The organism is Pseudomonas sp. P1_F7 (genome assembly GCF_056405655.1).
This window is the reverse complement of record NZ_JBFUBR010000003.1, coordinates 283,992-398,312: the sequence shown is the minus strand read 5'-3', so window position 1 is coordinate 398,312 and position 114,321 is coordinate 283,992. Positions and strand designations below refer to the sequence as shown.

Below are 114,321 nucleotides of genomic sequence, written 5' to 3'. Positions count from 1 at the left end.
AGCCGAGACGATCGGCTTCCACCAGGGTTTCGTACTTCAGGCAACCTTCGCTGGCTGTTTTGACCATGACCGCAAACTGGTCGCTGGACAGCGAATAATTGGCAGTGATGTAGGCGTTGTCACGGTTGTAACGTGAGTCGGCGCGTAGCTCGGGTGCGCCCGGATCGAGATCACCAATCTTCAACTGCGTGCTGACCATGAAGCCGCCTGCCGCCAGCAACCCGGCCACCACCACCGCCACCGTCGCCCAGCGACGCTCGGTAAAACGGTCAAGCAGGCTCCACAAATTGCCTAGCCCTTTCCCTTTCAGCTCCTGCCTTTCCTGACGCAAGCTGCGCGCCGCCGCCTTGGGACTGACACCCCAATAAGACAGCAGCACTGGCAGCAACACCAGGTTGGTAAAGATCAAGACCGCCACACCAATGCTCGCGGTGACGGCCAGGTCCTGGATCACCGGAATGTCGATCAGCATCAGTACCGCAAAACCCACGGCATCGGCCAGCAATGCGGTCAGCCCGGCCAGGAACAGGCGGCGGAAGGTGTAACGCGCGGCGACCAACTGATGGGTGCCGCGTCCGACGTCCTGCATGATCCCGTTCATTTTCTGCGCACCGTGGGACACGCCGATGGCGAACACCAGAAACGGCACCAGAATCGAAAACGGGTCGAGTACATAACCGAACAAGGTGATCAGGCCCAGCTGCCAGACCACCGCAACCACCGAGCACAGAATCACCAGCGCGGTGCTGCGCACGCAACGGGTAAAGCCAAAGATGATGGCAGTGGCAATCAGCGCTGCGGCGCCGAAGTACATCATGATCAGCATCAGGCCATCGATCAGATCGCCCACCAATTTGGCGAAACCGATCACGCGGATCTTGATCGGGCCTTTGCCCTCTTCACCGGCAACGTGTACCGCGCGGCTGCTGGCAAACTCAAACTTGTTGCGTAGCTGCTCTTCAAGCATCCGCGAAAAATGGTGATAGTCGATTGCGGCGCCCGTGACCGGATCCTTCTCCAGCAGCGGCACCACAATCATGCTCGATTTGAAATTATTGCCGACGAGACTGCCGATGATCCCGGACCGGGTAATGTTCAAGCGCAGTTGCTCGACGCCAGTGGCCGAGCCGACGTAGGAGTCCGGCATGACCGGGCCACCACGGAAGCCCTCCTCCGTGACCTCGGTCCAGCGCACGGCAGGCGTCCACAATGACTTTATCCAGGCCCGGTCCACGCCCGGGGTCAGGAACAAGGTGTCATTAACCTGCTTGAGCACCTCCAGGTATTTCGGGTCGTAGATGTCGCCGTCGGTGTTTTCCACCACCACCCGAACCGTATTGCCCAGCCCGCGTAACGACTGGCGATTCTCAAGGTAGTTTTTGATGTACGGCTGACTCTGCGGAATCATCTTTTCGAAGCTGGCATTGAGCGTCAGCCCAGTGGCCGCGAAATAGCTCAGCACTACCGTCACGATCAGGCAGGTCAGCACCACCAGCAGGCGATTGTTGAAAATCAGGCGTTCAAGGACATTGCCGGAGCGTGCATCGAAGCCCTTCAGCTCTCGGATCACCGGCATCGTATCGAGGTTGTAGTTACCCATGAAGTGGCTCGTCTCTTTTTATTATGTGGGGTGGGCTCATTCGAAGGGCAACTGGCGCAAGCCTCGTGCGCCTGCGACCACCACGGCGCCTGATGCGATGGCCTGCGCCGCAGCGGCGGGCCCCAGGCGGTCTTGTGGCTTTTGCGTGAAACTTGCTCCGTCGTCGGTGCTGACAAGCACATGCCCGGCCTGGCTGACCAGGATGATTCGGCCGTCGGCGGTGATCGTGCTCGCGGTGATGCTTGAGGACAGACCCAACTCAACCTTGTCCCAGTTCACGCCGTGATCGACGCTGCGATAGACATTGCCCCGCAGGCCATAAACGAGCACCGAGCCCGGCTTGCCGGTGATGCCGAAATAGCTGCCGCCGTAGGGCGTCGGGATGTTGATGAAGCGTTGCGTTGCCGGGTCCAGTTTCAATACCAGGCCTTGCTCGCCGACAATGAACAGGTCATCGCCGATTGCACGCATCCCGTAGAAATTCAGCGCCCCCGGATTGTCGGTGCGATCCATCAACGGAACCCAGCTCCGGCCGCCGTCTTCGGTACGGAAAATCAGATTGAACGCGCCGACGATATATCCGGTTTTATCATTGGCGAACCAAACGTCCAGAAAAGGTTTGTCAGCCCCTTCATCGACCATTCGTTGAGCCTCAGCCAATAACGCATCATTGGGCTGTTGCCCTTCTTGCCTCTGAAAATGGTCGAGCATGATCTGCCCCACCTGACGGCCATCGAGCTGACGCTTCCAGGTTTCACCACTGTTGTCGCTGTGCAACACAATGCCGTCGTGCCCGACCGCCCACCCCTGCGTCGGGCTCGGAAACTGCACGGCCACCAGATCGGAACTCACCGGCACTTGTGCCTGGTGCCAGCGGACGCCGTTATCATCGGAATAAAAAATATGGCCGCGTTGGCCCACGGCGACCAGGCGCTCACCTGCACGGGTCAACCCGGTGAACATCCCGCCAATCGCCTGTTCACTCTGTATCGCGGGGCTCGACAGCACGTCGACAAAATCGGCGGCGACTACGGCTCTGGTAAATGGCACGGCCAACGCCACGGTTAGCGCAGTGAGCGCAATCCATCTAAATGTATTCATGAGGTTTACTCGGCAAAAAAAGCCGCCGAACAGTGCGGTACACACTGTCGACGACAAAAAATCCCTGTGTTATGGCTCAGCGAATACCCGTGCCGGCCAATGACTCAGGTGCCCATTGCGCTTTCGAAAGCGGGTCGATGTACTTGACGCCGCCGTACGGGCCATAGATGCCGGTGATGTTGTAGCTGCCAGAGACCAGGTCATAAATCATGTGGTTATCGGAATTCGGCGCCTGCACGTCATAGCTGTATGCCAGGTGTGCAAAGGATCCGCGGTACAGCTTGCCGCTGGCGTCATATTCATCCGAAGCCAGGGCGATCCAACTGTCTTCGTCGAGGTAGAAGGTGCGCTTGCTGTAGATGTGGCGTTTGCCCGGTTTCAGCGTGGCTTCGACCACCCACACGCGGTGCAACTCCCAGCGCATCAGGTCCGGATTGACGTGATGCGGCGTGGTGATATCCGCAGCGTCCTTGTGATAGTTCAACTTGTAAGTGTTGTAAGGAATGATCATTTCCTTCTTGCCGACGAGTTTGAAGTCGTAACGGTCCATTGCGCCGTTGAATACCCAGGCATCGTCATAGGTCGAAGCACCGGCCGAGCCAGGGTTTGGCGTGTCGTAGGCGATATCCGGTGCGAGTTTCACGCGGCGCTGACCTGGCAGGTATTGCCAGCCACGACGCTCCATTTTCAGAGGGTTGACGGCATCCTGCACCAGGATGGCTTCGCCTGCGCGACGGGCCGGGGCCTGGTAGTAGAGTTTGGTCTTGAAGAACAGATCCGTCTCTTTCGCCGGTTCCATACGCTTCGGATCGTACAGCGGGTATTCCAGATAGGCATTACCGGACGTGGCCAGAATTGCCCTCCCGGAACTGTCGACGTTCCAGGAGTCATATTTGATATTGGTGGCATAACCCTGATAACGCAGCAGGTGGTTCCACATGGCCTCATAGCCATCTTTCGGGATCGGGAATGGAACGCCGGGCAACGCGTTTTGCAGTGCTACCCCGCCTTCGAGTGTCTGGGTGCCGACGGCATTTTTTGCGGTGTTATCCAGCAACCGTTGAGGCAGCGCAACGCTGCGATGGGTCGGAAACACATCGACCCGGAACGTCGGGTAACGCTTGAGCAGTTCTTGCGTGGTCGCGGTCAGTTTGTCGGTGTATTGACTGACGTTTTTGCCATCGACGACGACGCGTGGCTTGTCGGCCTCGTAAGGGTCCGGACGGAACGAACTACCCGGTTGAAAACTGGCCGGCGCCGTGGTGAGACCGCCGGTGTAGGATGGAATGGTGTTGTCGGCATTGCCGGCCTTTTCAGCGCCGACGCCTGTCAGGCTGTTGCCGAGCTTGGCCGCCTCATCGGGGGACACGGCTGCGTGTGCCGCACCAGCGATGGCAACGGTCAATGCAGTGAACAAAAGCGTGTTGACGAACTTCATGGAGTGACTCCTGCTATCAAGCAAAGACTTCGATCAAATGGTCGTTTTGAAGGTAAAAGTGACCATGCCCCGATCCTTGAGCTGAGGCTGCGTACCGCCGAAAGCAGTGGTCTGCCCCGGTACGCAGTTGTATTGGCCGTTGGCCCCTGGTGCAGCGCCCTGGCCCTGTGCACCGGCGCCACCGGCTGAGCCACAGGTGTCGAACGGACCAAAGTTGTCCACGTACTTCAGGTCAAACCGGTACTGGTTGTGCACGTCCATGCCAACGCCGACCGAGTAACTTCCGGAGTCCTTGTTACCCCCGAGCTGAACCGACGAGTTGCCCGCAAGGCCGACGCTGTAGTTGGCCGGCAGGTACATATCGATGCCGGGGAACACCTGATACCAGGTCGGGTTGAAGTTGACGCCCAGGACGTAGTTGTCCTTGGTGACCTTGTCGACACCGCGATACCAGTCTTCGCCTTTGAACAACTGCTTGTTCTCGGTGACGTCCAGCCAGCGGCTGTAGGCGAGTTCAACCAGCAAGGTCGAACTGTCCCAGACCGGTGTCGCACCGAAAGTGGTCAAGCCGTTAAGCACCGCGTGCACGGTGTTGCCTCGGGCCACGCCGTTATCACCATCAAAGCTGCTGATGAAGCCAGGCAAACCGGCAGCACCGGCTACCGGATTGACCGTTGCCGGCACGCTGGCCAGCGGCATGTTGTGTCGATAGTTCAGGTCGAGACCGACGCTGACACCTTCGATGCTTTTCGACAGGCTGATGCCGTAGATATCGATGTCGTCGACATAGAACTGGTTGTAGCTGCCGGCATTGCCGGAGATCAGTTGCGCAGGGCCGATCGCCGTAGGTTGCAACACCAGGTTCGGCAGAATGTCGGAGGTTTTGCGGTAGTAGAAACCCAGCGTACCCTGCAGCCATTCCGGGCTCCATTTGGCCATCAGGCCGAAGTCACCTTGGTTGTCTGGGATAAACGTATGCCCGTTGGTCAGCCGTAAAAACTGGTTGGCACCCAGTGGGCCCGGTGTGCCGAACAGCGGGTTTTTGCCGCCGATCAACGACAGGTTGTGCCCGCCATTTTGAATGCCGTCGTTGAACCCCAGATAAGTGCCCGACTCCGGCAACCGCGCGGCGTCCCAGTCCAGGAAGTACTGCGCGGCGAGGGTCAGTTCCGGGTTGACCGTGAGGCTGGTGGACAACTGATTACGCGGAATGAACAGTTCTTTGGCTTCTGTTCCCGGGACCGCCAGCGACTTGGAAATGTCCAGGCCGGACTGGCCATAGCTGTTGCCATGGGCAAAGGCGAGAATGCTTTCGCCCCAGTAAACGGTGTGCTTGCCGAGCTTGCCGCTGAGCAGTGATTCATCGCCGACTTCAGTGCTGCCAAACACGAAGGCATCAAGGATTTCCGAAGAAGGACCGTTGTAATACCGATCGGCGTAACCGCTTTGATGACGAGAGTCCGGCTTACCGTTGTTGAGCTGATTGGTCGAGGCGTTATCGCTGCCAATATCGTCGTAGGCGTGGTCGTACCAGGTGTTGGCACTGACACGGAAACCGACTTTTTCTTTGTAAACCACGTCCAGTTCGGACAGCACATCCAGTCGTTGAGCAACGGGACTGCCGGAGGAGAAGTTGCGATCCCCGTCATTGTTGTTCCACGAATTGGCCAACTTACTGTTGGGAGCTTCCACGCGCTGGGCATAGTTGAACTTCAGCGTGTTGTCGAAGCGAACCGCAAAGTCTTCATTCCCCGTGTTGATCTCCACAGCCCCCACGGGCGCGATGCCCAGGCCGGTGAGAATGGCGGAGGCCAACAACCCTTTGCGAAGGTTTGCATGGCAGATCTTATTATTTTTGTTCATCTAGCTTGCCACCTGCTCTATGGTTTACGAAAAGTCATGGGTTGAATCACGGCGTAGTGAGCCTCCTCTCAGGTGCGCTGCAAAAGGGTGACCGACACCGCCCGGCCCAGGGCGGTGCTATGTTGTAAAGCCGTGCGGGCACCAGCAATTTGCCTGCCGTCGGCCATGTCGCGCAGTTGCCAGACCAACTCGACCAGTTGCGCCAACCCGGTGGCACCCGGAGCGTGACCACGTCCCAGCAAGCCACCCGATGGGCACACTGCATTCACCTTTCCTTTCAGGCGGTGTCCTTGCTGCACGAATCGATCGATCTCGTCCTCCCGGCAAAAGCCCAGCGCGGCGCTATTGACCATGAAGTCGCCGACGCTTTGGTCGTGCAGTTCAACCACGTCGATGTCTTCCGCACCGAGGCCCGCTTGCTGATAAGCCAACTGCGCGACTCGCCGGGTGGTCGCCTGTCCGAGCACATCCAGAACGCAACCCGCTTCCTGCTCTGAAGCGCTGTCACTGCCCCTGACACTGGCCAGCACGGTGACGTCCGCCCGAGCGCCGAAGCGCAAGGCGAAGGCCGGGGTACAGAGCAGGATGGCCGCTGCACCGCAGGCTGGCGGGCACAGATAAGGCGGGAGCCAGCCGTCGCGATCCGGCACGCGGTTCAACACGGCGTAGGGATTGAGCCCGGCCTGGGCCCGTGCCCGCTCAAGCACTTGATCGAAGCTGCTTTGAGCAATGCCCATGCGTGTCAATAACCAGCTGGTTTGGGCAGCGAACAGCAGCGCCGGTTGTTGTCGACGCTCGATAAAGCCGATGGGGTTCTCATCCTGTCTGACCGTTGCCGACTCATCGCGAGCGAGATCTTTCAATCCGAAAAACTCATGATTGGAAATGCGTGCCGGCATGCACTCGACGCCAACCAACAGGACACATTCAGCCTGGCCGCACAGCAGGCTATTGCGGGCCAACTGGAAAGCACTACTGGCCGACGCACAGCCATCGCCGAGACTGAAAATCGGCACTCCCGAGTAGCCAATCTGCGACAACATCTGCTCGGCGATACCGGTTTCACCGTATACGCAGGAAGTAAACACCTGGTCGACCAGGTCATAGTCGATCCGCGCATCGGCCAGCGCCGCACGAATGGCTTGCCCCGCCAACGCCGCGTGACTGTCGGAGCCACCCAGCGGTAGAAACGGCACCATTCCTGCACCGGCGATCAGCACTTTTTCAGACATGAACCTGCTCCCACTCGCCGATACGTTGGCGCTTTTGTGAGGTCAGACTATTGCGAAGTCGAAAAGCGAACCCCCCCATTGACTGGGGGGGCGGCTGGAAATCGGATTAGGGGGGAGAATTGAAGGATGATCCGAACGGATCACCTCGGGTGGCGGACCCCGCATTAGCCCGCTGTCTCGAGAATTCCCAGCATGTATGCACGCGCGACTACATGCTGTCTTGTGCCGGCCTGGAATTTTCCAAACAGGTTTTTCAGGTGCCACTTCACGGTTTCCTCACCAACATTCAGCGCCAGGGCGATTTGCTTGTTGGACAGGTTGCGAGCCAACAGCTGCAACACCTCGCGTTCCTTGGGCGTCAAGAGACGACTCGGGGACACGCTCAAAGGGGTGGATTCCGGTCGCGGAACAGGTGCGGGCGTAGAGGTCGCCGCAAGCAATGGGACCGTTTCACCCTGGAGCGTCTGCTCCCATTTGATCAGGTCCGGATGGGTGTCCTGCACTACGCGTAACATACCGTTTTCTTGCGCGAGGCTGACAGCCTCCAGCAAATACTCAGTGCCGCCCTGTCCCGTCGCCCGAAGTGCCAGTGCCCTGAGCAGCTTGATCTGTACGATGTCTCGCCCACGACGCAGGTATTCGGCTGTTTCGCCAACCTTGTCCAGCACCGCCAGCATAGCCTCCCAGTCACGTTGGGCCAGTAAGGCATAAGCGTTGGCTACCCCGGCCAGCAAGTCCAGTTCCGGACCCAGCAACCCTGCTCGCTCACGGGCAATAACCGGCGTGAAACTGTCCAGCCGTCGCCATAATGCCTGACAGGTATCGCTGCGTCCCTGCAAGGCATGCAGGCGTATCTGCTCTCCCAGGGAGGCAATGCAGAATCGTGGAATATTTCGCTCTTCTCCAAGGGCGAATAACGCCTCGAGCAGATCCTGCCCGCGATGCCCCTGCCCCTGGAGTGAGGCCAGTCGAGCGGCGGCGAGGAAACCCTGCACAATGGCATCGGGGGACGCCAATCGCTCAACGATATCCAGCCTGTTCGCCAGCACCGTAGCGGACTCCTGAATTTCCCCCTGTTCCAGCAACACCGTCGCCAGAGCGCTCGCTAAAATGACCGCCACCGGACTGCGCCGACCGATGTCCTGTTCGGCATGCAACAGGCTGTCGTGCAACGCCGTGCGCGCCGACACCATTCGACCCTCGTATAAATAAGCAAGACCGACCACCCACTCGCCATACCCGCGAATGGCATCAAGGCCAGGACTACCCGCGTAACGCGGTGCTCGCTGAAGGATTCGTCGGGCTTTCTCCGGTTGTCCCTGCAACAGCGTCAGCCGGGCGATCTGGCTCGCGACAATGGCTTGCACCTTGATTGAGAATGAAGGCAATCGATCGACCCAAGGCATGATGAGTTCATACGATTGATCCGGATGGTCCGCAAAGTAGGCGGCTGCGGCGGCGATGGCGGCAGCTTCACAACGTGTCGCCTCGTCGGCGGACGGATGCTGTTCAATAGCAGCAATCAATTGCGCCGCTTCTGCCTGACGCTCTCCCATTGCCAATGGCCAGGCCGCCGCCAGGCAGATGCGCGGATGCGACAACACGTCAGCGGGGCCAAGCTCCTCGACCCACTCCAGCACCCGGCTGAACTGCCCTTGCAACATGACTTCGTACAGGCAATTGCCGATCAACGTATAGGCCGATTGGGGCATGCCCGCCAACAGATATTGCCGGGCGGCCTGCTCCAGGAAACCGTGGTGTTCCAGCCACACAGCGCCGCGCCGGTGATAACCCTGACGCTCCTCCAACGGCAAGTCGGCAAAACGGCCGAGGAGAAATTCCCGCGCCAATGGATGGATGCGCACCCAGTCACTGTCGATACTTTCAACAAAAATCGGTGTCGAGGCACACAATTCCTTCAGCAACTCACCCGAGCGAGCGTTGCCCGTCAGCGCCTCGCATAACAAGGGCTGGACCATTTCCAACAATGCAATGCCGGTCAGAAAGTGAACCTGCTCCTGCGGAAGATGTGCGACCAGACTGTCGACGAAATAACGCTGGATATCACCCCGACAAGTCGACAACTCTTCGACTGCCGCACTCCGATTCGGGCTCTTCTCCAACGCCGAAATCGCTAATTGCAGGCCAAGCGGCCAGCCTTCGGTTATCTCGTGCAGCCGCACGCAGAGGTCGGCATCAACCCTTGTGCCGAAACGGTCATTGAGGATGGCGATCGCCTCTTCCACATTCAGCCGTAAAGCCGCAGTCATGATCGTCGTGAAAAGCCCTCTTGCCGCGAGGTCCGCTACCTGCAGATTCAACCGTACCCGAGAGGCCATGATGATGCGCAAATTGGCCGGCGCGTTGTGCAACAGGTACGTCAGGGAGTAACGGATCGTCAGCTCGGGCAGGGTATCCACTTCATCCAGAATCAATACGGTTTCGCTACCCAGATCGGCCACTTCCGCCAACCACTGCGTCAGCCCTTCCTGTTCGTCACGCCCCAATCCCGCAATAGGCTCGAATGCGCGGGCAAACGACGGCCGACCGCTGCCAATTGCCATGGCAACTCCCAGCCCCTGGACAAAACGCGCACCATCATCCTGTGCATCCAGCGTCATCCAGGCCACCACGGCCCCCTGAGACAAACATTCACGGCGCCATTGGGTCAGCAGAAAGGTTTTGCCGAAGCCTGCCGGCGCTTGAACGGCGATCACCACTTTGTCTGTCAGTTCCTGGGTATGAATACCCAGGCGGTTTCGCATCCGTGATGATTTCTGACTACGCGGCGGTGTCGTTTTGAGGATCAGTTGGGGCTCTATGCAATCCATTTCTTTCAGACCCTGGTGGTTGAGAGACGCCTACCCAAGGAGCGTCTGAAGGTCGCTGGATACAGTTCCAAACGGTCGAACACTACCATGGAATAGTCCGGGGGTTTGAACCCCGGTGCAATCCAATGCAAGCCGCTTGCGTACTTTCGGTGCAGTGACCTGCTCGCCACGCAAAAGAATCCGCTACCTTCCAGCCAGGGCTCTGTATTCAGCCGGTGTACTGGCGTGCGCAACCTTGAACGCTGCAGTCAGGTGGCTCTGAGAGCTGAAACCACACTCCAGTGCCACATGCAAAATGGGTAGATCGGTCTGCATGAGCAGATCACGTGCATGTTCCAGTCGTACATTCATTACATAGCGATGGGGCGGCATACCCATGGCGCGCTGGAACAGCCGCCGGAAATGAGCCGGGCTGACACCCGCCTGGCCAGCCAGTGTGCTGATCGAGAGTTCCTGCCCCAGATTTTCGCGAATGAAGACCAGTACTGTATGCAGGCGCGCCAGATGAATATGCGGCGGATAAATACCTCTGCTCGCGTCAACTCGTAGCGCACGATACACCTGCTCAAGCATGACCATGGCCAATCTTGCCATGAACCCCTGATCAGCCCCTTTCCCAAGACTTAGCTCATCCATCAATTGCCGGGCCGCTGCGCTCACCAAACCATCACTGACGGGCAATGGTGCCTGCGCGCCAGCGCATAGCTCACGCAATTGTCGAAACACGCCATCAGTGCGATCGGGCAGATAAAAAACCGCGAAATCAATGCTGCCGGAATAGTGCCATTGAGTGGCACAACCTGCAGGCAGCAGCATTGACAAGCGGGGCATCGATGTTGAGCGCAACTCGCCCCCCGCCCCCTCATCAGCCCGCGAGCCACCGAACTGGGTCAGCAGGGCCATGAAGTCAACGGGCGGGACGGATAGATCAGTCGTATGCAGGAAATAGCGCTCCGCATACAACGGGATTTCACTGCACACCACGCCGCCCAGCAAGGGTAATCCCAGTGTTTCATGGACCTGTTGTTGCGGATTCATGGGCATCTCGGGATGAGCATATTTTGACAAATATGACCGCTTTTCAGGTGAGTTGTCGATGCCGGGAAGAACAATAATCGGCCAAATATTTCGCCACTCGCCTTAATGCGAGGCAGGCACAACCGCCCGCCCGCATGACTGATCACAGCCAGGAGAACAGCATGAGCAAGAAGACCGTCACTGTATTCGGCGCCACCGGGACTGCCGGCGTCGCCTGCGTCAATGAGTTCATTCGCCAGGGCCTGGTCAATGTCAATGTGCTGGCGCGCCGCTCCGGCCAGGTGGAACGCTCATCGTCGGGCATCAGCAAGAGCGAGGCGCAAAAACAGCTGCAGTACGCCGAATGGGCGCGTCAGGGCGTGACCATCAAGGAAGTCGACGTCACCATTGCCGAAGCGCTGGTCCCGGCGCTGCGCGGCACCGACTACCTGGTGTCCTGCGTCCCCCTCTACGCCACCGAATCGCAGATGCCGCTGATCTTTGCCGCCAAGGAAGCCGGGGTCGAACGCTTCGTGCCATCCGAGTACGGCGCGATCTATGAATTCGAACAGTTCTGGCAGACCGACACCACGCACCGCTTGATGGCCCGGCAGAAGGCGTTCATCCGGCGCATGATCGAACTGGCCGGCATGGACTACACCATCATTCCGGCCGGTGCCTGGATCGAGTACTACATGCTCGAGCCGGTGATGGTGATGGGTGATCCCGACGCCAAGCTGGCCTGGTCGACCGGCGCGGATGTCGGCCGCATCATCCCGCATGTGCTGGCCCACCCGGCCTCGCGCAATGCGATCTGTCCAGTCGCGGCCACGGCCTGGTGTTCGTGGAACGAGCTGTTGGCCGCGCGCGAACAGGCCGTGGGTCGTCCGATCGAGCGTAACGAGTTGACGCCCGAGCAGTGGCGCGCAGCCTACGCGGCTTCCCGTCCCGGTGCCATCCAGACCCTGCTGGCGATCGGCGTCGCCATGGTCGATACCCCAGCGGGCATGTCGCTGTGCGGCCACTGGAACAAGACCTTCCTCCCCGAGTTCAAGGGGACGCCGCTGCAAGAGCTGTTCGTCGACACCGTAGAGCCTTTCGTCGAGGCCACGCGCGCCACGCTGATCGCCGCCGGCGAACTGCCGGCCGACGCCTGACGCGTCTCGAAAACCAGAGTGCAGGCCATAAGAAAAACCGAGTGATATGACGAGGCCCATCATGAAACTAAGTAACCGGATCAACCTGCCTGACATTTCAATAACCGGCTTTGAAACGCCCCTGAACGAGGTCGAGCGCAGCATCCAGGACAGCGTGCATCGCTTTGCCAAGGATTTCATGCGTCCCCTCGGCCAGGAACTCGACAAGATGACCGCAGAGCAGGCGGTCGCCCCCGGCTCGCCGTACTACAGCATGTTCAGCGAAGCCGCCAAGCTGGGCCTGGATTCCGATCTGCTGGCCGAACTGCCGCCGGAAACGGCTGTACGCGTCGAGTCCATGATCGGCGAGGAAATGGGCTGGGGCGATGCCGGCCTGGCGGTTTCCCTGGGCGTCAGCACCTTCCCGAACGAGATGGCCAAAGCCGTAGGGAACCAGGAGCTGATCGATCTGAGTGCCGGGAAAATCGGCTGCTGGATGATCACCCATCCGGACAAGGGCACTGACGTCAGCGCCTTCGACTTGCAGCGCGACTGGGTGCCGGGGCAGTTGGGCAACAAGGGCAATCTCTTCGCCAAGGTCGGCGAGCACGAGATCGTCATCAACGGCCAGTGCTCGGCCTGGGTGTCCAACGGCGCGGTGGCCCAGGTGGCTCTGGCCTACATGACCGCCGACTATGGCAACGGCTTCTACGATGCCAATGGCTTGCCCTATGGCATCTCCGTAATCGTGCCGCTGGACTTGCCCGGTGTCAGCAAGGGCAAGCCGCTGGAGAAGATCGGCCAACGCGCGCTGCCGCAGGGCGAAGTGTATTTCGACAACGTGCGGATTCCCAAGCGCTTCGCCGTGGCCCTGCAGGACGAGTACTACGGCAACGTCGTTTCGACCTGGTCGTTCGCTGGCACCCACATGGCGCAATGGTTCACCGGCGTGGCACGTTCCGCCTTCGAACTGGCCCTCGCCTACTGCCATGAGCGCAAGCAGGGTGGCCAACTGCTGATCAACCACCAGCTTACCCGCTACCGCATCGGCGACATGATGCGTCGTGTCGAGCTTTGCCGGGCTGTCGCCCGCCGCTCCCTGGCCTATGCGCGCCTGTCCCCGCAGGGGCACCCCTGTGCCACGGCTTCCAGCAAGGTCACCGTGACCGAAGAGGCCATGCGCGTAGTCAGCGATGCCTTGCAGCTGTTTGGTGGCAACGGCCTGACGCGCGAGTACCCCATGGAGAAGTTGTTCCGCGATGCCCGCGCCGCGCTGATCGAGGACGGCGAGAACATGATGCTCACCACCCGCCTTGGCTTCCTTGTCCAGGAGCTCTACGAAGACGGCTGGCCCCGGTACTGATCCCAAACCCGACTAACAATAAACTTTGGAGACAATAGAAATGGCTAAGTATCCCGTAGTTGTCTATGGCGCCAGTGGCTACACCGGCATGTTGACCATGGACTGGCTGATCGACCAGAACATCCCCTTCACCGCCGTGGCGCGCAACGCCAAGCGCGCGCAGGAAATGATGGCGCAACGGGTGGTACGGCTGGAGTCCGCGACCTACGAAATCATCGAGGCCGAGCACAACGTCGAGTCGCTGAGCGCCGCCTTCAAGGGGGCCAAGGTGGTCTGCAACACCGTCGGCCCCTTCGTCAACTTCGGTCTGACCACCGTTGAAGCCGCGCTCAAGGCCGGCTGCCACCACATAGATACCACCGGCGAGCAAAGCTATGTCCGTCAGGTTCGCGAGCAATTTGGCGAGCTCTATCGTCAGGCTGGACTGCTGGTTTCGCCATCGCTGTCCTACATGTTCAGCTTCTCCGAGATCGCCGCCGAACTGGCGCTGGAAACCCCCGGCATCGACGTACTGGAAACCGCCGCTCTGTGCCGCGGCCCGCGTGATGTCGCAGGGGTCAGCCTGGGCTCGGCGGCCTCGATTTTCGAATTGTTCCACCGGGAGCAGTTCTACCTGTGGGAAAACAAGCTGGTGCAGCACCCAGCCACCGCTTCGTTCAACATTGTCGACCCCAACTTCATGCAGCCGGTTTTCTGCCTGCCTTGGGGGGGCACCTCGCTGCCGATTTACTTCGAGCATGATCCGCGCGTGCGCGCCTGCACCTCCGCGGTCGGTTTCTACGACAACAATGTGATGCCGATGGTGCATGGCCTCAGCCAGAAGTGGGAAGCGGAATACAAGCACTTGTCCAAGGAGCAGCAGGACGCGGTGGTGAGGAGCCTGGTAGAGGCCACCACACCGAGCATGCCGCCCCGCGAACGCACCACCTTGCAACGCAGCGTCGACATCGCTATCGGCCGCGGTCACCTGGCCGCCGTGCGCGCTACCGTGCATGGCGTCACACCCTATATTTCCACCGGTGCCCTACAGGCCGCGGCGGCAGTCAAGCTGCTCGACGGCGACACCAACAAGGTCGGCTTCGCTTCCGGCTCCAAGGCTTTTGGACACCGCTATCTGCTCGGCTTCCTGGAAGAGCGCGGCCTGGCCCGTGCCACCGTTAGCAAACTCTGATTACCGGCACAGGAACCACTTATGGCCATCATCGACTTTTACGATCGCGGCTGGGGCATCAACCCTGCCGGGGTCGCCTACATCCAGGGCGAGCGCTCTTACACCTTCAACGAAATCGGCGAGCTCTCGTGTCGCATCGCCAACAAGCTGCTCGCACTGGGCTTGCCGAAGGAAACCAAGGGCGCCGTCTGGTCAGGTAACGACGTCACCGCCTGGGCCTGCACACTGGGTCTATGGCGCGCCAACATGACCTGGATTCCAGTCAACGCGCGCAACTCGAGCGAAGAGAATCACTACATCCTCGACGCATTCGACTGCGAGGTGATGTTCTACCAGAACGATTTCGCGCAAATCATCACCGAGCTACGGCCCAGGCTGCCGAAGATCAAGCACTGGATCTGTATCGATGCCGACGCCGTCGATGCACCCTCGTTGGAGCTATGGAGTGCCGGCCAGCCGGCGAGTCGTCCCGAAGTCGCCTATGACATGGACGACGTGGTGGCGGTCTCCCCCACTGGTGGCACTACGGGCACGCCAAAGGGAGTGATGAACACCCACCGCAGCGTGCAGACGTTCATCGCCCACTTCATGCTGACCTGTGCTTATCGCAATGGTGAAAAGCCGGTGAATATGGCTGCTGCACCGATGACCCACACTGCCGGCCTGTTGTCCGTACCCTGCACGGCGCAAGGTGGCACTGTAGTGGTTATTACCAAACCCGATCCGGCATTGATGTTGAACGCCATTGCGCAGCACAAGGTCAGCGAGCTCTTTCTGCCGCCAACGGTGATCTACAGGCTGTTGGAAATTCCCGGTATCGAGAAGCTGGACTTCTCCTCGGTGAAGTACCTGATGTACGGCGCTGCTCCGATGTCGGTAGACAAGCTGAAGAAAGCTATCGAGATTTTCGGCCCGGTCATGACCGGCGGCTATGGTCAGACCGAAGCACCGGCCAGCATCGCCAACTTTCGTCCTGACGAGCATCTGGTGGGTGACCAATTCGCCGACGACGAACGCCTGTCCTCGGTCGGCCGCCCTAACCCGCTGGTCCGCGTCGAAGTGATGAGCGACACCAACCAGATCCTGCCGCGCGGTGAAACCGGTGAAATATGCGTGCGCGGCGACCTGATCATGAAGGGTTACTACAAGCAGCCGGAGAAGACCGCCGAGACCATCGTCGACGGTTGGCTGCATACCGGCGACATCGGCCATATCGATGCCGAAGGCTATCTGCACCTCACCGATCGCAAAAAGGACATGATTATTTCCGGCGGTTTCAACGTCTATCCCAGCCAGGTCGAGCAAGTGCTGTGGGGACATCCGGCCGTTCAGGACTGTGCCGTGATTGGCGTGCCCGATGAAAAATGGGGCGAGGCCGTCAAGGCCGTGGTCGAGCTCAACCCAGGCCAGGAAACCACCGAGCAGGAGCTTATCGAACTGTGCAAAGCCAAGCTGGGCAGCGTGATGGCACCGAAGTCTGTCGACTTCACTACCAGCCTGCCACGTAGTCCGGTGGGCAAGGTGCTGAAAAAAGAACTGCGTCAGCCGTATTGGAAAAACTCAGCCCGCAAGATCTGACACAACCGCAGATCTCAGGCCCGCCGGACTACCCGATCGGGAAAAAATCGAGGTCGATCTCAACCTCGGCCTGCTCGTGGCCGAGATACGCCTGCCTGAACCTGGTAACGACCAGCAACTTCAGTAAGCCGCTGCCCAGGCGCACCCAACGTCAACCACGCCGTGGGGTGCGAACTGGACACTGACCAACTGAATATAAGGAACTTTCAATGAGCAATATCTATATCGCCGGCATCGCCATGACCGTCTTCGGTCGCCACATCGAACGCAGCCTCGACGACTTGGCACGTGAGGCTTTCCAGGGCGCATTGAAGGACGCCCACTGCAGTGCCGCCGATCTCGATATCGCATTTTATGCCGGCATGACCAATGGCCCATTGCAAGGCCAGCTCTCGATCCCCGGTCAAGTCGTGTTCAGCAAGATCGGTATTCAAGGCATTCCTATCTATAACGTCGAGAATGCCTGCGCTTCGGGCAGCTCAGCCTTCAATTTGGCCGTGCAAAGCCTCAAGGCCGGTACAGCCAGTATCGCGCTGGCGTTGGGTGCGGAAAAGATGAACATCCCGGATAAACTAAAGGCCCTCTCGCTGTTCGAGGCTGGTTGGGACGTATCTCGAGCCGAAGAGAATTATCAGACGCTGGTGAAAATGGGCGAAGGCGTGGTGCCGCCCGCCGGGTCGGAATCGGACAAGCCTTACAGTAAGTTCATGGCCATCTATGCCGCATTATGCCGCCAGCATATGAAAACCTACGGCACCACGCAGCGGCAGATCGCAGCGGTGTCGGCGAAAAACCACACCCACTCGGTCCATAACCCCTACTCGCAATTTCGCAAAGCCTTCGGTATCGACGAAATCCTTGCCGCCCCTCCGATCACCTACCCGCTCACCCTGCCAATGTGCGCGCCGCTGTCGGACGGTGCAGCAGCAGCCATCCTGTGCACCGAGGAAGGACTCGCACGCATCGGTGCCGACAGGAGCCGCTGCATCAAGGTAGCGGCCAGCGTTATCCGTAGCTTCAGCCATCGCCGGCTCGATCAGCCGGAACTGAACGTCGGTCGCCTGGCAGCTAACCAGGCCTATGAACAGGCGGGCCTGGGGCCGCAAGACATGCATGTCGCCGAAGTCCATGACGCCTCGGCGATGGGCGAAATAATTCAGGTCGAGAACCTGGGCCTGGTCCCGTTTGGTCAGGGCGGGCCTGCGGCTGAACGTGGCGAATTCACCCTGGGCGGGCGCATCCCGGTCAATACCTCAGGAGGCCTGGAATCGAAAGGCCATCCACTCGGCGCTACCGGGATCGGCCAGCTCTACGAACTTGTGACGCAACTGCGCGGGGAGGCGGGTGCACGCCAGGTACATGGCGCACGCCATGCAATCCAGGAGAACGGCGGCGGCTTACAGGGTATCGAGGAGGCAGCAGTCGCTATCCACATTCTCAGCAAATAATTCTTGTCAGAAAAATTTGTAGTGGCCAAACCAATCAAAACAAGAAGGATAAAAAACATGTTCCAAAACAAAGTAGTCGTCATCACCGGTGCAGGATCCGGCATTGGTCGGGAGTTGGCTATCCAGATGGTGGAAGCTGGCGCACATGTCGCCCTGTCGGACATCAACCAGGTGGGTCTCGACAAAACCATGAAGCTATTGCCTGACGCCAGCAAAGCGAAAGGTTACATCCTGGACGTATCGTCCTGGGATGCCTTCCAGGCTCATGCCGACGAGGTGAAGCGAGATTTTGGCACGGCGCACTTCGTCATCAATAACGCAGGTGCCGCAGTCATCGGGACAGTTGCCAACACCTCCATCGATGAGTACGAGTGGCAACTCGGTATCAACCTGTGGGGCGTGTTGTACGGTACCAAAGCGTTCCTGCCGATGATGCAGGCCCAGCGAGAAGGCTGCATCGTCAACATTTCCAGCGTATTTGGCCTGGTGGGTTTCCCGATGCAAAGCGCTTACAACATGTCGAAGTTCGCCGTACGTGGTCTGACCGAAGCATTATGGTCGGAACTCGAAGGTAGCGGTGTACGCGCCGTGTGTGTGCACCCCGGAGGAATTCGAACCAATATCGAGAAGTCCGGACGACGTTGTAAAGCCGCCGGCAAAACAGAAGAAAGGTTCACGGCACTGGCAGACAAGATGCTACTGACGCCAGCGGCGGATTGTGCCGGCGACATCATCAAGGGGCTCCGCAACGGAACCAAACGCATTATCACGGGGAACAAGTCGAGCACCTTGTTCTGGATAAGCAGGCTATTTCCGAATAGTTATCCGGCATTACTCAAGCTGCTTGGCTGAGACCCAAAAATTACAAGATGTCTCTGCATGGTGCGAGGCGTCACCACCTCTCAGGAACAATCCCATGACCGACAGTTATACCCGCAAGCTTTTTATTTCTGCCGCTTGTTTCAACGTGCTCGCGGGTCTTCCATTACTCGTAGCTCTGCGACCCGTAGCTGCACTGTTGGGACTGCAAATTACCCCTACCTCAACCCTCTTCATTCAACTCACCACGTGCCTGGTTATCATATTCGGCTGGGCCTATTGGATGATCGCTCGCGATCCGCTGCAGTATCGTCCCTATATCCTGCTCGGCGTAATCCTGAAAGTACTGTTTGTTGTGGTGGTTTATGGTCACTGGCTGGCGGGCAGCATACCCTGGCCATTGCCAGTAGTGGCATCGGGTGACATCGTCTATGCACTACTGTTCTGGCGTTATTTCCAGTGTGCTGAGCGTTTAACTACGTGGTGAAAAAAAACACACCGATAAGCAAGTTACCGAAAAGCAGCTTCCTGTTGTGAAGGTAGCTGCGCGATTGGAGGGCAATCACAGCCTTAAAGCCCTACACCGAGCGTCAGGAGCGGCGAGTTTATGAGTAGGATCTGTGTTGCTACGTCAAACGTAAGCGAACGGCAAACACGCCTACCGAACTCCAAAATTAAGGGCGATGGTGTCCGCCTTTTCTAAGCGGACGCGATAGCCCTTAATGCGCCAACGAAACTCTTCCCCTAAACAGTTCACGGCCCAGATTGTTCAGGAATGCCTGCAACGTTGCCGGCGTTTGGTCCGGTAAAGGTCGCACTGAAAAGACAGGCTGAAGCACCAGCGATCATTGAGCTGCCATCTGGCGAGCAAACACTCATGGTGAAATGGCCATCTTCCGATCCCGAGGGCTGCGCCCGCTTTGTCCGTGGACTTGCCCCGTGATCCGCATCGACGCAATCAGGCTGGCCACCGAGCCGATGGATATGCGATCCGGTACCGAGAAAGCGCTCGCCCGTGTCGTGGCCGTCTTCGGTGCGGCGCAGCCGCACTGCACTTATCTCTTCGTCAATCGTCGAGGCAATCGCATAAAGGTGTTGGTGCACGACGGCCTGGGCATTTGGCTGGCGGCACGTCGCCTGCACCAAGGGAAGTTTTCCTGACCGAGCTATCACCATGGCGCCCAGATGGAGCTCAATCCTGAGCAACTCCAGACACTGGTGTGTGGTCTTCCCTGGCAGCGCCTTGGGTCTGAGGGGTTGGGAATTACCAAAGCCTTGGATTACAGCCTCAAACGCTGGGCGGCGTTGAACCGTTATCAAAGCGACAGCACGGTGCCGATAGACAACAACCACATCGAAAACCATACGACCGCGGGCGCCAGGTCGCAAAAACGGGTTGTTTGCCGGGTCGTTACGTAGTGGAAAACGTGCAGCGGCGCTGATGAGTTTGATCCAGTCGGCCAAGCTCAACGGGCACGATGCGTATGTTTACTTGAAGGACGTCCTCACTCGCCTACCTACGCAGCGGGTGAGTGAAATCGAGGAGCTGTTGCCGCATCGCCGGCAACCGGCTTGGTTACGCAAGATGGGATGCCCGGACGCTTACCATTGGCACACAAAAACCTTTCGTCCATCTCCTCCGAAAGAGGTGAGGATTCCACCGAGAGCCAGTCGTTTTGTAGGGGTAAAAACGCCTAAAAATAAAAAAGGGGTCGCGAGAAAAAACCTCGCAACCCCTTGAATTATATGGTAGGGACGGAGTGATTCGAACACTCGACCCCTAGCACCCCATCTTCTCTTTCATACTTCTTGAAAGCTTCGAAAATCCCCCTCTGGATTTTTCCAAGCGAGTATTTACTTGAGCTCCAGCGGTGTTCTGCTCTACGAGAGTCCAGCAACGTCCATCAAGAGCCGACGTTTTTGTGGGGGTAAAAGTAGGGGGAACCCATTTTATGGCCAAAATCACCATCAAAGAACTCGAGTCGCTGACCGCCAACGATGCCGGCCGAATCCTCAGGGAAGATGGCAATCTGGCCGGTCGAATCTCAGTCCGCAAGGACGGCGTGTCGGTCAGCTTTTTCTATCGCTATCGGTGGGCGAGCAGAACAAAGAGTACTCCTGCGGGTCCTGGCCGCGCAAATCACCGACGGACATCCGCAAGGCCCGCAACCAGGCTCGCACGCTCATTGATGAGCAGATCAATCCCAACGAGCACAAAAAATCGCAAAGGCACATTTGGGGGTTAGCCTGGACGTTATCGATCGCTGTCAAATTCATGTACTGGCCGGCTCCCGTGTCAGGCGCCATTACCGGCATCACGATTATGCCGAGGAAAAAAAGCGTGCGTGGCATCTGCTGGGCGATCGACTCAGTGCCGTGTTGTCCTCAAACTACGAGCATCCACCAACCGAGTCGATGTTGTCTTTTCCAGCGTACGCCGCAACTGGAACCCTACCGTCTTCATGAGTCGGTTTATTTAGTGCTGCGTCCTCATAGCGATGTAGACATCGCCAAGCGCTTTCGTCAGGTAGATTCCGGCCCGTCATGAGGGGTAGGAATCGATTGCAGCCCCTGGTACGCATTGAAGTTGCTACCCCTGCCCTCGCAACACCGCAATATCCCTCTTAGGGGGGACGCCGAACAGACGGCTGTATTCGCGGCTGAACTGGGACGGGCTTTCATAGCCGACCTTGAAAGCCGCACTGGATACGTCCTGGTGTTCATTGAGCATCAATCGCCTTGCCTCATTCAGTCGCAGCCACTTTTGGTACTGCAAGGGGCTCATTGCGGTGAGTTGGCGGAAGTGGTGGTGAAAGGTCGGAGTGCTCATCTGCACACGGGCCGCAAGTTCATCGACGCGAAGCGCCGAGGTGTAATTCAACTTCAGCCAATCGATGGCTTTCGCGATCCGATAACCTTGGCCATCGACAGACGTTATTTGTCGAAGCCGGCTCGCCTGATCACTCTGCAAGAGACGGTAGTGAATCTCGCGCTGGATCAAGGGGGCCAGAACAGGGATGGACTCCGGTTCATCGAGCAGTGCCAATAAGCGCTCGAATGAGGCCAGCATCGCAGGGGTTACTGAACCAATTCCTACCCCTTTCACAACTGAGCGATCACGGGTTGGCGGCAAGTCACTTTGCACTATCAGTTCCGCCAACATGCGCAGATCGAGTTTCAACGTCAGCCCCAGGCATGGCTGTTCCGGGCTTGCCATCAGCACTTCTGAATTGGCAGGCAAGTCCAATGAGGTGATCAAAAATCGCGACGTGTCATAGGGGTAGCCCTCGCCCCCTACCCAGAGCTGTTTCTCACCTCGGGCGACGAGGATGATGCTTGGCTCAACCATGCAGACGATGGGCGGTGCTGGATGCTCGCGCCTGAAGAAGCCGAGGCCTGTAATGGCCGTTCCGTTATCACCTGGTTGCGAGATCTGCGCGCCGATGATCTGCGCAAGCCTTTCTTGTGGCGATGTCTGTTGAGGAGCTGTGTCGGGGTTGTTCGTCATATTCGTCTTGTACCTCTTCACTGAACTCTAACTCGCCAGCTCCCGACCGTCCTGCAAAAAAGCAGAGAGTCATAGAATCAGGCAAGTAATCCAGTGGAATGCACTACAGAGAGCCTTGGTTGACCGGGAAAATGTCCATCCGACAAATCCTTTGAGGTCTCTCCCATGCTTGTACAAGCCTATGGCGCTCACGCTGGCGACAACCCCCTTGAGCCGATGCAGATCAATCGCCGCGAGCCGGCAGCCCATGATGTTCAGATCGATATCGCCTTCTGTGGCATCTGCCATTCGGATTTGCACCAAGTGCGCGCCGAGTGGGCAGGCACGCAATTTCCCTGTGTACCGGGTCACGAAATTGTCGGTCGCGTATCGGCGGTGGGCGCACATGTAGCGGATTTCAAAGTGGGCGATCTGGTCGGTATCGGCTGCGTCGTCGACAGCTGCAAACACTGTGATGACTGTGACACAGGCCTGGAAAACTACTGCGATGAGATGGTCGGTACCTACAACTTCCCGACACCGGATGCACCTGGCTGGACGCTGGGCGGCTACTCGCAAAACATCGTGGTGCATGAGCGCTACGTGTTACGCATCCGCCATCCCGAGGCGCAACTAGCTGCCGTCGCCCCGCTGCTGTGCGCCGGAATCACCACCTACTCGCCTCTGCGTCACTGGAACGCCGGCCCAGGCAAGAAAATAGGTGTGGTCGGAATCGGTGGCCTGGGCCACATGGGTATCAAGCTGGCCCATGCGATGGGTGCCCACGTCGTGGCGTTCACCACCTCTGAATCCAAGCGCGAAGCGGCAAAGGCGTTAGGCGCCGATGAGGTCGTCGTATCGCGCAACGCTGAAGAAATGGCTGCACATACCAAGAGTTTCGACTTCATTCTCAACACCGTCGCAGCCCCCCACGACCTTGATGCTTTTTTGGTTCTGCTCAAGCGTAATGGGGCTCTGACGCTGGTCGGTGCGCCCGCCTCGCCACACCCTTCGCCGAACGTATTCAACCTGATCATGAAGCGCCGAACGATTGCCGGTTCGATGATCGGAGGCATCCCGGAAACACAGGAGATGCTTGATTTCTGTGCCGAGCACAGCATCGTCGCCGACATCGAACTGGTTCGAGCAGACCAGATAAATGAATCCTACGAGCGAATGCTCAAGGGTGACGTCAAGTATCGCTTCGTGATCGACAACTCCACATTGGTTGATTGAGCGCCTCAGATTCGGGGCTACGACGCTTCGCGCAATACAGGATTCAAACAATGACTGAACACATCATTCCAGCGCCCCATAAATCATGGGGTGCCGTATTCGCCATGTCGCTCGCCGCCTTCGTGCTGGTGGCATCGGAGTTCATGCCCGTCAGCCTGCTGACACCAATTGCCGCCGATCTGCATATCACCGAAGGACAAGCCGGTCAGGGCATTTCCGTTTCGGGGCTGTTTGCCTTATTCACCAGCCTTCTTATCCCGCTGGTGGCGGCGCGGGTTGACCGTAAACCGCTACTTCTTTCACTGACGCTGTTGATGATCCTTTCCGGAACAGTGGTCGCGTTCGCACCAAACTACGGGGTATTCATGATCGGGCGCGCGCTGATCGGTGTTGCGATTGGTGGCTTCTGGTCACTGTCAGCGGCAACCGCCATGCGCCTCATGCCTGATGACCAAGTCACACGCGCCATGGCAATCGTCAACGGCGGCAACGCTTTGGCGACTGTGATTGCAGCACCATTGGGCAGTTTTCTCGGCGCTTTGATTGGCTGGCGCGGTGCATTCTTGTGCATCATCCCAGTCGCGATAGTCGCTTGTGTATGGTTGTCTGTAAGCCTTCCACCGATGAAATCGCAAAGCGGTTCAGACACTGGAAACGTCTTCAGGTTGATGAAAAGCGTACCGGTCGCGTTAGGCATGGTGGCGGTCAGTGTGTTTTTCATGGGCCAGTTCATGCTGTTTACCTATTTGCGCCCATTCCTTGAAACGGTCACGCACGTCAGTGTCTCCATGCTGTCTTTTATGTTGCTCGTTCTGGGCCTGGCGGGACTTGCCGGAACCTTCCTGATTGAAGCGTTCTTGAAAAATGGCCTGCATCGAACTCTCATCGTCATCCCGATCTTGATGGCGATGATTGCACTGGCGCTTGTTTCATTCGGTAGTTCGGCGGCCACCACGACCGTCTTGCTTGGCGCATGGGGACTGGTTGCGACTGCAGCGCCCGTGGGATGGTGGACATGGCTGGCGAGAACTTTGCCAGACGCTGCTGAAGCGGGAGGTGGTTTAATGGTAGCGATCATCCAACTCGCTATTGCGTCTGGCGCAACCGTTGGCGGGCTGGTCTTCGACTCGAGCGGCTATCAAGCAACCTTCGAATTGAGCGCCACTTTGCTAGGCGTAGCGGCCGTTCTTGCCTTCCTGGCTGCACGCGCAGCATCGCGGGAGCCTGTTGCATCGGTAAGCATTGCTTGAAATAACCGCAAGACACGCCAAGGCATGTCTTGCGGTTTCGGTGGAGGATACGCACGCAGCCGTCAGCGTGCGCTGTCGATGATTTGGCCACCGTCTGGCGTCAGACTGTACCCCGTCAGGAACTGCGCATCCTTGCTGGCAAGGAACAGCACGACCGGCGCAATATCCTCTTCGGGCGATCCATAACGGCCAAGTGCGTTAGTGGGTGCGGGCGCATTGACCGCTGCCCCCCAAGTGTCTGCGACCGGCATGACATTGTTTACCGTTATCTTGTCAGCGCCCCACTCCCTCGCCGCTGAACGGGTCAGGGCACGCACCGCCTCCTTTGCCATGTTGTAAGGGGCATAACCCTGCAAGCCGATGACACCGGCCAACGATGCAAAGTTGATGACTCTACCCTCCCCGCTGGCTTTAAGGTGTGGGTAGCAGGCTTGCATCGTCCGCAGATAGCCAATCGGCCCCATTTCCAGATTGCGTTGCAATTGCTCGGCCGACAGTTCGAGTACGGACGAAAAGACCGCCGAAGGGTCGAAGGCATTGTTCACCAGGATGTCGATCCGGCCATATTCAGCAACGACCTTTTCCACCGTGCTTTTGATCTGATCCGGGTCGGCGATATCACACACCACTCCGAAAGCGATGCCGCCCGCCGCCTGGATCTCGGCGACGACACCCGCGACATTTTCAGCCGTGCGAGAAACAACGGCCACGTTCGCACCTTCTTCTGCAAACAGCTTGGCCGTCGCACGGCCGATGCCACGGCCGGCGCCAGTGACGATGGCTACTTTTCCATTGAGTCGGGACATGTGGATCTCCAGTTATTTAGGGGTTACTAGGCGTGCCGCTGTTACTTGCGCGTAGGGTGACTGCACGTCACGTGCAGCGTTTTGGGTGAGGAAAGAAGCCACCAGCAACACGAGGCAAATAACCGCCGGTAGGGCACCACGAGGCTTGCGGACATTGATGTGCGCTAACGCCGAGAGCAGCAGGTGATAAAGCATGCCGGCGTAGGCCAGGTCGCTAAGAGGCACGTTGATGCGCAACAGAATGGCGCCCACCGCCAGGATCTTCACTGCAATGAGAATCGGAATCAGGTTGGCGTGATAGCCGAGGTCGGCAAGTGCTTGACGAACCCATTCCCTTTTAACCAGGTACAGAGTCGCCGAGGCCAGATACAACAACGACAGCAGTGTCGTACTGATCCAATAAATGTAGATTTCAATCATGGGGTGTTCCTAAGCAAGCGTTAATGCGTCGACTTAGGTCAAAGATGTCGCCTAATATGAAAAGCTACAAGTAGGATGAAAAAGTGGGGCTTAGTATGGAAAACCAGACTATTGAAGACGATCAGATCAACATGCACGAGGAAATGCGCCGTGCATTTGCGCTCCTCTCAGGCAAATGGAAGCTGGAAATCATGTGGTTGTTGAACCAGCGAATCTATCGCTTCGGAGAACTTCGCAAGGCGATCAGCGGTATCACCCAACATATGCTGACGGCGCAACTTCGCGAGCTCGAAAACGATGGCCTGGTGTCGCGAACAGTCTTCGCGGAAGTGCCCCCGCGCGTCGAATATGAGATGACGGCAAAGGCCCGTGCACTCGGGCCAACGATGGAAGCACTCGCGTTATGGTGGAGCGAGTATGGGAAAAGCGTTCCGGTGAAACCAAGCTCGCGGGGTCGTAAACCCAGGAGCAGTTAGACATTGAATGTTGTTGCCCGAATAACCGCTCCCGAGCAGGTCTCCGCAAATCGCCGCCAATAGCTGCGTTACCAGCCCCGGTCGACCTGACCCCGATGCGCACAAATCTACTGTATTTGGCGGCCGGCCCAATATTTACACACGGCGCCATGCACGCCTTTCACCGGGTCTTGATCTGGAAAAGGCAGCTCGTCGATACTCGCAAGTTGCGACTTGCTTGGTGCCTCGCAACATATGTCTGCGTGCTGTCCCGGCGGATAAGCGCCAACCACGAGAAAGTCGTCGCTGTAGTCCAAGTTGCAGTGGCCTGTACCAGCAGGTAGTAGCAACGCATCACCTGCCCTGACTTCAACTACAAAGCCATCAGGGCCGCCTAGCATCAAGCGGGCGTGGCCGCTGGCGATACCAAGCACCTCGTGCCCTTCAGTATGATAATGGTGATAGCCGTATACCCCGTTACGCCATTGCGGTGGCCAACCATTAGCGCCGAAGGTTTCCTCAAACTGTGAAGCCAAATCGATGCGCCGACTTACAATCGCGTTGAGGTATATGAGTACAGGTAGGCGTGGGTTATTGGGAACCCAGCCATTGTGTTCAAGCATCAGGATTTGCATAGAAACTGCCCCAGCTTGCGACCCGATCATTGGAAGATCTCCGGAGCGTAACAACGCTCGCTGACAGCTAAAACCAATCGGTTGCACCCATCAGTGAATCCACAATCGATGGCTACTCTTTAAGACAGACAGCTACTGGCTAGAAGCGCTCATTCGTTTTTCCGGCTTGAAAAATACTTCGCCCCCATGCTCAGAGCCAACGAGCAAGGCGAAAATACTTAGGGCTTCGAGCGCTTTATTGAGAAGAAAAAAGCTTCCAGATCGCTCCGGAAGCAAACTGCTGAATACGCAACCGAGGGTGACCAAACCGCATGAGTGCGAGTGCTCTTCTCGGCACGCAAATCATGCTTGCGGATTCAAGCAGGAGGAAACCTGTAGGCAGAGCAATGGGAGCTGATCAAGAGATTGCATCACTCCTGAACATCCATGAAGTCCCTGGCCCAATTCAAATATGTTTCCGGCAACGTGTAGGTATAGGCCAGCTCGGTAGCGCTTAAGTTTGATGTGCTGCGAGTGAACTGGCGTTGTTCACGAAGGCAGTCATAGGTCGCTTTAATGGAGGCAAAATAGGCACCATGACCTGCAACAATGATTCGTACTCCTAGCTTGGCTAGCCGTTCGTTGTCGTTGAGTCTTGGGTTTCCGTAAGTGACCAACATCAGTGGAATAGTGATGTGCTCCGCGATCTGTTCAAGGTGCGCAAAATCTTGTACGCCAACAATACAAATGCCATCCGCGCCGGCCCGTTGATAAGCGTGCGTTCGGTGAATGACCTCATGCACCGGTAAAGCTGATGCGTTGGTTCGAGCAATAATCGAAAGCTCTGGATCAATGCGTGCTTCCAGTGCGGCACGCACTTTGCCTACACCCTCTTCAGTGCTGATGAGGTCTGTTGATTTACACCCGAATTGAGCCGGAAGGAGGGTATCTTCAATCGTGAGCGCCGCTATTCCTGCGCGCTCCAACTCCTGGACAGTTCGCATGACGTTGAGTGCATTTCCGTAACCGTGATCGGCATCAGCGATGACAGGCAACTGCGCCACACGGCCTATTCTGGCTGCTTGTTCGACAAATTCAGACAGGGTAATGAGCGCGAAGTCTGGTGCAGCCAGAACCTGCAGGGATGCAACTGATCCCCCCAGAATACCCACTTCAAATCCGAGATCGGCGGCAATGCGTGCTGACATCGGATCAAACACTGAAGCGGTCTGAAAACAGTTACTGGATGCCAGCAGCTCGCGAAACGAACGGCGTAATGCTTGGTGGGAAACTCTGGGCATGATCGATCCTCACTGTGGCCGTCATCGTGTGAACGATCAGTGCCAACTCAAAAGTGCGGCGAGACTATCATGCAAAAAATAGGGGGTGATGACGTTTCAGAATGACCTGATGCACAGATGTCATTACCCATACTTGAGGGATGCTTTTCGAGCTTTTGAGCTTCGATCAACTGGCTGTTTTGCCATGGAGATCGCGGGAAGCTCCTTCGAGGGTTTTCCATAAGTTGCGCATCGTAGGGTTCTCATTCGTGATGGAGCAGTAGGAGCGTATCTCCAGTCGCGTGCTCCATTCATCACCACCCGCTTTTACCAACTGTCCTCGCTGAAGCTCGTCTATGACAGCGCTTTGTGGCAACCATGCCACCCCATAACCCTCGACTGCCATTCGCATCAGTAGCATCGTCATATCCGCCTCGTAGCACCGCTCCAACATGCATGCAGTCGGGCCATTCTTTATGACGATGTCGGCAACACGACCTAGAAAAGTCGTAGCTGTATAAGCGAGGTGAGGAACTGTTTTGCTGGAAGTGCCCGGTAAGGGATACAGCGGATTCCCATCACTGTTGGGTGCGCACACAGGAATAAACGCGTCATGACCCAAGGTCAAACTCCCGAACTTCTCCGAATCAAGAAGAATGGGCGCCAAGGGGTGATGATAAACAATCATCAGATCACAACTCCCCTCCTCCAAAGATATGACCGCGTCGTGGATGTTGGCGGCAACGACCCGCGCATTGAATTGCTCATTGTGCTGCTGAAATTGCTTCAGCCATTTCGGCAGGAATGTCATCGACAGACTGTGGCCGGCAGTGACCTGGATGGATCGCCCTGGCATCCGCTCTACCTCGCGAAGGCTTGAGCGCAGCCTCATTAACCCCGCCAATGCCTCGCGACTTTCTTCACAAAATGTGCGGCCAGCAGAGGTCAGTTGGACAGGATAGGTGCCACGATCCACCAACTCCGCACCTACCCATTCTTCAAGTGACTTTATACGCCTCGACAAAGCCGACTGGGTCACACAGCGAACCTCCGCAGCCCGAGAAAAGTTTTTCCACTCCGCGACCGCCAGAAGGTCATCCAGCCATTTGATTTGCATACCGACACCTCATGTCCCGAATGAGCAGTTTACTGCGCCCTAGTCAGGAAAAAGCAGCAGTTTCGAAAACTATTCCAAATGCGCATGAGGCTATCGGGATTACTCATCACTCCCTTCCAAGCCCGACCCTAGAATCGAAAACGTTGGTGCGAGGCCACAGAGCTTCGACCGAATGACACTTGTCTCCTGCCAAGTAAAAAAAGCAAAAAAACCACTTGAGGAAAGCTCCGTGAAGAAAAATAAACTTCCGCGTCGGATCGCAATTGGCATCGCCTTAGGCGTGCTTGTCGGTTGGGCGTGCCACCACTTCGCAGGGAGCGAACAAAGCGCCAAAGAGATCGCGTCTTACTTCTCGATGGTCACCGACATATTTTTACGCATGATTAAGATGATCATCGCGCCTCTGGTGTTCGCCACCTTGGTCGGCGGCATTGCCAGCATGGGAAACTCCCGCTCCGTTGGGCGCATAGGCCTGCGAGCCATGGCCTGGTTCGTAACCGCTTCGGTGATATCGCTGGCAATCGGCATGGGCCTGGTGAACCTGTTCCAACCCGGCGCAGGACTGAACATGGAGGTCGTCCAGCATGCGGCGAGCCCCGTGGTGAACACCGGGGATTTCAGCCTCAAGGTTTTCATCAGTCACGTGTTTCCCCGCAGCATTGCTGAAGCAATGGCCAACAACGAAATCCTGCAAATCGTGGTGTTCTCGTTGTTCTTCGGGTTTGCCTTGGCGGGTGTGAAGCGAGCCGGTTACACAACGATTGTCGATGGCATCGAAGAGCTGGCCAAGGTGATGTTCAAGGTCACGGACTTCGTCATGGCCTTCGCGCCAATCGGCGTTTTCGCAGCCATCGCATCGGCGATCACCACTCAAGGTCTTGGCTTGATAGTCGATTACGGAAAGCTGATTGCCGAGTTCTACTTGGGCATCGTGATTCTGTGGTGCGTGTTGTTCGCTGCCGGCTACCTGTTCCTGGGGCGCTCAGTGTTTACCTTGGGCAAGCTCATCCGCGAACCTGTTCTGTTGGCATTTTCCACTGCCAGTAGCGAGTCCGCATATCCGAAAACCATGGAGGCACTGGAGAAGTTTGGTGCGCCGAAGCGCGTATCCAGCTTCGTTCTACCGTTGGGGTACTCGTTCAACCTTGATGGCTCGATGATGTATCAAGCGTTCGCCATCATGTTCATTGCACAGGCCTACAACGTCGACTTGAACTTCACACAGCAACTGCTCATCTTGCTGACGCTGATGATCACCAGCAAGGGAATGGCGGGTGTAGCCCGAGCGTCGGTGGTTGTGGTGGCGGCTACGCTACCCATGTTCAATCTTCCCGAAGCCGGTATTTTGTTGATCCTTGGTATTGACCAATTCCTCGATATGGCCAGGACTGCCACCAACGTGGTTGGCAATAGCATCGCAACGGCTGTGGTTGCCAAATCAGAACCACCTGAAGAAGCTGAAGACGCGCCCGGCACTCAGTCTCCACTCCCAATTCATACTGCAGCCACCGTGTGAGAACCTAAACATGAAAAGTAAATCGAAGCCGTCCAGCGGGTCATCATTTGCTCGCAAACTAGGTATCGTCGGCGGGCTTGGCTCACTGGCCGGCGGCGATCTTTTCTACAAGTTGGTGAAGTCCAGAGCTGTTCTGGAAGATCAAGGTCGCTATCACTTCCTCTTTGAGCAACACCCCTTCAAAGATGTCCTGATGCCCCTAGACCGGGGCGCCAGCATGACCTCCAGGAAGTTCTATGTTTTCCAGGTTTGTCAGACATTCGAGGCCAGCGAAGTCAATGCAGTTTTACTGCCATGTTTTGCCAGTCACACCTTTCGTGAGGAGATCCAGGAGGAAATTGGCATACCCGTTCTGGATATGATGGCGGCGTTACGCAAGCACGTGGATCATGTCGCTGAATGCGGCAGTACGTTGGGAATCATCGCGTCTGACTATGTTCGGCACTCAGGGCTGTTTGAGCGCTATTTCGGCAATGACTTCAAGCTCGTTTATCCAAATGATAACGAGCAGTCCGGGCTGATGGACGCGATGTATGGCGTTAACGGCATCAAAGATGGGTATCTTGATGGGGTGCCGCTGGAGTGTGTTTATCAAGCGTGCCTTTCGCTTCAGGATCAAGGGGCCACAATCATCCTGCCTGGCATGACTGAGCTCTCGTTGGTCTGCGGTGATCTTCAACGCCGTGGCTTGACTGTCCTGGATATCAACGAGATTTATGCCACTTTCGCCACCTTGGAGAAAGGCCAGTCGACCCGTCCGCCATTCAAGCTTGGGATAGTAGGCGGCGTTGGGCCAGCGGCAACGGTCGACTTCATGGGTAAGGTTGTGGCGCACACACCGGCAGGTCGCGATCAGGAACACATCAAAATGGTGGTGGAGCAAAACCCTCAGATTCCTGATCGCACAGCCAACTTGCTGAATGATGAAACTGATCCGACGATGGCGATGTACGCAACGTGCAAGCGACTGGAAAGCGCCGGCGCCAATGCCATTGCGATTCCGTGCAATACAGCTCATGCATTTGTTGAACGCATTCAAGCGCACCTGCGTGTACCTATTGTGAATATGCTGACCGAGACGGTTGAGGCTATCGTGCAGCGGTACGGTGCTGGCAAAACCGTAGGGCTGTTAGCAACGTCCGGCACAATCAAAAGTCAGGTCTATCACGAAGCAGCCCGGAGAGCAGGACTTCAAATCATCACCCCTGGCGTGGAATACCAAGCTTTGGTGATGGAGTCGATTTATGGAGACCATGGAATCAAAGCGGGTTTCACTGACGGCATTTGTAAAGACCAGCTCTTGATCGCAGCAGAGCACTTGTGTGAACTGGGTGCAGATGTACTCATCCTGGGGTGCACAGAGCTACCGCTGGTGCTTGAGCATAGCGAATCCTACATGTTCAAAAATCATGAAGTTGCATTGGTCGACCCGACAACCATTTTGGCATTGAAGTGCATTGAGCTTGCCCGTGAAAATACGGACAAGCCTCAGTCACTGAGCAAGCAACAGTGTGTCGGTTGACTACAACGAAGCTACGTCAAAGACAGGGTTTCAAAAGGTGATCTAATCCCTGCCCATTCACTCCTTGCTCGATTTGGGTATCGCTATTCGGCTACTGGTCTTGACCTCGCGTAAAGCCAGACTGGACTGGATGGACGCAATACCCACCTGACGCCTGAGCACCTGCTCGATAAAGTCACTGTAGCTATCAAGATCCTCTGCCAACACTTGCAGCACGTAATCGGCATCCCCGGTGATCTTGTGACAGGACAACACTTCAGGCAATTGAGCAATCACCGCCTCGAAAGCGTCGGGAGCGTGATCGGCGTGTGTGGAAAAACGGATGTGCACGAACGCCATGATATCCAGCCCCAGCATTCGTCGATCAAGGTTCGCCTGATAGCCCTTAATCACGCCCGCCTCCTCCATTCTCTTACGCCGCCTCCAGCAAGGTGTCAGGCTTAACGACAAGCGCTCACTGAGCTCAGCGTTGGAAATACTCGCATCTTCTTGCAGCAATGCGAGGATTGCCAAGTCGGTATCGTCGAGACTGATGCGTTTGGATGATTTTTTCTGCATTACGCCATTCCAGAGTAAAAACGCCCGAATAATCTAGCAAAGCACGAATACAAAGCAAAGAAAGCGCATCCAGACCGGAACAGAATATTTGCACCGGCTCACATTAACGGATGCGCAGAATGTTTACAGTTTTCAGTGATTCCCACCGTTTGCACCACGGCACCGAATTGAAAGACGGCGTGATCAAGCCGTCGTTCGAACAGCCCAGTCGGGCCGATACCGTCCATAACCGCGTCAAGCAGGTCGGCCTTGGCCAGATCATCGAACCGCGCGCATTTGACCGCACGTGCTACGTCAACGCGCACAGCGAGCGCTACGTCAGCTTTCTAGAAAGCGCTTGGTCAGAATGGTGCGCGACCGGACGTACCCACGATGCCCTGCCGCTGATATGGCCGGTGCGCGACCTGGCCAACGAGCAAGTGCCGAGCTTTATCGACGGCAAGCTTGGTTTTTATGCCATGGACGCTGGTTCCCCCATCACCGCCACCACATGGCAAGCGGTAAAAACCAGCGCTGATATCGCGCTGACCGGCCTGGCGCTGATTGATGAAGGCCACGACAGTGCCTTTGCTCTGTGCCGCCCGCCGGGCCATCACGCAGCACGCGAATACATGGGCGGCTACTGCTATCTGAACAACGCTGCCATTGCCGCGCAGCAGGCCATTACCCAAGGCGCCAAACGTGTCGCCGTACTGGACATCGACTTTCATCATGGCAACGGTACCCAGAACATTTTCTACGGGCGCAGTGACGTCATGTTTGTCTCGCTGCACGGCGAACCGACGGTGTCCTATCCGTACTACTCAGGCTTCAGCCACGAAGTCGGCGCGGGCTACGGCGAAGGTTACAACCTGAACTATCCAATGCCGAAGAACACCACCTGGGAAAGCTACCGCAACGCCTTGCTCCACGCCTGCAAGAAACTCCAGAAATTTTCCCCTGAAGTGCTGGTTATTTCACTGGGCGTCGACACGTTCAAGGACGATCCCATCAGCCACTTCCTGCTGGAAAGCGAAGACTTCATCGGCATCGGCGAGCTGATAGCAGGTGTGGGCTGCCCCACCCTGTTCGTGATGGAAGGCGGCTACATGGTCGATGAAATCGGGATCAACGCGGTCAACGTGCTGCATGGTTACGAGAGCAAACGCGCCTGATTCATCCCCTGAATCGCAGCGTTTCAACTATTGAATCGGAGAATAAAAACATGACTCTTTTTATCGATGTCGATCATGCCGCACGCCTGTTCGCCAAGGTAGGAGTCCGCCGGGCAATCCGCGAAATGGCGGCTTACATCGAAGCTGACTACTCACGCTGGGCGCAGTTTGATAAGTCGCCCCGCACCGCCAATCATTCGGCCGACGGTGTGATCGAGTTGATGCCGACCGATGATGGCCAACAGTACTCGTTCAAATACGTGAATGGTCACCCGGACAACGGTCAAAGGGACTTGCTGACGGTCATGGCCTTCGGTGTCCTGGCCGATGTCCACAGTGGCTATCCAACCTTGCTCAGTGAACTGACTCTGACCACAGCCGTGCGCACTGCCGCAACCTCTGCCTTAGTTGCACAGTCCCTGGCGCGACCCGGTGCAAGCATCATGGCAATCATCGGCAATGGCGCCCAGAGCGAATTTCAGGCCCTCGCGTTCCACGAAATGCTGTCCATCAAGGAAATACGCATTTTCGATACCGATCACGATGCTTCACTCAAGTTGAAATACAACCTGGCCACATTCCCCGGGATTGAGGTGATTCTGGCCAACTCGATACAGGAAGCGGTCAAGGGGGCGCACATCGTCACCACCGTCACCGCAGACAAAGCCTATGCAACGATTCTGACCCCCGAGATGATCGAGCCCGGCATGCACATCAATGCTGTCGGCGGTGACTGCCCGGGGAAAACCGAACTGCACGCCGACATCCTGCGCAATGCCCGGGTCATCGTTGAGCTTGAAGCTCAAACCCGGATTGAAGGCGATATTCAACAATTGGAGCCCGACTTTCCCGTCGTTGAATTCTTCCGGATTGTTCAGGGCGAAGTCCCAGGCCGCGAGAACGATGCACAGGTCACTGTGTTCGATTCGGTGGGTTTTGCCCTGGAAGACTTTTCATCACTGCGCTACGTGCACGACCTGGCGCGGGCGTACGCCATCGGTGAGCGCATCCATCTGGTACCGACGCCCGCCAACATAAAAAACCTTTACCAACTGCTTGATCAGCAGCCAGCGATCGTCCCCTCGCGCCTGCATACAGTGAGCTGATAGCCCTAGGTGATGCCCCTGAGCAAAGTGCCAAGGGGCTACTCACCGTGTGAGTGGACGACCAACCCAGCCGCCCGCAAATCACCACCGTCAGCAGCCGTTACATCTCCAACAAGAACGCTAAACACCCACTTTCTGCCAAAACTCAAAAACATAAAATCAAGAGGTTTTGTAATGAAATCGACTCCGTTCGAGCGGGTTGAACAGCCCGCGCTGCAGCGCACGCTCAGCAATCGTCACATTCAGTTAATGGCCATGGGAGGCGCCATTGGTACCGGTCTGTTCATGGGATCCGGGAAGATCATTGCCCTCTCCGGCACGTCGATCATCCTCATCTACATGATCATCGGTCTGTTCGTCTACTTTGTCATGCGCGCCATGGGCGAACTGTTGCTCTCCAACTTGAACTTCAAAACCTTCGCGGATTTTGCCGGTGCTTACCTCGGCCCTCGCGCGGCATTCTTCCTCGGTTGGTCGTACTGGTTAAGCTGGAGCGTCGCGGTGATAGGCGATGCCGTGGTAGTCGGCGGATTCTTTCAGTATTGGTTCCCCGATGTACCCGCCTGGATACCGGCGATCGGCATGCTGATGACACTGTTCGCCTTGAACGTGCTGACTGTCAGGCTCTTCGGTGAAGTGGAGTTCTGGTTCGCGATCATCAAGATCATTGCCGTCGTCACCCTGATTGGCGCCAGCATGGTGATGATTGCCAGCTCCTTTGTATCACCCAGTGGCGTCACCGCATCCCTGAACCACTTGCTGGATAAACAGGCCGCCTTCCCCAACGGCTTGTTCGGTTTCTTTGCCGGGTTCCAGATGGCGATTTTCTCATTTGCGGGCACCGAGCTGATCGGCACCGCAGCCGCCGAAACGCGCTCCCCCGAGAAGACCCTGCCTAAAGCCATCAACTCGATTCCGCTGAGAATCATCCTGTTCTATGTACTGGCACTGGCCTGCATTATTGCAGTGACTTCCTGGCAACAGGTTTCGCCCAACAAGAGCCCCTTCGTCGAGCTGTTTCTGGTTGCAGGGTTTCCCGCAGCAGCCGGTATCGTCAACTTTGTGGTGCTGACATCCGCCGCCTCATCGGCCAACAGCGGCGTATTTTCATCCAGTCGCATGCTGTTTGGACTGGCCAATCAGGACAACGCTCCGGGGATTTTCCGGCGTCTGTCGAGCAATAGCGTGCCTCTGCTAAGCCTGGCGTTCACCACTCTGTTGATGCTGGTAGGCGTGTTGTTGCTGTTCATCGTTCCAGAAGTCATGACCGCGTTCACCATCGTCTCTACCGTGTCGGCAATCCTGGTGATTTTCACTTGGTCGACCATCCTCGCGTCGTACATTGCCTATCGCAAAACTCGTCCTGAACTGCATGCGAAATCGATCTACAAGATGCCTGGAGGCGTGCCGATGGCCTGGTTCTCCTTGGCCTTTCTGGGTTTTGTTCTTTGTCTGCTGGCATTGAGACCAGACACCCGAATTGCCTTGATGGTCATGCCGGGGTGGTTCATATGGTTGGCAATTGCTTACCAGTTGACCTGCTCCAGAAAACCCAAACCCGCTGACGGGTCGGCAAATCAATACAGCTGATGTTCACTTGGTGCCTTTCGGTGCCGATGAGTGAAAGGCGCGTCAGCGACGTGGCATATCCGGGATGCCTACAGGTTAAAGAGCTTCAACTGAAGGCCGTCATATTTAATTGACGGCCAACTCTACGGATGAACGATTCGGCTTAGTGCATCGTTTGTCTACCATCCCCGCAGACATGCTCCGCCCTAAAAACCTTTACTAAAACGAAACGAGGCTCCATAAGCAGAATCTGGCAAATGGTTAGCGCCATCGGCCCGTAACCGCGAACGGAAAGTACCGCTCTGGGGTTGGGTACGATATAAGCCACGTTTTTGTAGTTCAGGAACGACCCGCTCAACGAAGTCTTCGAGGCTGCCTGGGCTAATCAGCGGGTTGAGCATGTAGCCCCTGGTGCCGGAGATCCGTGCATGCATCTTCGATGCGATCGGCCACCTGTTGCGGCGTACCCACCAGAATCAGATCACTGCCCCGGGTGACGTTGGCAAAGCGCTGTTTAACGTCGTCGGTGGTCAAGGGCTTGCCACTGCCATCGGGACGCATCACGTAGGAGGTCATGCACCAGCACTATCATGCGATTGGCGCATGTTTAACCTCGCAAGGTGTGGTGGGCAGACGCTTACCGTGAAGCCCGATTTCACGCCGGACGTGTTCAATGTCGAGCGCCACAGCTCTATTTGAGAGGATGCCCTACGCAGAAAAGGGCGACCGGAAAAAAGGGGCGTTCAAGACGCAAGGCTTCCTTCATCTTAATGTCATCAAAACCCATCACGACTACGCCGCCCAGACCAGCTGCGGTGACCGCCAAATGCATATTTTGAGCGGCTGCTCCAGCTTCGAAATCAACGTAGCGTGCGCCCCTTAGACCGTCGGCTTGTTGAGCCGCGAAATGATCTATTGCGAGCGCTCGTTCAGCGACGATGGCGATGACGACAGGAGCGTCTTCCAACCACTTTTCATCGCCTAAAGCCGCTGAGTTCAGCAATCCATTTCCGATCAGTTCTGCAATGCGGGAGAGCGTTCCTGCCTGGGAATCGTATGTGTATACCCCGGGTGCGAGCCCTTCTACTTGACGCACAACCACCCTCAATACAAGTGGATGCAGAGCATGTGCCGATGGTGCGGTTCGCCTTCTGTCCGTAGAAGTGCACCCCTGCCCGGCATAAAGGAATGTCTCCAGAACGGCCAGGCTCAGCGGCTCTTCACTGAAGGATCTAACACTTCGCCTAGTGGACAGAAGGTCTTTCAGCAGCACAGTGTTTTGGGTATCCATCAACGATCATCCATGCGAGTTTGTGCTGACAGTAGCAGACGCACGAACTCCAACCTGGAAAACATATTCCCTGGTTGTCTCCTCTCTTCCAGACCTATCGGGTTGTCTTCATCAGTAAGCGAATTTTACTTCTCGATACAACGATACGAACGTATCTTTGAAACGGAGGGTTACAAGACTCTCTGAACCTGCGGGTTCAGTGACTTCAGTCTGTCTTTCGTCAGATCGATGTCACGCTTTCCCGTCTTTTGAGCGGTCTTCTTGAACGCGTGCAAATGGGAAGAGAACGTATGCGCTGCGCAAACTGCGGATTCGAGAATCCCTCCGGGGCCAACTTCTGTGAAGCGTGCAGCACCAGACTGTCTCGCAGCTGTCCGCGCTGTGGCCATGAGGCGGGCCTAAGCGCCAAATTCTGCAGTGAATGCGGCGCGCCAATTACCGATGCGCCTGCTGCGCCATCAGTACACCCCAGGCCCGTTCCAGCGCCCTCTCCAGCGCCCATCCATTACACGCCCCGTCACCTTGCCGAGCGCATCCGCGCGGAACAGGTGGCCATGGAAGCCCGAGGCGAGACCGCCGGTGAGCGTAAGACCGTCACGGCGCTGTTTGCCGACATGGCCGGTTCCACGGCGTTGATCCACGACCTTGATCCGGAAGAGGCCCACCACCTGATCGAGCCAGTCGTCGCGCTGATGATGGAAGCCGTCCACCATTACGAAGGCTACGTGGCCAAGACTCTGGGCGATGGCATACTCGCGCTGTTCGGAGCCCCCATCGCGCATGAGGATCATCCTCAGCGGGCGCTGTATGCGGCACTGCGCATGCAGCAGGCGATACGCCGACATGGCGACCGTATTCGTTTGGAGAAGGGCATTCCGCTGCAAATCCGTGTCGGCATCCATACCGGAGAGGTCGTCGTACGTTCGATCCGCACGGACAATTTGCACACCGATTACGATCCAGTCGGGAACACGATCCACATTGCATCCCGGATGGAGGGAATCGCCGCACCGTCGTCGATCCTGGTGAGCGAGCCCACCTACAAGCTGGCGGAGGGTTATTTCGAATTCAAGGCTTTGGGGGCCGCCCAGGTCAAAGGCATTCCCGAGCCCCTTGTTGTGTACGAGGTGCAGGGGCTCGGCGCGCTACGCACGCGTCTGCAGCTGTCAGCACATCGCGGGCTAGCCAGGTTCGTTGGCCGCCAGGTCGAGCTCGACCACCTGCATCAGGCGCTCGAACAGTCCAAAGCGGGGCACAGTAAGGTCGTCGCGCTGGTGGGCGAGGCCGGAGTCGGGAAGTCACGGCTGTTTCATGAGTTCAAGGAGCGCTCGCGGCGCGGCTGTTTGGTGCTGGAGACGTTTTCGGTATCGCATGGCAAGGCCTTTGCCTATTTCCCACTCATCGAGCTTCTGAACACCTATTTTCAGATAACCACCCAGGACGACGAGCGTCGGTGCCGGGAAAAGGTCATGGGCAAGACGCTTACGCTCGAGCGAAGCTTCGAGGATCTCGTGCCCTACCTGCTCGATCTGCTGGGTATCGGCGAACGCAGTTCTGTGCTCGCGGAAATGGATCCTCAGATCCGGCGCGATCGCACCTTCGATGCGATCACTCAACTGCTGGCGCGCGAGAGCCGCAATCAACCGATCGAACTGCTGTTCGAGGATTTGCAATGGCTGGACTGCGAGACCGAAGCATTCCTCGCGTACTTGATCGACCACTTGGCGAGCACCCCGATCCTGCTCCTCGTGAACTACCGGCCCGAGTATCAACCTGTGTGGATGCGTGCGAGTCATTGCAGCCAACTGCGGCTCGAACCGCTGGGCCCAGCTGAAGCCCAGGGACTGCTCGCGACCCTGCTTGGGGACGATCCCACCCTCGCCCCCCTTAAACAGCTCATCCTGGATAAGACGGAGGGCAACCCTTTCTTCATGGAGGAAGTGGTGCAAACGCTGGCTGAGGAGAAATTGCTGCTTGGTGAACCCGGTCAATATCGAATCGAGCAAACTCCGACTGCGCTGCATATTCCCACCACTGTGCAGGGTGTACTCGCCGCCCGTATCGACCGCCTCCCCGTTGCGGAGAAGGAATTGCTGCAGACCCTCGCCGTTATCGGCAAAGAGTTTCCGTTCAGTCTGATCCAGTGCATCTGTGATGGGCGAGACGCTCGGCTGGACGAAGACTTGTGTGATCTGCTCGCCCGACTGGAGGCTGCAGACTTCATTTACCAGCGGCCCACATTTCCGGAGTTGGAGTATTCGTTCAAGCATGCGCTGACCCAGGAAGTTGCGGGCCACTCGCTACTGACGGAGCGGCGTAACGCGCTGCATGAGCGCACGGCGCAGGCCATCGAGGCACTGTTCCCCACTCGCATCGCGGATTACTGCAGCGAACTGGCGCACCACTACAGGCTGAGCGGCAATGTTCCGAAGGCCGTGGAATACCTGCACCGTACCGGGCAACAGGCCCTCCAGCATTCCGCCCATCTCGATGCAATGCATCACCTCGGCGCGGCGCTGGAATTGCTCAAGCATTTGCCCGATACGCCCGCGCGTGCTCATCAGGAACTGAGGTTGCTACTCGCCCTGGGGCCGGCCTTGATGGCCGTGCGAGGCTATGGTGCGCCCGAGGTAGCGGCCACTTACACCCGCGCACTGGCGCTGTGCGCGCAAGTAGGTGACGACTCGCTTTTCCCTACGCTGCTGGGACTGTGGAGTTACTACGAGTTGCGTGCGGAATACTCCACTGCATGCGAACTGGCTGAACGATTGCTCAGTATTGCGCAAACTGCGCAGGATCCGGACTTGCTCGTGGATGCCCATGCGGCACTCGGAGAGACATTGTTCTTCCAAGGTGATCTGCGCAATGCCCATGACCATCAGGAGCAGGCGCGTGCCCTCTACATCCCAGAGCGGCATCGCACACATGCCATTACGTACGGCGTGGATCCGGGCTACGCCCTGTCATTTTCGGCCTGGAGTCTTTGGTACTTGGGTTTTCCCGATCAAGCAAACACGCGCAGCCGGGATACCCTTGCTCTGGACAAGAAGATTTCCCACCCGATTAGCTTGGCCTTCACCCTCTCCGCTACGTCGATACTCGCGCAGTTTCGGCACGACGTACAACTCGCCGAAGAGTGTGCAGATGCCGCCATCAAGCTTTCACTCGAACGAGGGTTTCCGTTTTATTTGGCATGGGGGAATATTCTTCAAGGTTGGGCTCGCACCGAGCAGGGAAACATTGACGAGGGCATCGCTCAGCTAACCCAAGGTATCGCCACTTACCAGGCAGCCGGAGCAAAATTTGGATGTTCGTATTTTCTGGCCCTGCTGGCCACAGCGCACGGGCGCGCCGGGCAACCGCAGGCAGGATTGGACGCCATAGTCGACGCTTTAGCTATGGTGAACAGAACAGGCGAGCACTTTTACGAAGCAGAGCTGTACCGACTCCAGGGAACTCTTACCCTCCAATGTCCAGGCGAAGACAGACAGGATTCTACCGTGCGGCAGGAAGCGCAAGCATGCTTTCACAAGGCAATCTCGGTCGCTCGGCAACAAGGGGCAAAGTCACTCGAACTACGAGCCACAGTGAGCCTTGCTCAGCTATTGGAAACACAAGACAGGGAGGCGGCCAGAAAAATGCTGGCCGACATTTACGGTTTCTTCACCGAAGGCTTCGACAGCGTTGATTTACTACAAGCCAAGGCGCTACTCGATGCGTGGGCATCAAGCGGGGGGTGAACGATCGATAATGCAAGGTGCTGAAAAGAGCATCGGCATTTCGTCGGCGAGCGCGTGACGGGGCGAAGCGCCGCAACATGTTCCGATTCGGCTCAGAACTGACGAGGAGTCCAAGAATGACCACAAAGAATGGAAAGCCTCGGAGCAGTGACGAGCGAAAGGCGGTCGCGCTGGCTTTACAGGGCGGCGGAATGCACGGTGCATTCACTTGGGGCGTTCTCGATCGGTTACTCGAAGACGGCAGGCTAACTATTGAAGGGGTTAGCGCAACCAGTGCTGGCGCGATGAATGCCGTCGTGCTGGCCTACGGTATGCTGCAAGGTGGCGAGGCCGGCGCGCGCCAGGCTCTGCACGATTTCTGGTACGCCGTGGCACAGTCCGCCGAGCGTCATAACCCGTTGCGCTGGATGCCATGGCTGAAAGGGACACACAGCTTCGGTCTGGACTATTCACCCATGTATACGTTCGCGGACATGGCTCTTCGGATATTTTCGCCGTACCAGTTCAATAGCCGCAACTTGAGTCCTTTGCGAGATGTGCTGGATAAGCAGGTAGATTTCGCTGCCTTACGAAGCCAATGCCCGTTCCACCTCTATCTATGCGCGACCAACGTGGAGACGGGGAAAATACGCATTTTCACGGGCGAGGACGTTTGCCCCGAAGCGGTGCTTGCTTCGGCCTGTGTGCCGACCTTGTTCCAAGCGATAACAATCGATGGGCAGTACTACTGGGATGGCGGTTACATGGGCAACCCGGCCATTTTCCCGTTGATCTACCACTGCCATACGCGCGATGTGGTGATTGTCCACATCAACCCACTCGTTCGCCCGGGAGTGCCCATTACAGCCGCCGATATCCTCAATCGCATCAGTGAAATCAGCTTCAACTCGTCGCTGATGCGCGAGATGCGCACGATCGCTTTTGTCACCGACCTAATCCAACAAGACAAGGTCGATCGCAAGGAGATGAAGGAGATGCTGATCCACTCCATTAAATCAGACGCGGCGATGTGCGCACTCAGTGTGTCCAGCAAGTACAACGCGGACTGGAATTTCCTTTGCAAACTGCGCGACAACGGACGAAACGAGGCCGAGGCATGGCTCACGGAAAACTATCGGCACATTGGCGAGCGGTCGAGTATCGACATCCGTAAGGAATTTCTTTGAACACCATAGTGATGGGCTGAATGGCTTTTTCAACACAAAAACAAACGCCCTGAATAAGTCGGGGCGCTGTTGGCAGCGTAGCTAGTGTGTTTTCACACAATCTGTCGAAGGGCCCCTTCTTGTACTCAAACCGAAATCACTTGGTCAGCCAAGACTCGGCGGTGTCGGAACCATATGTCGCTTTCCACTCTTTCAAGGTTCGGTAATTCCCGTCCATTGTCTCAACGACAATATCTCTCGCAACACCTTCAATGCCCGGCCAAATGATTAAGATCTGCCACAAAGCGTCCATCTATGTGTTCCTCTGCGGCTCACTGACTCGCGACAAAGGCAATGACGCAATTATCTCAGCGTGGCAAACCTCGAGTATTTCATCAGCCAGAGAAGAATCATCTGGGCAGGCGCGCGACAACATGACTGCACCGATTGCATGCGCCAGCATGTCGATCATTTTTGCCCGTACCCCATCCTGCGGCGCGTCTTGCTTCGTTTTGTACTTTTCTTCGAGCGCCGCCAGCGTGCTTTCTACCCCGCTGGCAAAGGTGGCTTTCAACTCATCTGATTGACGCGCAGCGTCTCCACAAAGGGCCGCCATGGTGCAACCGCTGCCCCTGCCGTCTCGGTGATCCCTCGACACGTACAAATCGATGAACTCAGCAACGTCGAGACCTTCGGAACTGGTCAGCGAATGCGAAAGACTGTTCGCTGCCGCTTCAGACATCAAATCAGCCTTGGAGCCGAAGTGCTTGTAGAAACCGCCTTGCGTAAATCCGGCTGCTGCCATGAGTTCAGCCACCCCCACGCCATCGTAGCCACGCTCGCGAAACAGCTCTGAAGCCGTCTCAACGATGTGAGCTCTATTGGCGAGCGATTGCGCCTTGGTGATCTTCATTTCCTGCGCCTCTGCATCTCAAAGCAATATCCCTATCATACTCTGATGTCGATCATAATCAAAAGCGTTGACATCTTTGAGCACGATCGACATCATAAATACGCCAACGCGAATCTTCCCTGGCACGGCGCATGTCGCCTTCATTAATCAACGAGTATGGAAACGATATGAACGATAAGACGTTATTTGAGCCGTACACGCTCGGCTCGCTGACACTTTCCAACAGAATCGTGATGGCTCCGCTGACGCGTAACCGTGCGGAAGAAGGCTTCGTCCCGAGCGAGTTCGCTGCAACCTATTACAGCCAGAGAGCCTCTACAGGCCTGTTGATCTCCGAAGCCTCGCAGATCTCGCAGCAGGGACAGGGCTACCAGGATACGCCCGGTATCTACACGCAGGCGCAGATTGATGGCTGGCGCAAGGTCACCGATGCCGTCCACGCAAAAGGCGGACGAATTTTCCTGCAACTGTGGCATGTCGGACGCGTATCGCACGTTGACCTGCAGGAGAACGGTGCCGCTCCGGTAGCACCCTCCGCTCTCCGTCCCGCGACCAAGGTGTTCGTCAATAATAGCTTCGTGGACGTTTCAGAGCCGCGAGCGCTTGATATCAGCGAGCTTCCCGGGATCGTCAATGATTTTCGCCAAGCGGCGGCAAATGCCATCGCGGCGGGATTCGATGGCGTAGAGATCCACGGCGCAAACGGCTATTTGCTGGATCAGTTCGTCAAAGACGGTGCCAATATCCGCACCGATGCCTACGGTGGCTCGATTGAAAATCGCGCTCGCCTACTGCTGGAAGTGACGGCGGCGGTAGTAGCCGAGGTCGGTGCCGGACGCACAGGCATCCGTATTTCGCCAGTTTCGCCAGCCAATGGTGTCTCCAGCAGCGAACCGCAGGCCCAGTTTGACTACATTGTCGACCAACTCGATGCCTTGGGCATTGTGTACCTCCATGTGGTCGAAGGCGCGACTGGCGGGCCGCGCGATATTGCGCCCTTCGACTTTGGTTCTTTGCGTAAACGCTTCAAAAACACTTACATCGCGAACAATGGCTACGACGTGAATTTGGCCACCTCTCAACTCAACGATGACAAGGCTGACTTGATCGCCTTTGGACGTCCCTTCATAGGCAATCCGGACTTGGTGGAGCGCCTTAAAACCGCTGCCGCTTTGTCGGCATTCGATCCTGCGACCCTGTATGGCGGCGGTGCAGAAGGCTACATCGACTACCCAACCCTTGCTGAGTCCAGTACCCGGCACGGCTAAAAATCAAGTCTGCGTACGTCTCCGGACACCACGCATGACTCGCCTATCGATATTCGAAACTGAGGATCAATTCATGAGCATCCCTACCACCGTTCTGATTACCGGCGCCTCCACTGGCATCGGCGCTACCTATGCCGAGCGCTTTGCACAGCGTGGGCACGACCTTGTACTGGTTGCCCGCGACAAAGGGCGGCTGGATGCTCTTGCAGCCCGGCTGCGTGAGAAACACAACATCACCATTGATGTTCTCCAGGCTGACCTGACCCAAATCAACGATTTGACCACGGTCGAGGCTCGCCTGCGCGACGACGCCAGTATTGGCATCCTGGTAAACAATGCAGGCGCCGCACAATCCGGCAGCTTTATCGAACAATCCACCGACAGCGTTGCTCAGTTGGTTACGCTCAACACCACTGCACTGGTACGGCTTGCCAGCGCCATCGCCCCACGCCTGGCACAAGCAGGAAACGGCGCGATTATCAACATAGGCTCGGTTGTTGGCCTGGCACCTGAGTTCGGCATGACGGTCTACGGCGCGACCAAGGCGTTTGTGCTGTTTCTATCACAAGGTATGAGCCTGGAACTTTCGCCCAAAGGCGTCTACGTGCAAGCCGTTCTGCCGGCAGCCACTCGTACCGAAATCTGGGAGCGAGCGGGCATCGATATCAATACCCTCAATGACATCATGGAAGTGGGTGATCTGGTCGATGCGGCGCTGGTCGGTTTTGATCGTCGCGAGCCCGTGACCATTCCACCCTTGCAGGACGCCGCCCGTTGGGATGCGTTGCAGGGTGCACGTCAGGGCTTGCTGTCGCAGATCAGGCAATCCGATGTCGCCGAGCGTTATCAAGCCAAGGCGTAATCATCGTGCAGCAGGCGCTGGTGCGCAGCACTCGATTTAAAAGCGCCTGCAACACAGTCTCACTTGCAGCTTTTCGACCCGCATCACGGGGCAAACATGAATATTCAGGACACAAAACTTCATCCCGGATCGCGCACGCAGTTCGTAAATGCAGCGAACAAATGGATCAAGGTCGAAGGAACAGCGTTCGCTTACCGTGACATAGCCCCCAAGGGTGAGTTGCCGCTCGTTCTGCTTAACCATTGGGGTGCAGTGCTGGACAACTTCGACCCAAGGATCATCGATGGGCTCGCAAGCACCAGGCGCATCATCGCCACTGACTATCGGGGAATCGGCGCCTCAGATGACACCGCCCCTGCGACGGTCAGCGAAATGGCAAACGATGCCATTGCTGTGATTCGTGCGCTGGGGTTCGACAAGGTCGACCTGCTGGGTTTTTCACTCGGAGGATTCGTGGCCCAGGAAATTGCCCTGAGCGCCCCTGACCTGGTGCGCAGACTGATTCTGACCGGTACCGGGCCTGCTGGCGGCACCGGCATCGACAAGGTCTGGTCAGTGTCATGGCCATTGATGCTTAAAGGTTTGCTGACGTTGCGCGATCCGAAGACCTACTTATTCTTCACCTAGACGGTCAATGGCCGGCGAGCCGCCAAGGATTTTCTGAATCGCCTGAAGGAGCGCAGGAAAGATCGCGACAAAAATCCAACGCCAACCGCTTTTTTGCGGCAGTTGAAAGCCATTCACGCATGGGGCAGACAACCCCCACAAAATCTCAGTCGCATACAGATACCGACGCTGATCGCGAACGGTGACAACGACATCATGGTGCCCACGGTGAACTCTACTGACTTGGCGAACCGGATCCCGAATTCTCAACTAATCATTTACGAAGACGCCGGGCATGGCGGAATTTTCCAACATCATGCCGACTTCGTGGCCAAAGCAACGATATTCCTGGATGCCTGAGCGTGTTCCGCCATTCCCATTTGAAGCTATGAGAGTTGAATCAACATGAAGGCATTTCTAATCGACCGTTACGGCAAGAATAATGGCCGTGTAGCCGAGGTGCCCGCACCTGAGGTGGGTGCACATGACGTCTTGGTTCAAGTGCATGCCACAAGCGTCAACGTGCTTGATTCAAAGATCAGTACAGGCGAATTCAAACTGATCTTGCCGTATTCATTCCCGTTGATACTGGGCAATGACCTGGCTGGGGTCGTGGTCAGCGTTGGATCCGGTGTGCGGCGTTTCAAACCAGGTGACGAAGTCTACGCACGCCCTCCTCAGGAGCGCATAGGCACATTCGCCGAGCTGATTGCGGTGCACGAAGACGCACTCGCGTTGAAACCTAAAAACATCAGCATGGAAGAGGCCGCATCCCTCCCGCTGGTTGCGCTGACGGCTTGGCAAGTGCTGGTTGAAACCGCCAGGCTGAAAAAAGGCCAGAAGGTGTTTATCCACGCCGGCTCGGGTGGCGTCGGTACCATCGCCATCCAGCTCGCCAAGCATCTGGGCGCCTTCGTTGCGACAACCACCAGCACAAACAATGTTGAATGGGTTAAAGCGCTGGGAGCGGACGTTGTCATCGACTACAAGAAGCAAAACTTCGAAAGCGTTTTGCAGGACTACGACGTCGTATTGAACAGCTTGGGCGCTGACGAACTGGGAAAGTCGTTGAACATTCTGAAGCCTGGTGCCCAGCTAATTTCCATCTCGGGGCCGCCGACGCAGCAGTTCGCTGAAGAGCAAAAACTGTTTTGGGGACTGGGTTTGGTGATGCGTTTATTGAGCAGCGGCACCCGCAGAAAAGCTCGCAAGCGGAACGTCAGCTATGCGTTCGTTTTTATGCATGCGAGTGGTGCTCAACTGGGTGAAATCACTGCTCTCATCGAGTCCGGCATTATCAAACCGGTGGTCGACCGATCCTTCCCTTTCGAATCAACAGCGGATGCTTTGAGCTATGTCGAACAAGGAAGATCGAAAGGCAAAGTAGTCATTAAGCTGGTCTGACCGAACTCCAAACACATTCTCGAGAACTAGATGGTATGTAACTATGAGTGCGCGAGAAAATGACGAAAATGAAACGGATAAAATTCACGAAAATCATTCCTTAATCGACAGCACGTTCAGGTTGCCAGACGACTCATCTGAACGGGCCAATCCTATGAATGTATCAGAATTTCCTCGTTCGCTTCCTACCCTTAAGCACGGAAAAATCCAGCCAAAATCAAATCTCGCGCCTTCAGTACCACCTCCCACAATCGTCTGGAACAAACCAATGTTGGAGCAGTAGCTGAAGAACCCGCAGCTTCGTGCATGTTGGCACCGGTGCCGAATTGACCCAGTTGCCGAGATGTCACTGACCCAGTCTGTTCCTCTCGAACCATTGCCTATGCGGGATTTGTGCAGATTTAGAGGTGGGTCAGTCTTGCTTCAGCTCGTGGGTCAATTCGGCGCCGGCGTCAACACCTGGGACAACTTCCGGCCATGGTATCAGCGGAAGATTCCACCGAGAGCCAGTCGTTTTGTAGGGGTAAAAACGCCTAAAAATAAAAAAGGGGTCGCGAGAAAAAACCTCGCAACCCCTTGAATTATATGGTCGGGACGGAGTGATTCGAACACTCGACCCCTAGCACCCCATGCTAGTGCGCTACCGGACTGCGCTACGCCCCGACTAGGCGTGAAACTCATCCCTCATCTCGAGGAACGCTCAAGAATATATCGCAAGCTTTTGAAAACTGGAAGTATTTAAAAGCGAGAATTTATTTCTTGAGTACCACCAGAACATCTTCGAGCTCGGCGATCATCTGGCGGATCATTTGCTTGTATTGGGTGGTGTCGTCTTTGGCCTCATCACCGGACAAGCGCAGGCGCGCTCCGCCGATGGTGAACCCCTGATCATAAAGAAGCGCGCGGATCTGCCGGATCATCAGCACGTCCTGGCGCTGATAATACCGGCGGTTTCCGCGGCGTTTGACAGGGTTGAGTTGAGGAAACTCCTGCTCCCAGTAGCGCAGCACGTGTGGTTTAACCGCACACAGCTCGCTGACTTCACCAATGGTGAAGTAGCGTTTGCCTGGGATGACGGGGAGCTCGTCGTTATGACTTGGTTCCAGCATAAGCCTCAACTCGGGCCTTCAACTTCTGCCCTGGACGAAAGGTGACCACACGGCGAGCCGTGATCGGGATTTCTTCCCCCGTTTTCGGATTGCGGCCAGGCCGCTGGCGTTTGTCCCGAAGGTCGAAATTGCCGAAACCGGACAATTTGACTTGTTCGTTGTCTTCAAGAGCGTGCCTGATTTCTTCAAAAAACAGTTCGACCAATTCCTTGGCCTCCCGTTTGTTCAGGCCCAGCTCTTCATACAGACGTTCCGCCATCTCAGCTTTCGTCAGAGCCCCCATACGTCACTTCCTTAACGTGGCGTTCAACCTTTGTTCGAGCGAGGTGAGGATGTTTTGCGTTGCGGTATTCACCTCATCGTCATTAAGAGTGCGCGATGGATGCTGCCAGGTCAAGCCGACTGCAAGGCTTTTTCTATCAGGATCAATGCCTTTACCCTGATACACGTCAAATAGCCTGAGGTCTGTCAGCCATTCGCCTGCATTTTCACGGATTACATCCAGTACAGCCGTGGCTGCAACGTCTTTGTATGCAATCAGTGCAAGGTCACGACGCACTTCAGGAAAGCGCGATAACTCTTGGAATTCAGGCATTTTGCCCGCTGCCACTTCCGCCAGAACCAACTCGAAGACGAAGACCGGACGATCGAGACCGAGGGTTTTCGACAATTCTGGATGGATCGCGCCGATGAAGCCGACCAGACGACCTTCACGCTCGATGCGCGCGGTTTGACCCGGGTGCAATGCTGGGTGCTTGCCCGGCACAAAAGTGAAGGAATCCAGCGCACCGGCAAAACCCAGAACCGCTTCGACGTCAGCCTTGACGTCGAAGAAGTCGACGGTATCGCGACCCTGCGCCCAGCCTTCCGGCAGGCGACTACCGCAAACAACACCCGCCAACATCGGCTCTTGCTTCAGACCTTCGAGCTGACCAACAAAACGCAGGCCGCTTTCGAACAGACGCACGCGATCCTGCTGACGGTTCAGGTTGTGCTGAAGCGCCTTGACCAGACCCGGCCACAGCGACGAACGCATGGCAGCCATGTCATTGGAGATCGGATTGGCGAGCAGCAACGGCTCTACACCCGGATTAAACAGTTCGAACTGTTTCGGATCGATGAAGCTGTAGGTAATAGCTTCCTGATAACCACGGGCAACCAGCAGGCGGCGCAGTTCAGGCAGGTCGCTACGGGCTTCTGCCTTGGCTTGCGGCGCCAGACGCGCTTGCGGATAACGAACCGGCAAACGGTTGTAGCCGTACAGGCGTGCCAGCTCTTCGATCAGGTCGACTTCCAGGCTGATATCGAAGCGATGGCTTGGCACTTCTACACGCCACTGCCCTGCCCCGTCGGCAGTAATGGTCAGGCCCAAGGCATTGAGCAGACGCTCTACTTCAGCCGAATCCATTTCCATACCCAGCATCTGGGTAATGCGCTGGGCACGCAGGGTGATCGGAGCAATTTTCGGCAGGTGCTGTTCGCTGACGGTCTCGATGATCGGACCCGCTTCACCACCGGTGATTTCCAGCAGCAAGCCAGTCGCGCGCTCCATGGCTTCGCGGGCCAGTTGCCAGTCCACACCGCGCTCATAGCGATGGGATGCATCAGTGTGCAGGCCATAGGAACGGGCCTTGCCCGCTACGGCGATCTGGTCGAAGAAGGCGCTCTCCAGGAACACATCGCGTGTGGTCGCGGAAACACCGCTGTGCTCGCCACCCATGACACCGGCGATAGCCAGTGCGCGGGAGTGGTCGGCAATCACCAGCGTATCGCTACGCAGGGTGACTTCCTGGCCGTCGAGCAGCACCAGCTTCTCGCCCTCTTCGGCCATGCGCACACGGATGCCACCGTTGATTTCGGCGAGATCGAAGGCGTGCAGCGGCTGACCCAGTTCCAGCATCACGTAGTTGGTGATATCGACGGCAGCATCGATGCTGCGCACATCTGCACGACGCAGACGCTCAACCATCCACAGCGGCGTAGGCCTGGACAGATCGACGTTACGAATCACACGACCCAGGTAGCGCGGGCACGCGGCGGGCGCCAGCACTTCTACCGAACGCACTTCGTCGTGCGCGGCAGGAACCGAAGCCACTACTGGACGGACTACCGGAGCGGCGTACAGCGCGCCGACTTCACGGGCCAGACCGGCCAGGGACAGGCAGTCACCACGGTTCGGGGTCAGATCGACCTCGATGCTGGCGTCTTCCAGGTCCAGATAAACGCGGAAATCCTTGCCTACCGGCGCATCGGCCGGCAACTCCATCAGGCCGTCATTACCTTCACCGACCTGCAGCTCGGATTGCGAGCACAGCATGCCGTTGGACTCAACGCCACGCAGCTTGGCCTTCTTGATCTTGAAGTCGCCTGGCAGCTCGGCGCCGATCATGGCGAAAGGAATCTTCAGGCCCGGGCGCACGTTTGGCGCACCGCAAACAACCTGGAAGGTTTCCGAACCGTTGCTGACCTGGCACACACGCAGCTTGTCGGCGTCCGGGTGCTGCTCGGTGCTCAGCACCTCGCCAACCACCACACCACTGAAAACACCGGCGGCCGGAGTAACGCTATCGACCTCAAGACCGGCCATCGACAGACGAGCAACCAGCTCGTCGCGACTTACCTGCGGGCTAACCCAGCCACGCAGCCATTGTTCACTGAATTTCATCCTGCTCTCCTAAGAATTCGTTACGACTAGCGAAATTGCGCGAGGAACCGCAAGTCGTTGTCGAAGAACAGACGCAAGTCGTTCACGCCGTAACGCAGCATGGCCAGACGCTCTACGCCCATGCCGAAGGCAAAGCCCGAGAACTCTTCCGGGTCGATCCCGGACATACGCAGCACGTTCGGGTGAACCATGCCGCAGCCCATCACTTCCAGCCAGCCGGTCTGCTTGCAGACGCGGCAGCCTTTACCGCTGCACATCACGCATTCCATGTCGACTTCAGCGGATGGCTCGGTGAACGGGAAGTACGAAGGACGGAAACGCACCGCCAGTTCCTTTTCGAAGAACACCCGCAGGAACTCTTCGATGGTGCCTTTGAGGTCGGCGAAATTGATGTCGCGATCGATCAGCAGGCCTTCGACCTGGTGGAACATCGGCGAGTGGGTGATATCGGAGTCGCTGCGGTACACACGGCCTGGGCAGACGATGCGGATAGGCGGTTGCTTCGACTCCATGGTGCGGACCTGTACCGGCGAGGTATGGGTGCGCAACAGCATGTTCGCATTGAAATAGAAGGTGTCATGCATCGACCGGGCCGGGTGATGGCCTGGGATGTTGAGCGCTTCGAAGTTGTGATAATCGTCTTCGACCTCAGGGCCTTCGGCGATGCCGTAGCCAATACGGGTGAAGAACTGTTCGACACGTTCCAGAGTGCGGGTGACCGGATGCAGACCACCGGAGGTCTGACCACGGCCAGGCAGGGTCACGTCAATGGACTCGGCAGAGAGTTTGGCAGCCAGATCGGCTTCTTCAAACAATGCCTTGCGCGCATTAAGGACCTCTGTGACACGCTCCTTGGCAACGTTGATCAGCGCACCGACCTGCGGACGCTCTTCTGCCGGCAAATTCCCCAGGGTCTTCATCACCTGAGTCAATTCACCCTTCTTGCCAAGGTAGTGAACCCGGATTTGCTCCAGGGCATTGATATCTTCAGCGCTTTGCACAGCCTCTAGAGCTTGAGAGACGAGCGCATCCAGGTTTTCCATGTACAGACTCCAGATACAAAATAGGGGAAGAGCTTGAAGGCTCTTCCCCTATTTATGACGTTTAACACCTGACCCCACAGATGCGAGGCCGGGTGACTGTCGGGGGTACTTAAGCCAAGGTGGCTTTAGCTTTCTCGACAATCGCAGCAAACGCCGCTTTTTCGTTCACTGCCAGATCAGCCAGAACCTTACGGTCGATCTCGATGGACGCTTTTTTCAGGCCGGCGATGAAACGGCTGTAGGACAGACCGTTGATACGAGCACCAGCGTTGATACGAGCGATCCACAGAGCGCGGAACTGACGTTTTTTCTGACGACGGTCACGGTAGGCGTATTGGCCTGCCTTGATTACCGCTTGCTTGGCAACACGGAATACGCGGGAGCGTGCGCCGTAGTAGCCTTTAGCAAGTTTCAGAATTTTTTTGTGACGCTTACGGGCAATGACGCCACGCTTTACACGAGCCATGAGTTACTTCCTCTATTCTTGACTAAAATTAACGAAGGCGCAGCATGCGCTCGACTTTTGCCACGTCAGACGGATGCAGCAAGCTGCTACCGCGCAGTTGACGCTTACGCTTGGTCGACATTTTGGTCAGGATGTGGCTCTTGAAAGCGTGCTTGTGCTTGATACCGTTAGCAGTTTTCAGAAACCGCTTAGCAGCACCACTTTTGGTCTTCATTTTTGGCATGTTCGGATACTCCGCATTCAGTTGATAAACATAATCAGAAGGCCTGCCGTGCCCTGTTGATTACTTCTTCTTTTTCGGGGCGATGACCATGATCAGCTGGCGTCCTTCCATCTTAGGATGCTGTTCGACCGAACCGTACTCGAGCAAGTCACCTTCAACTCGCTTGAGGAGTTCCATCCCCAGCTCCTGGTGGGCCATCTCACGGCCGCGGAATCGCAAGGATACCTTGGCCCTGTCCCCATCACTCAGGAAACGTACCAGGTTGCGCAGTTTTACCTGGTAATCCCCTTCCTCCGTCCCTGGACGAAACTTGATTTCTTTAACCTGAATCTGCTTCTGGTTTTTCTTGGCCGCAGCAATCTGCTTCTTCTTTTCGAAGATCGATTTGCCGTAGTCCATCAGTTTGCAAACAGGTGGTACTGCATCGGCGGAAATCTCCACCAGATCCAGCTTGGCCTCTTCAGCCTTAAGAAGCGCGTCTTCGATTGACACAATCCCGAGCTGTTCACCTTCAGCCCCAATTAACCGAACCTCGCGTGCCGAGATATTCTCGTTGATCGGGGCCTTCGGTGCAGTTCGTTTATCTTGTCTCATTTCACGCTTAATAATAATTACTCCGAATCTTGGCGACCACGCCGGGAAACCGCTTGGGCGAGGAACTCAGCGAACTGGGCGACGGGCATCGAGCCCAGGTCAGCACCTTCACGAGTACGCACAGCGACAGTCTGCATCTCGACCTCCCGATCTCCGATAACCAAGAGATAAGGAACCTTGAGCAAAGTATGCTCGCGGATTTTAAAGCCGATCTTTTCATTTCTCAAGTCAGACTTGGCACGAAACCCGCTTTCGTTGAGAGTTTTTTCGACTTCGGCGGCAAAATCAGCCTGTTTATCAGTGATATTCATCACCACTGCCTGGGTCGGAGCCAGCCACGCCGGGAATGCTCCCTCGTAGTGCTCGATCAGAATTCCGACGAAACGTTCGAAAGACCCCAGGATCGCCCGGTGCAACATGACCGGGTGCTTGCGGCTGTTGTCTTCGGAGACGTATTCGGCTCCCAGACGGACAGGCAGGTTAAAATCGAGCTGCAGGGTACCACACTGCCAGACACGGCCAAGGCAATCTTTCAGCGAGAACTCGATCTTCGGACCGTAGAACGCACCCTCGCCCGGCTGCAGATCGTACGGCAGGCCCGCGCTATCAAGGGCTGCAGCCAGCGCAGCTTCGGCGCGATCCCAAAGTTCGTCGGAACCGACGCGTTTTTCCGGACGAGTGGACAGCTTCATCTCGACATCTTTAAAGCCGAAATCGGCGTAGACGTCCATGGTCAGCTTGATAAACGCAGCGGACTCGGCCTGCATCTGTTCTTCGGTGCAGAAGATGTGGGCGTCGTCCTGAGTGAATGCGCGCACGCGCATGATGCCGTGCAAGGCACCCGATGGCTCGTTACGGTGGCACGCACCAAACTCGGCCAGGCGCATCGGCAACTCGCGGTAGCTTTTCAAGCCCTGGTTGAACACCTGCACGTGGCAAGGGCAGTTCATTGGCTTGATCGCGTAGTCGCGGTTTTCCGACTGCGTGGTGAACATGTTGTCGGCGTAGTTGGCCCAGTGCCCGGATTTCTCCCACAGGCTGCGGTCAACGACTTGCGGCGTCTTGATCTCCAGGTAACCGTTGTCGCGCTGAACCTTGCGCATGTACTGCTCGAGCACCTGGTACAAAGTCCAGCCATTCGGGTGCCAGAACACCATGCCTGGCGACTCTTCCTGGGTGTGGAACAGGCCCAGGCGCTTGCCGATCTTGCGGTGGTCGCGTTTTTCGGCTTCTTCAATGCGCTGGATGTAAGCAGCCAGTTGCTTCTTGTCCGCCCATGCGGTGCCGTAGACACGCTGCAATTGCTCGTTCTTGGCATCGCCGCGCCAGTAGGCGCCGGACAGCTTGGTCAGCTTGAAGGATTTCAGGAAGCGCGTGTTCGGCACGTGCGGACCGCGGCACATGTCGACGTATTCTTCGTGATAGTACAGGCCCATGGCCTGCTCGTTCGGCATGTCTTCGACCAGGCGCAACTTGTAGTCTTCGCCACGGGCCTTGAACACTTCGATCACTTCGGCGCGCGGAGTGACTTTCTTGATCACGTCGTAATCTTTCTCGATCAGCTGCTGCATGCGCTGCTCGATGGCGGCCAGGTCGTCCGGGGTGAAAGGACGTTCGAAGGCGATGTCGTAATAGAAACCTTCGTCGATGACCGGACCGATGACCATCCTGGCGGTCGGGTACAACTGCTTGACCGCGTGGCCAACCAGGTGGGCGCAAGAGTGGCGAATGATCTCCAGCCCCTCTTCATCCTTTGGCGTGATGATTTGCAGCGACGCGTCGCTGTCGATGATGTCGCTGGCGTCGACCAGCTTGCCATCGACCTTGCCGGCAACGGTGGCCTTGGCCAGGCCAGCACCGATGGATGCGGCGACCTCGGCTACGGAAACCGGGTGATCGAATGAACGTTGACTGCCGTCGGGAAGAGTAATAGTTGGCATGGCGCCTCCTCTCCTAGTGGTGACCCCTACCAAAGGTCACGTGGGTTGGGATGAGCCAGTACAAGATCCGGTCCAGGCCATTCAATGACGAACGCCTGCCTTACAGCGGCAGGAGCCTTGCGGCCAACCGGAAAACCGAACCAGAGTGACTGGGATTCAAATCAGGGTTATTCGCGCAGTTGCCGCCACCGGGACTGAAGGTCATCCGGAGCTTGCAAACGCCCGAGCGGGGCATGCTAGCACAGATGAACGGTTGTCGACTTGCACGCATTCAGGCCGTGAAGATTTCCTCACTTTTCAGGCACAGAGTGAACTTGAGATATACGAGCCACCTCAAATTGACTGAGAATCGCCACAGATATCGACCCCAAGGAGTTCCTGTCATGCGCCTTATCCGTCTTTTTGCTATCGCTGCCCCACTAGCCCTGCTGCTGCCACTGAGCGCCCACGCTGCCTGGCCAGCGGGCCTGAAAGCCAAATACATGACAGATTGCTCAGCGGCTGCCAGCAAAAGCATAAACCCGTCCGAAGCACAGAAGCACTGCGCGTGCGGCGCCGACGTCCTGGAGAAAAAATTCACCACGCAAGAGATCGCGCAACTGATGGACCCGAAAACACCGCCATCAAACGAATTGGCGCAGCGCGCACTGACCGAAATCTCCGTGTGCAAAGCCAAGAAATAACGCGTTCAAGTAGAGATTTTGAAGGCTTCGAAGGCCAAAATCAGCCCAAAAACCGCTGATTCACATAATTTATGCAGCTTTTATGGCTTTTTTTAATCGCCCTTTTTCAGGCGCAAAGCCGCTTAAACCGGGGCCTTCAGCCATTCGACGCAACGAAAATCGTGCGATAGCAGAGCAAACAGCTCGCCCGGGGGGCTCCCAAAGCGAACATTTCGACTATGATACCCGGGTGTGCCCAGTTGGCCTGAGCAGCACAGTACTACTGAAAATATATGTTTCTTGGAGATACACCATGTCTAATCGCCAAACCGGCACCGTTAAATGGTTCAACGATGAAAAAGGCTTCGGCTTCATCACTCCTCAAGGTGGCGGTGACGACCTGTTCGTACACTTCAAAGCTATCGAAAGCGACGGTTTCAAAAGCCTGAAAGAAGGCCAGACTGTTTCCTTCGTGGCTGAGAAAGGCCAAAAGGGTATGCAAGCTGCTCAAGTTCGCCCAGAGTAATTTCCAGGCGCACTAAAAAAACCCCGTCCATGTGACGGGGTTTTTTATGGGTGAATCAAAAGCCGAACGATCAGCCGCAGTTGACGCGGGTAACCACCTTATTGGCATCGGTGTTCAGGTTCAGGCGATCGGAACGGTACTCCAGCGTCACCATATCGGTTGGCAGCAGGAACCGTGCGCTTTGCGCCCCTGCGCGAGTACGCGCCTGCTCAAGCAGTTGCGGCGATGCCTGTTTGCCGATGGTGAACTCGGCAGCCTTTGCCTCACAGCGACTGTGACCCGTGTCAGTCGTCGCAACATCCGTTGTTGCCGACTCCGTAGAGGGAGTGCTGCAACCGGCCAGCGTGGCAACGGCCAACAAAGTACCCAATGACGCGAGCTTCCAAGGCATGAAGCCTCCTTATTCAATGATTAAGCTGAGATCGTGCGACAACCAGACTGGCGTTTGGTTTCACAGGGAACACTGGCACCCTGCCCATGATCCGGACGAGCCGCGATTCTGCCTGAGCGGCGCCCTGCCCTTAATCACTGAATCGTGACTGAATATGAACGACGCTCAATAAACGTCGATGTAGTCGTAAGGCGGATTGGGCCAGTTCTCTTTCAAGGCATTGAATATCTGCATGACCCAGACCTCATCGCTGGCCGCAACCCGCCCGACATAACCGGAGCCCTTGGCCCAGGTTTCGAGACGAAACAACAACCCGTCGATATCGGTGCCGCCCACGACACCCGAGGAGATGTAGGCAATGCCTCCTTTGGTGACCCGCAACTGGGTGTGCTCATCGTCACTGGCGCTGGCCAGCAACTGACGCACCGCCTCGAGGGTCAGGCCATCCGGGGAGTTCAAATCGATCTGCACAGCGCATTCCTTGAATATTCGTCAGGGGCCAAGTGTCGCACAGCCCTCCTTTCATGCCTAAGTCGACGTGTCAAAAGCCCCGCAAAATGGTTAACTCGGCACTCAGACTTCCCCGACCTCACGAGCGCCATCATGACCACCGTAAGCATCGACGCTGACATCAAGGCCAAGTGGCAAGACGGCCACAGCTCCTACAGCCCAGGCAGCACGGAAGAGCTCGCCATTATCGGTATCGACCTTCTGGTCAGGGACCTTGGAACCGAAGCCGCCCAGTCATTCATCGAGCAGATTTTCGAGAAACATCTATCGGACCAAAAGACCGAAGCGGTTAGCGCGAGGGAGTGAAACCCGCAGGCAAGCACCTGCGGGAGATGACGCTTACTTCAGGCGGGCCAGGCGCTCGGTCAGCAGATCGAAGAAGCCCTGGGCGTCGCCGCTTTCAACCCAGTAGGCGTTCTTTGGCGCTTTCAAGCCGTCATACCAGTCGACGATGGTTTGTCCAAAGGTCGGCCCTTCGCGGCTGTCGACCACCACGTTGACCAAGCGACCGCTGAACAATTGCGGCTTGAGCAGGTAAGCGACAACCGTGGCGTCATGCACCGGGCCGCCCGCAATGCCGTAGTGTTCCATGTCGCCTTTGATGTACTCATTGAGAATGTCGCTCACCAGCCGGCTGGCGTTGTTATTCAGCGCGGCAATCTGTTTCAGGCGCGCCTCGCTGGTAAGGATCTTGTGGGTCACATCCAGCGGCAAGTAGGTCAGCTTCACGCCACTCTTGAGCACCACTTCGGCCGCTTGCGGGTCGGCGAACAGGTTGAACTCGGCCACCGGCGTGATGTTGCCGCCGTTAAAGTGCGCACCGCCCATGACCACCACTTCCTTGATGCCCTGAACGATACCCGGCTCCTGGATCAGCGCCAGGGCCAGGTTGGTCTGCGGGCCAAGCATGGCGATGGTAATGCTGTGGGGCTCGGCAGATTTCAGGGTATCGATCAGGTAGGTGATGGCGCTGCCCTTGGCCAGGCCTTTCCTGGGTTCATGCACGGCAATGCCCGACAACCCTTCCTTGCCATGAATGTCCTCGGCGTAGATGGGTGTGCGCATCAGGGGTTTGGGCGCCCCCGCATAGACCGGGACCTCTTCGCGTCCCGCCCACTCCCGGGCCAATCGCGCATTGCGCGAGGTCTTGTCCAGGCGAACGTTGCCAGCAACGGTGGTCAATGCCCGAACATTCAGCTCGTCCGGCGATGCCAGGGCGAACAACAGGGCAACAACGTCGTCAGCCCCCGGGTCGGTGTCGATGATCAAGTCGATCTTTGGTGCCGCCTGGGCGTTCGTTGCGGTAATCAGGGACAAAAGCAGCAGACTCCGGAGCAGTGGGTGCAGTTTCTGAGCATAGCGATACGGGGCGCACTCCTTGCGCCGGGGAAATCAAAACGCGGACAGCCAGTCAAAACGTTACCCCTGCAACCAGCACAATGTTGCAGTACGGCTGGCATTCGCCTGTACGAACAATCGCCCTCGCCTGTCGGCTCAGGACCTTGAATTGTTCATGGGTGAGCACCTCACGCCGCCCCAATGCGCCTTCGCCGTTCAGCGCTTCCAGCGCGACCAGGGCCGACGGCTTTTTATCGAAGATTTCCTGAGCCAGCACATGGCTTTCGACCTGCATCTCACTGAGCACGACCTTCAAGGTGCTGACAAACTCCGGAATGCCATGGGTCAAGGCCAGGTCGATCAATTCAACGCCTGGAGGAACCGGCAAACCGGCGTCCCCGATGACGACCATGTCGCCATGCCCCAATGAAGCAATCAGTCGCGACAGTGCAATGTTGAGCAGGGGTGTTTTTTTCATGGGGTTTTAAACGCCTGTACTTCGCTCAAGGCGGGAATCGAAGGTTGCGCGCCGGCCCGGGTCACCGACAGCGCCGCGGCCACCTGTCCGAAGCGGATCGCCTGCGCCTCATCTTTACCCGCGGCCAGTGCCGCAGCGAAACCGCCCACGAACGTATCGCCAGCCGCCGTGGTATCGACAGCATTTACCACGAGCGCGGGGAAATGTTCGAAGCGTTGGCCATCGGCAAACAGCGAACCTTGCGCACCGAGGGTGATGATCACTTTTCCGGCCCCCATGGCCATCAGCCGGGTCGCCGCGGCTTGTGCGGATTCCAGGGAGTCCACCGACAGACCGCTCAGGGCTGACGCTTCGCTCTCATTGGGAATCAGGTAATCGATAGACGCGTACCAATCCGATGGCAGCGGACGGCTGACTGGTGCCGGATTGAGGATGACCGTCTTGCCCAGTTCACGGCCGCGCTTGAGCGCATGGCCAACAGAGGCATCGGGCACTTCCAGCTGACAGATGAGCACGTCAGCCGCGCGTATCACCGAATCAAAACGGTCAATGGCTTCAGCGGTCAACGCCCCGTTGGCGCCGGGGACGATCACGATGCTGTTCTGACTGCTGTCGTCGACCACAATCAACGCCACGCCGCTGGAACCCCCAACGGTGCTGACCGCCTGGCAATCGATCTGCTCGGCCAACAGCGCCCCGCGCAGTGCCTCACCATAGGCGTCATTGCCCACGCAGCCGATCATCGACACCTGGGCTCCCAGCCGCGCCGCAGCCACGGCCTGATTGGCGCCCTTGCCGCCGGAGACGGTGGCAAACGACTGACCGATCAGCGTTTCACCGCCCTTGGGCAAGCGTGGCGCCCGGGTCACCAGGTCCATGTTCAAACTGCCTATCACCACTACTTTTGCTGACATACATTGCTACTCATCAATTCTGTTTCGGCGGCGCTGTGGGTCCAGCGGCTTTCTGTTTTCAACGGCTTTCTGTTTTCAACGGAACTGGGCAAACACGCCGGCCAGCGGCGCCGTCGATTCACGTATGACGATACTCGGCGTCACGATCCGCTGATCGGTCGCCAGGCCCGGCGTGGCGATTCGCCGTAAAAGCACTTCGGCGGCCATTTCGCCGAGTTGCAGGATCGATTGCCCGACCGTGGTCAACGACGGGTAGACATACCGACTCATCTGGATATCGTCGAAGCCGATCACCGACAACTCGCTCGGTACGCGAATATTGTGCTCGGCGGCGGCCCGGAGCACACCGATGCCGATCATGTCGTTGGCCGCAAAGATGGCGCTAGGCGGGTTGCTTTCCAGCAGAACCGTGGCAGCGCTATAACCGCCGGTGCTGGTGAAATCGCTTTCCAGCATGCGCTCGGGAGAGACTTCGACGCCCGCCTCCTTCAAGGCCCGGCGATAACCCGCCAGACGCATCTGCGCCACACTGGTGTTTTCCGGCCCGCTGATCGTGGCGATATCCCGGTGCCCCAATTCCAGCAAATGCCGGGTCGCCAGATACGCGCCGTATTCATGGTCGATGCGCACCAGGTCCGCATCGACACCGTCCAGGCCGCGGTCAACGATCACCATGGGTGTGCGGACGCCTTTCAGGCCTTGTACCAAGCGACTGTCGCCGCCGGCCGAGGCGACAATCAGGCCGTCGATGCGTTTTTCCAGCAGCACACGCAGGTAGCTGCGCTGCTTGTCCGGATTGTCGTCGGAGTTGCACAGGATGACGCAGTAACCGTTGCGCTCGCAGTAATCCTCGATACCCCGGGCCAGCTCGGCGAAATACGGGTTGAGGCTATTGGGCACCAACAGGCCGATGGTCGCCGTGGTCTTGGCCTTGAGCGAACGGGCCACGGCGCTGGGAACGTAGTCGAGGGTCTTGATCGCCGCTTCGACCTTGATCCGGACTTCCTCACTGACCGGGCGGGTCCTGTTCACCACATGGGAAACCGTGGTGTAGGAAATGCCGGCAAGGGCTGCCACATCTTTGATAGTCGCCATGACTCAGGTCCGCCGGCTTGCGCGTTGACTGCGATAAGTGTCCAGCACCACCGCCACCACGATCACCGCGCCGGTGATGATGCGCTTGGTCGGCTCGGTTGCGCCGATCTGCGCCAGCCCCGCGGCCAGTACGGAAATGATCAGGACGCCAAAAAACGTGCTGATCACCGAGCCGCGCCCGCCCATCAGGCTGGTTCCGCCGATCACGACGGCCGCGATGACCTGCAACTCAAGTCCGGAGCCGGCATTCGGGTCCGCGGCTTCCAGGCGAGAAATCTGGAACAACGCGGCAATTCCGGCCAGCAACCCCATCAGGCTGAAGACCAGGATTTTGTAGGGTTTGGGATTGATCCCCGCCAGCCGCACGGCCTCTTCGTTGGTGCCGATACCGATCAGGTAGCGACCGAACACCGTGCGGGTCAACACGGCCTGGGCGATGAAAATGATCAGCAACGCAATGATGAACGACGGTGAAATGCCGAAGGCAATCGGGTTGGACAACCATCCGAACGCATCGCCAATGTAGGCCGTACGCGAACCGGTCATCTGGTACGCCACCCCGCGAGCCATTTCCAGCACGCCCAGGGACACGATGAACGACGGTATCCGCCACGCCACCGTGATCGAGCCGGTGATGGTACCGGCGAGCGCCGCGACGGCCATGCCCAGCAGCGCCGCCGGCAGCACGCCCCAGCCCCAGCCAAGAATCGCCACGCTCACGGTCGAAGCCGCCAGTGCCAGCACCGAGCCTACCGACAGGTCGATGCCACCGATGATCAACACAAAGGTCATGCCGACCGCCAGCACCATCAGGTCCGGAATCTGGTTGGCCAGGGTGCTGAAAGTATCGTAGGACAGAAAGTGACTGCTCAGCACCGAGAACAGCACGATCATCGCCAACAAGGCACCCGCCAGGCCCAGATAGGTGCCCAGGCCGTAGAAGTTGCCACTGCGTGTGCCGGCGAAAGAAGCGGTTTTCATCGAAGATCCCTAGGCGCGGCTTCAAAGAGCTGCGCATCACGTTTTTGGTAGCCGGCGAAAGCAGCCGCGAGCAACTCATCCTGGGTCCAGCTGTCGCGATCGAATGTATCGATCAGGCGCCCCGCCGACAGCACACCGATCCGGTCGCAGATCAGCATCAGCTCGCGCAAGTCGCTGGAGACCACCACCAGCGCCTTACCCTTGCGGGTCAATTCACCGAGCAGGTTGAAGATATCGAACTTGGCGCCGACGTCGATGCCGCGGGTCGGCTCGTCGAACAGCAGCACCGAGCAATCGCGCTCCAGCCAACGGCCGATGACGACCTTCTGCTGATTGCCGCCGGACAACTCGGACACCAACTGTGCCGGACCGGAACTGCGAATGCGCATGGCGTCGATCTGACGCTGGGCCAGGGCGTTTTCGCCATCGTTGTCGACAAAACCTGCGCTGGAGATGCCGGGCATGTTGCCCAAGGCGATATTGGCGCCGATCGATTGGGTCAATAAAAGGCCTTCGCCCTTGCGATCTTCGGTGATCAACGCGATACCTTGCCCAACCGCATCCACCGGCGAACGGATACTGACGACCTGTGCCGGCGCCCCCAGGGCAATCGTGCCGCTGTCAGCGATATCGGCACCGAAGATCAGGCGCAGCAATTCGGTGCGCCCCGCGCCGATCAAACCGGAAATCCCGAAAATCTCACCGGCCCGGACTTCGAACGACACGTCGCGAACCTTGTCGGAACGGGTCAGGCCATTGACCGTCAACACCGGCGCGCCGATTTTGCGCGCCCCCATATCGATGTGTTCGCCGAGCTCGCGACCGACCATCAAGGTGACCAGTTGCTCGCTGTTGTAGTTGGCCATCGGCTCGACACACACCAGGTTGCCATCGCGCAGCACGGCAATGCGCTGCGCGACCCGCGCCAGCTCTTCGAGGCGATGGGAGATGTAGATGATCGATACGCCGCGAGCCTGCAGGCGGGTGATCTGCTCGAACAGCATTTCGACTTCGCGGGCAGTGAGCATCGCGGTCGGCTCGTCGAGAATCAGCACATGACAATCACCAATCAGGTTGCGGGCGATCTCGACCATTTGCTGGTGGCCGATCCCCAGTTCGCCGACCAGGGTGTCCGGGTCAATGGCGTCGAGCCCGACATGAGCCATGGCCTCGATAGCAGCCTTGCGCAACTGTTTGCGACTGATCCACCCGCCCTTGCTGGGCAAGTTGTCGAGAAACAGGTTTTCCGCCACCGACAAGGTCGGCAGCAGATTGAGCTCCTGCATGACCATGCGAATACCCAGCGCTTCAGCCTGAGCCCGGCTACCCGGACGAAAGTCCTGCCCCTGAAACTGCATCTGGCCGGTGGTCGGCGTGACCAGCCCGCCAATAATCTTCGAAAGCGTGCTTTTGCCTGCACCGTTCTCGCCGGTCAACGCCAGCACTTCCCCGCGCATGAGCGTCAGGTCGATGCCGGCCAGAACCGGTTGGGCGTAGGTCTTGCCGATACCGCTGACCGAAAGGACAGCGTCCGGAGCGCAAACTGACATAAAAACTCTCCATGCGCTCGCCCGACTGGACGAGCGCTGTTGCGTCGCCAGAGGGTTACTTGGTGACCAGCTCTACCGGCGTTTCGATCACGCCATTGGCGCCGCTGTCGACCTTATCGCCCTTGAGAATCTTCAATGCAGTCTCGATGCCGAACACCGCCTGTTTGGCCGCAAACTGGTCAGCAGTGGCCAACACGCGACCATCCTTGAGCATTGGCTGGATGGCATTGATGTTGTCGTAGCCGACCACTTGCACCTTGCCGGCCTTGCCTGCGGCGCGCACCGCAGACACCGCACCGACCGCCATGCTGTCGTTGCCGGCCAACAGGGCCTTGGTTTGCGGGTATTCACTGAGAATCGACGCGGCGACCTTGTTGCCCTTGTCGATCTCCCAGTCACCGGATTGCAGGGACACGACCTTGATCTGCGCCGCCTCCATCGCATCCTTGAAACCTGCGGTCCGCTGCTGGGCATTGGTGGTGGTGGACACACCTTCGATGATGCCGACTTCGTCACCGGCCTTCAGCTGCCTGGCCAGGTAATCGCCCACCAACCGCGCGCCCTTGCGGTTGTCCGGGCCTACGAACGGAACATTGATGTTTTTGCTTTTGACGACAGCGGGGTCCAGCTGGTTATCGATGTTGATCACGGTGATACCGGCATCGATGGCTTTCTTGATCACCGGAACCATGGCTTTGGAGTCTGCCGGCGCAATCACCAGTGCATTGACCTTGGCCAGGATCATTTGCTCGACGATGCGCGTCTGGCCCGCGGTGTCGGTTTCATCCTTGATGCCGTTGGAGATGAGCTCGAATTCGCCGGAGTGATCTTTCTGGTAGGCCTTGGCGCCGTCTTCCATGGTCAGGAAGAACTCATTGGCCAGGGATTTCATGACCAGTGCGACTTTCGGTGTTTCCGTGGTTTCAGCAAAGGCCGAAGAGACAGGCAGTGCAGCGGATGCGGCAGCCAACATAGCGACAGCGAGAAGACGTCCAGCGAATGGCAGCTTCATGGGTTCACTCCGATCTTATGATTATTGTGAGCAACGCTTGCGCTGGCGTAAGTTTCACGGCCCACCGCGATAAAAAAGCCATCACTGGAGCCGCGCAAACGTTTGCGCGAACCAAACTATGCGAACCCTGCCGGTATTTGTCAACGGCCTGAAAAGCGCTTTCAGCGATGTTTGGCGAAAAACGGCACTCTGCTATGCCGTGGTGTTGACCACCGATCCCGTGCCAGAACCCTTGGTCAGCTCTTTGATCAGACTCGCGCTCACTTGCAGGATGGCGCCGTTGGTTTCGGCCACCTGCCCCTGAATGGCGGCTACTGCTGTGGTCTTGGCTTCCAGAGTCGGATAGGACGCCGCCTGGGCTTGCGCCAATTGCTGCTGTTGCTCGCGCAATTGCTGCTGCAACTCCTTCAGACGCTTGAGCAGGACCTTCACCGCAACGCTGGTGTTATCGCCGGTTTCCGATTCGGCCTGTGTGCCGGCACTTTCTCCCAGACCTACCGGGCCCGTTTTAACCTGGGTAGCGTCGCCTTCCTTTGCACCCAGCGCTTGAGCAGCCGCATCCTCTGTCGCATCGCCTAAAGCACGAATGGTCGTCGCAGACTTTCCCCCAATGGTGATGCCCACGGCATTTGGGAAGCCAATAGATAACGACATGTGAACTCCGGCAGAAAAAGATCCCTTGAAGGAGCATCGACCGACGCACGCGTTTCTTTAGTCGTTAACGACGATTTGACGCGTTGAAATCTTAAACAGGGCTGCCATCCGTTTCGGAGAGCCGAACGCGAAAGTTAAACATGTTCGGTAATCCGGACGCCAAGCCCCGAAACCGCCTCCGGACACAAACAGCAATACCGTTACAAATCATTAAGTTAAGCGTGTTTTTTCGATTCAGAGTGTTACTGGTACAGATCCTGCTCTTCCCCGAGCACCCCAGCGTTCAGATTCGCCTGGGGCGTATCTAGATGAACTTGCATCTGCACCGTCTCACAACTAGAAGAGAAAAATAATGACATCTGCACTCAAGACCTTTGTTCCGGGCGCCTTGGCCCTCCTGCTGCTTCTGCCCACCGCCCTTCAGGCCAAAGAAGCCGAAACCCAACAGAAACTGGCCAACGTGGTGATCCTTGCCACCGGTGGCACCATTGCCGGCGCGGGGGCCAGCGCTGCCAACAGCGCAACCTATCAAGCGGCGAAAGTCGGCATTGAACAGTTGATCGCTGGCGTTCCTGAGCTGAGCCAATTGGCTAACGTTCGCGGCGAACAAGTCATGCAGATCGCCTCCGAAAGCATCACCAACGAAAACCTGCTGCAACTGGGTCGCCGTGTCGCCGAGCTGGCCGACAGCAAAGACGTCGATGGCATCGTGATCACCCACGGCACCGACACCCTGGAAGAAACCGCGTACTTCCTGAACCTGGTGGAAAAAACCGAGAAGCCGATCATCGTTGTGGGCTCCATGCGCCCAGGCACCGCGATGTCCGCCGATGGCATGTTGAACCTGTACAACGCGGTGGCCGTGGCCAGCAGCAAAGACGCACGGGGCAAAGGTGTGCTGGTGACCATGAACGATGAAATCCAGTCGGGTCGCGACGTCAGCAAAATGATCAACATCAAGACCGAAGCGTTTAAAAGCGCCTGGGGTCCGCTGGGCATGGTGGTAGAAGGCAAATCCTACTGGTTCCGCTTGCCAGCCAAGCGTCACACCATGGATTCCGAGTTCGACATCAAGGCCATCAAGAGCCTGCCTGACGTCGAGATCGCCTATTCCTACGGCAACGTCAGCGATACCGCCTACAAGGCCCTGGCTCAATCGGGTGCCAAAGCCATCATCCACGCCGGCACCGGCAATGGCTCGGTATCCTCGCGGGTAGTCCCAACCCTGCAAGCCTTGCGCAAGGACGGCGTGCAGATCATTCGCTCCTCCCATGTCAACGCTGGCGGTTTTGTACTGCGCAACGCCGAGCAGCCTGACGATAAATACGACTGGGTCGTGGCTCACGACCTGAACCCGCAGAAGGCCCGGATCCTGGCGATGGTCGCACTGACCAAGACCAACGACAGCAAAGAGCTGCAACGGATGTTCTGGGAATATTGATTCGCCCTCGCCCGACCGGATCCGGTCGGGCACCCCGTACGCCATTCGCCAGCCTTGGCGAGTGGCGGCCGTTGGATCTTACAAAAAAACTCCCTTCGTCTTACGCCAAATGGAACAAACCGCTGTCAGAGGATTTTCTTGATTTTTAAGCAGTTGCGAAATGTCCTACAGTTAAATACTGTATGCACGTACAGCTTAATAAGGATAATCCCGTGGACACCACCTCTGCCTCTCCTGACACCTATGTACGCATGGGCCTGCGCGTTCAGAAAATCATCAACTCTCCCACCGCACAAAAGGCCAGGGCAGCACTGATCTTCCGCCTTCCTGACGAGCCGATGGATGAATGGGAACGCTTGCTGGAAGAAATCGACGAGAACGACAACGTCACCCTCGCCTATCGCGACGATGGCGGCGTGCAGATTTTCTGGGTTGTGCCGAAGGAAGATTGAGCCGATGAGTGTCCGCTGGTCTGCTTTGTTGTTTCTGTTTTTTGTCATGGGCGCGCAAGCCGACGCCCCGCGTACCTTCACCGAAGCGAAAAAGGTGGCGTGGAAGCTCTACGCTCCCCAATCCACCGAGTTTTACTGTGGCTGCAAGTACACCGGCAACCGGGTGAACCTTACCGCCTGCGGTTATGTGCCACGTAAAAATGCCAAACGCGCAGCCCGCATCGAGTGGGAGCATATTGTTCCGGCCTGGCAAATCGGTCATCAACGCCAGTGCTGGCAAGAAGGGGGTCGCAAGAACTGCACCCGCTACGACCCGGTTTACCAGAAGGCCGAAGCTGATTTGCACAACCTGGTGCCCAGCATTGGCGAGGTCAATGGCGATCGCAGCAACTTCAGCTTCGGCTGGTTGCCCGAGCAGTCGGGACAATATGGTTCCTGCCTGACCCAGGTCGACTTCAAGGCCAAGAAAGTCATGCCCCGCCCTTCCATTCGCGGCATGATCGCCAGGACCTACTTCTACATGAGCAAGCAATATGGCTTGCGCCTGTCGAAACAGGATCGGCAACTGTATGAAGCCTGGGATAAGACCTATCCGGTACAGGCGTGGGAGCGCCAACGCAACCAGAGCGTGGGGTGCGTCATGGGGCGCGGCAACGAGTTCGTCGGCCCGGTAGACATGAAGGCCTGCGGCTGAATCCAGACACTGAAACAAAAAAGGCCTCGGGACTAAACACCCGAGGCCTTTTTTGTTTCTTCAATGTCTGCGCTACAGAACGTTATTGAGCGGCCGGACGCTCAAGCACCAGCAATTCGATATTCTGCTTCTTCGCGCGCGTCAGCGCGGCACGGACTTCATCCTGCCTGGCTTCGGCCTCGGCTTTCGAATTGAACGGCCCCATCAGAATTCGCGTATTGCCATTTTCCTTGACGACGCTGGACATGAAACTGTGCTCGATCAGCCAGCCACTCAAATCGCTGACGGCCTGAGGGGTTTCACCTCGCACTTCAAGATCCCATTGCGGACCGGACACTGGCGCGGGTACGGCAGCCATGGCCGGTTTAGGCTTCGGCACATCCACACTACTGCCCTCGCCACACCCCGCCAGCGCCAATATCGCGATTACCAAAACCATTTTGCGCACGGCGTTTCCCTCTAAATGCATAAAGCTGCGATTTTAACATCCATGAATACTTCGCGAGTGCCGTAAAATGGGCTCAAAACAACGAGAATGATGGTTGCGGCCTCTGTATAGTTACGCCTTGGGAATTAATGCCGCATCTGCGCGTCAGAAAGAGGCACCCAAACCGCGAGACTTCGCACTAATCTATACATACCACCGACCTCTGCACTGTCCGAATCAGGTGCCCCACAAAGCAATCAAGGAGAAGACCATGCTGATACTCACCCGCAAAGTCGGTGAAAGCATAAACATTGGTGATGACATTACGATCACCATCCTGGGCGTAAGCGGCCAGCAAGTCAGGATCGGCATCAACGCCCCGAAGGACGTTGCAGTGCATCGTGAAGAAATTTATCAGCGCATTCAGGCTGGCCTGACCGCCCCGGAAAAGCCGCAACCCTGAATCCTGTTGCAGTCAGTAGCCAGCCCGTTCAGTCCGGAATCACGGCTGGCTAAAGATTCAGCATCGCATCGCTTCCGCCTGCTTTCCCACACAAGCCTCCAGGGGCTGATACTAGCGACAAGCTCAACGCTCTGGCTGTCAGACTTTTCTGGTTCACCCCATGGAAGTACGCGTTAGCTGCGTGTTCAACCAAACATCACGCCACGCGCCATACCAGTCGCCGCCACCACCATCAGCAGCACCAGCAGCGCCTCGACATGACTGATCCGTGCAAACAGCTTCGCACGGCCTGTATCGATCGCCTCTTTACGGGCAAGCGCTATCCGCCATTTGATCAGCGTCACCATTGGCGCAATCTCCAGCAGCAAGATCAGGACGAACAGCGTCATCTTCAGATGAAACAGCGGCTGATGCAGGTAATAGTCCGTACCTTTCTCGTACCCGCCAAAGGCTCGCATCCCCCCGCTGATCAGTAAAACGACAGCTGAAATACCCCAGATATTGTCCGCCATCAGAACACTGCGCACTTCTGCGGCCCCATCGGCCAAACGCCGAAAAGCTGTGCCTCGAACCAACACCGCCCAAAATCCCAAGGCAAATGCCAAAAGATGAACCGCCGCTAGAAACCAGTGAGTCAGCATCGAGAAACTCCTGCCAGGTCGAAGTTGTATGAGCCTGTCAGTAGTAGCCCATGAAATGGCTGCTTGCACGGCATCTGCGGACAATGCGCGGAACACAATATGACAGACCAACTAGACTCCACTGCGCTGGTATTGAACGTCCGTGACAGTACCAGCCCCAACAGCAACTCACTCTCACCGCATTGAACTGAGTAAACAAAATCATGTGTGAATCATGTGATTCAAGCTCTGCTTCAAACACAACAGGCCGTCGTCGTTTTCTTCAATTTGCCGGATTGAGCGCAGGCGCACTGCTGCTGACCGGCACACTGCCCGGCAAGATCATCCAGGCAGCCGAAAAAGCGTCAGCCCCACCAAAACCTCAAAACGTAATCAGTCCCGATATGGCGTTGAAAAGACTGATGGAGGGCAATGAACGATATGTAAGCGGTACTTCCAAGACTCATGATTTCAAGGCGGAGCGAGAGGCCCTGGTGTCCGGTCAGAATCCGTTCGTGGCCGTGCTGAGCTGCTCTGACTCGCGGATCGCCCCGGAATATGCGTTTGATACCGCGCGAGGCGATCTGTTCTCCATCCGCGTCGCGGGCAACTTCGTGACCCCGGAAGGCTTGGCCAGTCTTGAATACGGGGTTGCCGTACTGGGCGCACCGCTGATTCTCGTACTCGGTCATGAGAGCTGTGGCGCCATTGAGGCAGGCATCAAGGCCGTCAAGGATCAGACGGTTTTCCCCGGTCATATCCCGAAACTGACTGACGCACTCAAGTCGGCAATCGAGACAGTACTGAAGCAACCCGGGAGCTTGATGGAAAACGCCACCGCGCAGAACGTCAAAAATTCTGTCAACAGCCTGAAACAGGCCTCGCCATTGCTGACCGACGCGCAGAGCAAGGGCATGTTGAAGATCGTGGGAGGCATTTATCGCCTGGCAAGCGGCAAGGTAGAGTTGATCGCCTGACCCGCAACGCGCACATCGCCAGCATCGGTGCATGACCCCGCATGCAAAGAGCCCAGCGCGATGGCTGGGCTCCGGTTATTTTCGGTTTTCCATCATTTTGTCGGCGAGGGTTTTAGCTCTCTCGATCAGCAGGTTCTGCCTGTCTTCGTGCGTAGCACCGCCCACAACCGGGGCAGTCAAATTGCTTTCGGCAATCAATGCAGCGCAGAAGTATTGATCCCAAACAGCCTTGTCCACAGATGCCTGCTTGCTGATTTGATCGACGTTCATAGGCGGCTCCTTTCAATGAGGCAGCCCCACTAGTTTACGCCTGAATGGCAAAGAATCCGGACTATCATCCACCGTGACCCGCCATTCGTCGCCTACGAAAACACAACGAAGAATTCACCCGCATCCGTGGCTCGAGGATTGCTAAGATCGCGCGTAGCAGCGGCCGGAACGACATAACTCTGACGCTGTAGCCATTCAACTAATGCTTAAGGACTCCAGCGATACGCTTGGTCAGTCACCGGGAGATGCAACGTGTCAACGCTCAACGAAATCGCAATGAACCACGCGAGAATGGCCAAGGAAAAAGCAGAAAAGTCGACCGAACTGAGCGAGCGACACTTCCAGATTGTAGGAAGCTTCGAAGTACCGTCCATTGAAGAACAGCAGAACATTCCACTGCACCTGATCGCTGGAGCACAGGAAGGCCAGCATGGCCTTGCAGCGACCTTTGCCCTCTGACGTCTACGCAGGCAGGCGACGATCTGAACGATTTACTCGGTAATCATCCGGTATCTGTTCAGCAATCGTCGCGCCTTGATGACCCGACACTGCTTTTCTGATCCGGGCATCCCATCTTTCAAATACAGCGAAGTGATTACCAGCTGGATGCAAGATTCAGCAAATAACACGCAATGACTTGTGGATTGAAAATCCATGAACTAAACATAACTCCACAGTCAGCTTCCCTGAAGATCGATAATGATTCTTGGTACTAAAAAGGGTTTTATGCTCCTTGCCTACGAGCAAAAAACGAGGTCCTTCAGCGCATCGAAATTGTTAAGCCTGGCACTACAGCAGGCGCTGTCTGTAGCAGTGAGCATCCTTGGATAAAACAAAGTGCGTTATGCGAGCTCATGCCTTGAGCAAACGCTAGCGCCTGATTGGCAGTCAGTTGACCTACTCACTTATCCGGCTTGACGAATGGAGATGCATGTTCATGAAAAACCCACTACCGAGAGCCCTTCCTGGCCGCCCGGTAGAGCAAATTTTGTTTGTTAGACACGATGGCCAATTGGTTGATAGCTAAAAGTTACTTTACGACATACCTCGCGCCGTGTGGATCGTTAAGTTTTGCCTGCAATATCCCCCACTCGCGCTGAATGATCGAGTAAGGAATAAAGATGCTGATCCTCTCAGCCCCCTTTACGCCGGCGTGACTGCTCACATCGTTAAGAGTGGTTGAGTAGAAACCGATATTGATGCCGACAATACAGCCGTCACTGGTGAGGACCGGCCCACCCGACATACCCTTGATCAGCGGGGCATCATGGATGGCATAGAGATCACCGCTGTGTTCATCGACATTGACGAACGGCGTTTGATACACCTTGCCTTTCCCGGTAGTGGTCAGGAGGTAAGGACTCGTCCCAACGGCAGTTATGCTTTCGCCCACACGCGGTGCGCGCCATGATGGGTAGCGGCCGTTGGCCTTGTGCAGGATGAAGACGAGATCGCAGCCTGTGCTGCAACTGTACTTCACGTTGGGGATGAACGGAGTGTGGCGGGTGGTTACCGCATAGTCATCGTTCCATTGCACGGCCGAGGCCATGTATAGATACGGTGCGGGAAACCCCGAGTGGACTAAAAAGTATGAATCATTGGCAGGACCCGAAAAGTCGGGTTTTACGATGCCGTTGCATCCTGCAGTTAAAGCTCCAATTAAAAAGTAGGCCATGATCTTGATCATGATATATCACCGACTTAATTGGGAGAATGTGACTGTTTTTTGTTGTCAGTATTTTGGCTTTTGTCGGGTTGTAGTACTCCTCGCCGCTTGTTCTAGCTGGACGTTTTCTTACTTATGGCTGAGATTGTAATGACGCGTATGAATAAATCGCGCTAAGGCCAATCGCTTTTCGATCAACTCAAAAGTTCAAATATTTGGCGCCTGAAAAGTGTTAAAAACGAGGAAGAAAAACAAGAGTTTCTATAGACTTTTTCGTTAATGGCACCAACAGTCATGGAGAGTGGCGCCTACCTGAATCAATCGCTATGCCCGTCACCTACAAGAGCGACAAGTGCAAGCAGTCGCAAGCAGTCGCAAGCGCAAGCGCAAGCGCAAGAACATTTACATCGGACGCCTATACAACAGGCAATTCGCCAATAGAAAACTCGGACCGTTTCAATATCGAAGTAACGGGTTTGAGCGGTAGTACCAAGTAAACTAACCTTTCTAAAGAACAGTCATCCATAGCCGGCAAACTAGACACTGCCAGAGTTAAAGGCATGATTATTCCTCACGGCTTTATTTATACATCCAGGCGCCAAGATATTAAGCCGTCACTGACAGGGTTAACGGTAAAGACATTGGAGCTTGGCTTCATGCGCTGTTATGTAGTGGACACTACGAACATCACTATTGAATATCGGGCGGTAACACCGGCTATAGGGGGATCATGAGTATCGCCGTACAAACGACGGCGCAGTAACGCGGCGCAAGAGGCTTAGGCCTCTCGCTTTAAGTAGACCAAGAAAAGTCTCATAGAATTTCAATGTCTAGTCCTGAAATAGGTTTACACCTGTTTCACCCCAACGCCCGATGCACCGCATCGGGCGTTTTGTATTTCAAAGACAGGTGCGGGCGCTCGCGGTTGTAGATCGAGACCGACTCACTCACCATCTTCTTCGCCTGCGTTAAATCCTGTGGTCGCTGGAGCAAAAGCTCTGTTTTCAATATCCCATTGACCCGCTCTGCCAGGGCGTTTTGATAACAGTCATAGCCGTCCGTCATCGAACACCGGATGCCGTGTTTCGCGTGCAGCGCCTGGTACATTCCCGAGCAGTACTGGCTACCTCTGTCCGAGTGATGGATCAACTGCTGCACGGTTTGACGCTGACTCACTGCTCGACGCAGTGCATGCGCTACCGACTCGGTGTGCAGGCTTTCATGGACGTGATAGCCCACGATCTTTCGCGAAAAGGCATCCGTCACCAGGCTCAGATAGGCCACACCTTCCTGAGTGGGCAGATAGGTGATGTCGGCCACCCAGACTTGTTCCGGGGCGCTGGGAACAACTTGATCAGGACCCGGTTTGAGCAGGTTCGGATGGCGCCGAAAGCGATGATGGCTGTCAGTCGTCTTGTGATACGCCCGCTTGCGGGCCACCAATAAACGCCTCTCGCGCAGAATTGAAAACAGACGGTCTCGACCCACTTGCAGCTCAAGCTGCGGCTGACAATGCAGCAGGTAATGCAGCTTTCGGGTGCCCAAGCGCGGCTGCCGCTGACGTTTTTGCTGAACGAAATCGGCAATATTCTGATCCAGAACCAGACGAGCAGCATCGGCACGATTACGTTTGTAGTAAGCCTGGCGGCTTATCCCCATGAACTGGCAAGCCCTGCTGATGCTCAGGTTTTGGATTCGTTTTTGCGCGAGGACTTGCCGGGACGCTTTTTTACGACAGAGAGACCGTAGTCATTTTTCAAGACATCCACGACCGCCTCGAAAAACTGCGCTTTCTGATTGGACAGCGCCAACTGTTCTTCAAGCTCTTTGATGCGTTGCTCTGGCGTTAATGGTCGGTTTTTGTCGGGCATAGACCCCATCCTCGGCGAGCCAATGTATGTGCCTGGGCTCCAATCCTGCCGACCGTGCTTGCGTAACCACGTCAGAACGGTCGTTTTGCCTTGAATCCCGTAGCGCTCCTGGGCCTCTTTATAACTCAGCTCGCCTTTTTCGACCTGATCGACGACCGACAATTTAAAGGTCAGCGTGTAGTCTCGCTGGCTCCGCCTTTTTGCTGATTCCATTACGTCCTCCTGAAAAGCAGATCAGAAGGTGTAAACCTTATTCAGGACGGGACACAAACAACAAAAAAGGGCCCACCTTTCGGTGAGCCCTTCTAGACCGCCCAGCAGAGCGGATTTTGTTTGGTAGGCGCGATTGGACTCGAACCAACGACCCCCACCATGTCAAGGTGGTGCTCTAACCAACTGAGCTACGTGCCTGCTGTGAGGCGGCATTCTACGGAATTCCCGAGGGGTGTCAACACCTTTTTTCGAGCTAACCCTATGAATATGCAAAATATTTAATTTTTCGCGTGCAAAGAAGATTTTCCGGGTGGCTGGCGGGCGATTTTCAACTCGGGTAGGATCAACGCACTCGTAAAATATATTAAACAGAGGCTGCCGGATGGCTAACACTCCCTACCCCGAGTCCTACTACGCCGCATCGGCCAATGCGGTTCCGACGCGCCCGGCGCTGCAGGATGACGTCGAGACCGATGTCTGTGTGATTGGCGCCGGTTATACGGGGCTGTCCTCTGCCCTGTTTCTGCTGGAGAGCGGCTTCAAGGTCACGGTGCTCGAAGCCGCCAAGGTGGGTTTCGGGGCGTCCGGGCGTAATGGCGGCCAGATCGTTAACAGTTATAGCCGCGATATCGATGTCATCGAGCGCACTGTCGGCCCCAAGCAGGCTCAATTGCTGGGGCAGATGGCCTTTGAAGGTGGTCGGATCATTCGTGAGCGCGTCGCCAGGTACAACATTCAGTGCGATTTGAAAGACGGTGGTGTGTTCGCCGCGATGACCGCCAAGCAGATGGGTCATCTCGAATCCCAGAAGCGCCTGTGGGAGCGTTTCGGTCACACCCAGCTTGAGTTGATGGATCAACGCCGCATCCGCGAAGTAGTGGCTTGCGATCAGTACGTCGGCGGGATGCTCGACATGAGTGGCGGCCACATCCATCCGCTTAACCTGACACTGGGTGAAGCGGCGGCGGTCGAGTCCCTGGGTGGCACGATTTACGAGCAGTCGCCCGCTGTGCGCATCGTGCGCGGCGCGAATCCGGTGGTGCACACGCCGCAGGGTAAGGTCCGGGCCAAATTCATCATCGTCGCCGGCAACGCTTATCTGGGCAACCTGGTGCCGGAACTGGCCGCCAAGTCGATGCCTTGCGGTACACAGGTAATTACCACCGAGCCACTGGGTGAAGAACTGGCCAAGACCCTCCTGCCTCAGGATTACTGTGTCGAAGACTGCAATTACTTACTCGACTACTACCGCCTCAGCGGCGACAAGCGCCTGATTTTCGGTGGTGGCGTGGTGTATGGCGCGCGGGATCCGGCGAATATCGAAGCGATCATCCGGCCGAAGATGCTCAAGGCATTCCCGCAACTCAAGGACGTGAAGATCGATTACGCGTGGACCGGTAATTTCCTGCTGACGTTGTCGCGCCTGCCGCAAGTCGGTCGACTGGGTGACAACATCTACTACTCCCAGGGTTGCAGCGGCCACGGCGTGACTTACACGCATCTGGCGGGCAAGGTCCTGGCCGAAGCGCTGCGCGGCCAGGCCGAGCGTTTTGACGCCTTTGCCGACCTGCCCCACTACCCGTTCCCCGGCGGACAAATGCTGCGTACCCCGTTCGCGGCGCTGGGCGCTTGGTATTACGGATTGCGGGACAGGTTCGGGTACTAAGCGGCACGCAATACATTGCAGGAGCGAGCCTGCTCGCGATATCGGTCTAGCAGCCAACGAATATGTTGGATGTTACGACCTCATCGCGAGCAAGCTCGCTCCCACAGGTTTTTTGGGTTAGAGACGATCTCGTGGGATACCGCTACGAATCCGCAGGATGTCCGCCAGCACCGCCAGGGCGATTTCTGCTGGTGTCTTGCTGCCCAGATTCAGCCCGATTGGCGCATGAATCCGCCCCAACTCGACATCCCCCAGCCCACCAATACGCCGCAAGCGCTCGAAGCGCTTTTGCGAGGTCTGCATGGAGCCCATCACACCGATGTAGAACGCCTCGGTGCGAACAGCCTCCATCATCGCCAGGTCATCGATACGTGGATCGTGGGTCAACGCAACTACCGCGGTGTCGCTGTGGCAACCGCCATCGGCGATAAACACCGATGGCAACTGACGACGAATCTCCACGTTTTCCAGCACGACGCCTTCCAGCACTTCGTCCCGCGGGTCACACAGAATCACCTCGAACCCAAGCCCCACGGCAAACTCCGCACAGGCCTGTGCAACACTGGAATACCCCGCCAGCAGCAAGCGCTGGGCCGCGCCGACGCGCACACGCACCCGGTCGATTTCACGCTCGATACGCACACCCTGCTCACGATCATCGAACAGACTGCGCGCACCGCTGAGCAGATCAACCTCGCGGATCAACCGACGTCGGCCCAACAGTGCCGACTCCAGCTCGCGCAGATGCGCTTGCACGTCACATTCGGCATCCAGCTTCTCGACCAGCACGTCGAGCACCCCGCCGCACGGCAGGCTCACGCGGGAGCGCGGATCGTCGCCTTCGCCGTAACGAACAACGCCGACCGGCTCCAGAAATGCGCCCTCGGCGACTCGCTCGAGAAAGTCCTCCTCGACACAGCCACCGGACAACGAGCCAATCCAGTGCCCCTGCGTGTTCACCGCCAGCAGCGAACCCGGTGCGCGCGGTGCCGAGCCATAAGTGGCCAGCACCGTACACAGCCAGATGCGCTGACCGGCCGTCGACCATTCCAGCGCCCGGCGTACCACTTGCAGATCGAGATGCTGCATATCAGTGCGCCTTGTGCTCGAGCGGCGGCGCATCGGCACGCAACTTCTGCACGTCATTCACAGCCAGATCATTCGGCTGACCGCCCCACCCCTGACGCAGGTAGTTCAGCAGATCCGTGAGTTGCCCGTCGCTCAATTTCTTGGCGAATCCTGGCATCGGTTGCATGTGCTCGAACCCGGAGAACTTCTGCTCACCGATACCGTCGTCGATCACCCGCACCAGGTTGCGCGGGTCTTCCAGGCGCAACGTGGTGTTGCCACGCATGGCCACGGCGATGTGCGGTTTGCCCTCACCGCCCGGCGCATGGCAACCGGCGCAGACATTCAAATATTCCTGACGGCCGCGCTGGGCGCTCGGGCTCAGCTTGTCCAAAGGCACTTCGGTGAGCACCTTCGCCGCTGGCGGCTGATCGCCGAGCAGGAAAGTCGCCATCGCCGCCAGATCCGGATCGCTGAGGCCCTGGGTGCTGTTGTGGAACACCGGGAACATCTCGTTGAACATCGTGCCCTGGGCGCTCATGCCGTGCTTGAGGAACGAGCTCAGGTCTTGGTGATTCCAGCCACGGGCCGCCAGATCTGTTGCCAGCAGGCTCGGCGCCAGATAGCCATTGAGAATGCCGCCGGTCATGCGTTTGTCCTGCTGCATCGCACCCGGCAAGCCGCGTGGGGTGTGGCATTCGCCACAGTGACCCAGAACGTCGACCATGTACTGGCCGCGCTTCCAGGCTTCGCTCTTGCCTTCGGCAGGCTCCAGCTTCACGTCCTTGCCGTACATCATGTTCCAGCCCATCAGGCCCAGGCGCACGTTGAACGGGAAGCTCAGGCTGGTGACCGGCGCGGCACGCTCGATCGGCTCGACGGTTTTCAGGTAGGCATGAATCGCGTCGGAATCTGCACGGGGCATCAGGTGATACGAGGTGTAGGGCATCGCCGGATACAGGTTCGCGCCATCGCGGCGCTTGCCTTCGGTCAGCGCGGCGAAGAACTCGTCATCGCTGTACAAGCCAATGCCGTGCTCTTTGCTCGGGGTGATGTTGGTGCCGTAGATCGTGCCGAACGGCGACACGATCGGCAGGCCGCCCGCATAGGGCGCACCACCCGGTGCGGTGTGGCACGCCATGCAGTCGGCGGCGCGGGCGAGGTACTCGCCTTGCTTGACCTGCGCATCATCCGCGTGAGCTGCCACCACAGGCGCAGCCAGACCAACCGCCAACGCCAGGCGGCTAAGTAGAAGCTTCATGCTTAACCCTCCTTGACCAGGCCGAGATCGGTCAGCACGTTGCGGGTGGCGCTGTAGTAGCGCACGTACCCGGTGCAACGGCAGATGTGATGACCGAGGCTGTCCTCGATGACTTTTTCCAGTTGGCTTTTGACGATGGGCTGACGCTGCAGCTTCTCCACCAGCACGGTCGCGGCATTGACGAAGCCCGGCGCGCAGTAGCTGCACTGGAAGGCGAATTCATCAACGAAACGCTGCTGGATCGGGTTCAGCTCGGTGACCTTGCCCTGCTCGTCGCGGGTCGCATGGCCTTCGATGGTACGGACCTTCTTGCCTTCGAAATAGTGTGCGCCGGTGATGCAGGTGCGCACTTCTTCGCTGGTGCCGTCCGGGTTGTCGACGATCACCACACAGGCGTGGCAGATGCCCTGGCCGCAGCCCAGGCGCGAACCGGTGAGGTTCTTGTATTCGTGCAGGTAGTCGATCATCGGCAGGTCATCAGGGATGTCCACCGGGCCGACGGATTGACCGTTGAGGGTCAGTTGAAGCGGACGGTTAGCCATTGAGGGCCTCCTTGATGCGTGCAGAAGTGATAGGCAGGTCGCGGACACGTTTACCGATGGCATGGGCCACGGCGTTGCCGATGGCGCCGACCACCGGGATCATCACCACTTCGGCGATGCCCTTGGACGGGTCGCTTGGCGACAGTGGCGGCAGGATGTCCGCCGTCTGTTTCCACACCGCGACGTGACGCGCCATCGGCAGGCGGTAACGGTTGAAGTTCCAGTCACCCTCCCCCGGCCCGCCTTCGTACAGCGGCATCTCTTCCATCAGCGCATGGCCGATACCCATGGCGATCCCGCCTTCGAGCTGGCCCCTGACCAGTTCTTCCACCAGCACCCGACCGCACTCGACCCACGAGTGATGGTTGAGTACCGACACTTCGTTCGAACCCTTGTTGACCTTCACTTCCACCAGCGTCGCGACCGGGCTGTAGTAAGTCACCGCCGCGTTGTTCAGCTGGGTCGCCGGGTAGGCGATACCCTGCCGATCCAGCAGATGGAATCCGGCGCTGTTCATCTGCGCCTTCTTCGCCTTCGGTGCACCGTCGCCGTACTTGACCGCCAGTCCATCGAGCGGCAAACGCTCACGCACGCCGTCGATGCTGAACTCGGCCTCGGCCCAGCTCCAGCGGTTGAAACCGTGCACGGTGGCGCCGCTCACCAGGCCACGCTCGTGAACGCGCTTGGCGAGCATGGCGAATGGCAGTGGCTCCATACCGTTGGCGGTGAGTTTGCCGTCGACCCAATGGGCGTCTTCGCGGCGCACCACGTAAGGGTTGGCCTGACCGCCGTATGGGCCTTGTCGCCAGATCTCCAGCGCCGCCGGCCACAGGCCGTGGTTGAACAGTACGCGCGCCGCTTCACGGGTGGCGTGACTGAAGTAGTACGCCGAGTTGGTGGCCGACGAAGCCGAAGCGACCTTGCCGACCCAGCGTGGATTGCGCAGGAAATTGTCCTGCTCGGCCTGGCTCATGATGTACGGGTTGCCGCCACTGATCAGCTGCAACTCTTTCCATTCGGTTTCGCCGGTCTTCACTTCGTGCGCCGGGATACCGAGGAAATCTGCCACGACCATGGCCTGCGAGGTGGACATGCCGGTGCCGATTTCGATACCGATGTGGCGCAGGCTGATGCGACCTTCGGCGGTGAATTCAATGCTGGCCATCGGCGCTTCGGAACCGGTACCGAAGTCTTTCTGGCAGATGGCGAAACCGACGCCGTACCAGCTGTCCGGATCGGCGGCTTCGCGTTGTTTCTTGATCGCTTCGCGGTTTTTCCAGGTGTCGTGGACCGCCGCCTTGTCGAGAATCTCGTGCAGGCGCAAGGCACCGGCCGGGATCGCGCCCTGGGTGTTTTTCATGCCCGAGCGCAGTGCGTTCTTGCGGCGCAGCTCAATGGCATCGACACCGAGGCGACCTGCGATTTCGTCGACCATCATCTCGGTCGCCGCCATGCTCTGCAGGGTGCCGTAGCCGCGCATCGACCCGGCTTCAACGGCGCGGGAGTGATAGGCCGTGACCTGCAGATCGTTCTGCGGCATGTAGTAGATCGATTGCGCTGCCGTGGCGCCCACCGCAGCCACCGACGGGCTGTAGTTGATTCGCCCGCCACCGTCGACGCTCATCTCGGAGCGGAAAATCTTGAAGCTGTGGTCGTTCTTGTCCACCGCCAATTGGTAGCGAATGTCGAACGGGTGACGCTTGATGCCGCTCTGGAACTGCTCGTAGCGGTCGTTGGCCAGGCGCACCGGCACACCGGCGCCGTACAACGCCGCCAGCGCTGCGTAGTAGACGAAAATGTTGTGGTCTTTCGAGCCATAACCGACGGTGTAACCCGGGTGCATGTTCAGGTTCGCCAGGCCGAAACGCGACGGTGCGATCATCTTCGCGGTTTCGGTCGCCGCTTCCAGCGGACACTGTGTCGCCACCACGAAATGCAGGGTCTTGGTGGCCGGGTCGTACCAGCCGTTGCCGTTGTCCGGCTCCAGGGCGGCCGGTTCGATCGACGGGGTCTTGTAGCGCTCGTCGAACACCAGCCAGTTGTCTGGCGGCGTATCGATCTGCTGCTTCATGCGCTCGGCGTAGAACAACCCGCGCTCGGTCAGGTTGCCGTGCAGGTTCGGCTGGGCATTCCACACCGGACGGCGGTTGCGCAGCATCGGGAACAGGATCGAATCCTTGAGGCTGGCGAACTCGTCTTCGTCCGCCGAGGTCGCGCCGCCGACTCGCACGTAGCGGAAGCTGCCATAAGGATCGCCTTCGTAGAACGGCACCTGGGCACCGTAACGAATCGCCTTGTCATTGAATTTGAGTTGGTTCTTGGCCTGACGGAAGCGCTCGAAATCGTTCCAGATCAGGATCGCCACCGGGTGCCCGATGAACATCGGCACCTTGCCGGCCGGCAACAGCGGATCCGGGGCGTGCTCCTCAGGGAACACGATACCGTCCTTGACCAGGTCTTCGGCAGTGACGATGCGGTCCGGTTGCAACTCGGCACCGAGCCACGACAGGTCGATGCCTGCAAAGATGTGGTCGGCCTTGATGGTTTTCAGCAGCATGGCGTGGCCTTGCTGCTGCGGCCAGCCCGGCATGTCCTTGGCGCGGATGTCGCGGGCAAAGACCTTGCTGCCGCAGACTTTGGACAAGGCATCGTTACGGGCGCGCGCCTTGCCATTGTTGCCGAGCCACTGCTCGGACGGCACGGTCACGCTGTTTTCCATCAAGGCGGCCAGCGCCTGGCTGCTCAATGGCGTGAGCGTCACGCTCACACCCGCTACCAGCCCGCCCTGAAGGAACGAGCGCCGGGATATATCACGGTTGGACATGGATCATCCTCTGGGCGGTTATGGGGTCCGCCCTTCTGGTTATGTTCTGGAAATCTCGAGTCTTGCAGAAGCCCTTTTCGACGATGCAAAGGGCTGTTGTTGACAGTGCAAAGCTGACCGAAAGGTTAAGTTTATAGGCTTATGCCTTCGCGGAAAACCAAAAACTGACCAAGAAATCAAAAAACCGCGACTTTTCGACGCAGCAGATCGATGAACAACCCCAACTCCCGACTGATGTGCTCGCCCTTGCGCAACAACAGCCCGAAGGGTGCCATTTGCACATCCAGTTCCACCGGCAGCGCCACCACCAGTCCCATTTTAAGATAGTCACGCAATGCGGTTTCCGACAGCACCATGATCGCGTCGGTCAGCTGAATCAGTTGCTGCATGGAGTACACCGAACTGCATTCGATGATGTCTGCCGGCAACGGCAACGCCAGGCGCTGCAAAGCCTGATCCAGACCGATGCGCGCCGGACTGGTTTCCGGTTGCAGGATCCACGGCCACCCGTTGACCAACTCTGCCATGTCCAGTTTTTTGCGCCGGGCCAGCGGGTGGCCGGCGTGCACCACCACCAGCAAGCGTTCGTTACCCAATTGCTCGAAGACGTAATGCTCACTGTCGGTGGCGGCATTGCGCCGGGCGATGGCGAGGTCAATACGGCCCTGCTCCAGCAACTGGATCACCTGGTCGCTGGTGTCGCCCATGATGCGAATCCGCAGCTGCGGATTGAGCGACTTGATTTCGGCAATCGAATCCATGACCAGACCCGGCGCCGCGCCCATGATGGTACCGATCGACAGATAGCCGTAGCCGCCCTGCTGCCGCGCCATCAGGTCCTCGGCACAACGGTCGAGGCCACTGATGGCCGACTCGGCAAAGCGAATCAGCTCCTGACCCAGCGCTGTCGGGCGCATCCCCCGCGGCAGGCGCTCGAACAGATCGCAGCCGAACATGTCTTCAATCTCATGGAGCATGCGGGTTGCCGCCGGTTGCGACATGTTCAGGCTTTGCGAAGCGCGGTGCAGGTTCTGGCTGCTGCTGAGCGTCACCAGCATGTGCAGATGCTTGTAGCGCAGGCGATTGAGCAGGCTGCGGGAGATGGTCGGCGTGGTCATGGCGGGCCTTTTTTATCGATACCCTAAAGGTATCAGTTGTGAGCTAGATTCGATTTGTAACGCATCGATCTGCAGCCGTACAGTCTTCCCCATAAGAACAAATGCCCTACCAAAGGAAAACTGCGATGAAGACTCTACCCGCGCCTCTGCTCGCCAAAATTTCCTGGCGGCTACTGCCGTTTCTCCTGCTGATGTACATCATGGCCTTCCTCGACCGCGCCAACGTCGGGTTCGCCAAGCAAGCTTTCCAGGCCGACACCAACATCAGTGATGCCGCCTTCGCCTTCGGTGCCGGCGTGTTCTTCGCTGGTTACGCACTGCTCGAAGTGCCAAGCAATCTGATCCTGCATCGCGTCGGCGCCCGCCTGTGGATGTGCCGGATCATGGTCACCTGGGGTCTGGTCTCCGCCGCCATGGTCTTCGCCCACACTGAAACCAGCTTCTACATCCTGCGCTTTCTGCTGGGCGTGGCCGAAGCCGGGTTCTTCCCCGGCGTGATCCTTTACCTCACCTACTGGTTCCCCAGCGCCGTGCGCGGCAAGGCCATGGGTTTCTTCTACTTCGGTGCGCCGCTGGCGTTCATCTTCGGCAGCCCGTTGTCTGGCTTGTTGCTGGAGCTGGACGGCTTTGCCGGTTTCCACGGCTGGCAGTGGCTGTTTGCCGTTGAAGGCCTGATGGCGACGGCGGTGGGCATCTGGGCCTACTGGTACCTGGACAACCGGCCGGCCGACGCCAAGTGGCTGACCGTCGAGGAACGCCAGCAAGTGCAGAGCCTGCTCGATCAGGAAGACAGCCATAAACAGAACCACGGCCGCAGCCTGCTCAACGTGATCTGCCAACCCTCGGTGCTGTACCTGTGCCTGATCTACCTGCTGATCCAGGCCAGCGTCTACGGCGTGGTGTTTTATCTGCCGAGCCAGGTTGGCGGACTGCTGGGCACCAAGGTCGGGCTGATGGTCGGCCTGGTGACGGCGATCCCGTGGATCTGCGCATTGATCGCCGCCTACCTGATTCCCGGCTACAGCGACCGCACCGGCGAACGCCGCCGCACCGCGTGCCTGACCCTGTTGATGGCTGCTGCCGGCATCGCCTGCTCGGTGACCTTCAGCAACCCGCTGCTGGGGATCATAGCCCTGTGCTTTGCCGCCTCCGGCTTCATCGCCGTGCAACCGGTGTTCTGGACCTTCCCCTCCAGCTACCTCGCCGGCAGCGCCGCCGCGGCCGGGATCGCCCTGATCAACTCGTTCGGCGCCCTCGGCGGCTTCATCGCCCCGGTGCTGAAGAACTGGGCCGAAGGCGCCTTCCATTCACCGGCAGCAGGCTTGTACGTGCTGGCCGCTACCACCGTCATCGCCGCGTTGTTGGTGCTGGGCATACGCGCGCCCGGCCATAAAGCCTCGAACAAACCGGCCACCGTTTAACCTGAGGAGTCACACCATGGGCATTCCAACCATCAAACACGTCCGCGCTTTCACTCTGCGAGGCGGCGGCGCGGATTATCACGACCAGGCCGACGGCCACTGGATCGACGATCACATTGCCACGCCGATGAGCAAATACCCCGAGTACCGCCAGAGCCGCCGCACCTTCGGCATCAACGTACTCGGCACCCTGGTGGTGGAAATCGAAGCCAGCGACGGCACCATCGGCTTTGCCGTGACCACTGGCGGCGAGCCGGCCGCCTACATTGTCGAGAAGCACCTGGCGCGCTTCCTTGAAGGGGCGAAAGTCACCGACATCGAAAAAATCTGGGACCAGATGTACCAGTCGACCCTGTATTACGGGCGCAAGGGCATCGTCATCAACACCATCTCCGGCGTCGACCTGGCATTGTGGGACTTGCTCGGCAAGATCCGCCAGGAGCCCGTACATCAGCTCCTCGGCGGTGCGGTGCGCGACGAATTGCAGTTCTACGCCACTGGCGCCCGTCCGGACCTGGCGCAGAAAATGGGCTTCATCGGCGGCAAGATGCCGCTGCACCACGGTCCGGCCGAAGGCGAGGAAGGTCTGCGCAAGAACCTCGAAGAACTGGCGACCATGCGCGAACGCGTCGGCCCGGACTTCTGGCTGATGCTCGATTGCTGGATGAGTCTGGACCTCAACTACGCCACCAAACTGGCGGTTGGCGCCCACGAATACGGCTTGAAATGGATCGAAGAAGCCCTGCCGCCGGACGATTACTGGGGTTACGCGGCCCTACGCAACAACGTGCCCAAGGGCATGCTGGTGACCACCGGCGAACATGAAGCCACGCGCTGGGGCTTCCGCATGCTCCTGGAAATGGGTTGCTGCGACATCATCCAGCCGGATGTCGGCTGGTGCGGCGGGATCACTGAACTGGTGAAGATCTCGGCCCTGGCCGACGCCCACAACGCGCTGGTCATCCCCCACGGCTCTTCGGTTTACAGCTACCACTTCGTCGCTACCCGGCATAACAGCCCCTTCGCCGAGTTCCTGATGATGGCGCCGAAGGCTGACGAAGTAGTGCCGATGTTCCACCCGCAATTACTCGGCGAACCGGTGCCGGTCAATGGCCGCATGCGCCTGTCCGCGCTCGACCAGCCAGGTTTTGGCGTGACCCTCAACCCGGAATGCCAACTGCATCGGCCGTATAACCGCTGAGAAAGGAGTTCGACATGAACATGCCGCACAACGCGTTCAAGGCCGCGCTGAACAGCTTAGCGCCCCAATATGGCATCTGGGCCGGGTTCGCCACCGGCTACGCCGCCGAGATCGTCGCCACCACCGGTTACGACTGGATGCTGATCGATGGCGAGCACGCGCCCAACACCGTGCCCGGCGTACTTGCTCAGTTGCAGGCCGTGGCGCCTTATTTGACTGCGCCAGTGGTGCGCGCGGTGAATGGTGATGCCAACCTGATCAAGCAACTGCTGGATATCGGTGCACAGACGCTGATGATCCCGATGGTCGAAACCGCCGAGCAGGCACAGGCACTGGTGCGCGCCATGCGCTACCCGCCCCACGGCATTCGCGGGGTCGGCGGCGGCCTGACCCGTGCCACCCGCTGGGACGGCGTGCCCGATTACCTGAATACCGCCCATGAACAACTGTGCCTGATCGTGCAGGTGGAATCGCGCACCGGCGTGGAAAACGTCGCAGCGATTGCCGCCGTCGAGGGCGTGGATGCGGTGTTTATCGGGCCGGCGGATTTGTCGATCGGCCTGGGTCATGCCGGCAACCCCGGCCATCCGGAAGTCCAGGAGCGGATTCAACACGCCGTGAACGCCACGCTGGTGGCCGGCAAGGCCTGCGGCATCCTCGCCCCCAACGAAGAAGACGCCCGCCGCTACCAGCGCTGGGGCTGCCAGTTCATTGCCGTGGCCATCGACATCAGCCTGCTGCGCCAAGGCGCCATGGCCACCCTCGCCCGCTACCGCGAACCCGCTACCACTCAAGCGCCGTCACGCACTTACTGATCTGCCAAGGAGTCGCACCATGTCATCCGTGCCTGTTTACGAAAACTTCATCGACGGCCAGTTCGTGCCCAGCGCTGCCCACCTCGATGTGATCAACCCGGCCACCGGCGCCGTGCTGTCGAAAGTCCCGGCCTCGACCGCCGAGGACGTCGAGCGCGCCCTCGCTGCCGCCCGTGCAGCGCAGAAAGACTGGGCGCGCAAACCGGCGAATGACCGCGCCGGCTACTTGCGCCGGATCGCCGCCAAACTGCGGGAAAACGTCGCGCACCTGGCGCGCACCATCACCCTGGAACAAGGCAAGATCAGCGCTCTGGCGGAAGTCGAAGTCAATTTCACCGCCGACTACCTTGATTACATGGCCGAATGGGCCCGGCGCATCGAAGGCGAGATCATCACCAGTGACCGCCGGAACGAAAACATCTTCCTGTTCCGCAAACCGTTGGGCGTGGTGGCCGGGATCCTGCCATGGAATTTCCCGTTCTTCCTGATCGCCCGCAAGATGGCCCCGGCCCTGCTGACCGGCAACAGCATCGTCATCAAGCCCAGCGAAGAAACCCCGAACAACTGCTTCGAATTCGCCCGACTTGTGGCCGAAACCGACCTGCCGCCCGGCGTGTTCAACGTGGTCTGTGGCGATGGGAAGGTCGGCGCTGTCCTGAGCTCGCACAAGGGCGTGGACATGATCAGTTTCACCGGCAGCGTCGACACCGGCTCGCGGATCATGGCCGCCGCCGCGCCAAACATCACCAAGCTCAATCTGGAACTGGGCGGCAAGGCGCCGGCCATTGTGCTGGCGGATGCAGACCTCGACCTGGCCGTGAGGGCGATCCGCGATTCGCGCATCATCAACAGCGGGCAGGTGTGCAACTGTGCCGAGCGGGTGTATGTCGAGCGCAAGGTGGCGGATCAGTTCATCGAACGCATCGCGGCAGCAATGAGCGCGACCCGCTATGGCGACCCGATTGCCCAGCCCGACGTGGAGATGGGTCCGCTGATCAACCGCCAGGGGCTGGACAGCGTCAACCGCAAAGTCCGCACCGCATTGAGCCAGGGTGCAAGCCTGATCAGTGGCGGGCAGATGGCCGACCTGCCGAATGGCTTCCACTTCCAGCCCACCGTTTTGGCCGGATGCCGCGCGGACATGGAGATCATGCGCGAAGAGATTTTCGGGCCGGTGCTGCCGATCCAGATAATCGATGACCTGGACGAAGCCATCGCCCTGGCCAACGACTGCGACTATGGCCTGACATCGTCGATCTACACCCGCGACCTGAGCAAAACCCTGCAGGCGATGCGCGAGCTGGATTTTGGCGAAACCTACGTCAATCGCGAGAACTTCGAAGCGATGCAGGGTTTCCACGCTGGCGTGCGCAAGTCCGGCATCGGTGGCGCGGATGGCAAGCATGGGCTGTACGAATACACCCATACCCACGCGGTCTATCTGCAAGGCTGAGCCACGCCCTTTCTGTGAAGGGCACGCGCCTATGCCATCGCTCAGGCGCCTGCCCCCCCCCCTGAAATGCACATCTCATCGGCATTTCCCCGGGCGTAGCAACGGGCAAGTCGAACAGTATTCAGCAGGCTCGGTGGCCAGGTAGTAGAAGCAGCAAGTTCGGCGAAAGCGAATGCTGCGCTGACCTTCGTCCACCAGCGTCGGCGGTCGGCGGAAATGACTCAGCGGGTTGTAATCGAGACCGAACAGCGCAGGCTCGGCTTGTGTCAGCAGCCAATTGAAATCCGCTTCACAGCGCTCGCGCACTGACGGATCTTCGATTTTCGCCATACGTTTTTCATACAGCGAATACACGCGCACGGCGGTGTTTTCCCAGAGAATGCGCCGGGAAACACCGCTGACCCGGTTGAAGGTTTGCCATAACGGTTTCAGTAATCCAGCGAACAGTCCCTGCACCAGGGCTTCCCTCCAGGCCTCGCGCTCATTGCGGCCATAGGTCAGCGGCTGACCGTGATGCAGCGGCATCGAAGACGTCCACAACCCGTCATCGTGTCCGTATTCAATCACCGTGTTGTCGAGCGTCAGCAATAGCCCTTTGTCATACACCGACATCGCATACAAACAGGCGCCGGTCGCCAGAAACGACAAGCGCTTGCCCAGCAGCGAGGCCGTGATCGCCCGGGTCGGCGAGCCGATCACCGGGCCCAGGGTGTCCAGCAGTTGCTCGCACACGTCCTCCTGCAACAAGTCCCGGGCCATCAGTGAACGCAACGGGTCGCGTTCGGTGCCGTCCCTGAGCCGCAAGCCACCCGAGAGTACCGCCCACTCCGTTGTCGTGAAATGACAGGCCAGATTCATTGCGGCAACTCCCGGCCGAACGGAATGCACAGTGGCGTTGCGAAGAACGGATCGGGAATGATCCGGCAATTGAGGTCGAACACGGTCTTGACCAGGGTCTCGGTCAACACCTCGTCGGGCCGCCCCTGGGCAAAGGCCGTCCGGTTGTGCACCGCAACCATGTGGTCGGCGTAACGACAGGCCAGGTTGAGGTCGTGCAGCACCATGATGATGGTCTTGTTCTCGAGCCGGTTGAGGTCGCGCAGCAGGTCCAGCACCTCGATCTGGTGCGCCAGATCGAGAAAGGTGGTGGGTTCATCAAACAGCACGATACCGGTGTCCTGGGCCAGGGTCATGGCGATCCACGCACGCTGGCGTTGCCCGCCGGACAACGCGTCCACCGGTCGGTCCGCCAGGGCCTGCAGACTGGTTTGCGCCAGCGCGCGGTTGACCATGGCTTCGTCTTGCGCCGACCACTGTTGCATCCAGCTCTGATACGGATAACGCCCCAGCGCCACCAACTGCCTGACGGTGATGCCCTCCGGCGCGCTGGGGGTCTGAGGCAAAATGGCCAACTCCCGGGCCACGGCGGCCGTGGACTTTTGCTGGATATCCACACCGTTGAGAATCACCGAGCCCTGCTGCGGTTTGAGCAGTCGGGCGAAGGATTTGAGCAAGGTGCTTTTGCCGCAGCCGTTGCTGCCAATCAGTACCGAAATCTTGCCCTGGGGCAGTTGCATGTCCAGCGCGTCAATAATCACCTGGCGCTGATAACTCAGGGTCAGGCCGCGACTTGCAATCGACGTCATACGTTGAATTCCTCAATGACGCTGTTTGATCAACAAATAGAGAAAAAAGGGTGTGCCCAGCACGGCGACAAAAATCCCGGCCGGCAGATCAAGCGGCAAAAACAGGACACGCCCGGCGAGGTCGGCCAGCACCACGAGATTCGCCCCGACCAACGTCGCCATCAGCGCCTGACCAGCGAAACCCGGGGCCACCAGACGCTTGGCAATGTGCGGCGCAATCAGCCCGACAAACGCTATCGCCCCACCCCAGGCAATCGCCGCACCGGCCAATGCCACGCTCACCAACAACAAACCGGCGCGCAGCCACTGCACGCGAACGCCGATGCCCTGGGCCAGAGAGTCATCCAGCTGTTGCACCATCACCTGCCGGGCCAGCAGCACCAGCAACGGGCAAATACCCAACAACCAGCCACCCAGCGCCAGCGGTTCCGGCCAACTGGCGCCGTACACGCTGCCGGTCAGCCAGACATAAGCCGACAGGGTCGTGGTCAGCGGACTGAAGACCAGAATAAAGGTGGTCGCGGCGGTCAACATCGCGCTGATGCCGACCCCGATCAACACCAGGCGCAGCGGTGAGGCCCCCTGTTTCCAGGCCAGCAGATAGATCGCCAATGCCGCCAGCCCCGCGCCGGACATCGCCGCCAGCGGCAGATACTGTTGGCCCAGAGCGACGGAGAAAAACGACAAATACAGCACCGCCGCCGCACTGGCGCCGCTGGTGATACCCAGCAAGTCAGGTGACGCCAGCGGGTTGCGGATGATGCTTTGCAGAATCAGCCCCGACACCGACAACGCCGCCCCCACCAGCGCCGCCAGCAGCATGCGCGGAAAGCGCAGTTGCTCGACGATGAACGTCAGGCTGGCGTCCTGGCTAGACAGCAAAATGCGCAGCACCTGCAGCGGCGACAGCATGACTTTGCCCAATGACAGTGAGCCGAGCATGATCAGCGCCGTGACCATCAACGCCGCCAGCAACCGCCACAACGTGGCGACATTGATCCGCCGGGAAAACCCGCTACGGCGCCAGGTCAGGACCTTATCCATAACGGCCTCCGCGCCGGGCCAACAGAATAAAAAACGGTGCGCCGAACAACGCCGTCATCACGCCCACCGGTATCTCCTGCGGCAGGATCAACACCCGCGACAAGGTATCGGCCAGCAGCAGGACAATCGCGCCGAGCAGCGCACTCCCCGGCAGCAACCAGCGATGATCGATGGACAAGCCCTTGCGCACCATGTGCGGCACCAGCAAACCGATAAACCCGATGCTGCCGGCCAATGCCACGGCACTGCCCGCCAGACAGACCACCAGCACGCTCATCAGCAGCCGGATCAAACCGGTGCGCTGACCCAGGCCGGTGGCAATCTCCTCGCCGGCGTTGAGCACGTTGACCTGTCCTGCCAGCAACATCGCGCCGAACAGCCCGAGTAAGCCACACATCAGCAGTGGCGCGGCGACCGACAGGCTGCGCTCGGTCAACGAGCCCGCCAGCCAGAACAACACCGTGTCCAGCCCATCCTGATTGACCACCAGCAACGCCTGGCTGAACGCGGAGAACAACGCCGCCATCGCCGCACCCGCGAGCACAATGCGCAACGGGCTGAGACTGCCCTGTCCCATGTTGCCGATCAGCCACACCAGGCTGCCAGCCACGGCCGCGCCTATGAACGCGCACCACAACCAGGCATCCGGGGATGACAGGGAAAACAATGAGGAACACAGGATGATAAAAAAAGTCGCACCGGCATTGATCCCGAACAAACCGGGGGACGCCAGCGGATTGCGCGTCAGCGCCTGCATCAAGGCCCCCGCCACTGCCAGGCTCGCGCCCACGGCCATAGCCATCAAGGTGCGCGACAGGCGTGTGGTGGTCACCAGCACATGACTGACGCTCAGCGGGTCGGGATGCACGAACGCTGCAGCAATTTGCGACAAGGGAATCCAGGTCGCTCCGACCGCCAGGCTCAGCACGCCGCTGAGCAGCAACACGACCCCGGCACAGCACACTTTCAAACCATTGCTCATCAGGTCGCATCCGCCGTGACCAACCGCGCAATGTCATCGAGCATCAGGTTCGCCCCGAGCATCCCGCCCGACAGGCTCCAGGCCACCCCGTCGACCCGCCACACCTGCCCCTGTTGCGGCGCACGCATTTGCTGCCACAGCGGATGCCGCACCAGGCTTTCATAATTTCGCTGCACCGCCGGTTTCTCCGCGCGCAAGAAGACAAAGAAAATGTCGGCATTGACCACCGCCAGACTCTCCTTGCTGGTGAGTTTGATCGATACCCCGCTCGCCGCCCGACTGGCCTCACTCCAGCCGAACCCCAGTTCGCTGATCACCGAACCTGGAAAACTGGCCGGCAAGTAACTGCGGATATGGTCTTCACGGACATCCAGAATCGACACCGTGGGTGGCCAGCGCCCGGCAAACCTGTGCTGCAGTTGCTGGCGCAGTTGTGCCGTGCGCAGTTGCCAGCGGGCCAACACTTCGTCGGCCCGCTGCTGGCGGTACAAGGCCAGGCCCATCAACGCCAGGGTCTTTTTGAATTCGAACACCTCCTCCAGCATCAGCACTGGGGCGATCTGCTTGAGCAAGGGTGCGATGCGCTCATGGCGAAAGCGCGAGGCGATGATCACGTCCGGCTTGAGCAGCGCGATGTCCTCAAGGCTCGGCTGGGTTTCCAGACCGACATGGGGCACCGCCTCCAGCGTCGAGCGCAGATAACGATAGGTGGGTTTTTCACTCCAGGAATCGACGATGCCGCAGGGTGTGATGCCCAACGCCACGGCGCTGTCCGTGGCGCCCTGAAACAGAGTGATCACCCGCAGCGGCGCGGCGTCGGCCTGAGCCCAGGCCGACGGAGTAAACCTGAGTGCAAGCATGCCCAGGGACAGGCGCAGCAGCGTGCGCCTGGAGGGCGTGTTGACCTGTTCGTTCTTGAGCGGGTTAGTGAGACTGGGCATGCTCTTGTCCTCTGCAATCGATGCATGACACAACTCGGCAGCGCCCTTCCCTGTGGCGCAACGCACGGTTGAATCGATTCAGAAGTCGACGGTCGCCGAAAGGAGGTAGGTTCGTGGAGTCGCAAGCGTCAATCCTGGCTCGCTGTCATCCGAGGCCCCGGCAGAACTCCAGTAGCGCTTATCGGCCACGTTCTCGACATTGGCCCGCAGGGTGATGTTCTTTTCTTCGACCTTGAAGGCGTAGCGCGCGCCCACGTCGACACGCGTCCAGGCATCGATTTCCTTGTTATTGGACTGGTCCAGATACTGCGAGCTGGAATAGATGCCGCGGCTGGTCAGGGTCAGGCCTTGCACGCTCGGCACGTCCCACTCGGCGCCCAGGTTGACGTTGTATTCCGGCGTGGCAGGCGCGCGGTTGCCGTCAAAGGTGCCGTTGGTGGTGTTGGTCAACTCGCTGTCGATATACATGACGCCGCCGAGCAGGCGGAAACCTTTGAGCGGCTCACCGAACACACTGACTTCCACACCCTTGTTTTCGCGTTTGCCGTTCGGGCCGAAAACCCGCGTCGTGGCGTTGGTTTCATAGGCAGGCTGCTTGATCCGGAACACTGCGGTGGTGATGGCGAACGCACCCGCATCATATTTGGCACCGACCTCGACCTGCCGACTGATGAACGGAGGGAAGATTTCGTCCTCGTTCACCGAGGTCGACGGCGCGATCTTGCCCTGGCTCAGGCCCTCCATGTAGTTGGCATACAACGAGAGCTTATCGGTGGCCTTGAACAGGATGCCGCCCGACGGCGAAACCTTTTCCTCATCGTAGGCCGTGTCGCCTTTGACATTATCCGTCCAGTCGTCAACCTGCACTCGCTGCCAGCGAGCGCCGAGGGTCAGCAGCACCCGGTCATCGAAGAAACCCAATGTGTCGGACAACGCCACGCTGCTGAAGCGGTTCTCGGTATACACCTTCGAATCGAGTCGCGTGGGATTGCTGGGTGTCGGTGTTTCCACGGGGTTGTAGATGTTGCTCGGGGCGGAGGCATAACGGGCGCCGCCATTTTCGAAGTCCATGTAGAAATAGCTGGCAGCCAGGTTGACCTCATGGCTTACCGAACCGGTATGAAACCAGTTGCGCACCCCGGCATTGGCCGTGCGGACATTTTCGTCACGGGTGAAGTCACGTGGCAGAACGCTGAAGTTACCCGCGTCGTTGGTGACCGCTACGGCGTGCCGGAGGAAGTCATGATTACTTTTACGCGCGCCCGCACCGGCGTACACCATGACGGAATCGCTGACATCGTACTCACCGGTCACCGTACCGAAGGTGTCCTTGGTCCGCGCCTTGCTCCACGGCTGCGCATAGTTGTGGCGAACATCGCTGGCGTGCGGAACCTGAGCGTTGGCGCCCACCTGCACGCGCTCCTGCGGGGCGTCGGTGTCACGCTCGTTATGTCCGACGTCGGTCGAGAGCCGCAGACGTTCACCGCTAAAATCCAGGCCCAGCACAGCCATCTCGCGGTCAACACTCTGGTGATCCCATTCGGTGTCGCCGGACTGCTTCACGCCGTTGAAACGAACACCGAACATGTCCCCCTCACCAAAGCGCCGACCGATGTCCACGGCCCCGCCGACCTGGCTGTCGGAAGCATAGTTGCCGGTAAACGAAGTAATCGGCACGTCGGTGGCGCGCTTGGGCACCACGTTGATCCCGCCACCCACGCTGCCCCGTGGCGAGATGCCATTGATGAGCTGGCTCGGGCCTTTGAGGATGTCGACGCGGTCGGCCATCTCCATGTCAATCGTGTAGGTCGGCAGGATGCCGTAGAGACCGTTGTAGGAGACATCACTGTTGAACAGGCTGAGTCCGCGAATGGTGAACTGCTCATACCGCCCACCCGCCGGGTTGGTGGCGCGAACCGAAGGATCGCTGGCGACGAGGTCGCCCAAGGTACGAGCCTGCAGGTTTTTCACCAACTCACTGGTGTAGGTGGTCTCGCTGAACGGCGTCTCCATGAAGTCTTTCGAGCCCAGCAAGCCTTGAGACCCACGGCGTGCGACCTGCCCGCCGGCATACGGATCACCGTGCGCCGTGTCCGCCGTCGCGTAAATAGAGGTAGCCCCCAATTGCAGGCCGCTGCCTGTTGGCACCGGGGTCAGCATGTACGCCTGTTCGCCCACCGGCTGCAGTTGCAGACCGGAACCCTGTAGCAGCAGGGCGAAGCCCTCCTCCACCGCGAAGTCGCCGGAAAGACCGGGGCTGGTGCGCCCGCTCACCAGTGCCGGGTCCACTGACAGATTGACCCCGGCCAGCCCGGCGAAACGGGTCAGCGCAGCGTCGAGGCTACCGGCTGGCACCTGATAGCTGCGGCGCGGCGCGTCTTCGGCCCAACTGGCAGTGATGAACAACGGACAGGCACTCAGGCTCAACAACAGACTCAAGTGCAACAACGGGCGCAACCTGGATGGAGCTGGACGCATACTGCTAGACATCACTGCAGGCATTGTGAATCTCTCTGATTTCGTTTCACTTGCCTTGAATGACCAGCGAGGCGAAAAAAGGGGACACGCTTTAAACACTATTTTTGCGCGGTACCAGCGTTACCCAGTAACGCGTACGCGAATGCACTTCCAGTGGCAGGCTGGCCGCCAACAGGGCCAGAACGCGATCGGTGTCTTCAAGGCGGAAACTGCCGGTGATGCGCAGCGATTCCAGCTCGGGGTCCCATCGCAAAACGCCCGGACGATAGGTGCTGAGTTCGCGCAGAAAATCCCCCAAGGGCTGGTTCTGCGCCATCAGCACACCGTCACGCCAGCCCGGGGCCAGCACGTCGAATGGCTCCACGGCACCGGCACCCGTCGCTTGAAGACTGACCTGCTGGCCGCCGCGCAGCGAAATGACCGGCCCGCGCAGAGGCTGCAACTGCACCGCGCCTTTAAGCACTGACACCTTGCAACCCGCCTGCCCCTGACGAACACACACTTCACCCTGACTGAAGACCACTTGCCCGAAACGCGTGACAATCGTCAGCGGCGAGACCCCGGGCACATTCAGTGCCATTTCGCCTTCCACGAGTGTCAGACGCCGGCTCTTCAAATCGATGTCGACGGCACTGGCCGTATTCAGTTGCAGAGAGCTGCCATCGGCCAACCGGTCTTTTTTGTTTTCCCCAGTGGCGGTCCGCAGGTCGGCACTCCAGACATCCAGAGGCAACTGTCGACTGACCAGCCAGGCGGTCGGCAGCAAAGCCACCGCCCCGACGGCGCGTTTGAGCACCGTACGTCGACTGGCTTGTGGCCGGTCCAGACTGGCCATGGCAAGGGACGATGGCAGGTCGGCAAAGCGTTGGCGCAAAAGTTGCGCTTTCTGCCAGGCCTGCTCGTGACTGGAATGACTATCGCGCCAGTTTTGCAACTGCGCCCGGTCCTGCTCATTAGCGCAGCCGGATTCCATGAGGGCCAGCCACTGCGCGGCGGCCCGCACGACTTGCCGGGCCTGGGCCGAAGGTGCCGAACCGTTCACATGTCCACCAACAGGCAATGTTCGTAGGCTTGAGCCATGTAGCGCTTGATCGTGCGTTCCGACACTTGCAGACGCTCGGCAATCTCTTGATAGCCCAGGCCTTCCAGCTGACTCCAGAGAAACGCTCGTCGCACCAAGTTCGGCAATCCATCGAGCAACTCGTCCAGGGCTTGCAGGGTTTCCAGCAGGATCCAGCGTTGCTCGGGGGACGGCACGCAGTCCTCGGGCAGCAACGCCAATGCATCGAGATACGCTTGCTCCAGGCTGCGGCGCTTGTAGAAGTTGGCCAGCAGCCGCTTGCCGACTGTCGCCAGGTAGGCGCGAGGCTCTTGCAGGTCGGCGATGCGCTGAGAGCTGGCGAGCAAACGAACGAAGGTATCCTGGCTCAGATCCGCTGCGTCGCTGCCATTGCTCATGCGTCGTCTCAACCATCCTTCGAGCCAGCCCCGATGGTCGCGGTACAGGTCGTGGAAGGTTTGCTCCGGCGGCAACGCTGCATCACTCATCTAAAGAAACCCTGCGCGAAGAAATATTATAAATGCGACTCATTCTAATTAGTGTTGAGAGGTCAAACCAAGTCCTTTGTGCGAATTGCACCCGGTAAATGTTTGAATTATTTAATGACAGGCAGGAATTTCGGCTGCGCAGGCGCCGGTTTATCAAGGCTGCGGGTTACCGAGGGGAATTTTCAAGAGACATCGGAATTCACTGGCCATCCGCGCTTGGTTGGCAGATGCGAAACGGTGAGGGTCGGGAGGAGGGAGAAAAAGCCAAATTACAGACACAAAAAACCCCGGTCTTTCGACCAGGGTCTTTGCTATCGACTCGAAGTAACCAGTGGTTTCTTCGTAGCTCCAAGGCGTTCAGCAGGCCTCGGGGCAGATATGGCGCAGCGGACGGGACTCGAACCCGCGACCCCCGGCGTGACAGGCCGGTATTCTAACCGACTGAACTACCGCTGCGTATCGCTTTGAGCAGATGCTCAAGTAACTCGTCTGATTGAAAACTCAGTAGCTTTTCAACCTCGAACCAGGCACGCCTGACTCGGAAAATATGGCGCAGCGGACGGGACTCGAACCCGCGACCCCCGGCGTGACAGGCCGGTATTCTAACCGACTGAACTACCGCTGCGCGTCGGTGGAGGCATTTCAGCCTACCTCTTGCTTTCGCAAGTATCTCGGGAGTGGTGGGTGATGACGGGATCGAACCGCCGACATTCTGCTTGTAAGGCAGACGCTCTCCCAGCTGAGCTAATCACCCGTTTGCATCTCCGAGGCCGCGAAATTTACGCAGGTAGCGAACCTAAGTCAATAGCAGGATTGAAGTTTTTCTAAAAAAGACAAAAACATTTCATTCCGGCCAGTGTCGGCAACCATCAGTCCGCCATCGCGAGCCTGCTCTCGAAGACGGCGATACATTCAACACCAGTATCACTCGCTGTAGATCATCTTCTTGGTCATGCCGCCATCGACCACGAATTCCTGGCCGGTGACAAACCCGGCGTTCCTCGACAGCAGCCAGGCCACCATCGCCGCTACGTCCTCGACCGTCCCTACCCTGCCCGCCGGATGCTGGACATGATCGGCCTCGGTCAATGGTTCGGCACGCCGCACCCAGGGGTCGCGCGCATCGATCCAGCCAGGGCTGACGGCATTGACCCGGATCTCCGGACCAAGACTGATGGCCAACGCGTGAGTCAGGGCCAACAAGCCGCCCTTGCTCGCCGCATAGGCCTCTGTGTCGGGTTCCGACTGCCCGGCGCGGGTCGAGGCCAGATTGACGATGGCACCGCTGTGAGCGCGCAGGTACGGTGCACAGTGTTTGGCCAGCAACATCGGCCCACTGAGGTTCACCGCCAACACCCGATTCCAGTGAGCCAGGTCGAGGCTTTCCAGGGTGATGTTATGCGGATCGGCAACCGCCGCATTGCAGACCAGCGCATCCAGGCGCCCGAACTGGCCGAGCACCTCGGCCACGCCCAGCGCGACCTGCCCTTCATTCGAGACATCCATGGCGATGAACCAGGCGTTGTCGCCCAACACTTTCGCCACTTTCGAACCGCGCTCCCGGTCCAGATCCGTCAGCACGACTTGCCAGCCTTCGCTGATCAGCCAGGCCGAGATCCCCAGGCCAATGCCCCGCGCAGCACCGGTCACCAGCGCTACGCGGCCATTTGAGCCAGTGGTCGGCACAGACAAATCGATCACAACGCAGCCAGACCGCGCGCCAGATCGGCTTGCAGGTCCGCCACGTCTTCCAGGCCGACCGCAACGCGGATCAGACTGTCACGAATGCCCGCCGCTTCACGCTCTTGCGGCGCCAGGCGACCATGGGACGTGGTGCTCGGATGGGTGATGGTGGTTTTGCTGTCGCCCAGGTTGGCGGTGATCGAAATCAGACGCGTGGCATCGATAAAGCGCCAGGCGCCCTCTTTGCCGCCCTTCACCTCAAAACTGACGACCGCACCGAAACCCTTCTGCTGGCGCAGCGCGAGCTCGTGCTGCGGATGGCTCTTGAGGCCGGCGTAGTGGACTTTCTCGATGCCTTCCTGCTGCTCCAGCCACTCGGCCAGTTGCTGGGCGTTGGCACAATGCGCCTTCATCCGCAGGTTCAGGGTTTCCAGGCCCTTGAGGAAGATCCAGGCGTTGAACGGGCTCAGGGTCGGGCCGGCGGTACGCAGGAAGCCAACCACTTCTTTCATCTGCTCGCTACGACCGGCGACCACGCCACCCATGCAACGGCCCTGGCCGTCGATGAACTTGGTGGCCGAGTGCACGACAATGTCCGCGCCCATTTTCAGCGGCTGTTGCAAGGCCGGGGTGCAGAAGCAGTTGTCGACCACCAGCATCGCGCCTTTGGCGTGGGCGATTTCCGACAGCGCCGCAATGTCCACCAACTCGGCCAACGGATTGGACGGCGATTCAACGAACAACAACTTGGTATTGGCCTTGATCGCCGCCTCCCAACCGGACAAATCGGCCAGGGCAACGTAGTCGACTTCGATGCCGAAGCGCTTGAAGTACTTTTCGAACAGGCTGATGGTCGAGCCGAATACGCTGCGCGACACCAGCACGTGATCACCAGCGCTGCACAGGCTCATCACCACGGCCATGATGGCCGCCATGCCGGTGGCCGTGGCCACGGCCTGCTCGGCGCTTTCCAGCGCGGCGATGCGCTCTTCGAAAGCGCGCACGGTCGGGTTGGTGTAGCGCGAATAAACGTTGCCCGGCACTTCGCCAGCGAAGCGCGCAGCGGCGTCGGCGGCGGTACGGAACACGTAGCTGGAGGTGAAGAACATCGGATCACCGTGTTCGCCTTCCGGCGTGCGGTGCTGACCGGCGCGTACGGCCAGGGTATCGAACGCTACACCTTCGAGGTCGCTGTCCAGCCGACCGGCATCCCATTCCTGACTCATGCTGTCACTCCTTGCCCTGCTCTTGATAGATAAAAGTCTTTTTGCCAGATACAAAACCGGCCCCTCAGGGCCGGTAGAAACTCAGTTGTTGTACAGATCGATGATCGCACTGACTGCCTGCGTCTTGACCTTGGAGGCATCGTTGCGTGCCTGCTCGATCTTGTTCAGGTAAGCCTCGTCGACGTCGCCGGTGACGTACTGGCCGTCGAACACCGCGCAATCGAACTTGTCGATCTTGATCTTGCCGCCACCGACCGCTTCGATCAAGTCAGGCAGGTCCTGATAGATCAGCCAGTCGGCGCCGATCAGGTCAGCCACGTCCTGGGTCGAACGGTTGTGGGCGATCAGCTCGTGAGCGCTTGGCATGTCGATACCATAGACGTTCGGGTAGCGAACGGCTGGAGCCGCAGAGCAGAAGTAAACGTTCTTGGCGCCGGCCTCGCGGGCCATCTGGATGATCTGCTTGCATGTGGTACCGCGAACGATGGAGTCATCCACCAGCATCACGTTCTTGCCGCGGAATTCCAGTTCGATGGCGTTGAGCTTCTGGCGCACGGATTTTTTCCGTGCAGCCTGACCCGGCATGATGAAGGTCCGGCCGATGTAGCGGTTCTTCACGAAGCCTTCGCGGAACTTCACGCCCAGGTGGTTCGCCAGCTCCAGCGCCGCGGTGCGGCTGGTATCAGGAATCGGGATGACCACGTCGATGTCGTGATCCGGACGCTCACGCAGGATCTTCTCGGCCAGTTTCTCACCCATGCGCAGACGGGCCTTGTAGACCGACACGCCGTCGATGATCGAATCCGGACGCGCCAGGTAGACGTGTTCGAAGATGCACGGCGTCAGGGACGGGTTGGTCGCGCACTGACGGGTGTAGAGCTTGCCCTCTTCAGTGATGTAGACCGCTTCACCAGGTGCCAGGTCGCGAATCAGGGTGAAGCCGAGCACGTCCAGGGAAACGCTTTCCGAGGCGATCATGTACTCGACGCCTTCGTCGGTGTGACGCTGGCCGAAAACGATCGGACGGATGCCGTGCGGGTCGCGGAAGCCGACGATGCCGTAGCCGGTGATCATCGCCACGACGGCATAACCACCGACGCAACGGTTATGCACGTCGGTTACAGCCGCGAACACGTCTTCTTCGGTCGGCTGCAACTTGCCGCGCTGGGCCAGTTCGTGTGCAAACACGTTGAGCAGCACTTCCGAATCGGAGCTGGTGTTGACGTGGCGCAAGTCAGATTCGTAAATCTCCTTGGCCAGTTGTTCAACGTTGGTCAGGTTACCGTTGTGCGCCAGGGTGATGCCGTAAGGCGAGTTGACGTAAAACGGTTGAGCTTCGGCCGACGTCGAGCTGCCCGCGGTCGGATAACGCACATGGCCAATGCCCATGTGACCGACCAGGCGCTGCATGTGACGCTGCTGGAACACGTCACGCACCAGGCCGTTGTCCTTGCGCAGGAATAACCGGCCATCATGGCTGGTCACGATACCGGCAGCGTCCTGGCCGCGGTGCTGGAGGACGGTTAGCGCGTCATACAGCGCCTGATTGACGTTCGACTTACCGACGATACCGACGATGCCACACATGCGACGCAACCCCTACTTAATGGATCTGAACTGAGCACTACTCACTGAGGCGTTTTGGCCATCGGCAAGAGTTGCTCCTTGAACGGAATATCAGCGGGTACGCTGATTCCGCTGGCAAGCCACTGACTGCTCCACCCGAGGATCAGGTTTTTGGACCAGTCAGCGACCAATAGAAATTTTGGCACGAGCTGTGACTCTTTCCACCACCCGTCCTGCTGTACCGGCCCCAGGCTCAACAGCCCGACGGCGATGACCACCAGCAACCCGCCACGCGCGGCGCCGAAGGCCATGCCGAGGAATCGGTCGGTCCCGGAGAGCCCGGTGACGCGAACCAGTTCGCCGATAAGATAATTGATCATTGCGCCTACGATTAAAGTGGCGACAAACATGATGGCACAGCCCGTGATTATACGTGCCGATGGCGTTTGAATGTACCCGCCGAGGTACTCGGACAGTGAGCCACCGAACATCCAGGCTACGACTCCTGCGATGATCCAGGTCAACAGCGACAGTGCTTCTGTGACGAAGCCGCGGCTCAGACTGATCAATGCGGAGATGGCGACGATTGCTACGATCGCCCAGTCAACCCAGGTAAATGGCACAGTGCAGCCTACAGACGGATAAGGCGGCGCATTTTAGCAGAGCCCATGCTTATCGGTAAGCTGCGATTGTCAGTGCATTTCATATCGGGGCGATAGTTTTAGCCACGTTCCGGTTGAAAGCGCACGACAAACCCCTTGAGGTTCTGCTGGCGGTTCAGCAAGTCACGCAGCCGGTCGGCCTCAGCGCGCTCGATCAACGGCCCGACAAACACCCGGTTTTTGCCGTCGGCGGTACGGATGTAGGCGTTGTAACCCTGGCTGCGCAGGGTTTTCTGAAGCTTTTCCGCGCTTTCACGATTCGACAGGCTGGCCAGTTGCACCGACCAGCTGACAGACAAACCATTGGCATCGACACGGCTTTGCGTGGTGTCCGGCTTGCCCGGTGCCGCGGTGATGGGCTGGGCAGGCGCTGTCGCAGGTTTAGCGGCCAGAGCCGGGACCGGCGCTGGTGCAGCCGGTTTGGCTACTGGCGCTGGAGCCACCGGCGCACTCGGCACCGCTGGCGCTTCCTGCTGGGCGATTTCGTCATCGCTCGGCACCGGTTCCTGAGGCAAGGCTTGCGGCTCAGGCACCACCACGGGCTCGACCTGTACCTGGGGCATCGCAGGCGCCTGCGGAGCCGCAGGCGCTTCGACCGTCACCTGGCGCTGTTCGTCCTGGCGGGAAAACAGCATCGGCAGAAAAATCACCGCCAGTGCGACCAACACCAGGGCGCCAACCATGCGCTGCTTGTATGCCTTATCCAGCAATGCCATTTGCCGCGTCCTCCGTGGAGCGCCGGGCCAGCCACTCAAGGGCCTCGGCGACACAATAAAATGATCCGAACAACAGGATTTCGTCGTCGCTCGAGGCCAGCGCGCACTGCCCTTCCAGGGCGGCCGCCACACTGTCGTATGGCGTGACCGAAGCACCAAGACCTTGCAACGCGTCGTGCAGATCCGCAACCGGACGCGCCCGAGGCGAATCCAGCGGTGCGACAGCCCAGTGCTGGACACTAGCATTCAATTCGCCGACAACACCACCCAGATCCTTGTCCGCCAACAGCCCGAACACCGCCAGACGCTTGCCGACCGGCGGACGACTGGCCAGGCGACGAGCCAGATACTCCGCCGCATGGGGGTTATGCCCCACATCCAGCAATAGATTCAAGCGCTTGCCTTGCCACTCGAACTCGCGGCGATCCAGACGACCGACCACCTTCGTTGCCTGCAGCGCCTCGATAATCTGCGCATCCACCCAAGGCAAACCGAGCAGCAAGTAAGCCTGCAACGCCAACGCAGCGTTTTCCATCGGCAGATCGAGCAGTGGCAGGTCGCGCAGTTCAACCGCACGCCCTTGCGCATCGACACCGCGCCACTGCCAGTTGTGATCGGTCATGCCGAGATCAAAATCGCGCCCACGCAGGAAAAACGGGCATTTGAGCTCGCGCGCCTTGTCCAGCAGAGGTTGTGGAGGATTCAGATCGCCACAGAGCGCGGGCGCACCCTGACGGAAGATGCCGGCCTTTTCGAAGGCCACGGACTCTCGGGTATCACCGAGGTAATCCGCATGATCGACGCCAATACTGGTGACCAGCGCCATGTCGGCGTCCACCACATTGACCGTATCCAGGCGACCGCCCAGACCGACTTCCAGCACCACGGCATCGAGTCCCGAGCGCTGGAACAGCCAGAATGCCGCCAGGGTGCCCATTTCGAAGTAAGTCAGGGAAGTATCGCCGCGCCCGGCCTCTACCGCAGCAAAGGCCTCGCACAGCTCGGCGTCAGTGGCTTCGACGCCATTGACCGTTACCCGCTCGTTGTAGCGCAGCAGGTGTGGGGAGTTGTAAACCCCCACTTTCAAGCCCTGGGCGCGCAGCAAGGATGCCACGAACGCGCAGGTGGAACCCTTGCCGTTGGTCCCGGTGACCGTGATCACCCGAGGCGCCGGCTTGCCCAGTCCCATGCGGGACGCTACCTGCTGCGACCGCTCCAGGCCCATGTCGATGGCCGAAGGGTGCAACTGCTCAAGGTAGGCGAGCCATTCGCCAAGGGTACGTTGGGTCATAGGCTGGCAGGTACCGGTGGAACCACGATCGGTTCGATGGGTGCAGCCACGAACTTCGGCGTCGGCAGGCCCATCATTTGCGCCAGCAGGTTGCCCAGACGCGGACGCAGTTCCTGACGGTCGATGATCATGTCGATGGCACCGTGCTCCAGCAGGAACTCGCTGCGCTGGAAGCCTTCCGGCAGTTTTTCACGCACGGTTTGCTCGATCACACGCGGACCGGCAAAACCGATCAACGCCTTCGGTTCGCCGACAATCACGTCGCCCAACATTGCCAGACTGGCGGAAACGCCGCCGTAGACCGGATCGGTCAATACGGAGATGAACGGAATGCCTTCTTCACGCAGACGCGCCAGCACCGCAGAGGTCTTGGCCATTTGCATCAGGGAAATCAGCGCTTCCTGCATCCGTGCACCGCCGGAAGCCGCGAAGCAGATCATCGGGCAACGTTTTTCCAGGGCGTAGTTGGCGGCGCGAACGAAACGCTCACCGACGATGGCGCCCATCGAACCACCCATGAAGGAAAACTCGAACGCCGAAACCACAACCGGCATGCCCAGCAAAGTACCGCTCATGGAAACCAGCGCGTCTTTTTCGCCGGTCTGCTTTTGTGCTGCGGTCAGGCGGTCCTTGTACTTCTTGCCGTCGCGAAATTTCAGACGGTCAACCGGCTCCAGGTCTGCACCCAGCTCGGTACGGCCTTCAACGTCGAGGAAGATGTCGATACGGGCGCGGGCGCCGATACGCATGTGATGGTTGCACTTGGGGCAAACGTCCAGGGTCTTTTCCAACTCCGGACGATACAGCACAGCCTCGCAAGACGGGCATTTGTGCCAAAGACCTTCAGGCACCGAGCTCTTCTTGACCTCGGAACGCATGATCGAAGGGATCAGTTTGTCTACTAACCAGTTGCTCATGCTTTCTTTCTCCAGTACCGGCGGCCCGAACGCTCTGGTTCGCAGCCCCGTGTATGCCCTAGCGCTAAATTCATGTGTGCGAAGAGGGTCGATGGACTGCCACGGTCAGCGCGAAACATGACCTGCGTGCAACCAAAAACCCTCGGATCTGCCTGCTGTGTGCAGTGCATCCGCTTTGTACAGTGCAGTGGACGGCGGCAGTCTGCCAGCCGTCACATCAACAGGTGCTACCGCGTACCGCTTTGATAAATGCCTGAATCTTTGCGTGATCCTTGATGCCCTTGCTCGCCTCTACCCCGCCGCTGACATCCACGGCGTAAGGTCGAACACGCGCAATCGCTTCAGCGACGTTATCCGGCGTCAGACCGCCCGCCAGAATGATCGGCTTGCTCAAGCCTTGCGGTATCAGTGACCAGTCAAATGCCTCACCGGTTCCTCCGGGAACACCTTCGACATAGGTATCGAGCAAAATTCCGCTGGCACTGGCATAGGCATCACAGGCAGCGGCGATGTCATCGCCCGCCTTGACCCGCAGCGCCTTGATGTACGGGCGGTGCCAACCTTCGCAATCCTCTGCGCTTTCATCGCCGTGAAATTGCAGCAAGTCCAGGGGCACCGCGTCGAGGATTTCACCCAATTCGCAACGGCTCACATTGACGAACAAGCCCACGGTGGTCACGAATGGCGGCAGCGCCTGGATGATCGAGCGCGCCTGCTGGAACGTCACCGCACGGGGGCTTTTGGCGTAGAACACGAATCCGATGGCATCCGCCCCGGCCTCGACGGCTGCCAACGCATCCTCTATGCGGGTAATCCCACAGATCTTGCTGCGAACGGCTGACATGTCGATACAACTCCAAGACAAATCCGGGAAAGTCCCGGATGGTAACAAAAGCGTTCGAGGGCGTCAGCCGCCAAGTTCCGAGAATCCGGTCAGGAAGTGCGGACCGATGTAGCGCTCCGGCAACTCGAACTCGTCACGGTACTCGACCTGCACCAGATACAAGCCGAATGGATGCGCGGTCACACCACCGGTCCGTCGAATACGGCTCTCCAGCACCTCTTTCATCCACTCCACCGGACGCTCACCAGCGCCAATGGTCATCAGCACGCCGGCAATGTTGCGCACCATGTGATGCAGGAAGGCGCTGGCGCGAATATCCAGCACGATCATCTTGCCGTGACGAGTGACGCGCAGGTGATGCAGCTCCTTGATCGGCGACTTGGCCTGGCACTGACCGGCGCGAAAAGCACTGAAATCATGGGTGCCGAGCAGGTGTTGAGCGGCCTCGGCCATGCGCTCGACGTCCAGCGGACGGTGGTTCCAGGTCACTTCTTCGTTCAGGTGCGCCGGGCGGATCTGGTCGTTGTAGATCACATAGCGATAACGCCGGGCGATGGCCTTGAACCGCGCATGGAAGTGCGCCGGCATGACCTTGGCCCAGCTGACACTGACGTCGTGGGGCAAGTTGATGTTGGCGCCCATGGTCCAGGCCTTCATCGAACGCTCGACCTGGGTGTCGAAATGCACCACCTGTCCGCAGGCATGCACCCCGGCGTCGGTACGCCCGGCGCACATCAGCGAAACGGGCGAGTCAGCGACTTTGGACAAGGCGTTTTCGAGGGTTTCCTGCACAGTGAGCACCCCGGACGCCTGGCGCTGCCAGCCGCGATAGCGCGAGCCTTTGTATTCAACGCCCAGCGCGATCCGGAAAAAGCCGTCGGCTGCCATTTCGGCGGCCGGGTTATCTATATTTGCCAAGGAAGGACAGCCTGATGATGTACCAAAGGCGGGCATTATAAGGCCGCCGGGCGGGGATGCCAGAGGGATCTCCTTTGACTGTTCCGGCCTCATCGTCGGATCGCCGCCCGGACCAAGCCCGCGATAGCAATTTCGAAAACACCAACGCATCACCGACAAAACAAAAACGGCAGCCTCAATGGGCTGCCGTTCTGTTTACAACCTACCGATCACTCAAGCCAGGCGCGAAAGCATTTCCTCGGCTTCGCTCTTCTGCTCGGCACTGCCTTCGCTCACCACCTCTTTGAGGATGTCGCGAGCACCGTCGCTGTCGCCCATGTCGATATAGGCCTGAGCCAGGTCGAGCTTGGTAGCGGCTTCGTCAGTACCCGAGAGGAAGTCGAAGTCATCATCGTCGCCCAGTGCGGCATCTGCTTCGGTAAAGGTCGGTTCGCCGATGCTGTTGGACAGGCTCTCCAGTTCGGCGCTGACATCATCCAGCTCTGCCGCGAACGCATCCGGTGCGTCCAGTTCGTCGGCCAGTGACAGATCGAAATCGGCCGGCAATTCCAGGTCATCCAGCGCGACCTCAGGAACAGCCGAGGTTTCGGCGACCGGAAAATCCTTCACGCCTTCGCCCAGATCCAGCAGGAAATCGTCTTCAGCCAGCATCGCCGGCGACGGTTGCGCACCGAGATCCAGGTCGAGGTCGAAGTCCGACAGATCGTCGAGGCTTTCCTTGATTTCAGTCTGTTGCTGCAACACCGACTCAAAACTCAGATCGTCGTCCAGCGGGAATTCGTCCAGATCTGCCAACGCCGCCACTTCAGGCTCCGGCGCAGGTGCAGGTGCAGGTGCAGGTACAGGTGCCACAGGTGTAATTGCGTCCAGATCATCCAGACTCAGGTCGAAGGCGCTGTCGAGGTCATCCTCGAACGGCGCAGGCTCTGGCTCTGGCGCCGCTGCTTGCGGCTCATCGAGCAACAGATCCTTGACGTATTGCGCATCCAGCTCGGCAGCAACGGCGGCCGCGGCGATGCCACCGGCAGCGACCAGCGCCATGGCCGGGAAGCGGCTTTTGAGCTTCTCAACCTGGGCGAAGTTATCGCCATTGGCCACCAACTGACGCTCCTGGCCAACGAACGCATCGCGATCGCCTTGCTGGCCGTAGACTTCCATCAGTTTCAAGCGCAAGTCGCTGCGTTTCGGCTCCTGCTTGACGCCGTCCTCCAGCAACGCGGCAGCCTGGTTCAGGCGACCGGCATTGATGTGTGACTGAGCCTGGCCCAGCACGTCGTCGGAACGCTCGGCAGCCGGCGCCACCAAAGGCGCGGCGATCGGCGTGGTCATCACCACCGGAGCAACCACCGGTGCTGGCGCGGGAGCAGGTGTCGGGGCAGTCGCCAGCTTCACGCTCGGCGGCGGAACTTCCAGGCCTTCGAAGCTGCTTTGCGGCAAGTCGAAATCGGCCGAGAACGGCTGTTCTTCGGCCAGGGCACGGGCCATGCGCAAATGCTTTTCGGCTGCTTGCTGGGCTTTGCGGCGGCGCGCCAGCAACAGCAGCAAGAGCAGCAGAATCCCCGCACCGCCACCCACCAGGCCCAGCAGCACCGGATTGCTCAACAACTCATTGAATTTCTGATCGTCGGATGCGGCCGGTGTCGCCTCTACGGGCTTCTCGGCCGGTGCCGGAGTTGCCTCGGGCGCTGTGACCACTGGCGCAGTTTCAGCCGGAGCAGGCGCTGCCGCCGGGTTGGCAGCCAGCTCGGCCGACATCGCCGGCGCTGTCGCAGCCGCTGGTGCACCCGCAGCGCCCTCGGCCTGCAACTTGGCCAGTTGGTTGTTCTTCAACTCGATCAGGCGCTGCAGTTTGTCCACCTGGCTTTGCAGGTCGGCCATGCGGCTTTGCAGTTCGGCGTTATCACGACGGCTGGTATCGAGACTTTCCTGGGTCACCGCCAGCTTGTTGCTGAGGGCCTTCGCATCTCCGGCAGCCCCTTTGCCACGGTTCTTGCCGGACTCGGCAGACACCAGGCTCAGCTTGTCGGTGGCCGCTTGCGCCGGAGCACCATCGGTGCGGGCACGATGGGTGGCATCGAGCTGTTGCTGGCCTGACCCGGGTTTCGCCACATATCGACGACCCTGACGCCAGGCCTTGTTTTGCGCGGCTACTTCGGCAATAGCCTTGGGTTGCGGCAGGCCCGTGCTCTGCGCCTGGTCCGGCAGGCGCAACACCTGGCCGGTTTTCAAGCGGTTGATGTTGCCGTCAATGAAGGCATCCGGGTTCAGCGCCTGGATGGCCAGCATTGTTTGCTGGATCGAACCGCCGTTACGCGCCTTCGCGGCGATTTCCCACAGGGTATCGCGCGGTGTGGTGGTGTATTGGGACGGTTTGGTCGCACCGGTGACGGGCGCGGCAACCGTTGACGTCGGTTGCGCAGCCGCTTCAGCGGTTTGCGGCGAGAATTTGGACGGGTCGAGCAGCACACTGTAGTCGCGCAGCAAACGGCCGTTCGGCCACATGACCTGAACCAGGAACTTCACCATGGGTTCGGAAAGTGGCTTGCTGGAGGTCACGCGCAGGATGCTTTTGCCACTGGCGTTTAGCACCGGGGTGAAGGTCAAGTCGTTGAGAAACGCCTGGCGGTCGACACCGGCCTTGGCGAAATCGTCTGGTGAGGCCAGGCTCGGCACCACTTCGGCGGCGGTGAGATCCTTGACATCGAGCAGCTCGATTTCCGCTACCAACGGCTGGTTAAGCGTCGATTTCAGGGTCAACTCCCCGAGCCCGAGGGCATGCGCCATACCGGAGGACAGCGCCGAGGCGGCCGCTATTGCTAACACCAGTTTGCGAACTTGAACCATTAGCTCATCCTTAGTTTGAACATTCCTCGGCCAGCGAGAAGGTATTGATAGTCGCTGCCGTAAGGCATTGCGCGCAACGGCGAGGGTCGTCGCGCGCGGTCATTTCATTGATGCCCCGGAAAGCCCCGCAGAGCGGCTCGCCTTCAGCACTCCGGCAAGCATAGGCTCGCGCGGAATCATTCGACAAATTGTTGCAAAGTATCTTTTACAGCAGGCCTTTAAGCAACAATTCGGCCAGCTGCACAGCGTTGAGCGCGGCGCCTTTGCGTACGTTATCTGACGTCAGCCACAGATTAAGTTCCGACAGGTCGTCGATACCCTGGCGAACCCGACCGACGTAGACCACATCCTGCCCTACCGCGTCGCCCACTGGCGTCGGGTAATCGCCGGCCTCCACCAGCTCGATGCCGGGTGCGTCTTCCAGGGCCGCATTGATTTTCGCCAGGTCGATTTCACTCGCGGACTGCAGGGTCACGCTATAGCTATCGCCAAAAAACACCGGGGCTTGAATGCAAGTGACGGAAATCTTCAATGCAGGCATCGCCATGACCTGACGCAGCTCACGCACCAGGCGTTTTTCCAGCAGCGTATGACCTTGCTCATCCGGTTTGCCGACCTGGGCCAACAGGTTGAAGGCCATCTGCCGGTCAAAGAATTTCGGTTCCAGCGGCCGCACATTCAGCAGTTCGGCGGTCTGCCGCGCCAGCTCGCTCACGGCTTCGCGACCCTGGGCCGATACCGCGAGGCTGGCGGTCAGACTGATGCGCTGCAAATCGAGCAAATCCATCAGCGGCGCAAGCACCACCGCCAGCGTGGTGGCCGACGGGCTTGGACTGCTGACCTGAAACGGCTTTTTCAAGCCGGCCAACACTTGGGCGTTGGCCTCTGGCACGACCTGCGGCGCCTTTTCGGCCGGCAAGGCACCGGAGAGATCGATCACCGAGCAACCGGCATCGGTCGCGCGGGAAGCAAAACTCAAGGAAACCGCCGGGCCGGCGGCAAAGAATGCCAACTGCACCTTGCTGAAGTCGAACTCATCGACTTCCCGCACCCGCACGTTCTTGCCGCGAAACGGTACGGAACTGCCGGCCGATTCGCTGCTGGCCAACAGGTGAAGGGTGCCGATCGGAAAATCGCGCTCTTCGAGAATCTGCACGAGTGTTTCGCCGACAGTACCGGTGGCGCCGATCACGGCAATATCAATGGTCTGGCTCATGGGTTTTACCTCTGGCGAAACGGGGGGAGCGGCACTTTACCGGGTGGTTGGCGGTTCGGCAATTTAGAACAAAAGATCGCAGCCTTCGGCAGCTCCTACAAAGGAATGCGAGCACCTGTAGGAGCTGCCGAAGGCTGCGATCTTTTAACGGCCAATAAAAAAACCCGCACCTCTTTCAAGGCGCGGGTTCTTTCATTACTTCAGTCGATCAACGCTCAAGCAGGATCCGCAGCATGCGACGCAGCGGTTCGGCCGCGCCCCACAGCAACTGGTCGCCGACGGTGAACGCGCCGACAAATTGCGAACCCATGTTCAGCTTGCGCAGACGGCCAACCGGGATGTTCAGGGTGCCGGTGACCTTGTTCGGGCTCAGCTCCTGAATGCTGGTCTCACGGCTGTTCGGCACCAGCTTGACCCAAGGGTTGTGCTGGCTGATCAACCCTTCGATATCAGCGATCGGTACGTCTTTGTTCAGCTTGATGGTCAGCGCCTGGCTGTGGCAGCGCATGGCGCCGATGCGCACGCAGATGCCATCGACCGGGATCGGGCTCTTGAAGCGACCGAGAATCTTGTTGGTCTCGGCCTGGGCTTTCCACTCTTCGCGGCTCTGGCCGTTCGGCAGTTCCTTGTCGATCCACGGGATCAGGCTGCCGGCCAGCGGTACGCCGAAGTTTTCGGTCGGGTACGCGTCGCTGCGCATGGCTTCGGCAACACGGCGGTCGATGTCGAGGATCGCGCTGGCCGGATCGGCCAGTTGATCGGCAACAGCGGCGTGGGTCGCGCCCATCTGCTTGATCAGTTCACGCATGTTCTGCGCGCCGGCACCGGAGGCCGCCTGATAAGTCATGGCGCTCATCCACTCCACCAGGCCAGCTTCGAACAGACCACCAAGGCCCATCAGCATCAGGCTGACGGTGCAGTTGCCGCCGATGTAGTTCTTGGTGCCTGCATCCAGCTGCTGGTCGATCACCTTGCGGTTGACCGGATCCAGAACGATCACCGCGTCATCCTGCATGCGCAGGCTGGACGCGGCGTCGATCCAGTAACCCTGCCAGCCGGCTTCGCGCAGCTTGGGGAAGACTTCGCTGGTGTAGTCGCCACCCTGGCAGGTCAGAATCACGTCGAGGGTTTTCAGCTCTTCAATGCTGTAAGCGTCCTTGAGCGGAGCAATGTCCTTGCCCACGGACGGGCCTTGGCCACCGACATTGGAAGTGGTGAAAAACACCGGCTCGATAAGATCGAAATCCTGCTCTTCCAGCATCCGCTGCATGAGCACGGAACCGACCATACCGCGCCAACCGATCAGACCTACACGTTTCATCGCAACTACACCTTCTTGAAATGTGGACCGCTACCTTGTCTTGAATTTGGTAGCGGGCCCGAGAGATTACAGATTCCGCAGCGCGGCGACTACTGCGTCACCCATTTCCTGCGTACCGACTTTAGTACAACCGGCCGACCAGATGTCGCCCGTGCGCAAGCCCTGATCCAGCACCAGGCTGACGGCTTTCTCGATGGCATCGGCTGCGGCCTGCTGGTTGAAGCTGTAACGCAGCATCATCGACACCGACAAAATGGTCGCCAACGGGTTGGCAATGCCCTTGCCCGCGATGTCCGGCGCCGAACCGTGGCACGGCTCGTACATGCCTTTGTTGTTGGTGTCCAGGGACGCCGACGGCAGCATGCCGATGGAACCGGTGAGCATCGAGGCCTGGTCGGACAGGATATCGCCGAACATGTTGTCGGTGACGATCACGTCGAACTGCTTCGGTGCGCGCACCAGCTGCATGGCGGCGTTGTCGACGTACATGTGGCTCAGTTCGACTTCAGGGTAATCCTTGGCCACTTGCTCGACCACTTCACGCCACAGCTGGCTGGACGCCAGTACGTTGGCCTTGTCCACCGAGCACAGCTTCTTGCCGCGCACCATGGCCATGTCGAAGCCGACACGGGCAATACGACGGATTTCGCTTTCGCTGTACGGCAGGGTGTCGTAGGACTGACGCTCGCCGTTTTCCAGGGTACGAGTGCCGCGTGGTGCACCGAAGTAGATGCCGCCGGTCAGTTCGCGAACGATCAGGATGTCCAGCCCGGAAACGATTTCCGGCTTCAGGCTGGAAGCCTCGGCCAGTTGCGGGTACAGGATCGCCGGACGCAGGTTGCCGAACAGGCCCAGTTGCGCACGGATTTTCAGTAAACCGCGCTCAGGACGGATGTCACGCTCGATCGCATCCCATTTCGGGCCGCCAACGGCACCCAGCAGCACGGCATCGGCCGCGCGGGCACGTTCCAGGGTTTCGTCGGCCAACGGCACGCCGTGCTTGTCGATGGCCGCGCCACCGATCACGTCGTGGCTCAGCTCGAAACCCAGGGAGAACTTGTCACTGGCCAATTCCAGCACCTTGACCGCTTCGGCCATGATTTCCGGGCCAATACCGTCACCTGGGAGAATCAGAATCTGCTTGCTCATGCTTTCCTCATGTCATCAGTCGGTGCGCCCATGGACGCACCCGGAAAAATTCTATCGCACAGCCATCAGCACCAGTACATCGGTACTGAACGAACCATCGGCTTCAATCTCAAAATATTCGCGCACTTCATTGCCCATCGACTGCTGCAACTCGCGGATCGCCGCGCGCATCACCTCTGGTGTGCGCATGCGCTCGACCCAGCTGTTGTACTCCAGGCGCAAGCGCTGACGAGTGGTACTGCGGGTGTGCAGCCCCGCCTCGCTGACCTGGCGCAACCACTCGCCGGCGGAATAATCGCGCACATGGCTGGTGTCGCGCAGCACTTCGACGCTTTGCAGGTAAGTGTCGAACAGCGGGCTACCCGGTGACAACACGTCGACGAACGCCGCCACACCGCCCGGCTTCAGGACTCGACGCACCTCACGCAGGGCCACGCCGAGATCGCTCCAATGGTGCGCCGAATAACGGCTGAAGACGAAATCGAATTCGCCATCGGCGAACGGCAGGCGCTCGGCGGCACCGTTGACCGTGGAAATGTTGCTAAAACCACGATCGACAGCGGCAGCGGCCACCACATCGAGCATCTGCTGCGACAGGTCGTAGGCCACTACCTCTTTCACCAGCGAAGCCACGTGAAAACTCACATGACCAGCGCCGCAGCCCAGGTCCAGAACCCGCGCCTCGCCCTGCCCGGCCAGTTCGGCCTGTAGCAGCGCGAATTCAGTGCCTTGAGCGTGTACGGCGCTGCTCAGGTAGGCCGAAGCCTGTTCACCGAATTGCTTTTGGACTACCTGGGTG

101 protein-coding genes, 5 tRNA genes and 6 pseudogenes (2 of these 112 running past the window's edge) are annotated in these 114,321 nt (G+C 58.4%); 39 read left to right on the top strand and 73 right to left on the bottom strand.

Annotated features, from left to right (window positions below):
- From AC1D1M_RS05885 to AC1D1M_RS05855, 7 genes are all read right to left on the bottom strand, one after another.
- On the bottom strand, positions 1–1,600 hold the 5' portion of the coding sequence (locus AC1D1M_RS05885; RefSeq protein WP_477774890.1) for an efflux RND transporter permease subunit. It extends 836 nt beyond the left edge of the window; the window shows 1,600 of its 2,436 coding nt (coding positions 1–1,600); the start codon lies at positions 1,598–1,600; its stop codon lies beyond the left edge, outside the window.
- Between the two features lie 36 nt (positions 1,601–1,636).
- The gene (locus AC1D1M_RS05880) at positions 1,637–2,701 is read right to left on the bottom strand and encodes a WD40/YVTN/BNR-like repeat-containing protein (RefSeq protein ID WP_477774889.1); all 1,065 of its coding nucleotides are present in this window, start codon (positions 2,699–2,701) and stop codon (positions 1,637–1,639) included.
- A gap of 76 nt (positions 2,702–2,777) precedes the next feature.
- Positions 2,778–4,139, bottom strand: a complete 1,362-nt coding sequence (locus AC1D1M_RS05875; protein ID WP_477774888.1) for a DUF1329 domain-containing protein — start codon at positions 4,137–4,139, stop codon at positions 2,778–2,780.
- Between the two features lie 33 nt (positions 4,140–4,172).
- Entirely contained in the window at positions 4,173–6,002 is a 1,830-nt protein-coding gene (locus tag AC1D1M_RS05870; protein WP_477774887.1) for a DUF1302 domain-containing protein, read from the bottom strand.
- Positions 6,003–6,070: 68 nt separating this feature from the next.
- Positions 6,071–7,234 (bottom strand): thiolase C-terminal domain-containing protein, encoded by a 1,164-nt coding sequence (locus AC1D1M_RS05865; RefSeq protein ID WP_477774886.1) that lies wholly within the window; start codon positions 7,232–7,234, stop codon positions 6,071–6,073.
- A 164-nt stretch (positions 7,235–7,398) separates the two neighbouring features.
- Entirely contained in the window at positions 7,399–9,999 is a 2,601-nt protein-coding gene (locus AC1D1M_RS05860; RefSeq protein ID WP_477774885.1) for a winged helix-turn-helix domain-containing protein, read from the bottom strand.
- Positions 10,000–10,248: 249 nt separating this feature from the next.
- Positions 10,249–11,103, bottom strand: a complete 855-nt coding sequence (locus AC1D1M_RS05855; RefSeq protein ID WP_477774884.1) for a helix-turn-helix domain-containing protein — start codon at positions 11,101–11,103, stop codon at positions 10,249–10,251.
- A gap of 161 nt (positions 11,104–11,264) precedes the next feature.
- On the opposite strand from AC1D1M_RS05855, the gene AC1D1M_RS05850 reads away from it, so the two are divergent.
- The 10 genes and pseudogenes from AC1D1M_RS05850 to AC1D1M_RS05805 form a co-directional block, all read left to right on the top strand.
- A complete protein-coding gene (locus AC1D1M_RS05850; RefSeq protein WP_477774883.1) occupies positions 11,265–12,239 on the top strand; it encodes an NmrA family NAD(P)-binding protein in 975 nt (324 codons plus the stop codon).
- 61 nt (positions 12,240–12,300) lie between these two features.
- Positions 12,301–13,581 carry an acyl-CoA dehydrogenase family protein gene (locus AC1D1M_RS05845; RefSeq protein ID WP_477774882.1) on the top strand — a complete coding sequence of 427 codons (1,281 nt, stop codon included), beginning with the start codon at positions 12,301–12,303 and terminating at the stop codon, positions 13,579–13,581.
- Between the two features lie 40 nt (positions 13,582–13,621).
- Positions 13,622–14,752 (top strand): saccharopine dehydrogenase family protein, encoded by a 1,131-nt coding sequence (locus AC1D1M_RS05840; protein WP_477774881.1) that lies wholly within the window; start codon positions 13,622–13,624, stop codon positions 14,750–14,752.
- A gap of 21 nt (positions 14,753–14,773) precedes the next feature.
- A complete protein-coding gene (locus tag AC1D1M_RS05835; RefSeq protein ID WP_477774880.1) occupies positions 14,774–16,330 on the top strand; it encodes a class I adenylate-forming enzyme family protein in 1,557 nt (518 codons plus the stop codon).
- A 209-nt stretch (positions 16,331–16,539) separates the two neighbouring features.
- The gene (locus AC1D1M_RS05830; protein ID WP_477774879.1) at positions 16,540–17,778 is read left to right on the top strand and encodes a thiolase family protein; all 1,239 of its coding nucleotides are present in this window, start codon (positions 16,540–16,542) and stop codon (positions 17,776–17,778) included.
- Between the two features lie 57 nt (positions 17,779–17,835).
- Positions 17,836–18,630 carry an SDR family NAD(P)-dependent oxidoreductase gene (locus AC1D1M_RS05825; RefSeq protein WP_477774878.1) on the top strand — a complete coding sequence of 265 codons (795 nt, stop codon included), beginning with the start codon at positions 17,836–17,838 and terminating at the stop codon, positions 18,628–18,630.
- Between the two features lie 64 nt (positions 18,631–18,694).
- The gene (locus AC1D1M_RS05820; RefSeq protein WP_477774877.1) at positions 18,695–19,084 is read left to right on the top strand and encodes a hypothetical protein; all 390 of its coding nucleotides are present in this window, start codon (positions 18,695–18,697) and stop codon (positions 19,082–19,084) included.
- Between the two features lie 452 nt (positions 19,085–19,536).
- On the top strand, positions 19,537–19,758 hold the full coding sequence (gene tnpB / locus AC1D1M_RS05815) for an IS66 family insertion sequence element accessory protein TnpB (protein ID WP_477774876.1): 222 nt from the start codon (positions 19,537–19,539) through the stop codon (positions 19,756–19,758).
- Between the two features lie 93 nt (positions 19,759–19,851).
- A pseudogene (locus AC1D1M_RS05810) lies at positions 19,852–20,167 on the top strand (transposase domain-containing protein); the annotation flags it as partial.
- 382 nt (positions 20,168–20,549) lie between these two features.
- Positions 20,550–20,827, top strand: a pseudogene (locus AC1D1M_RS05805) (Arm DNA-binding domain-containing protein); the annotation flags it as partial.
- A 360-nt stretch (positions 20,828–21,187) separates the two neighbouring features.
- Here AC1D1M_RS05805 and AC1D1M_RS05800 read toward each other — a convergent pair.
- Positions 21,188–22,105, bottom strand: a complete 918-nt coding sequence (locus AC1D1M_RS05800) for an AraC family transcriptional regulator (RefSeq protein WP_477774875.1) — start codon at positions 22,103–22,105, stop codon at positions 21,188–21,190.
- 165 nt (positions 22,106–22,270) lie between these two features.
- Here AC1D1M_RS05800 and AC1D1M_RS05795 point away from each other — a divergent pair, with 165 nt between their 5' ends.
- Positions 22,271–23,320, top strand: a complete 1,050-nt coding sequence (locus AC1D1M_RS05795) for an NAD(P)-dependent alcohol dehydrogenase (protein WP_477774874.1) — start codon at positions 22,271–22,273, stop codon at positions 23,318–23,320.
- A 50-nt stretch (positions 23,321–23,370) separates the two neighbouring features.
- Complete coding sequence (locus AC1D1M_RS05790; RefSeq protein WP_477774873.1) at positions 23,371–24,570, top strand: MFS transporter; 1,200 nt, start codon at positions 23,371–23,373, stop codon at positions 24,568–24,570.
- Between the two features lie 62 nt (positions 24,571–24,632).
- On the opposite strand, the gene AC1D1M_RS05785 is transcribed toward AC1D1M_RS05790, so the two are convergent.
- A complete protein-coding gene (locus tag AC1D1M_RS05785) occupies positions 24,633–25,376 on the bottom strand; it encodes an SDR family NAD(P)-dependent oxidoreductase (protein ID WP_477774872.1) in 744 nt (247 codons plus the stop codon).
- Between the two features lie 12 nt (positions 25,377–25,388).
- Positions 25,389–25,796 (bottom strand): DoxX family protein, encoded by a 408-nt coding sequence (locus AC1D1M_RS05780; RefSeq protein WP_477774871.1) that lies wholly within the window; start codon positions 25,794–25,796, stop codon positions 25,389–25,391.
- Positions 25,797–25,939: 143 nt separating this feature from the next.
- Here AC1D1M_RS05780 and AC1D1M_RS05775 point away from each other — a divergent pair, with 143 nt between their 5' ends.
- Complete coding sequence (locus AC1D1M_RS05775) at positions 25,940–26,272, top strand: winged helix-turn-helix transcriptional regulator (RefSeq protein WP_477774950.1); 333 nt, start codon at positions 25,940–25,942, stop codon at positions 26,270–26,272.
- 107 nt (positions 26,273–26,379) lie between these two features.
- Here the strand turns inward: AC1D1M_RS05775 and AC1D1M_RS05770 are convergent, their stop codons facing one another.
- The 3 genes from AC1D1M_RS05770 to AC1D1M_RS05760 all read right to left on the bottom strand — a co-directional run bounded on the left by AC1D1M_RS05770 (position 26,380) and on the right by AC1D1M_RS05760 (position 29,262).
- Positions 26,380–26,886 (bottom strand): cupin, encoded by a 507-nt coding sequence (locus AC1D1M_RS05770; RefSeq protein ID WP_477774870.1) that lies wholly within the window; start codon positions 26,884–26,886, stop codon positions 26,380–26,382.
- Between the two features lie 410 nt (positions 26,887–27,296).
- Positions 27,297–28,166 (bottom strand): isocitrate lyase/PEP mutase family protein, encoded by an 870-nt coding sequence (locus AC1D1M_RS05765; RefSeq protein ID WP_477774869.1) that lies wholly within the window; start codon positions 28,164–28,166, stop codon positions 27,297–27,299.
- A 166-nt stretch (positions 28,167–28,332) separates the two neighbouring features.
- On the bottom strand, positions 28,333–29,262 hold the full coding sequence (locus tag AC1D1M_RS05760) for a LysR substrate-binding domain-containing protein (RefSeq protein ID WP_223507570.1): 930 nt from the start codon (positions 29,260–29,262) through the stop codon (positions 28,333–28,335).
- A 229-nt stretch (positions 29,263–29,491) separates the two neighbouring features.
- Between AC1D1M_RS05760 and AC1D1M_RS05755 the strand changes: the two genes are divergently transcribed.
- On the top strand, positions 29,492–30,778 hold the full coding sequence (locus tag AC1D1M_RS05755; protein WP_477774868.1) for a dicarboxylate/amino acid:cation symporter: 1,287 nt from the start codon (positions 29,492–29,494) through the stop codon (positions 30,776–30,778).
- A gap of 10 nt (positions 30,779–30,788) precedes the next feature.
- Complete coding sequence (gene cuyB / locus AC1D1M_RS05750) at positions 30,789–32,300, top strand: cysteate racemase (RefSeq protein ID WP_477774867.1); 1,512 nt, start codon at positions 30,789–30,791, stop codon at positions 32,298–32,300.
- Between the two features lie 57 nt (positions 32,301–32,357).
- Here cuyB and AC1D1M_RS05745 read toward each other — a convergent pair whose 3' ends face one another.
- Positions 32,358–32,858: an Lrp/AsnC family transcriptional regulator gene (locus AC1D1M_RS05745; protein WP_103393416.1), complete on the bottom strand. Its 501-nt coding sequence runs from the start codon at positions 32,856–32,858 to the stop codon at positions 32,358–32,360.
- Positions 32,859–32,977: 119 nt separating this feature from the next.
- Here AC1D1M_RS05745 and AC1D1M_RS05740 point away from each other — a divergent pair, with 119 nt between their 5' ends.
- The 3 genes from AC1D1M_RS05740 (at position 32,978) to AC1D1M_RS05730 (ending at position 36,708) form a co-directional block, all read left to right on the top strand.
- Entirely contained in the window at positions 32,978–34,012 is a 1,035-nt protein-coding gene (locus tag AC1D1M_RS05740; RefSeq protein WP_477774866.1) for a histone deacetylase family protein, read from the top strand.
- Between the two features lie 50 nt (positions 34,013–34,062).
- On the top strand, positions 34,063–35,118 hold the full coding sequence (locus AC1D1M_RS05735; protein WP_477774865.1) for an ornithine cyclodeaminase: 1,056 nt from the start codon (positions 34,063–34,065) through the stop codon (positions 35,116–35,118).
- Positions 35,119–35,292: 174 nt separating this feature from the next.
- A complete protein-coding gene (locus AC1D1M_RS05730; protein WP_477774949.1) occupies positions 35,293–36,708 on the top strand; it encodes an amino acid permease in 1,416 nt (471 codons plus the stop codon).
- 185 nt (positions 36,709–36,893) lie between these two features.
- On the opposite strand, the pseudogene AC1D1M_RS05725 reads toward AC1D1M_RS05730, so the two are convergent.
- Both AC1D1M_RS05725 and AC1D1M_RS05720 read right to left on the bottom strand, forming a co-directional pair.
- Positions 36,894–37,263 (bottom strand): annotated as a pseudogene (locus tag AC1D1M_RS05725) (LLM class flavin-dependent oxidoreductase); the annotation flags it as partial.
- A gap of 115 nt (positions 37,264–37,378) precedes the next feature.
- Complete coding sequence (locus AC1D1M_RS05720) at positions 37,379–37,978, bottom strand: nitroreductase family protein (protein ID WP_477774864.1); 600 nt, start codon at positions 37,976–37,978, stop codon at positions 37,379–37,381.
- Positions 37,979–38,253: 275 nt separating this feature from the next.
- Here AC1D1M_RS05720 and AC1D1M_RS05715 point away from each other — a divergent pair.
- From AC1D1M_RS05715 to AC1D1M_RS05705, 3 genes and pseudogenes are all read left to right on the top strand, one after another.
- Positions 38,254–38,409: pseudogene (locus AC1D1M_RS05715) on the top strand (double zinc ribbon domain-containing protein); the annotation flags it as partial.
- A gap of 123 nt (positions 38,410–38,532) precedes the next feature.
- Positions 38,533–41,718 (top strand): adenylate/guanylate cyclase domain-containing protein, encoded by a 3,186-nt coding sequence (locus AC1D1M_RS05710; RefSeq protein ID WP_477774948.1) that lies wholly within the window; start codon positions 38,533–38,535, stop codon positions 41,716–41,718.
- A gap of 116 nt (positions 41,719–41,834) precedes the next feature.
- Positions 41,835–42,884, top strand: a complete 1,050-nt coding sequence (locus tag AC1D1M_RS05705) for a patatin-like phospholipase family protein (RefSeq protein ID WP_477774863.1) — start codon at positions 41,835–41,837, stop codon at positions 42,882–42,884.
- Positions 42,885–43,020: 136 nt separating this feature from the next.
- Here AC1D1M_RS05705 and AC1D1M_RS05700 read toward each other — a convergent pair whose 3' ends face one another.
- Together AC1D1M_RS05700 and AC1D1M_RS05695 are read right to left on the bottom strand one after the other, a co-directional pair.
- Positions 43,021–43,176: a hypothetical protein gene (locus AC1D1M_RS05700; RefSeq protein ID WP_477774862.1), complete on the bottom strand. Its 156-nt coding sequence runs from the start codon at positions 43,174–43,176 to the stop codon at positions 43,021–43,023.
- Positions 43,177–43,776, bottom strand: coding sequence for a TetR/AcrR family transcriptional regulator (locus AC1D1M_RS05695; protein WP_477774861.1), 600 nt, complete (start codon positions 43,774–43,776; stop codon positions 43,177–43,179).
- Positions 43,777–43,943: 167 nt separating this feature from the next.
- Between AC1D1M_RS05695 and AC1D1M_RS05690 the strand changes: the two genes are divergently transcribed.
- The 4 genes and pseudogenes from AC1D1M_RS05690 (at position 43,944) to AC1D1M_RS05675 (ending at position 47,916) form a co-directional block, all read left to right on the top strand.
- A complete protein-coding gene (locus tag AC1D1M_RS05690; RefSeq protein WP_477774860.1) occupies positions 43,944–45,044 on the top strand; it encodes an alkene reductase in 1,101 nt (366 codons plus the stop codon).
- 73 nt (positions 45,045–45,117) lie between these two features.
- Positions 45,118–45,906 carry an SDR family NAD(P)-dependent oxidoreductase gene (locus AC1D1M_RS05685; protein WP_477774859.1) on the top strand — a complete coding sequence of 263 codons (789 nt, stop codon included), beginning with the start codon at positions 45,118–45,120 and terminating at the stop codon, positions 45,904–45,906.
- A 96-nt stretch (positions 45,907–46,002) separates the two neighbouring features.
- Positions 46,003–46,872: pseudogene (locus AC1D1M_RS05680) on the top strand (alpha/beta fold hydrolase).
- A 45-nt stretch (positions 46,873–46,917) separates the two neighbouring features.
- A complete protein-coding gene (locus AC1D1M_RS05675) occupies positions 46,918–47,916 on the top strand; it encodes an NADP-dependent oxidoreductase (RefSeq protein ID WP_477774858.1) in 999 nt (332 codons plus the stop codon).
- A 586-nt stretch (positions 47,917–48,502) separates the two neighbouring features.
- Here the strand turns inward: AC1D1M_RS05675 and AC1D1M_RS05670 are convergent.
- The 9 genes from AC1D1M_RS05670 to thrS form a co-directional block, all read right to left on the bottom strand.
- Positions 48,503–48,579, bottom strand: a tRNA-Pro gene (locus AC1D1M_RS05670).
- A gap of 89 nt (positions 48,580–48,668) precedes the next feature.
- Positions 48,669–49,025, bottom strand: a complete 357-nt coding sequence (locus AC1D1M_RS05665; RefSeq protein ID WP_003179985.1) for a MerR family transcriptional regulator — start codon at positions 49,023–49,025, stop codon at positions 48,669–48,671.
- Positions 49,006–49,308 (bottom strand): integration host factor subunit alpha, encoded by a 303-nt coding sequence (ihfA, locus tag AC1D1M_RS05660; RefSeq protein ID WP_002553164.1) that lies wholly within the window; start codon positions 49,306–49,308, stop codon positions 49,006–49,008. The genes AC1D1M_RS05665 and ihfA overlap by 20 nt, the downstream gene beginning before the upstream one ends.
- Before the next feature lie 3 nt (positions 49,309–49,311).
- The gene (gene pheT, locus AC1D1M_RS05655) at positions 49,312–51,690 is read right to left on the bottom strand and encodes a phenylalanine--tRNA ligase subunit beta (RefSeq protein WP_477774857.1); all 2,379 of its coding nucleotides are present in this window, start codon (positions 51,688–51,690) and stop codon (positions 49,312–49,314) included.
- A gap of 26 nt (positions 51,691–51,716) precedes the next feature.
- On the bottom strand, positions 51,717–52,733 hold the full coding sequence (gene pheS / locus AC1D1M_RS05650) for a phenylalanine--tRNA ligase subunit alpha (protein WP_007975711.1): 1,017 nt from the start codon (positions 52,731–52,733) through the stop codon (positions 51,717–51,719).
- A 109-nt stretch (positions 52,734–52,842) separates the two neighbouring features.
- A complete protein-coding gene (gene rplT / locus AC1D1M_RS05645; RefSeq protein ID WP_007905879.1) occupies positions 52,843–53,199 on the bottom strand; it encodes a 50S ribosomal protein L20 in 357 nt (118 codons plus the stop codon).
- 28 nt (positions 53,200–53,227) lie between these two features.
- On the bottom strand, positions 53,228–53,422 hold the full coding sequence (rpmI, locus tag AC1D1M_RS05640; protein ID WP_002553160.1) for a 50S ribosomal protein L35: 195 nt from the start codon (positions 53,420–53,422) through the stop codon (positions 53,228–53,230).
- A gap of 60 nt (positions 53,423–53,482) precedes the next feature.
- Entirely contained in the window at positions 53,483–54,034 is a 552-nt protein-coding gene (infC, locus tag AC1D1M_RS05635) for a translation initiation factor IF-3 (RefSeq protein WP_172435703.1), read from the bottom strand.
- Positions 54,034–55,956 carry a threonine--tRNA ligase gene (gene thrS / locus AC1D1M_RS05630; protein WP_008047238.1) on the bottom strand — a complete coding sequence of 641 codons (1,923 nt, stop codon included), beginning with the start codon at positions 55,954–55,956 and terminating at the stop codon, positions 54,034–54,036. Before thrS ends, infC begins: the two co-directional genes overlap by 1 nt.
- 383 nt (positions 55,957–56,339) lie before the next feature.
- Here thrS and AC1D1M_RS05625 point away from each other — a divergent pair, with 383 nt between their 5' ends.
- Together AC1D1M_RS05625 and AC1D1M_RS05620 are read left to right on the top strand one after the other, a co-directional pair.
- Positions 56,340–56,639 carry a hypothetical protein gene (locus tag AC1D1M_RS05625; protein ID WP_477774856.1) on the top strand — a complete coding sequence of 100 codons (300 nt, stop codon included), beginning with the start codon at positions 56,340–56,342 and terminating at the stop codon, positions 56,637–56,639.
- Positions 56,640–56,931: 292 nt separating this feature from the next.
- Positions 56,932–57,144, top strand: coding sequence for a cold-shock protein (locus tag AC1D1M_RS05620; RefSeq protein WP_003179963.1), 213 nt, complete (start codon positions 56,932–56,934; stop codon positions 57,142–57,144).
- A 70-nt stretch (positions 57,145–57,214) separates the two neighbouring features.
- Here the strand turns inward: AC1D1M_RS05620 and AC1D1M_RS05615 are convergent, their stop codons facing one another.
- Together AC1D1M_RS05615 and AC1D1M_RS05610 are read right to left on the bottom strand one after the other, a co-directional pair.
- Entirely contained in the window at positions 57,215–57,535 is a 321-nt protein-coding gene (locus AC1D1M_RS05615) for an I78 family peptidase inhibitor (protein WP_477774855.1), read from the bottom strand.
- A gap of 165 nt (positions 57,536–57,700) precedes the next feature.
- A complete protein-coding gene (locus AC1D1M_RS05610; RefSeq protein WP_007992468.1) occupies positions 57,701–58,006 on the bottom strand; it encodes a hypothetical protein in 306 nt (101 codons plus the stop codon).
- A 132-nt stretch (positions 58,007–58,138) separates the two neighbouring features.
- Between AC1D1M_RS05610 and AC1D1M_RS05605 the strand changes: the two genes are divergently transcribed.
- Positions 58,139–58,351, top strand: a complete 213-nt coding sequence (locus tag AC1D1M_RS05605; RefSeq protein ID WP_150672773.1) for a hypothetical protein — start codon at positions 58,139–58,141, stop codon at positions 58,349–58,351.
- A gap of 33 nt (positions 58,352–58,384) precedes the next feature.
- Here the strand turns inward: AC1D1M_RS05605 and AC1D1M_RS05600 are convergent, their stop codons facing one another.
- The 8 genes from AC1D1M_RS05600 to AC1D1M_RS05565 form a co-directional block, all read right to left on the bottom strand.
- Positions 58,385–59,362, bottom strand: a complete 978-nt coding sequence (locus AC1D1M_RS05600) for a nucleoside hydrolase (RefSeq protein ID WP_477774854.1) — start codon at positions 59,360–59,362, stop codon at positions 58,385–58,387.
- A gap of 94 nt (positions 59,363–59,456) precedes the next feature.
- Complete coding sequence (gene rbsD, locus AC1D1M_RS05595) at positions 59,457–59,861, bottom strand: D-ribose pyranase (protein WP_477774853.1); 405 nt, start codon at positions 59,859–59,861, stop codon at positions 59,457–59,459.
- Positions 59,858–60,775, bottom strand: a complete 918-nt coding sequence (gene rbsK, locus AC1D1M_RS05590; protein WP_477774852.1) for a ribokinase — start codon at positions 60,773–60,775, stop codon at positions 59,858–59,860. The genes rbsD and rbsK overlap by 4 nt, the downstream gene beginning before the upstream one ends.
- A 75-nt stretch (positions 60,776–60,850) precedes the next feature.
- Positions 60,851–61,870 carry a LacI family DNA-binding transcriptional regulator gene (locus AC1D1M_RS05585; protein ID WP_477774851.1) on the bottom strand — a complete coding sequence of 340 codons (1,020 nt, stop codon included), beginning with the start codon at positions 61,868–61,870 and terminating at the stop codon, positions 60,851–60,853.
- Between the two features lie 3 nt (positions 61,871–61,873).
- Positions 61,874–62,851: an ABC transporter permease gene (locus tag AC1D1M_RS05580; protein ID WP_477774850.1), complete on the bottom strand. Its 978-nt coding sequence runs from the start codon at positions 62,849–62,851 to the stop codon at positions 61,874–61,876.
- Positions 62,848–64,401, bottom strand: coding sequence for a sugar ABC transporter ATP-binding protein (locus AC1D1M_RS05575; RefSeq protein ID WP_477774849.1), 1,554 nt, complete (start codon positions 64,399–64,401; stop codon positions 62,848–62,850). The genes AC1D1M_RS05580 and AC1D1M_RS05575 overlap by 4 nt, the downstream gene beginning before the upstream one ends.
- Before the next feature lie 55 nt (positions 64,402–64,456).
- Complete coding sequence (locus AC1D1M_RS05570; RefSeq protein ID WP_477774848.1) at positions 64,457–65,413, bottom strand: substrate-binding domain-containing protein; 957 nt, start codon at positions 65,411–65,413, stop codon at positions 64,457–64,459.
- 192 nt (positions 65,414–65,605) lie between these two features.
- The gene (locus tag AC1D1M_RS05565) at positions 65,606–66,067 is read right to left on the bottom strand and encodes a hypothetical protein (RefSeq protein WP_477774847.1); all 462 of its coding nucleotides are present in this window, start codon (positions 66,065–66,067) and stop codon (positions 65,606–65,608) included.
- Between the two features lie 352 nt (positions 66,068–66,419).
- Between AC1D1M_RS05565 and AC1D1M_RS05560 the strand changes: the two genes are divergently transcribed.
- The 3 genes from AC1D1M_RS05560 to AC1D1M_RS05550 all read left to right on the top strand — a co-directional run bounded on the left by AC1D1M_RS05560 (position 66,420) and on the right by AC1D1M_RS05550 (position 68,654).
- Positions 66,420–67,508 (top strand): asparaginase, encoded by a 1,089-nt coding sequence (locus AC1D1M_RS05560; protein WP_477774846.1) that lies wholly within the window; start codon positions 66,420–66,422, stop codon positions 67,506–67,508.
- Positions 67,509–67,690: 182 nt separating this feature from the next.
- Positions 67,691–67,960, top strand: a complete 270-nt coding sequence (locus AC1D1M_RS05555; RefSeq protein ID WP_477774845.1) for a DUF1654 domain-containing protein — start codon at positions 67,691–67,693, stop codon at positions 67,958–67,960.
- Positions 67,961–67,964: 4 nt separating this feature from the next.
- Positions 67,965–68,654: an endonuclease gene (locus tag AC1D1M_RS05550; RefSeq protein ID WP_477774844.1), complete on the top strand. Its 690-nt coding sequence runs from the start codon at positions 67,965–67,967 to the stop codon at positions 68,652–68,654.
- An 82-nt stretch (positions 68,655–68,736) separates the two neighbouring features.
- On the opposite strand, the gene AC1D1M_RS05545 is transcribed toward AC1D1M_RS05550, so the two are convergent.
- Complete coding sequence (locus AC1D1M_RS05545; RefSeq protein WP_477774843.1) at positions 68,737–69,102, bottom strand: SPOR domain-containing protein; 366 nt, start codon at positions 69,100–69,102, stop codon at positions 68,737–68,739.
- A gap of 250 nt (positions 69,103–69,352) precedes the next feature.
- On the opposite strand from AC1D1M_RS05545, the gene csrA reads away from it, so the two are divergent.
- Positions 69,353–69,544, top strand: coding sequence for a carbon storage regulator CsrA (gene csrA, locus AC1D1M_RS05540; protein ID WP_053161267.1), 192 nt, complete (start codon positions 69,353–69,355; stop codon positions 69,542–69,544).
- A gap of 185 nt (positions 69,545–69,729) precedes the next feature.
- Here csrA and AC1D1M_RS05535 read toward each other — a convergent pair whose 3' ends face one another.
- Entirely contained in the window at positions 69,730–70,185 is a 456-nt protein-coding gene (locus tag AC1D1M_RS05535; RefSeq protein ID WP_477774842.1) for a DUF2214 family protein, read from the bottom strand.
- Between the two features lie 203 nt (positions 70,186–70,388).
- Between AC1D1M_RS05535 and AC1D1M_RS05530 the strand changes: the two genes are divergently transcribed.
- Positions 70,389–71,141 carry a carbonic anhydrase gene (locus AC1D1M_RS05530; RefSeq protein ID WP_477774841.1) on the top strand — a complete coding sequence of 251 codons (753 nt, stop codon included), beginning with the start codon at positions 70,389–70,391 and terminating at the stop codon, positions 71,139–71,141.
- Positions 71,142–71,216: 75 nt separating this feature from the next.
- Here AC1D1M_RS05530 and AC1D1M_RS05525 read toward each other — a convergent pair whose 3' ends face one another.
- Positions 71,217–71,411 (bottom strand): hypothetical protein, encoded by a 195-nt coding sequence (locus AC1D1M_RS05525; RefSeq protein WP_477774840.1) that lies wholly within the window; start codon positions 71,409–71,411, stop codon positions 71,217–71,219.
- A 252-nt stretch (positions 71,412–71,663) separates the two neighbouring features.
- On the opposite strand from AC1D1M_RS05525, the gene AC1D1M_RS05520 reads away from it, so the two are divergent.
- The gene (locus AC1D1M_RS05520; RefSeq protein ID WP_477774839.1) at positions 71,664–71,870 is read left to right on the top strand and encodes a hypothetical protein; all 207 of its coding nucleotides are present in this window, start codon (positions 71,664–71,666) and stop codon (positions 71,868–71,870) included.
- A 571-nt stretch (positions 71,871–72,441) separates the two neighbouring features.
- Here the strand turns inward: AC1D1M_RS05520 and AC1D1M_RS05515 are convergent.
- The 3 genes and pseudogenes from AC1D1M_RS05515 to AC1D1M_RS05505 form a co-directional block, all read right to left on the bottom strand.
- Positions 72,442–73,098: a trypsin-like peptidase domain-containing protein gene (locus AC1D1M_RS05515; protein WP_477774838.1), complete on the bottom strand. Its 657-nt coding sequence runs from the start codon at positions 73,096–73,098 to the stop codon at positions 72,442–72,444.
- 809 nt (positions 73,099–73,907) lie between these two features.
- Positions 73,908–75,161, bottom strand: a pseudogene (locus AC1D1M_RS05510) (IS3 family transposase).
- Between the two features lie 121 nt (positions 75,162–75,282).
- Positions 75,283–75,359 (bottom strand) — tRNA-Val (locus AC1D1M_RS05505).
- 184 nt (positions 75,360–75,543) lie between these two features.
- Between AC1D1M_RS05505 and AC1D1M_RS05500 the strand changes: the two genes are divergently transcribed.
- Positions 75,544–76,827: an NAD(P)/FAD-dependent oxidoreductase gene (locus AC1D1M_RS05500; protein WP_477774837.1), complete on the top strand. Its 1,284-nt coding sequence runs from the start codon at positions 75,544–75,546 to the stop codon at positions 76,825–76,827.
- Between the two features lie 117 nt (positions 76,828–76,944).
- Here the strand turns inward: AC1D1M_RS05500 and AC1D1M_RS05495 are convergent, their stop codons facing one another.
- From AC1D1M_RS05495 to AC1D1M_RS05475, 5 genes are all read right to left on the bottom strand, one after another.
- Positions 76,945–77,916: an XdhC family protein gene (locus AC1D1M_RS05495; protein ID WP_477774836.1), complete on the bottom strand. Its 972-nt coding sequence runs from the start codon at positions 77,914–77,916 to the stop codon at positions 76,945–76,947.
- Position 77,917: 1 nt separating this feature from the next.
- Positions 77,918–79,156, bottom strand: a complete 1,239-nt coding sequence (locus tag AC1D1M_RS05490; RefSeq protein ID WP_477774835.1) for a c-type cytochrome — start codon at positions 79,154–79,156, stop codon at positions 77,918–77,920.
- A gap of 2 nt (positions 79,157–79,158) precedes the next feature.
- Entirely contained in the window at positions 79,159–79,698 is a 540-nt protein-coding gene (locus tag AC1D1M_RS05485) for a (2Fe-2S)-binding protein (RefSeq protein ID WP_007982256.1), read from the bottom strand.
- Positions 79,691–82,522 (bottom strand): xanthine dehydrogenase family protein molybdopterin-binding subunit, encoded by a 2,832-nt coding sequence (locus AC1D1M_RS05480; RefSeq protein ID WP_477774834.1) that lies wholly within the window; start codon positions 82,520–82,522, stop codon positions 79,691–79,693. The genes AC1D1M_RS05485 and AC1D1M_RS05480 overlap by 8 nt, the downstream gene beginning before the upstream one ends.
- A 176-nt stretch (positions 82,523–82,698) precedes the next feature.
- Positions 82,699–83,640, bottom strand: coding sequence for a LysR family transcriptional regulator (locus AC1D1M_RS05475; protein WP_477763527.1), 942 nt, complete (start codon positions 83,638–83,640; stop codon positions 82,699–82,701).
- Between the two features lie 125 nt (positions 83,641–83,765).
- Here AC1D1M_RS05475 and AC1D1M_RS05470 point away from each other — a divergent pair, with 125 nt between their 5' ends.
- The 4 genes from AC1D1M_RS05470 to aldA are packed head-to-tail and all read left to right on the top strand — an operon-like array spanning position 83,766 to position 88,530.
- A complete protein-coding gene (locus tag AC1D1M_RS05470) occupies positions 83,766–85,061 on the top strand; it encodes an MFS transporter (protein ID WP_150727122.1) in 1,296 nt (431 codons plus the stop codon).
- Positions 85,062–85,077: 16 nt separating this feature from the next.
- Positions 85,078–86,262, top strand: a complete 1,185-nt coding sequence (gene rhmD / locus AC1D1M_RS05465) for an L-rhamnonate dehydratase (RefSeq protein WP_477763526.1) — start codon at positions 85,078–85,080, stop codon at positions 86,260–86,262.
- 14 nt (positions 86,263–86,276) lie between these two features.
- On the top strand, positions 86,277–87,077 hold the full coding sequence (locus AC1D1M_RS05460) for an aldolase/citrate lyase family protein (protein WP_477763525.1): 801 nt from the start codon (positions 86,277–86,279) through the stop codon (positions 87,075–87,077).
- A 19-nt stretch (positions 87,078–87,096) separates the two neighbouring features.
- Positions 87,097–88,530 (top strand): aldehyde dehydrogenase, encoded by a 1,434-nt coding sequence (gene aldA / locus AC1D1M_RS05455; RefSeq protein WP_477774833.1) that lies wholly within the window; start codon positions 87,097–87,099, stop codon positions 88,528–88,530.
- Between the two features lie 75 nt (positions 88,531–88,605).
- Here aldA and AC1D1M_RS05450 read toward each other — a convergent pair whose 3' ends face one another.
- From AC1D1M_RS05450 to AC1D1M_RS05330, 25 genes are all read right to left on the bottom strand, one after another.
- On the bottom strand, positions 88,606–89,388 hold the full coding sequence (locus AC1D1M_RS05450; protein ID WP_477763523.1) for an IucA/IucC family C-terminal-domain containing protein: 783 nt from the start codon (positions 89,386–89,388) through the stop codon (positions 88,606–88,608).
- The gene (locus AC1D1M_RS05445) at positions 89,385–90,176 is read right to left on the bottom strand and encodes an ABC transporter ATP-binding protein (protein ID WP_477774832.1); all 792 of its coding nucleotides are present in this window, start codon (positions 90,174–90,176) and stop codon (positions 89,385–89,387) included. Before AC1D1M_RS05445 ends, AC1D1M_RS05450 begins: the two co-directional genes overlap by 4 nt.
- Positions 90,177–90,188: 12 nt before the next feature.
- Entirely contained in the window at positions 90,189–91,220 is a 1,032-nt protein-coding gene (locus tag AC1D1M_RS05440) for a FecCD family ABC transporter permease (RefSeq protein WP_477774831.1), read from the bottom strand.
- Positions 91,213–92,202 carry a FecCD family ABC transporter permease gene (locus tag AC1D1M_RS05435; protein WP_477774830.1) on the bottom strand — a complete coding sequence of 330 codons (990 nt, stop codon included), beginning with the start codon at positions 92,200–92,202 and terminating at the stop codon, positions 91,213–91,215. The genes AC1D1M_RS05440 and AC1D1M_RS05435 overlap by 8 nt, the downstream gene beginning before the upstream one ends.
- Positions 92,202–93,143, bottom strand: coding sequence for an ABC transporter substrate-binding protein (locus AC1D1M_RS05430; RefSeq protein WP_477774829.1), 942 nt, complete (start codon positions 93,141–93,143; stop codon positions 92,202–92,204). The genes AC1D1M_RS05435 and AC1D1M_RS05430 overlap by 1 nt, the downstream gene beginning before the upstream one ends.
- A 78-nt stretch (positions 93,144–93,221) precedes the next feature.
- The gene (locus AC1D1M_RS05425; protein ID WP_477763518.1) at positions 93,222–95,645 is read right to left on the bottom strand and encodes a TonB-dependent receptor; all 2,424 of its coding nucleotides are present in this window, start codon (positions 95,643–95,645) and stop codon (positions 93,222–93,224) included.
- 67 nt (positions 95,646–95,712) lie between these two features.
- Positions 95,713–96,663: a FecR domain-containing protein gene (locus AC1D1M_RS05420; protein WP_477774828.1), complete on the bottom strand. Its 951-nt coding sequence runs from the start codon at positions 96,661–96,663 to the stop codon at positions 95,713–95,715.
- On the bottom strand, positions 96,660–97,169 hold the full coding sequence (locus AC1D1M_RS05415) for a sigma-70 family RNA polymerase sigma factor (RefSeq protein WP_477774827.1): 510 nt from the start codon (positions 97,167–97,169) through the stop codon (positions 96,660–96,662). The genes AC1D1M_RS05420 and AC1D1M_RS05415 overlap by 4 nt, the downstream gene beginning before the upstream one ends.
- Positions 97,170–97,548: 379 nt before the next feature.
- A tRNA-Asp gene (locus AC1D1M_RS05410) sits at positions 97,549–97,625 on the bottom strand.
- Positions 97,626–97,717: 92 nt separating this feature from the next.
- Positions 97,718–97,794 (bottom strand) — tRNA-Asp (locus tag AC1D1M_RS05405).
- 53 nt (positions 97,795–97,847) lie between these two features.
- Positions 97,848–97,923: transfer RNA gene (locus tag AC1D1M_RS05400), tRNA-Val, on the bottom strand.
- A 170-nt stretch (positions 97,924–98,093) separates the two neighbouring features.
- Entirely contained in the window at positions 98,094–98,870 is a 777-nt protein-coding gene (locus AC1D1M_RS05395; protein ID WP_477774826.1) for an SDR family oxidoreductase, read from the bottom strand.
- A complete protein-coding gene (locus AC1D1M_RS05390) occupies positions 98,867–100,078 on the bottom strand; it encodes an O-succinylhomoserine sulfhydrylase (protein ID WP_477774825.1) in 1,212 nt (403 codons plus the stop codon). The genes AC1D1M_RS05395 and AC1D1M_RS05390 overlap by 4 nt, the downstream gene beginning before the upstream one ends.
- A gap of 81 nt (positions 100,079–100,159) precedes the next feature.
- A complete protein-coding gene (gene purF, locus AC1D1M_RS05385; RefSeq protein ID WP_007975670.1) occupies positions 100,160–101,665 on the bottom strand; it encodes an amidophosphoribosyltransferase in 1,506 nt (501 codons plus the stop codon).
- Between the two features lie 41 nt (positions 101,666–101,706).
- Positions 101,707–102,267 carry a CvpA family protein gene (locus tag AC1D1M_RS05380; protein WP_150727110.1) on the bottom strand — a complete coding sequence of 187 codons (561 nt, stop codon included), beginning with the start codon at positions 102,265–102,267 and terminating at the stop codon, positions 101,707–101,709.
- A gap of 98 nt (positions 102,268–102,365) precedes the next feature.
- Entirely contained in the window at positions 102,366–103,022 is a 657-nt protein-coding gene (locus tag AC1D1M_RS05375; protein WP_477774824.1) for an SPOR domain-containing protein, read from the bottom strand.
- Positions 103,006–104,313: a bifunctional tetrahydrofolate synthase/dihydrofolate synthase gene (gene folC / locus AC1D1M_RS05370; protein WP_477774823.1), complete on the bottom strand. Its 1,308-nt coding sequence runs from the start codon at positions 104,311–104,313 to the stop codon at positions 103,006–103,008. Before folC ends, AC1D1M_RS05375 begins: the two co-directional genes overlap by 17 nt.
- Positions 104,310–105,230, bottom strand: a complete 921-nt coding sequence (gene accD / locus AC1D1M_RS05365) for an acetyl-CoA carboxylase, carboxyltransferase subunit beta (protein ID WP_223448407.1) — start codon at positions 105,228–105,230, stop codon at positions 104,310–104,312. The genes folC and accD overlap by 4 nt, the downstream gene beginning before the upstream one ends.
- A 217-nt stretch (positions 105,231–105,447) precedes the next feature.
- On the bottom strand, positions 105,448–106,074 hold the full coding sequence (locus AC1D1M_RS05360) for a phosphoribosylanthranilate isomerase (protein ID WP_477774822.1): 627 nt from the start codon (positions 106,072–106,074) through the stop codon (positions 105,448–105,450).
- Positions 106,075–106,137: 63 nt separating this feature from the next.
- Positions 106,138–106,962: a tRNA pseudouridine(38-40) synthase TruA gene (gene truA / locus AC1D1M_RS05355; protein ID WP_477774947.1), complete on the bottom strand. Its 825-nt coding sequence runs from the start codon at positions 106,960–106,962 to the stop codon at positions 106,138–106,140.
- Positions 106,963–107,205: 243 nt separating this feature from the next.
- On the bottom strand, positions 107,206–109,836 hold the full coding sequence (locus AC1D1M_RS05350) for a motility hub landmark protein FimV (protein WP_477774821.1): 2,631 nt from the start codon (positions 109,834–109,836) through the stop codon (positions 107,206–107,208).
- A gap of 205 nt (positions 109,837–110,041) precedes the next feature.
- Positions 110,042–111,052 (bottom strand): aspartate-semialdehyde dehydrogenase, encoded by a 1,011-nt coding sequence (locus AC1D1M_RS05345; RefSeq protein ID WP_477774820.1) that lies wholly within the window; start codon positions 111,050–111,052, stop codon positions 110,042–110,044.
- 208 nt (positions 111,053–111,260) lie between these two features.
- Positions 111,261–112,373 carry an aspartate-semialdehyde dehydrogenase gene (gene asd, locus AC1D1M_RS05340; protein ID WP_007975660.1) on the bottom strand — a complete coding sequence of 371 codons (1,113 nt, stop codon included), beginning with the start codon at positions 112,371–112,373 and terminating at the stop codon, positions 111,261–111,263.
- A gap of 66 nt (positions 112,374–112,439) precedes the next feature.
- Positions 112,440–113,522: a 3-isopropylmalate dehydrogenase gene (leuB, locus tag AC1D1M_RS05335; protein WP_046038178.1), complete on the bottom strand. Its 1,083-nt coding sequence runs from the start codon at positions 113,520–113,522 to the stop codon at positions 112,440–112,442.
- A 51-nt stretch (positions 113,523–113,573) separates the two neighbouring features.
- Positions 113,574–114,321, bottom strand: partial view of a class I SAM-dependent methyltransferase gene (locus AC1D1M_RS05330; RefSeq protein WP_477774819.1) — the 3' portion only. The gene runs 20 nt beyond the window's last position; 748 of the gene's 768 nt are visible here — the last part of the coding sequence; its start codon lies off the right edge, out of view; it ends in the stop codon at positions 113,574–113,576.

What these genes read in the sequence shown, in the direction of transcription:
- AC1D1M_RS05880 (WP_477774889.1), bottom strand. Translation starts at nt 2,701, where the DNA reads ATGAATACATTTAGATGGATTGCGCTCACTGCGCTAACCGTGGCGTTG.
- AC1D1M_RS05875 (WP_477774888.1), bottom strand. Translation starts at nt 4,139, where the DNA reads ATGAAGTTCGTCAACACGCTTTTGTTCACTGCATTGACCGTTGCCATC.
- AC1D1M_RS05870 (WP_477774887.1), bottom strand. Translation starts at nt 6,002, where the DNA reads ATGAACAAAAATAATAAGATCTGCCATGCAAACCTTCGCAAAGGGTTG.
- AC1D1M_RS05865 (WP_477774886.1), bottom strand. Translation starts at nt 7,234, where the DNA reads ATGTCTGAAAAAGTGCTGATCGCCGGTGCAGGAATGGTGCCGTTTCTA.
- AC1D1M_RS05860 (WP_477774885.1), bottom strand. Translation starts at nt 9,999, where the DNA reads ATGCGAAACCGCCTGGGTATTCATACCCAGGAACTGACAGACAAAGTG.
- AC1D1M_RS05855 (WP_477774884.1), bottom strand. Translation starts at nt 11,103, where the DNA reads ATGAATCCGCAACAACAGGTCCATGAAACACTGGGATTACCCTTGCTG.
- AC1D1M_RS05850 (WP_477774883.1), top strand. Translation starts at nt 11,265, where the DNA reads ATGAGCAAGAAGACCGTCACTGTATTCGGCGCCACCGGGACTGCCGGC.
- AC1D1M_RS05845 (WP_477774882.1), top strand. Translation starts at nt 12,301, where the DNA reads ATGAAACTAAGTAACCGGATCAACCTGCCTGACATTTCAATAACCGGC.
- AC1D1M_RS05840 (WP_477774881.1), top strand. Translation starts at nt 13,622, where the DNA reads ATGGCTAAGTATCCCGTAGTTGTCTATGGCGCCAGTGGCTACACCGGC.
- AC1D1M_RS05835 (WP_477774880.1), top strand. Translation starts at nt 14,774, where the DNA reads ATGGCCATCATCGACTTTTACGATCGCGGCTGGGGCATCAACCCTGCC.
- AC1D1M_RS05830 (WP_477774879.1), top strand. Translation starts at nt 16,540, where the DNA reads ATGAGCAATATCTATATCGCCGGCATCGCCATGACCGTCTTCGGTCGC.
- AC1D1M_RS05825 (WP_477774878.1), top strand. Translation starts at nt 17,836, where the DNA reads ATGTTCCAAAACAAAGTAGTCGTCATCACCGGTGCAGGATCCGGCATT.
- AC1D1M_RS05820 (WP_477774877.1), top strand. Translation starts at nt 18,695, where the DNA reads ATGACCGACAGTTATACCCGCAAGCTTTTTATTTCTGCCGCTTGTTTC.
- AC1D1M_RS05800 (WP_477774875.1), bottom strand. Translation starts at nt 22,105, where the DNA reads ATGACGAACAACCCCGACACAGCTCCTCAACAGACATCGCCACAAGAA.
- AC1D1M_RS05795 (WP_477774874.1), top strand. Translation starts at nt 22,271, where the DNA reads ATGCTTGTACAAGCCTATGGCGCTCACGCTGGCGACAACCCCCTTGAG.
- AC1D1M_RS05790 (WP_477774873.1), top strand. Translation starts at nt 23,371, where the DNA reads ATGACTGAACACATCATTCCAGCGCCCCATAAATCATGGGGTGCCGTA.
- AC1D1M_RS05785 (WP_477774872.1), bottom strand. Translation starts at nt 25,376, where the DNA reads ATGTCCCGACTCAATGGAAAAGTAGCCATCGTCACTGGCGCCGGCCGT.
- AC1D1M_RS05780 (WP_477774871.1), bottom strand. Translation starts at nt 25,796, where the DNA reads ATGATTGAAATCTACATTTATTGGATCAGTACGACACTGCTGTCGTTG.
- AC1D1M_RS05775 (WP_477774950.1), top strand. Translation starts at nt 25,940, where the DNA reads ATGCGCCGTGCATTTGCGCTCCTCTCAGGCAAATGGAAGCTGGAAATC.
- AC1D1M_RS05770 (WP_477774870.1), bottom strand. Translation starts at nt 26,886, where the DNA reads ATGCAAATCCTGATGCTTGAACACAATGGCTGGGTTCCCAATAACCCA.
- AC1D1M_RS05765 (WP_477774869.1), bottom strand. Translation starts at nt 28,166, where the DNA reads ATGCCCAGAGTTTCCCACCAAGCATTACGCCGTTCGTTTCGCGAGCTG.
- AC1D1M_RS05760 (WP_223507570.1), bottom strand. Translation starts at nt 29,262, where the DNA reads ATGCAAATCAAATGGCTGGATGACCTTCTGGCGGTCGCGGAGTGGAAA.
- cuyB (WP_477774867.1), top strand. Translation starts at nt 30,789, where the DNA reads ATGAAAAGTAAATCGAAGCCGTCCAGCGGGTCATCATTTGCTCGCAAA.
- AC1D1M_RS05745 (WP_103393416.1), bottom strand. Translation starts at nt 32,858, where the DNA reads ATGCAGAAAAAATCATCCAAACGCATCAGTCTCGACGATACCGACTTG.
- AC1D1M_RS05740 (WP_477774866.1), top strand. Translation starts at nt 32,978, where the DNA reads ATGTTTACAGTTTTCAGTGATTCCCACCGTTTGCACCACGGCACCGAA.
- AC1D1M_RS05735 (WP_477774865.1), top strand. Translation starts at nt 34,063, where the DNA reads ATGACTCTTTTTATCGATGTCGATCATGCCGCACGCCTGTTCGCCAAG.
- AC1D1M_RS05730 (WP_477774949.1), top strand. Translation starts at nt 35,293, where the DNA reads ATGAAATCGACTCCGTTCGAGCGGGTTGAACAGCCCGCGCTGCAGCGC.
- AC1D1M_RS05720 (WP_477774864.1), bottom strand. Translation starts at nt 37,978, where the DNA reads ATGGATACCCAAAACACTGTGCTGCTGAAAGACCTTCTGTCCACTAGG.
- AC1D1M_RS05710 (WP_477774948.1), top strand. Translation starts at nt 38,533, where the DNA reads ATGGAAGCCCGAGGCGAGACCGCCGGTGAGCGTAAGACCGTCACGGCG.
- AC1D1M_RS05705 (WP_477774863.1), top strand. Translation starts at nt 41,835, where the DNA reads ATGACCACAAAGAATGGAAAGCCTCGGAGCAGTGACGAGCGAAAGGCG.
- AC1D1M_RS05700 (WP_477774862.1), bottom strand. Translation starts at nt 43,176, where the DNA reads ATGGACGCTTTGTGGCAGATCTTAATCATTTGGCCGGGCATTGAAGGT.
- AC1D1M_RS05695 (WP_477774861.1), bottom strand. Translation starts at nt 43,776, where the DNA reads ATGAAGATCACCAAGGCGCAATCGCTCGCCAATAGAGCTCACATCGTT.
- AC1D1M_RS05690 (WP_477774860.1), top strand. Translation starts at nt 43,944, where the DNA reads ATGAACGATAAGACGTTATTTGAGCCGTACACGCTCGGCTCGCTGACA.
- AC1D1M_RS05685 (WP_477774859.1), top strand. Translation starts at nt 45,118, where the DNA reads ATGAGCATCCCTACCACCGTTCTGATTACCGGCGCCTCCACTGGCATC.
- AC1D1M_RS05675 (WP_477774858.1), top strand. Translation starts at nt 46,918, where the DNA reads ATGAAGGCATTTCTAATCGACCGTTACGGCAAGAATAATGGCCGTGTA.
- AC1D1M_RS05665 (WP_003179985.1), bottom strand. Translation starts at nt 49,025, where the DNA reads ATGCTGGAACCAAGTCATAACGACGAGCTCCCCGTCATCCCAGGCAAA.
- ihfA (WP_002553164.1), bottom strand. Translation starts at nt 49,308, where the DNA reads ATGGGGGCTCTGACGAAAGCTGAGATGGCGGAACGTCTGTATGAAGAG.
- pheT (WP_477774857.1), bottom strand. Translation starts at nt 51,690, where the DNA reads ATGAAATTCAGTGAACAATGGCTGCGTGGCTGGGTTAGCCCGCAGGTA.
- pheS (WP_007975711.1), bottom strand. Translation starts at nt 52,733, where the DNA reads ATGGAAAACCTGGATGCGCTCGTCTCTCAAGCTCTAGAGGCTGTGCAA.
- rplT (WP_007905879.1), bottom strand. Translation starts at nt 53,199, where the DNA reads ATGGCTCGTGTAAAGCGTGGCGTCATTGCCCGTAAGCGTCACAAAAAA.
- rpmI (WP_002553160.1), bottom strand. Translation starts at nt 53,422, where the DNA reads ATGCCAAAAATGAAGACCAAAAGTGGTGCTGCTAAGCGGTTTCTGAAA.
- thrS (WP_008047238.1), bottom strand. Translation starts at nt 55,956, where the DNA reads ATGCCAACTATTACTCTTCCCGACGGCAGTCAACGTTCATTCGATCAC.
- AC1D1M_RS05625 (WP_477774856.1), top strand. Translation starts at nt 56,340, where the DNA reads ATGCGCCTTATCCGTCTTTTTGCTATCGCTGCCCCACTAGCCCTGCTG.
- AC1D1M_RS05620 (WP_003179963.1), top strand. Translation starts at nt 56,932, where the DNA reads ATGTCTAATCGCCAAACCGGCACCGTTAAATGGTTCAACGATGAAAAA.
- AC1D1M_RS05615 (WP_477774855.1), bottom strand. Translation starts at nt 57,535, where the DNA reads ATGCCTTGGAAGCTCGCGTCATTGGGTACTTTGTTGGCCGTTGCCACG.
- AC1D1M_RS05605 (WP_150672773.1), top strand. Translation starts at nt 58,139, where the DNA reads ATGACCACCGTAAGCATCGACGCTGACATCAAGGCCAAGTGGCAAGAC.
- rbsD (WP_477774853.1), bottom strand. Translation starts at nt 59,861, where the DNA reads ATGAAAAAAACACCCCTGCTCAACATTGCACTGTCGCGACTGATTGCT.
- rbsK (WP_477774852.1), bottom strand. Translation starts at nt 60,775, where the DNA reads ATGTCAGCAAAAGTAGTGGTGATAGGCAGTTTGAACATGGACCTGGTG.
- AC1D1M_RS05585 (WP_477774851.1), bottom strand. Translation starts at nt 61,870, where the DNA reads ATGGCGACTATCAAAGATGTGGCAGCCCTTGCCGGCATTTCCTACACC.
- AC1D1M_RS05580 (WP_477774850.1), bottom strand. Translation starts at nt 62,851, where the DNA reads ATGAAAACCGCTTCTTTCGCCGGCACACGCAGTGGCAACTTCTACGGC.
- AC1D1M_RS05575 (WP_477774849.1), bottom strand. Translation starts at nt 64,401, where the DNA reads ATGTCAGTTTGCGCTCCGGACGCTGTCCTTTCGGTCAGCGGTATCGGC.
- AC1D1M_RS05570 (WP_477774848.1), bottom strand. Translation starts at nt 65,413, where the DNA reads ATGAAGCTGCCATTCGCTGGACGTCTTCTCGCTGTCGCTATGTTGGCT.
- AC1D1M_RS05565 (WP_477774847.1), bottom strand. Translation starts at nt 66,067, where the DNA reads ATGTCGTTATCTATTGGCTTCCCAAATGCCGTGGGCATCACCATTGGG.
- AC1D1M_RS05560 (WP_477774846.1), top strand. Translation starts at nt 66,420, where the DNA reads ATGACATCTGCACTCAAGACCTTTGTTCCGGGCGCCTTGGCCCTCCTG.
- AC1D1M_RS05555 (WP_477774845.1), top strand. Translation starts at nt 67,691, where the DNA reads ATGCACGTACAGCTTAATAAGGATAATCCCGTGGACACCACCTCTGCC.
- AC1D1M_RS05550 (WP_477774844.1), top strand. Translation starts at nt 67,965, where the DNA reads ATGAGTGTCCGCTGGTCTGCTTTGTTGTTTCTGTTTTTTGTCATGGGC.
- csrA (WP_053161267.1), top strand. Translation starts at nt 69,353, where the DNA reads ATGCTGATACTCACCCGCAAAGTCGGTGAAAGCATAAACATTGGTGAT.
- AC1D1M_RS05535 (WP_477774842.1), bottom strand. Translation starts at nt 70,185, where the DNA reads ATGCTGACTCACTGGTTTCTAGCGGCGGTTCATCTTTTGGCATTTGCC.
- AC1D1M_RS05530 (WP_477774841.1), top strand. Translation starts at nt 70,389, where the DNA reads ATGTGTGAATCATGTGATTCAAGCTCTGCTTCAAACACAACAGGCCGT.
- AC1D1M_RS05525 (WP_477774840.1), bottom strand. Translation starts at nt 71,411, where the DNA reads ATGAACGTCGATCAAATCAGCAAGCAGGCATCTGTGGACAAGGCTGTT.
- AC1D1M_RS05515 (WP_477774838.1), bottom strand. Translation starts at nt 73,098, where the DNA reads ATGATCAAGATCATGGCCTACTTTTTAATTGGAGCTTTAACTGCAGGA.
- AC1D1M_RS05500 (WP_477774837.1), top strand. Translation starts at nt 75,544, where the DNA reads ATGGCTAACACTCCCTACCCCGAGTCCTACTACGCCGCATCGGCCAAT.
- AC1D1M_RS05495 (WP_477774836.1), bottom strand. Translation starts at nt 77,916, where the DNA reads ATGCAGCATCTCGATCTGCAAGTGGTACGCCGGGCGCTGGAATGGTCG.
- AC1D1M_RS05490 (WP_477774835.1), bottom strand. Translation starts at nt 79,156, where the DNA reads ATGAAGCTTCTACTTAGCCGCCTGGCGTTGGCGGTTGGTCTGGCTGCG.
- AC1D1M_RS05485 (WP_007982256.1), bottom strand. Translation starts at nt 79,698, where the DNA reads ATGGCTAACCGTCCGCTTCAACTGACCCTCAACGGTCAATCCGTCGGC.
- AC1D1M_RS05480 (WP_477774834.1), bottom strand. Translation starts at nt 82,522, where the DNA reads ATGTCCAACCGTGATATATCCCGGCGCTCGTTCCTTCAGGGCGGGCTG.
- AC1D1M_RS05475 (WP_477763527.1), bottom strand. Translation starts at nt 83,640, where the DNA reads ATGACCACGCCGACCATCTCCCGCAGCCTGCTCAATCGCCTGCGCTAC.
- AC1D1M_RS05470 (WP_150727122.1), top strand. Translation starts at nt 83,766, where the DNA reads ATGAAGACTCTACCCGCGCCTCTGCTCGCCAAAATTTCCTGGCGGCTA.
- rhmD (WP_477763526.1), top strand. Translation starts at nt 85,078, where the DNA reads ATGGGCATTCCAACCATCAAACACGTCCGCGCTTTCACTCTGCGAGGC.
- AC1D1M_RS05460 (WP_477763525.1), top strand. Translation starts at nt 86,277, where the DNA reads ATGAACATGCCGCACAACGCGTTCAAGGCCGCGCTGAACAGCTTAGCG.
- aldA (WP_477774833.1), top strand. Translation starts at nt 87,097, where the DNA reads ATGTCATCCGTGCCTGTTTACGAAAACTTCATCGACGGCCAGTTCGTG.
- AC1D1M_RS05450 (WP_477763523.1), bottom strand. Translation starts at nt 89,388, where the DNA reads ATGAATCTGGCCTGTCATTTCACGACAACGGAGTGGGCGGTACTCTCG.
- AC1D1M_RS05445 (WP_477774832.1), bottom strand. Translation starts at nt 90,176, where the DNA reads ATGACGTCGATTGCAAGTCGCGGCCTGACCCTGAGTTATCAGCGCCAG.
- AC1D1M_RS05440 (WP_477774831.1), bottom strand. Translation starts at nt 91,220, where the DNA reads ATGGATAAGGTCCTGACCTGGCGCCGTAGCGGGTTTTCCCGGCGGATC.
- AC1D1M_RS05435 (WP_477774830.1), bottom strand. Translation starts at nt 92,202, where the DNA reads ATGAGCAATGGTTTGAAAGTGTGCTGTGCCGGGGTCGTGTTGCTGCTC.
- AC1D1M_RS05430 (WP_477774829.1), bottom strand. Translation starts at nt 93,143, where the DNA reads ATGCCCAGTCTCACTAACCCGCTCAAGAACGAACAGGTCAACACGCCC.
- AC1D1M_RS05425 (WP_477763518.1), bottom strand. Translation starts at nt 95,645, where the DNA reads ATGCCTGCAGTGATGTCTAGCAGTATGCGTCCAGCTCCATCCAGGTTG.
- AC1D1M_RS05415 (WP_477774827.1), bottom strand. Translation starts at nt 97,169, where the DNA reads ATGAGTGATGCAGCGTTGCCGCCGGAGCAAACCTTCCACGACCTGTAC.
- AC1D1M_RS05390 (WP_477774825.1), bottom strand. Translation starts at nt 100,078, where the DNA reads ATGAGTCAGGAATGGGATGCCGGTCGGCTGGACAGCGACCTCGAAGGT.
- purF (WP_007975670.1), bottom strand. Translation starts at nt 101,665, where the DNA reads ATGTGTGGCATCGTCGGTATCGTCGGTAAGTCGAACGTCAATCAGGCG.
- AC1D1M_RS05375 (WP_477774824.1), bottom strand. Translation starts at nt 103,022, where the DNA reads ATGGCATTGCTGGATAAGGCATACAAGCAGCGCATGGTTGGCGCCCTG.
- folC (WP_477774823.1), bottom strand. Translation starts at nt 104,313, where the DNA reads ATGACCCAACGTACCCTTGGCGAATGGCTCGCCTACCTTGAGCAGTTG.
- accD (WP_223448407.1), bottom strand. Translation starts at nt 105,230, where the DNA reads ATGAGCAACTGGTTAGTAGACAAACTGATCCCTTCGATCATGCGTTCC.
- AC1D1M_RS05360 (WP_477774822.1), bottom strand. Translation starts at nt 106,074, where the DNA reads ATGTCAGCCGTTCGCAGCAAGATCTGTGGGATTACCCGCATAGAGGAT.
- truA (WP_477774947.1), bottom strand. Translation starts at nt 106,962, where the DNA reads ATGGCAGCCGACGGCTTTTTCCGGATCGCGCTGGGCGTTGAATACAAA.
- AC1D1M_RS05350 (WP_477774821.1), bottom strand. Translation starts at nt 109,836, where the DNA reads ATGGTTCAAGTTCGCAAACTGGTGTTAGCAATAGCGGCCGCCTCGGCG.
- AC1D1M_RS05345 (WP_477774820.1), bottom strand. Translation starts at nt 111,052, where the DNA reads ATGAGCCAGACCATTGATATTGCCGTGATCGGCGCCACCGGTACTGTC.
- asd (WP_007975660.1), bottom strand. Translation starts at nt 112,373, where the DNA reads ATGAAACGTGTAGGTCTGATCGGTTGGCGCGGTATGGTCGGTTCCGTG.
- leuB (WP_046038178.1), bottom strand. Translation starts at nt 113,522, where the DNA reads ATGAGCAAGCAGATTCTGATTCTCCCAGGTGACGGTATTGGCCCGGAA.